The 115,343-nt window shown below is 75.1% G+C and carries 90 protein-coding genes and 3 pseudogenes (2 of these 93 only partly in view); 49 read left to right on the top strand and 44 right to left on the bottom strand.

The window, feature by feature from the left end; translation table 11 throughout:
* Both ACFVUH_RS02245 and ACFVUH_RS02240 read left to right on the top strand, forming a co-directional pair.
* A pseudogene (locus tag ACFVUH_RS02245) lies at positions 1-1,532 on the top strand (2-isopropylmalate synthase) (its annotated part extends 133 nt beyond the left edge of the window); the annotation flags it as partial.
* 33 nt (positions 1,533-1,565) lie between these two features.
* Positions 1,566-2,063 carry a YbaK/EbsC family protein gene (locus ACFVUH_RS02240; RefSeq protein WP_355362981.1) on the top strand — a complete coding sequence of 166 codons (498 nt, stop codon included), beginning with the start codon at positions 1,566-1,568 and terminating at the stop codon, positions 2,061-2,063.
* 151 nt (positions 2,064-2,214) lie between these two features.
* Here ACFVUH_RS02240 and ACFVUH_RS02235 read toward each other — a convergent pair whose 3' ends face one another.
* Positions 2,215-3,627 (bottom strand): MFS transporter, encoded by a 1,413-nt coding sequence (locus ACFVUH_RS02235; RefSeq protein ID WP_387910590.1) that lies wholly within the window; start codon positions 3,625-3,627, stop codon positions 2,215-2,217.
* A gap of 124 nt (positions 3,628-3,751) precedes the next feature.
* Between ACFVUH_RS02235 and ACFVUH_RS02230 the strand changes: the two genes are divergently transcribed.
* Positions 3,752-4,471: a helix-turn-helix domain-containing protein gene (locus ACFVUH_RS02230; protein WP_387910589.1), complete on the top strand. Its 720-nt coding sequence runs from the start codon at positions 3,752-3,754 to the stop codon at positions 4,469-4,471.
* A 65-nt stretch (positions 4,472-4,536) separates the two neighbouring features.
* Here the strand turns inward: ACFVUH_RS02230 and ACFVUH_RS02225 are convergent.
* Positions 4,537-5,723 (bottom strand): annotated as a pseudogene (locus ACFVUH_RS02225) (NAD(P)-binding protein).
* Between the two features lie 440 nt (positions 5,724-6,163).
* On the opposite strand from ACFVUH_RS02225, the gene ACFVUH_RS02220 reads away from it, so the two are divergent.
* The 3 genes from ACFVUH_RS02220 to ACFVUH_RS02210 all read left to right on the top strand — a co-directional run bounded on the left by ACFVUH_RS02220 (position 6,164) and on the right by ACFVUH_RS02210 (position 7,765).
* Positions 6,164-6,430, top strand: a complete 267-nt coding sequence (locus ACFVUH_RS02220; protein WP_387910588.1) for a hypothetical protein — start codon at positions 6,164-6,166, stop codon at positions 6,428-6,430.
* Complete coding sequence (locus ACFVUH_RS02215; RefSeq protein ID WP_387910587.1) at positions 6,430-7,053, top strand: restriction endonuclease; 624 nt, start codon at positions 6,430-6,432, stop codon at positions 7,051-7,053. Before ACFVUH_RS02220 ends, ACFVUH_RS02215 begins: the two co-directional genes overlap by 1 nt.
* A 106-nt stretch (positions 7,054-7,159) precedes the next feature.
* Positions 7,160-7,765, top strand: a complete 606-nt coding sequence (locus ACFVUH_RS02210) for an XRE family transcriptional regulator (protein WP_355362694.1) — start codon at positions 7,160-7,162, stop codon at positions 7,763-7,765.
* A gap of 131 nt (positions 7,766-7,896) precedes the next feature.
* Here ACFVUH_RS02210 and ACFVUH_RS02205 read toward each other — a convergent pair whose 3' ends face one another.
* Entirely contained in the window at positions 7,897-9,297 is a 1,401-nt protein-coding gene (locus ACFVUH_RS02205) for a LuxR C-terminal-related transcriptional regulator (RefSeq protein WP_387910586.1), read from the bottom strand.
* A gap of 159 nt (positions 9,298-9,456) precedes the next feature.
* On the opposite strand from ACFVUH_RS02205, the gene ACFVUH_RS02200 reads away from it, so the two are divergent.
* The 3 genes from ACFVUH_RS02200 to ACFVUH_RS02190 all read left to right on the top strand — a co-directional run bounded on the left by ACFVUH_RS02200 (position 9,457) and on the right by ACFVUH_RS02190 (position 12,259).
* Positions 9,457-10,425, top strand: coding sequence for an NADP-dependent oxidoreductase (locus tag ACFVUH_RS02200; protein ID WP_387910585.1), 969 nt, complete (start codon positions 9,457-9,459; stop codon positions 10,423-10,425).
* A gap of 172 nt (positions 10,426-10,597) precedes the next feature.
* On the top strand, positions 10,598-11,326 hold the full coding sequence (locus ACFVUH_RS02195) for an MIP family channel protein (RefSeq protein ID WP_355362700.1): 729 nt from the start codon (positions 10,598-10,600) through the stop codon (positions 11,324-11,326).
* Positions 11,327-11,413: 87 nt separating this feature from the next.
* Positions 11,414-12,259: an SDR family NAD(P)-dependent oxidoreductase gene (locus ACFVUH_RS02190; protein ID WP_387910583.1), complete on the top strand. Its 846-nt coding sequence runs from the start codon at positions 11,414-11,416 to the stop codon at positions 12,257-12,259.
* A 432-nt stretch (positions 12,260-12,691) separates the two neighbouring features.
* Here the strand turns inward: ACFVUH_RS02190 and ACFVUH_RS02185 are convergent, their stop codons facing one another.
* The 4 genes from ACFVUH_RS02185 to ACFVUH_RS02170 all read right to left on the bottom strand — a co-directional run bounded on the left by ACFVUH_RS02185 (position 12,692) and on the right by ACFVUH_RS02170 (position 17,028).
* Positions 12,692-13,375 (bottom strand): ABC transporter ATP-binding protein, encoded by a 684-nt coding sequence (locus ACFVUH_RS02185; protein ID WP_387910581.1) that lies wholly within the window; start codon positions 13,373-13,375, stop codon positions 12,692-12,694.
* Positions 13,376-13,516: 141 nt separating this feature from the next.
* Positions 13,517-14,281 carry an ABC transporter ATP-binding protein gene (locus ACFVUH_RS02180; RefSeq protein ID WP_387910579.1) on the bottom strand — a complete coding sequence of 255 codons (765 nt, stop codon included), beginning with the start codon at positions 14,279-14,281 and terminating at the stop codon, positions 13,517-13,519.
* Entirely contained in the window at positions 14,278-16,401 is a 2,124-nt protein-coding gene (locus ACFVUH_RS02175) for an ABC transporter permease (protein ID WP_387910577.1), read from the bottom strand. Before ACFVUH_RS02175 ends, ACFVUH_RS02180 begins: the two co-directional genes overlap by 4 nt.
* Before the next feature lie 12 nt (positions 16,402-16,413).
* Positions 16,414-17,028, bottom strand: a complete 615-nt coding sequence (locus ACFVUH_RS02170) for a hypothetical protein (protein ID WP_387910575.1) — start codon at positions 17,026-17,028, stop codon at positions 16,414-16,416.
* Between the two features lie 139 nt (positions 17,029-17,167).
* On the opposite strand from ACFVUH_RS02170, the gene ACFVUH_RS02165 reads away from it, so the two are divergent.
* Together ACFVUH_RS02165 and ACFVUH_RS02160 are read left to right on the top strand one after the other, a co-directional pair.
* Entirely contained in the window at positions 17,168-17,818 is a 651-nt protein-coding gene (locus ACFVUH_RS02165) for a hypothetical protein (protein WP_387910573.1), read from the top strand.
* On the top strand, positions 17,809-19,218 hold the full coding sequence (locus tag ACFVUH_RS02160; protein ID WP_387910571.1) for an ABC transporter substrate-binding protein: 1,410 nt from the start codon (positions 17,809-17,811) through the stop codon (positions 19,216-19,218). The genes ACFVUH_RS02165 and ACFVUH_RS02160 overlap by 10 nt, the downstream gene beginning before the upstream one ends.
* Positions 19,219-19,242: 24 nt before the next feature.
* On the opposite strand, the gene ACFVUH_RS02155 is transcribed toward ACFVUH_RS02160, so the two are convergent.
* From ACFVUH_RS02155 to ACFVUH_RS02140, 4 genes are all read right to left on the bottom strand, one after another.
* Positions 19,243-20,457 carry a PP2C family protein-serine/threonine phosphatase gene (locus tag ACFVUH_RS02155; protein WP_387910570.1) on the bottom strand — a complete coding sequence of 405 codons (1,215 nt, stop codon included), beginning with the start codon at positions 20,455-20,457 and terminating at the stop codon, positions 19,243-19,245.
* 242 nt (positions 20,458-20,699) lie between these two features.
* The gene (locus ACFVUH_RS02150) at positions 20,700-21,122 is read right to left on the bottom strand and encodes a MarR family transcriptional regulator (protein ID WP_355362720.1); all 423 of its coding nucleotides are present in this window, start codon (positions 21,120-21,122) and stop codon (positions 20,700-20,702) included.
* A gap of 37 nt (positions 21,123-21,159) precedes the next feature.
* Positions 21,160-22,362: a M48 family metalloprotease gene (locus tag ACFVUH_RS02145; protein ID WP_387910568.1), complete on the bottom strand. Its 1,203-nt coding sequence runs from the start codon at positions 22,360-22,362 to the stop codon at positions 21,160-21,162.
* 100 nt (positions 22,363-22,462) lie between these two features.
* A complete protein-coding gene (locus ACFVUH_RS02140; protein WP_387910566.1) occupies positions 22,463-23,269 on the bottom strand; it encodes a universal stress protein in 807 nt (268 codons plus the stop codon).
* Between the two features lie 257 nt (positions 23,270-23,526).
* On the opposite strand from ACFVUH_RS02140, the gene ACFVUH_RS02135 reads away from it, so the two are divergent.
* Positions 23,527-24,798, top strand: coding sequence for a CapA family protein (locus tag ACFVUH_RS02135; protein ID WP_387910565.1), 1,272 nt, complete (start codon positions 23,527-23,529; stop codon positions 24,796-24,798).
* A 75-nt stretch (positions 24,799-24,873) separates the two neighbouring features.
* The gene (locus ACFVUH_RS02130; RefSeq protein ID WP_387910564.1) at positions 24,874-25,452 is read left to right on the top strand and encodes a class IV adenylate cyclase; all 579 of its coding nucleotides are present in this window, start codon (positions 24,874-24,876) and stop codon (positions 25,450-25,452) included.
* A 7-nt stretch (positions 25,453-25,459) separates the two neighbouring features.
* On the opposite strand, the gene ACFVUH_RS02125 is transcribed toward ACFVUH_RS02130, so the two are convergent.
* From ACFVUH_RS02125 to ACFVUH_RS02115, 3 genes are all read right to left on the bottom strand, one after another.
* Positions 25,460-26,161 (bottom strand): siderophore-interacting protein, encoded by a 702-nt coding sequence (locus ACFVUH_RS02125; RefSeq protein WP_387910563.1) that lies wholly within the window; start codon positions 26,159-26,161, stop codon positions 25,460-25,462.
* A gap of 88 nt (positions 26,162-26,249) precedes the next feature.
* Positions 26,250-26,990, bottom strand: coding sequence for a TetR/AcrR family transcriptional regulator (locus tag ACFVUH_RS02120; protein ID WP_387910561.1), 741 nt, complete (start codon positions 26,988-26,990; stop codon positions 26,250-26,252).
* A gap of 10 nt (positions 26,991-27,000) precedes the next feature.
* Positions 27,001-28,239: an MFS transporter gene (locus ACFVUH_RS02115; RefSeq protein WP_387910560.1), complete on the bottom strand. Its 1,239-nt coding sequence runs from the start codon at positions 28,237-28,239 to the stop codon at positions 27,001-27,003.
* 323 nt (positions 28,240-28,562) lie between these two features.
* Here ACFVUH_RS02115 and ACFVUH_RS02110 point away from each other — a divergent pair, with 323 nt between their 5' ends.
* The 6 genes from ACFVUH_RS02110 to ACFVUH_RS02085 all read left to right on the top strand — a co-directional run bounded on the left by ACFVUH_RS02110 (position 28,563) and on the right by ACFVUH_RS02085 (position 34,349).
* Positions 28,563-29,387 carry a 2,3-dihydro-2,3-dihydroxybenzoate dehydrogenase gene (locus ACFVUH_RS02110; protein WP_387910559.1) on the top strand — a complete coding sequence of 275 codons (825 nt, stop codon included), beginning with the start codon at positions 28,563-28,565 and terminating at the stop codon, positions 29,385-29,387.
* A 241-nt stretch (positions 29,388-29,628) separates the two neighbouring features.
* On the top strand, positions 29,629-30,831 hold the full coding sequence (gene dhbC / locus ACFVUH_RS02105; protein WP_387910770.1) for an isochorismate synthase DhbC: 1,203 nt from the start codon (positions 29,629-29,631) through the stop codon (positions 30,829-30,831).
* A gap of 116 nt (positions 30,832-30,947) precedes the next feature.
* On the top strand, positions 30,948-32,636 hold the full coding sequence (locus tag ACFVUH_RS02100; protein ID WP_387910769.1) for a (2,3-dihydroxybenzoyl)adenylate synthase: 1,689 nt from the start codon (positions 30,948-30,950) through the stop codon (positions 32,634-32,636).
* Positions 32,637-32,701: 65 nt separating this feature from the next.
* Entirely contained in the window at positions 32,702-33,334 is a 633-nt protein-coding gene (locus tag ACFVUH_RS02095; RefSeq protein WP_387910558.1) for an isochorismatase family protein, read from the top strand.
* A gap of 5 nt (positions 33,335-33,339) precedes the next feature.
* Positions 33,340-33,564: a phosphopantetheine-binding protein gene (locus ACFVUH_RS02090; RefSeq protein ID WP_328954202.1), complete on the top strand. Its 225-nt coding sequence runs from the start codon at positions 33,340-33,342 to the stop codon at positions 33,562-33,564.
* Positions 33,564-34,349, top strand: coding sequence for an AMP-binding protein (locus ACFVUH_RS02085; RefSeq protein WP_387910556.1), 786 nt, complete (start codon positions 33,564-33,566; stop codon positions 34,347-34,349). The genes ACFVUH_RS02090 and ACFVUH_RS02085 overlap by 1 nt, the downstream gene beginning before the upstream one ends.
* An 86-nt stretch (positions 34,350-34,435) precedes the next feature.
* Here the strand turns inward: ACFVUH_RS02085 and ACFVUH_RS02080 are convergent, their stop codons facing one another.
* Positions 34,436-35,614, bottom strand: a complete 1,179-nt coding sequence (locus ACFVUH_RS02080; RefSeq protein WP_387910555.1) for a M20 family metallopeptidase — start codon at positions 35,612-35,614, stop codon at positions 34,436-34,438.
* Positions 35,615-35,743: 129 nt separating this feature from the next.
* On the opposite strand from ACFVUH_RS02080, the gene ACFVUH_RS02075 reads away from it, so the two are divergent.
* The 3 genes from ACFVUH_RS02075 to ACFVUH_RS02065 all read left to right on the top strand — a co-directional run bounded on the left by ACFVUH_RS02075 (position 35,744) and on the right by ACFVUH_RS02065 (position 44,749).
* On the top strand, positions 35,744-42,985 hold the full coding sequence (locus ACFVUH_RS02075) for an amino acid adenylation domain-containing protein (RefSeq protein WP_387910553.1): 7,242 nt from the start codon (positions 35,744-35,746) through the stop codon (positions 42,983-42,985).
* 112 nt (positions 42,986-43,097) lie between these two features.
* On the top strand, positions 43,098-43,295 hold the full coding sequence (locus ACFVUH_RS02070; RefSeq protein ID WP_355362746.1) for an MbtH family protein: 198 nt from the start codon (positions 43,098-43,100) through the stop codon (positions 43,293-43,295).
* Positions 43,292-44,749, top strand: coding sequence for a DHA2 family efflux MFS transporter permease subunit (locus tag ACFVUH_RS02065; RefSeq protein WP_387910552.1), 1,458 nt, complete (start codon positions 43,292-43,294; stop codon positions 44,747-44,749). The genes ACFVUH_RS02070 and ACFVUH_RS02065 overlap by 4 nt, the downstream gene beginning before the upstream one ends.
* Positions 44,750-44,886: 137 nt before the next feature.
* Here the strand turns inward: ACFVUH_RS02065 and ACFVUH_RS02060 are convergent, their stop codons facing one another.
* A complete protein-coding gene (locus ACFVUH_RS02060; protein ID WP_387910550.1) occupies positions 44,887-45,867 on the bottom strand; it encodes a GNAT family N-acetyltransferase in 981 nt (326 codons plus the stop codon).
* A gap of 437 nt (positions 45,868-46,304) precedes the next feature.
* Here ACFVUH_RS02060 and ACFVUH_RS02055 point away from each other — a divergent pair, with 437 nt between their 5' ends.
* Positions 46,305-46,802 (top strand): carbonic anhydrase, encoded by a 498-nt coding sequence (locus ACFVUH_RS02055; RefSeq protein ID WP_355362752.1) that lies wholly within the window; start codon positions 46,305-46,307, stop codon positions 46,800-46,802.
* A gap of 45 nt (positions 46,803-46,847) precedes the next feature.
* Here the strand turns inward: ACFVUH_RS02055 and fes are convergent, their stop codons facing one another.
* Complete coding sequence (gene fes, locus ACFVUH_RS02050) at positions 46,848-48,011, bottom strand: enterochelin esterase (RefSeq protein WP_387910768.1); 1,164 nt, start codon at positions 48,009-48,011, stop codon at positions 46,848-46,850.
* A 40-nt stretch (positions 48,012-48,051) separates the two neighbouring features.
* Complete coding sequence (gene fhuB, locus ACFVUH_RS02045) at positions 48,052-50,223, bottom strand: Fe(3+)-hydroxamate ABC transporter permease FhuB (RefSeq protein ID WP_387910548.1); 2,172 nt, start codon at positions 50,221-50,223, stop codon at positions 48,052-48,054.
* Positions 50,224-50,377: 154 nt separating this feature from the next.
* On the opposite strand from fhuB, the gene ACFVUH_RS02040 reads away from it, so the two are divergent.
* From ACFVUH_RS02040 to ACFVUH_RS02000, 9 genes are all read left to right on the top strand, one after another.
* Positions 50,378-51,457: an ABC transporter substrate-binding protein gene (locus tag ACFVUH_RS02040; RefSeq protein WP_355362756.1), complete on the top strand. Its 1,080-nt coding sequence runs from the start codon at positions 50,378-50,380 to the stop codon at positions 51,455-51,457.
* A 77-nt stretch (positions 51,458-51,534) separates the two neighbouring features.
* Positions 51,535-52,338: an ABC transporter ATP-binding protein gene (locus tag ACFVUH_RS02035; RefSeq protein WP_387910546.1), complete on the top strand. Its 804-nt coding sequence runs from the start codon at positions 51,535-51,537 to the stop codon at positions 52,336-52,338.
* Positions 52,339-52,498: 160 nt separating this feature from the next.
* Positions 52,499-53,707 (top strand): PQQ-dependent sugar dehydrogenase, encoded by a 1,209-nt coding sequence (locus tag ACFVUH_RS02030; protein WP_387910544.1) that lies wholly within the window; start codon positions 52,499-52,501, stop codon positions 53,705-53,707.
* A 157-nt stretch (positions 53,708-53,864) separates the two neighbouring features.
* Positions 53,865-54,719: a DUF4132 domain-containing protein gene (locus tag ACFVUH_RS02025; protein WP_387910542.1), complete on the top strand. Its 855-nt coding sequence runs from the start codon at positions 53,865-53,867 to the stop codon at positions 54,717-54,719.
* Positions 54,716-59,932: a hypothetical protein gene (locus ACFVUH_RS02020; RefSeq protein WP_387910540.1), complete on the top strand. Its 5,217-nt coding sequence runs from the start codon at positions 54,716-54,718 to the stop codon at positions 59,930-59,932. Before ACFVUH_RS02025 ends, ACFVUH_RS02020 begins: the two co-directional genes overlap by 4 nt.
* Positions 59,929-61,122, top strand: coding sequence for an AAA family ATPase (locus ACFVUH_RS02015; RefSeq protein WP_387910539.1), 1,194 nt, complete (start codon positions 59,929-59,931; stop codon positions 61,120-61,122). The genes ACFVUH_RS02020 and ACFVUH_RS02015 overlap by 4 nt, the downstream gene beginning before the upstream one ends.
* A 118-nt stretch (positions 61,123-61,240) precedes the next feature.
* The gene (locus tag ACFVUH_RS02010; RefSeq protein ID WP_387910538.1) at positions 61,241-65,083 is read left to right on the top strand and encodes a DUF5682 family protein; all 3,843 of its coding nucleotides are present in this window, start codon (positions 61,241-61,243) and stop codon (positions 65,081-65,083) included.
* A 17-nt stretch (positions 65,084-65,100) separates the two neighbouring features.
* Positions 65,101-67,230, top strand: a complete 2,130-nt coding sequence (locus ACFVUH_RS02005; protein ID WP_387910537.1) for a hypothetical protein — start codon at positions 65,101-65,103, stop codon at positions 67,228-67,230.
* A 145-nt stretch (positions 67,231-67,375) separates the two neighbouring features.
* Positions 67,376-67,834 carry a MarR family winged helix-turn-helix transcriptional regulator gene (locus ACFVUH_RS02000; RefSeq protein ID WP_387910536.1) on the top strand — a complete coding sequence of 153 codons (459 nt, stop codon included), beginning with the start codon at positions 67,376-67,378 and terminating at the stop codon, positions 67,832-67,834.
* Between the two features lie 79 nt (positions 67,835-67,913).
* On the opposite strand, the gene ACFVUH_RS01995 is transcribed toward ACFVUH_RS02000, so the two are convergent.
* The 5 genes from ACFVUH_RS01995 to ACFVUH_RS01975 form a co-directional block, all read right to left on the bottom strand.
* A complete protein-coding gene (locus tag ACFVUH_RS01995) occupies positions 67,914-68,486 on the bottom strand; it encodes an ATP/GTP-binding protein (protein ID WP_355362772.1) in 573 nt (190 codons plus the stop codon).
* 49 nt (positions 68,487-68,535) lie between these two features.
* Entirely contained in the window at positions 68,536-68,916 is a 381-nt protein-coding gene (locus tag ACFVUH_RS01990; RefSeq protein WP_355362774.1) for a DUF742 domain-containing protein, read from the bottom strand.
* Positions 68,913-69,344, bottom strand: a complete 432-nt coding sequence (locus tag ACFVUH_RS01985) for a roadblock/LC7 domain-containing protein (protein WP_355362776.1) — start codon at positions 69,342-69,344, stop codon at positions 68,913-68,915. The genes ACFVUH_RS01990 and ACFVUH_RS01985 overlap by 4 nt, the downstream gene beginning before the upstream one ends.
* Complete coding sequence (locus ACFVUH_RS01980) at positions 69,344-71,422, bottom strand: sensor histidine kinase (RefSeq protein WP_387910534.1); 2,079 nt, start codon at positions 71,420-71,422, stop codon at positions 69,344-69,346. Before ACFVUH_RS01980 ends, ACFVUH_RS01985 begins: the two co-directional genes overlap by 1 nt.
* A gap of 395 nt (positions 71,423-71,817) precedes the next feature.
* Entirely contained in the window at positions 71,818-73,095 is a 1,278-nt protein-coding gene (locus ACFVUH_RS01975; RefSeq protein WP_387910533.1) for an acyl-CoA dehydrogenase family protein, read from the bottom strand.
* A gap of 475 nt (positions 73,096-73,570) precedes the next feature.
* On the opposite strand from ACFVUH_RS01975, the gene ACFVUH_RS01970 reads away from it, so the two are divergent.
* The 4 genes from ACFVUH_RS01970 (at position 73,571) to ACFVUH_RS01955 (ending at position 80,518) form a co-directional block, all read left to right on the top strand.
* Entirely contained in the window at positions 73,571-74,638 is a 1,068-nt protein-coding gene (locus ACFVUH_RS01970; protein WP_355362780.1) for a GAF domain-containing protein, read from the top strand.
* Between the two features lie 375 nt (positions 74,639-75,013).
* On the top strand, positions 75,014-76,468 hold the full coding sequence (locus ACFVUH_RS01965) for a lipase maturation factor family protein (protein ID WP_387910767.1): 1,455 nt from the start codon (positions 75,014-75,016) through the stop codon (positions 76,466-76,468).
* A gap of 317 nt (positions 76,469-76,785) precedes the next feature.
* Entirely contained in the window at positions 76,786-79,317 is a 2,532-nt protein-coding gene (locus ACFVUH_RS01960; protein ID WP_387910530.1) for a hypothetical protein, read from the top strand.
* Between the two features lie 175 nt (positions 79,318-79,492).
* On the top strand, positions 79,493-80,518 hold the full coding sequence (locus ACFVUH_RS01955; RefSeq protein ID WP_387910529.1) for an LD-carboxypeptidase: 1,026 nt from the start codon (positions 79,493-79,495) through the stop codon (positions 80,516-80,518).
* Between the two features lie 39 nt (positions 80,519-80,557).
* On the opposite strand, the gene ACFVUH_RS01950 is transcribed toward ACFVUH_RS01955, so the two are convergent.
* Positions 80,558-81,361, bottom strand: a complete 804-nt coding sequence (locus tag ACFVUH_RS01950; RefSeq protein WP_387910766.1) for a helical backbone metal receptor — start codon at positions 81,359-81,361, stop codon at positions 80,558-80,560.
* 228 nt (positions 81,362-81,589) lie between these two features.
* On the opposite strand from ACFVUH_RS01950, the gene ACFVUH_RS01945 reads away from it, so the two are divergent.
* The 3 genes and pseudogenes from ACFVUH_RS01945 to ACFVUH_RS01935 all read left to right on the top strand — a co-directional run.
* The gene (locus tag ACFVUH_RS01945) at positions 81,590-82,681 is read left to right on the top strand and encodes an ABC transporter substrate-binding protein (RefSeq protein WP_387910527.1); all 1,092 of its coding nucleotides are present in this window, start codon (positions 81,590-81,592) and stop codon (positions 82,679-82,681) included.
* 3 nt (positions 82,682-82,684) lie between these two features.
* On the top strand, positions 82,685-83,842 hold the full coding sequence (locus tag ACFVUH_RS01940) for a FecCD family ABC transporter permease (RefSeq protein ID WP_387910526.1): 1,158 nt from the start codon (positions 82,685-82,687) through the stop codon (positions 83,840-83,842).
* Positions 83,839-84,615 (top strand): annotated as a pseudogene (locus ACFVUH_RS01935) (ABC transporter ATP-binding protein); the annotation flags it as partial. The gene ACFVUH_RS01940 and the pseudogene ACFVUH_RS01935, both read left to right, overlap by 4 nt.
* A 212-nt stretch (positions 84,616-84,827) precedes the next feature.
* Here ACFVUH_RS01935 and ACFVUH_RS01930 read toward each other — a convergent pair.
* From ACFVUH_RS01930 to ACFVUH_RS01915, 4 genes are all read right to left on the bottom strand, one after another.
* The gene (locus tag ACFVUH_RS01930) at positions 84,828-85,850 is read right to left on the bottom strand and encodes an isocyanide synthase family protein (RefSeq protein ID WP_355362790.1); all 1,023 of its coding nucleotides are present in this window, start codon (positions 85,848-85,850) and stop codon (positions 84,828-84,830) included.
* Between the two features lie 132 nt (positions 85,851-85,982).
* The gene (locus ACFVUH_RS01925) at positions 85,983-87,344 is read right to left on the bottom strand and encodes a cytochrome P450 (protein ID WP_387910525.1); all 1,362 of its coding nucleotides are present in this window, start codon (positions 87,342-87,344) and stop codon (positions 85,983-85,985) included.
* 55 nt (positions 87,345-87,399) lie between these two features.
* Positions 87,400-88,884, bottom strand: coding sequence for an MFS transporter (locus ACFVUH_RS01920; RefSeq protein ID WP_387910524.1), 1,485 nt, complete (start codon positions 88,882-88,884; stop codon positions 87,400-87,402).
* A 309-nt stretch (positions 88,885-89,193) separates the two neighbouring features.
* The gene (locus ACFVUH_RS01915; RefSeq protein WP_355362796.1) at positions 89,194-89,781 is read right to left on the bottom strand and encodes a sigma-70 family RNA polymerase sigma factor; all 588 of its coding nucleotides are present in this window, start codon (positions 89,779-89,781) and stop codon (positions 89,194-89,196) included.
* A gap of 55 nt (positions 89,782-89,836) precedes the next feature.
* On the opposite strand from ACFVUH_RS01915, the gene ACFVUH_RS01910 reads away from it, so the two are divergent.
* Positions 89,837-90,148, top strand: coding sequence for a zf-HC2 domain-containing protein (locus ACFVUH_RS01910; RefSeq protein ID WP_387910522.1), 312 nt, complete (start codon positions 89,837-89,839; stop codon positions 90,146-90,148).
* 403 nt (positions 90,149-90,551) lie between these two features.
* Here the strand turns inward: ACFVUH_RS01910 and ACFVUH_RS01905 are convergent, their stop codons facing one another.
* Positions 90,552-91,433 (bottom strand): hypothetical protein, encoded by an 882-nt coding sequence (locus tag ACFVUH_RS01905; protein ID WP_387910521.1) that lies wholly within the window; start codon positions 91,431-91,433, stop codon positions 90,552-90,554.
* Positions 91,434-91,791: 358 nt separating this feature from the next.
* On the opposite strand from ACFVUH_RS01905, the gene ACFVUH_RS01900 reads away from it, so the two are divergent.
* A complete protein-coding gene (locus ACFVUH_RS01900; protein ID WP_355362801.1) occupies positions 91,792-93,126 on the top strand; it encodes a cytochrome P450 in 1,335 nt (444 codons plus the stop codon).
* Here ACFVUH_RS01900 and ACFVUH_RS01895 read toward each other — a convergent pair.
* Complete coding sequence (locus ACFVUH_RS01895) at positions 93,116-93,922, bottom strand: MBL fold metallo-hydrolase (RefSeq protein ID WP_387910520.1); 807 nt, start codon at positions 93,920-93,922, stop codon at positions 93,116-93,118. The two genes, ACFVUH_RS01900 and ACFVUH_RS01895, sit on opposite strands and share 11 nt — an antisense overlap.
* 70 nt (positions 93,923-93,992) lie before the next feature.
* On the opposite strand from ACFVUH_RS01895, the gene ACFVUH_RS01890 reads away from it, so the two are divergent.
* Entirely contained in the window at positions 93,993-95,507 is a 1,515-nt protein-coding gene (locus tag ACFVUH_RS01890) for a CoA transferase (RefSeq protein ID WP_387910519.1), read from the top strand.
* A 53-nt stretch (positions 95,508-95,560) separates the two neighbouring features.
* On the opposite strand, the gene ACFVUH_RS01885 is transcribed toward ACFVUH_RS01890, so the two are convergent.
* Positions 95,561-96,160 carry an HdeD family acid-resistance protein gene (locus ACFVUH_RS01885; protein WP_387910518.1) on the bottom strand — a complete coding sequence of 200 codons (600 nt, stop codon included), beginning with the start codon at positions 96,158-96,160 and terminating at the stop codon, positions 95,561-95,563.
* 212 nt (positions 96,161-96,372) lie between these two features.
* Here ACFVUH_RS01885 and ACFVUH_RS01880 point away from each other — a divergent pair, with 212 nt between their 5' ends.
* On the top strand, positions 96,373-98,217 hold the full coding sequence (locus ACFVUH_RS01880) for an NAD-binding protein (protein ID WP_387910517.1): 1,845 nt from the start codon (positions 96,373-96,375) through the stop codon (positions 98,215-98,217).
* Positions 98,218-98,391: 174 nt separating this feature from the next.
* Here the strand turns inward: ACFVUH_RS01880 and ACFVUH_RS01875 are convergent, their stop codons facing one another.
* From ACFVUH_RS01875 to ACFVUH_RS01850, 6 genes are all read right to left on the bottom strand, one after another.
* Positions 98,392-99,495, bottom strand: a complete 1,104-nt coding sequence (locus ACFVUH_RS01875; RefSeq protein WP_387910515.1) for a GDSL-type esterase/lipase family protein — start codon at positions 99,493-99,495, stop codon at positions 98,392-98,394.
* A 116-nt stretch (positions 99,496-99,611) separates the two neighbouring features.
* The gene (locus tag ACFVUH_RS01870) at positions 99,612-99,989 is read right to left on the bottom strand and encodes a hypothetical protein (protein ID WP_387910513.1); all 378 of its coding nucleotides are present in this window, start codon (positions 99,987-99,989) and stop codon (positions 99,612-99,614) included.
* Positions 99,990-100,037: 48 nt separating this feature from the next.
* On the bottom strand, positions 100,038-100,706 hold the full coding sequence (locus ACFVUH_RS01865; protein WP_387910511.1) for a class I SAM-dependent methyltransferase: 669 nt from the start codon (positions 100,704-100,706) through the stop codon (positions 100,038-100,040).
* 181 nt (positions 100,707-100,887) lie between these two features.
* Positions 100,888-101,307: a GNAT family N-acetyltransferase gene (locus ACFVUH_RS01860; RefSeq protein WP_387910764.1), complete on the bottom strand. Its 420-nt coding sequence runs from the start codon at positions 101,305-101,307 to the stop codon at positions 100,888-100,890.
* 148 nt (positions 101,308-101,455) lie between these two features.
* On the bottom strand, positions 101,456-101,719 hold the full coding sequence (locus tag ACFVUH_RS01855; RefSeq protein WP_387910509.1) for a GNAT family N-acetyltransferase: 264 nt from the start codon (positions 101,717-101,719) through the stop codon (positions 101,456-101,458).
* A gap of 154 nt (positions 101,720-101,873) precedes the next feature.
* Complete coding sequence (locus ACFVUH_RS01850) at positions 101,874-102,413, bottom strand: flavoprotein (protein ID WP_387910507.1); 540 nt, start codon at positions 102,411-102,413, stop codon at positions 101,874-101,876.
* 84 nt (positions 102,414-102,497) lie between these two features.
* On the opposite strand from ACFVUH_RS01850, the gene ACFVUH_RS01845 reads away from it, so the two are divergent.
* The 4 genes from ACFVUH_RS01845 (at position 102,498) to ACFVUH_RS01830 (ending at position 105,017) form a co-directional block, all read left to right on the top strand.
* Positions 102,498-103,682 carry a helix-turn-helix domain-containing protein gene (locus tag ACFVUH_RS01845; protein WP_387910505.1) on the top strand — a complete coding sequence of 395 codons (1,185 nt, stop codon included), beginning with the start codon at positions 102,498-102,500 and terminating at the stop codon, positions 103,680-103,682.
* 183 nt (positions 103,683-103,865) lie between these two features.
* A complete protein-coding gene (locus tag ACFVUH_RS01840) occupies positions 103,866-104,336 on the top strand; it encodes an ATP-binding protein (RefSeq protein ID WP_387910762.1) in 471 nt (156 codons plus the stop codon).
* Positions 104,337-104,390: 54 nt separating this feature from the next.
* Positions 104,391-104,762 (top strand): hypothetical protein, encoded by a 372-nt coding sequence (locus ACFVUH_RS01835; RefSeq protein WP_387910503.1) that lies wholly within the window; start codon positions 104,391-104,393, stop codon positions 104,760-104,762.
* Positions 104,763-104,864: 102 nt separating this feature from the next.
* A complete protein-coding gene (locus ACFVUH_RS01830; RefSeq protein ID WP_387789872.1) occupies positions 104,865-105,017 on the top strand; it encodes a hypothetical protein in 153 nt (50 codons plus the stop codon).
* A 75-nt stretch (positions 105,018-105,092) separates the two neighbouring features.
* On the opposite strand, the gene ACFVUH_RS01825 is transcribed toward ACFVUH_RS01830, so the two are convergent.
* The 7 genes from ACFVUH_RS01825 to ACFVUH_RS01795 all read right to left on the bottom strand — a co-directional run bounded on the left by ACFVUH_RS01825 (position 105,093) and on the right by ACFVUH_RS01795 (position 113,572).
* Positions 105,093-105,872 carry an enoyl-CoA hydratase gene (locus tag ACFVUH_RS01825; protein ID WP_355362831.1) on the bottom strand — a complete coding sequence of 260 codons (780 nt, stop codon included), beginning with the start codon at positions 105,870-105,872 and terminating at the stop codon, positions 105,093-105,095.
* 118 nt (positions 105,873-105,990) lie between these two features.
* On the bottom strand, positions 105,991-107,031 hold the full coding sequence (locus ACFVUH_RS01820; protein ID WP_387910501.1) for an enoyl-CoA hydratase/isomerase family protein: 1,041 nt from the start codon (positions 107,029-107,031) through the stop codon (positions 105,991-105,993).
* Between the two features lie 232 nt (positions 107,032-107,263).
* The gene (gene fahA / locus ACFVUH_RS01815) at positions 107,264-108,484 is read right to left on the bottom strand and encodes a fumarylacetoacetase (RefSeq protein WP_387910499.1); all 1,221 of its coding nucleotides are present in this window, start codon (positions 108,482-108,484) and stop codon (positions 107,264-107,266) included.
* Positions 108,481-109,347, bottom strand: a complete 867-nt coding sequence (locus ACFVUH_RS01810) for a hypothetical protein (protein WP_387910497.1) — start codon at positions 109,345-109,347, stop codon at positions 108,481-108,483. The genes fahA and ACFVUH_RS01810 overlap by 4 nt, the downstream gene beginning before the upstream one ends.
* Positions 109,344-110,543 (bottom strand): homogentisate 1,2-dioxygenase, encoded by a 1,200-nt coding sequence (locus tag ACFVUH_RS01805; RefSeq protein WP_387910495.1) that lies wholly within the window; start codon positions 110,541-110,543, stop codon positions 109,344-109,346. Before ACFVUH_RS01805 ends, ACFVUH_RS01810 begins: the two co-directional genes overlap by 4 nt.
* 101 nt (positions 110,544-110,644) lie before the next feature.
* A complete protein-coding gene (gene hppD / locus ACFVUH_RS01800; protein ID WP_387910494.1) occupies positions 110,645-111,859 on the bottom strand; it encodes a 4-hydroxyphenylpyruvate dioxygenase in 1,215 nt (404 codons plus the stop codon).
* A 333-nt stretch (positions 111,860-112,192) separates the two neighbouring features.
* On the bottom strand, positions 112,193-113,572 hold the full coding sequence (locus ACFVUH_RS01795) for a phosphoribosyltransferase family protein (protein ID WP_387910493.1): 1,380 nt from the start codon (positions 113,570-113,572) through the stop codon (positions 112,193-112,195).
* Positions 113,573-113,902: 330 nt separating this feature from the next.
* On the opposite strand from ACFVUH_RS01795, the gene ACFVUH_RS01790 reads away from it, so the two are divergent.
* Positions 113,903-115,198: a sedoheptulose 7-phosphate cyclase gene (locus tag ACFVUH_RS01790; protein ID WP_387910491.1), complete on the top strand. Its 1,296-nt coding sequence runs from the start codon at positions 113,903-113,905 to the stop codon at positions 115,196-115,198.
* On the top strand, positions 115,191-115,343 hold the 5' portion of the coding sequence (locus ACFVUH_RS01785) for a cupin domain-containing protein (protein WP_387910489.1). The gene runs 591 nt beyond the window's last position; the window shows 153 of its 744 coding nt (coding positions 1-153); the start codon lies at positions 115,191-115,193; its stop codon lies off the right edge, out of view. Before ACFVUH_RS01790 ends, ACFVUH_RS01785 begins: the two co-directional genes overlap by 8 nt.

The raw sequence follows: 115,343 nt of genomic DNA, 5'->3' as shown, positions 1-115,343 counted from the left end.
ACGGCAACCAGGCGCTCGCCGAACCGATGGACCCGGGCCGCAAGCGCCGGATGTTCGACCTCTTCCTCGCCATGGGCTTCAAGGAGATCGAGGTCGGCTACCCCTCCGCCAGCCGCACCGACTTCGACTTCGTGCGCCACCTCGCCACCACCCCCGGCGCGGTGCCCGAGGACGTCACCGTGGTCGTCTTCACCGCCGCCCGCGCCGACCTGATCGACCGCACCTTCGAGGCCGTCGAGGGCCTGCCCCGGGTCGTCGTCCACCTCTACACCGCCACCGCCCCCGTCTGGCGCGAGCTCGTCCTCGGCCGCGACCGGGCCCAGGTGCGGGAACTGGTCACCGCCGCCGCCGAGCGGATGGCCCGCCGGGCCGGCGACCACCCCGGGATCCGCTTCCAGTTCTCGCCCGAGGTCTTCAACCTGACTGAGCCGGACTACGTGCTGGAACTGTGCGACGGCCTCACCGAGCTGTGGGACGCGAGCCCCGACCGCCCGGTGATCCACAACCTGCCCGCCACCGTCGAGATCGCCACCCCCAACGTCTACGCCGACCAGATCGAGTACCTGCACCGGCACCTGGCCCGGCGCGAGGCGGTGATCCTCTCCGTCCACCCGCACAACGACCGCGGCACCGGCATCGCCTGCGCCGAGCTCGCCCTGCTGGCCGGCGCCCAGCGGGTCGAGGGCTGCCTGTTCGGCAACGGCGAGCGGACCGGCAACGTCGACCTGGCCACCCTCGCGCTGAACCTGTACACCCAGGGCGTCGACCCGATGGTCGACTTCTCCGACATCGACGAGATCCGCCGCACCGTCGAGCACTGCAACCGGCTGCCCGTCCCCGAGCGCCACCCCTACGTCGGCGACCTCGTCCACACCGCCTTCTCCGGCACCCACCAGGACGCCATCAAGAAGGGCCTGGCCCACCACGCCGCCACCGCCGCCCGCCTCGGCGTCCCCGCACGGCAGGCACCGTGGGACGTCCCCTACCTGCCGATCGACCCGGCCGACCTCGGGCGCGACTACGAGGCGGTGATCCGGGTCAACAGCCAGTCCGGCAAGGGCGGCATCGCCTACCTGCTGCAGACCGGACACGGACTGGAGCTGCCGCGCCGGCTGCAGATCGAGTTCTCCCGGGTGGTCCAGGAGTCGACCGACGACAGCGGGCGGGAGGTCACCGCCGACGGGCTGTACGCGCTGTTCCGCGCCACCTACCTGGACGCCGCTCCGCAGTCGGTGGAATGGTGCACCGGGGAGGACGACGGGCGGCACCGGGCGACGGTCACCCTCGCCGGCGCCGTGCACCACGGCGAGGGCAACGGGCCGCTGGCCGCCGTGGCGGCGGCGCTCGGCGCGGCCGGGGTCGCCGTGGACATCCTGCACTTCACCGAGCACGCCGTGCGCACCGGCCCCGACAGCGACGCCGTCGCCTACGTCGAGGCGCGGGTCGACGGGGAGGTGGTCTGGGGCGCCGGGCGCGACTCCTCGGTCCTGACGGCCGGCGTGCGGGCGGTGCTCGGCGCCGTGGCGCGGGCGGGCGCCCTTCCCGCGACGCGGCAGGACGGGGCGATGACCGACGACACGTCCCTGCCCGCCCGCAGCCGGGCGGTGGCCGACGCCCTCGCCGCGGCCGGTCTGCCCGGGGAGATCCGCGTCCTGCCCGACTCCGCCCGCACCGCCGCCGAGGCGGCCGCCGCCCTCGGCTGCGAGGTCGGCGCCATCGCCAACAGCCTGGTCTTCGTCTGCGACGGCGCGCCCCTGCTCGTCATGACCAGCGGCGCCCACCGCGTCGACACCGCCTACCTGGCCGGCGAACTGGGCACCGGCCCGATCACCCGGGCCGGTGCCGACCAGGTCCGCGAGGCCACCGGCCAGGCCATCGGCGGCGTCGCCCCGGTCGGCCACCCGGCGCCGCTGCGCACCGTCGTCGACACCGCCCTCGCCGGCTACGACCTGCTGTGGGCCGCCGCCGGGCACCCGCACACCGTCGTGCCGATGACGTACGGGGAACTGCTGAAGCTGACCGGCGGCACGCCGTCGGCGGTGGCGGCGCCCCAGCAGGGGTAGCGCCCGCGGGCCGGGCCCGCCGGGGAGCGGCGGCCGGGGCGGCCCGCTGCCGGGCCGCCCCGGTCCCACGGCGTCGCGCTCACCCCCGACGCGCCCTCCGCGGGCCCGGGGCGGCGGCCGTAGCACGCGCCCCCGAGCCGTCGCACCCGATCTACCCGCGGCGGGCGGCGCGGGCGACCACGAGGAGGAACAGGCCGCAGGCCGTGACCAGCAGCCAGCCCGGCCGGGAGGCGGCGGCCAGACCGGCCGGGCTCGATCCCGCCACCAGGCCGCCGGCCACCGCGATGCCGACGGCCGAGCCGAGCTGGCGGGCCGTCGAGGTGATCGCCCCGGCCACGCCCGCGCGGTCCGCCGGCAGGCCGCCCACGGCGGTGCTGGTGATCGGCGCGTTGGCGAAGCCGAAGCCGGTGCCCAGCAGGAGGTTGGCGACCAGCAGCAGCGGCACGTCCGCCCCGCCGCCGTCGGACAGCGACGCCCGTACGAGGAGCAGCACGCCCCCGGCCGCCGTGGACCAGGCCGCGAACAGCAGCGGCCGGCGCGGCCCGGCCCCGCCCACCAGCACGCCGGACAGCGGCGCGCACACCGTCGCGCCCAGCGCCATCGGCAGCACGGCCAGCCCGGCGGCCGCCGGCGTCCACCCGCGCGCGTGCTGCAACTGGAACGTGGTGAGCAGCAGACTCACCGTCAGCGCGACGAACACCGCCACCGCGCCCAGCACGGCCGTGCCGAACACCGGCCGCCGGAACAGCCCGAGGTCCATCAGCGGCTCAGCCCGGTGACGCTCGGCGCGCACGAACCCCGCCGTGGCCGCCACCGCCACCGCGCACCCGGCGAGCGCCCACGGCGAGGTCCGGCCGAGCCGCGGCCCCTCGATCAGCACCGCCACCGTCGCGGACACGGCCGCGATGAGCAGGGCCTGGCCCGGCAGGTCGAGCCGGCGGGCCCGCGGCGCCCGGGACTCGGGCACGAACAGCACGCTCAGCACCACGGCCGCCACCACCACCGGCACGTTCACCCAGAACACCGACCGCCAGCCGAACGCGGCGACCAGCGCCCCGCCGGTCACCGGCCCGGCCGCCATGCTCAGCCCGAACACCGACGCCCACACCCCGATCGCCCGGGCCCGCTCCCGGGGATCGGGCATGGCGTTCACCACGATCGCCAGCGCCACCGGGCTGAGCATCGAGGCGCCCACGCCCTGCAGGGCGCGCGCCGCGACCAGCGCGCCCGCCGATGGCGCGAGCGCGCAGCCGAGGGAGGCGAGGCCGAAGACCAGCAGGCCGCACTGGAACACCCGGCGGCGCCCGAAGCGGTCCGCGAGCGCGCCGGCCGTGATCAGCAGGCTCGCGAGGACGACGGTGTAGGAGTCGACGATCCACTCCAGGTCGCGGGTGCCCACCCGCAGGCCGCGCCCGATCGCGGGCAGGCCGACGTTGACGATCGTGGTGTCCAGGCCGACCAGGAACAGGCTCAGCGCGCAGACGGCGAGCACGGTCCAGCGACGGCGGGCGGTGAGCAGGGGAGGGGGCGGCGGTGGTGGTGCGGTGGCCGTGGTGGTGGTCATGGGGTGGGCGCGCCTTCCGGTCGGACGGTCGTATCGGCGCGCCCATGCTGCGGTCGGGGGAGGGCGGGGGCGCAGTGTTCTTGCGGAAACCGCAAAGAGGCGGCTCCGGGGCACAATCGCCTCCATGGACGCCGACTCCACCACGACCGACGACGTTGCCGAGGCGGGCGACGCCGCCGCGAAGGGCGATGCCGTGACGCCGGGCGATGCCGCCGCGACGGGCGATGCCGTGACGCCGGGCGATGTCGCTGCGAGCGCTGGCGACGGTACGGCTGACGACGTCACGCGGACCATCGCCGCCATCGGACCCCGGCTGCGCGCGCTGCGCCTCGGTCGCGGTCTCACCCTGGACGCCCTCGCCGCCGTCACCGGCATCTCCGTGAGCACCCTGTCCCGCGTGGAGTCCGGCCACCGCCGCCCCACCCTCGACCTGCTCATCCCGCTCGCCCGCGCCCACCGCGTCGCCCTGGACCACCTGATCTCCGCCCCCGCCACCGGCGACCCCCGCCTCCACCTCCGGCCCCGCCGGCGCGACTCCGGCAGCGTCCTCGTCCCGCTCACCCAGTACCCGGGCCGGGTGCAGGCCTTCAAACAGGTCCTCGCCCCGCGCGAACCCGGACTCGTCAGCCACGCCGGCCACGCATGGCTCTACGTGCTCGCCGGCGAGCTGCGGCTGCTCGTCGGCGACCGCGCGTTCACCCTCCACCCGGGCGAGGCCGCCGAGTTCGACACCGCCGAACCCCACTGGTTCGGCCCGGCCGGCTCCGAGGCCGTGGAGATCCTCCACCTCTACGGCCCCCACGGCGACCAGGCCGTGCTGCGCACCGGCACCACCCCCGCCTAGGAAGTCGGCCCGGTCGACTTCCTGTGCGCGGCGGGGGCCGGGTGCCATTGACGGACGCTCGTCGTTCAAGAGGTCGACCGGGCCCGCGAGTTGAGTCGGTGACGGTGCGCCGGGTGGAGGGTGAGCGCGAGCGAGACCGCTTCGAGGGCGCTGGTGAAGGAGACCTCGCTCAGCACGCCCGGGGCGGCGACCTGGTCGCCGACGAGGTGGGCGCCGTCGCCCCGGTCGACCGCCGGGCGGTCGCGCCAGGTGGCGCCGGGGCGGTCGACGGCGCCGGTGCGGCCGGCGGCGACGCCGGTTCGGCGCCACAGCAGGCGCTCGGGCCGGCCGGCGAAGCCCAGGTCCAGCAGGTGCTCGGCCCTGGCCAGTCCGGACGCCCTCGACTCGTCCGGAGCCAGCGGGAGTTGGGCCTGGACCAGCTGCTCGCCGGCCGGGGCCAGGCTGTCGTCCTGGGCGGTGAAGCGCTCCACCCAGCCGGTGCGGTCCAGGTCCGAGACGAAGAAGGCGTCGCCGCGCCGCGAGCGCAGCGCCACGTCCAGCAGCAGCGTCCGGCCGCTCTCCCCGGACAGCCCCGGATCGCCGAGCAGCCGGTGCGCCGAGGCCAGCGAGGTCGCGACATGACCGGGCCGTCGTCGGGCGGCAGCGCCTCCAGCCGTGAGCCGGTCTCGATCCGCACGCCCAACTCCAGAGCCCGGGCCGTCATCCGGTCGACCACCGACTGCCAGCCGCCCACCGGGTACACCGCCTCCGGCGGCAGGCTCGCGGCCCGGCGCAGCCGCTCCTGGGTGAACGCCGCCGACAGCAGCCCCGGGGCGTGGTGGAAGGTCGCGACCGCCGCGAAGTTGGCCGCCGCCCGCGCCGTCCGCTCGCCCGCCACCTCGCTCGCCCAGCCCAGGAAGGTCCGGCCGACGGGCGCGTCCCGGCGGGCCGCCAGCCGGGCCGGCGCCGGCGGCGGCAGCGCGCGCGGCCGGTCGTCGAGGAGGAAACGGGTGCGGGCCGGCGCGCCGAGCGGGACCCGGGCGAGCGGGCCGACCACCCCGCGCCGGCGCAGCCACGCCCAGTGCGGGCCGAGCCGGTAGAAGGCGTGCGGCCCCTCGTTGGGCCCGGTACGGCGCCCGCGCGGTGCGGGCCCGGCCGCCGAGCCGCCGGTGCGCCTCGTGGAGCGTCACCTCGGTGCCGGCCTCGGCCGCCGCGATGGCCGCCGTCAGGCCGCCGAAACCCCACCGATGATGGTCATCCGCCGCCGCGCCATGGGCCCGTCCTCCGTCGGTCGTCCGTGTCCGGCCGCTCCGGATCGGTTCCGGGCGCGCCGCTGTCGGGAGGGGGACGGCGCGGCGTCCCCGGATGTGACAGCCCGTCGCGCAGCGGGCGGTGGGGGCGGGGAGCGGGGGCGGGACCGGTGCCGCCCGGCGTGCGTGGGGCGTGCGGGGCGGCGCGTGTTCGGGAGCGGGCGCCGGGCGGGTTCCCGTCAAGTCGGTGCGGCGACGTTCTCGCAGGTCGGGCGGGGTGCGGGGTGGTGGGGGCGGCATGGACGGCGAGGGTCGGGAGTGGTGAGGGTGGCCGGTTCCCGGCGCTCCGGCGGTGCGCGTAGCGAACAACGGCCCGCCGCTGTCGGCCGCCGCTGCTACACCGAAGGCTGCGACACCGAAGGCCGGTGCGGCGCGGGCCGTTGTGGCGAAGGAGGCAGCAGGTATGGCAGGTGGCGGTGAGTGGGTCAACGTGCGCGCCCATCTCCGGCGCAAACCCGGATCGGGCGGAGGCGGCGGAGGCGGCGGAGGCGGCCGGAACGGTGGCGGCGCGGGGCGGCGGACCAGCGGGTGGGTGCTCGCCGGGGCGGTCGCGGTGTGCTACCTCTACGGGCACTTCGTCGGCTACCGCGACGACGCCGCAGGGCCGGTGCCCGCCACGCCCGCCGCGTCCGCCGAGGCGTCGGCGTCCTCCATCGCGGGGGCGCCCTGATGGCCCTGCCCTTCCGAAAACCGCGCGGCCCGGTGGAGCGGCTGGCGGCGGCGCTCGTCGCCGCGGCGGTCGCGGTCGCGGTGCTCGGCATCACCCAGGCGCTGCTGCGCTCCTGGGTGTTCCTCGCGGCGGTCGCCGCGCTCGCGCTCGCCGGCGCCGTCTGCGGCCCGATGCTGGAGCGCACCCGCACCGAACGGCTGGCCGGCCTGCGCCTCAGCCTCGCCGAGGTGGACGCGATGGGCGACCAGGACTTCGAGTACGCGCTGCGCGACCTGCTGGTCCGGGACGGCTGGACGGCGGACCAGGTCGGCCGGCAGGGCGACCAGGCCGCCGACGTGGTCGGCCACCACCCCCGGCACGGCCGGATCGTCCTCCAGGCCAAGCACACCACCGTCGGCGCCAAGGTCGGCGTGCAGGTGATGTACCAGGTCAAGGGGACCGCCGGCCCCGTGCACGGCGCCGACGTCGCCGTGGTGGTCACCAACGGCGGCCTCACCCGCGACGCGATGGCCTGGGGCGACCAGTACGGGGTGCACTGGGTCGACCGCGCCCGGCTGGAGAGCTGGGCGGCGGTCGGTCGGCCGCTGCACCACCTGCTGCCACTGCCGCGCCGCCCGCTCTGACCTTGCCCTCCCTCCCTCCCTCCCTCTTCCTCCATCCCTTCCTTTCCCCTCCCGTTCCCGGGAAGCCGCGTTGCCGGAACCGGGACGGCCTGCTTCGATCGTCCGTATGGACCAGGACGCCAACCCCGAGATCGCCGCCACCCTGCGCCAGATCGGCCCCCGGCTGCGCCGCCTGCGCGAGCGCAAGAACATGTCCCTGACCGAACTGGGCCAGGCCACCGGCATTTCCAAGAGCACGCTCTCCCGGCTGGAGTCCGAGCAGCGCAAGCCCAGCCTGGAACTCCTCCTGCCCATCGCCGCCGCCCTCGCCGTCCCGCTCGACGAGATCGTCGCCGCCCCGCGCATCGAGGACCCGCGCGTCCACCAGCACCCGGCCCGGGCCGACGGACGGACCTTCGTCCCGCTCTCCCGCCACCGCACCGAACCCCGGGCGTTCAAGATCACCATTCCGGCGGCCCACCAGACCCCCTCACTCGCCACCCACACCGGTCACGAATGGCTCTACGTGCTCTCCGGCCGCCTGCGGCTGCTGCTCGGCGAACACGACGTCGTGCTCGCCCCGGGCGAGGCGGCCGAGTTCGACTGCCAGAACCCGCACTGGTTCGGCTCCACCGGCGACGGCGACGTCGAAGTCCTCAGCCTCTTCGGCAAGCAGGGCGAACGCCTCCACCTGCGCGCCCGCACCCGCCCGAAGGGGACGAAGGAACCCTGAGCGGGGACGGACACCCCGGCACCCGAGCCGACAACGCCCACGCCGCCCCGTCGGCGTCCCGCCGGCCCAGCCCGGGACCGGGGGAGTGGGACGTCGGCGGGTCCGACTTCCTGTGCTGCCGGCGTTCGGGGTCAGGAGGCGGCGTGGAGGGGGGTGGGGGACGGGGTCGGGAGGCCGGCGCGGTGGGCGAGGGCGGCGGCTTCGCCGCGGGAGGCGACGTCGAGCTTGGCCAGGATGTTGGCGACGTGGAACTTCACCGTGGACTCGCTGATGTGCAGGGCGTGGGCGATCTCGCGGTTGCGGCGGCCCCGGGCGAGCTGGTCCAGGACCTCCAACTCCCGCGGGTGCAGGCCCTCCAGCGGGTCGTCGGCGGCGGTGGACGTGCAAGCCTCCGGGGCGTGCAGGGGCAGGTCGGCGGTCACCGTGGTGCCCCAGCCCGGGACGGCGTCGATCGTCAGGCGGCCGGCCAGGGCGGCGATCCGGTCGGCGGTGCGGTGCACGGCCAGCGCGTCGGCGGTCAGCAGGCCCGGGCCGTCGTCCCGGACGACCACGCGCAGGCCGTCCCCGACGAACTGCCAGCGCACGTGCAGGCGGCCGAGCCCTTCCTGCTCCAGCATGGCGAGCACGGTGGAGCGCACGGCGGCGCGGGCGGCGTGCGCGGTGTCGACGGGCACCGACCGGTCGCTCTCGGCCGGGGCCAGCAGGTCCAGCCGCACCGGGCTGTGCCGCAGCAGCGGCCGGACCGCGTCGGCGAGTCGGGCGAACGCGACGGCGGCCGGCTCCTCGCTCAGCTCGCGGTCGCGGTCGGAGGCTCCGCGCAGGTCGAGCAGCGCGGTCACGGCCAGGTCGGTGGCGCTGCGCCGGGCGGTGGCGTCGTCCAGGGCGGCGGAGCGCAACGGCGCGAGGATCGCGGCGAGCGCGGAGGCGTGCGCGCTGCCGAGTTCGGCGATGGTGCGCGCCCGGGCGCTCGCCGAGGCGCGCGAGGCGGAGGCGTGCACGGGGGCGGCGTCGACGGCCCGGTGATGGGAGTGCGTGGTCAGCAGTTCCCACAGTTGCTGCAGCACGCGCAGCGGCTGTTCGGGCAGCGGCGCCGGAGAACGGTCGACCCCCGGTCCGGAGTCGGCGCGGACCAGGACCAGCAGCGCCCCGTTGCTGCCGGTCGGCGCCGCCGCCACGGCCACCGCGGGGCGCGGGCGCCCCGCGAGCACCGCCTCGCCCTGCCAGGGCCGGCCGGGCGTCACCTGCTCACCGAGCCGGGCCAGTTCCGCACCGGTGATCCGCGCGGAGAGCTCCTCGGGTCCCGACGCGCTCGCGGGGGAGTGCGTGCAGATCCCGCTCAGCTGGGCCAGCGCGATGTGCGGGACGAGGCCGGCGAGCACCTCGGAGATCCTCGGCATCAGCCGTGACCGTGGCGTGCGCAGCACCTCGGCGGTGAGGGCCAACGCGCCCTCGGGGTCGGCCCATGACCACCCGTCGGCCCCTGCCGCCCCGTCGTCGCCGTGTCCGTCGTCGCCGTGCACCTTCTCCACCATGCCGACCAGCGTAGTTCGCTCCGGTCCGCCCCGGCCTGGCCGAACGGACGGGTGGAACCGTCCGAACGGCGGGGCGGCCGGGGGCGTCGCCCGTACCAGGCTGGAGTCGTCACCGGGACGAGCCAAGTCCCCAGGAACGAACGAACGGTGGGCATTCCCATGAGCAACCCTTCCGGCACGGCTGCGGGTACGGGCACCCTCTCGACCAAGGCCATCGGCTTCACCGAGTACGGCGGTGTGGACGTCCTGCGGCCGATCTCGGTCGAGCTGCCCCCGCCCGGCCCCGGCCAGGTGCGGATCGCGGTGCGCGCCGTCGGCGTCAACCCGCTCGACCACAAGGTGCGTTCCGGCGCGCTGACCGCGCTGTTCCCGGTCACCTTCCCCGCCGTCCTCGGCTACGAGGTCGCGGGCGTGGTGGAGTCGGTCGGCGCGGGCGTTTCCGAGTGGCGGGCCGGGGACGAGGTGCTCGGCGCGGTGCACGGCGGCGGGTACGCGGAGCACGTGCTGGCGGAGGCGGACCGGCTGGTCCGCAAGCCGGCCGCTCTCGGCTGGGCGCAGGCGGCGGCGGTCCCGGTGGCCGCCGAGACCTCCTGGCGCTCGCTCGACCTGCTGGGCGCCGAGTCCGGCCACACGCTGCTGGTGCACGGCGCGGCCGGCGGCGTCGGCACGGTGCTGCTGCAGTTCGCCAGGGCCCGGGGGATCCGGGTGATCGGCACCGCGAGCGAGGCCAACCACGCGTACCTGCGCGAGCTGGGCGCGGTGCCGGTGGTGTACGGCGAGGGGCTGGCCGAGCGGGTCCGCGCCGCCGCACCCGGGGGTGTGGACCGGGTGCTGGACGCGGTCGGGTCGGGCGTGCTGCCGCTGTCGGTTGAGCTGGCGGGCGGAGCGGAGCGGGTGCTGACCATCGCCGACTGGCAGGGCGCCGAGCAGCACGGGGTGCGCTTCACCGGTGGAGAGGCGACCGCCACCTACGACCGCCCGGCACTGAACGGCGCGATCGAGCTGTTCGAGGCGGGCGACCTGACCCTGCCGCTGCACCGGGTGCGGCCGCTGGCGGAGGCGGCCGAGGCGCAGGCCGAGAGCGCGCGCGGCCACCTGCGAGGGAAGATCGTCCTGATGGTGAGCTAAGTCCGGATTGGTCTGATTTTCACTCCTTTGGAATAATCCGACGCTCGGAATCCCCGCGATCACGGGGATCAGCCGGTCGGCCGACATGCGCTCGCCCATTCGAGTGCAGAGGGTTGACCGGAGCGACGGGCGGCACCAGGCCGTCCGCGCGGACGAGGTCAGGAGGACCCGGATGGACAGGCGAGCGGTGGTCGGCGAATTCCTCGGAACGCTGTTGTTGGTGCTGCTGGCGGTGGGCGCGGCGGTGCTGGCCGGGGAGGCCATCGGCTCGGTGGGCATCGCGCTCGCCTTCGGCCTGGTGCTGCTCGCGCTCGCGTACGCGATCGGGCCGATCTCCGGCTGCCACGTGAACCCGGCGGTGACGCTCGGTTTCCTGCTGGCCCGCCGGATCGACGGCCGCACGGCGGTGTCGTACTGGGTCGCGCAGGTGCTCGGCGGCATCGCGGGTGCGGCGCTGGTGCTGCTGCTCGCCAAGCAGGTCCCCGGTCTGGAGACCCACGGCAAGCTCGGCAGCAACGGCTGGGGTGACCGCTCGCAGGTCCACATCAACGCCGGCGGCGCCTTCCTGACCGAGGTCGTGCTGACCTTCCTGCTGGTCTACGTGGTGCTCGCGGTCACCCACCGCCTTGCCGCCACCGGCTTCGACGGGCTGCCGATCGGCATGGCCCTGGTGGTCGTGCACCTGGTCGGCATCCCGCTCACCGGCACCTCGGTGAACCCGGCCCGCAGCCTCGGCCCGGCCCTGTTCGCGGGCGGCCCGGCACTCTCGCAGCTGTGGCTGTTCCTCCTCGCGCCGCTGGTCGGCGGCGCCCTGGCGGCCGGTGTGCACCTGCTCACCCATCCGCAGCCGAACCTTCCCGTCGCCGAGGCGCTCGCCACGGACGCCCGGGCGGCGGCGTAGTCGACGGAGTTGACAGAGTCGGTGGAGTCGGCGCCAGGGACGGCGCCGACTTCACTGTTCGAGACCGGGCGGCTACAGTCCGGTGTCATGGATGACGTGGGGATCGCGGCGGCCCGGGGGCGCGGCGGGCGACTGGCGGGGAAGTCCTGCGTGGTCACCGGCGCCGCGAACGGGATCGGCCGCGCCGTCGCCGAACTCTTCGCCCGCGAGGGGGCGTCGGTGGTGGGGACCGACCTCGACGGTGACGGCCTGCGGCGGCTGGCGGAACAGCTGCCGCAGGCCGTCACCACGGTGGTCGGGGACGTCTCCCGGGACGAGGACGCCCGCCGGATGATCGCCGCCGCCGTCGAACGGCACGGCCGGCTGGACGTCCTGGTGGCGAACGCGGGGGTGAGTCCGCTGCTGGAGATCACCGAGGCGGGCGCCGACGACTGGGACCGGGTGATGGCCGTCGACGGGCGGGGCATGTTCCTCACCTGCAAATACGCCATCGAGGCGATGGCCTCGGCCGCCGGTCGCGACCGGGGCGGGGAGGGGGTCGGAGGCAGGGGTAGGGGCGGGGTTGGGGGCGGGGGTGCGATCGTCTGCGTCTCGTCCGTCTCCGGCGTCGCGGGGCAGCGGGCCCAGGCCGTGTACGGTCCCGCCAAGTTCGTCGCCTCCGGCCTGACCAAGCACCTCGCGGTGGAGTGGGCCGACCGGGGCATCCGGGTCAACGCCGTCGCTCCCGGCACCATCACCACCGAGAGGGTGGCCCGCCTGCGGGACGAACCCGGCGGGCCCGAGTACCTCGCCGCCATCGAGCGGTTCCACCCGATGGGCCGCCTCGGTTCCCCCGGGGAGGTGGCCGCCGCCGTCCTCTTCCTTGCGTCCGACGAGGCGTCGTTCATCACCGGTGCCGTCCTCCCGGTGGACGGCGGCTACCTCGCGCAGTGACGCTCAGCGGCCCGGCGCCGCGGGCGGTCCTGTGGGCCGCTTCAGTGAGCGCGGTGACACCCTCCGCGCCGCGACTGTCCGCGACCGCCAGCCCGGTGGTGGTCGAGGCGACGGTGAACCGGTCGCCGGGGGGCGGCCCTCGTCGGCCCGGCGCGCCCAGTCGTCCAGCAGTGCCGGCAGCATGCGCGGCAACCCCTGGGCATGCGGGGCGAATTCGGCGGCCGAGAGGCCCTCGGTGCGGATAGCGGTGCGCGGTCGTCCAGAACAGGTCGAGCAGCGCGCCGGCCGGCGCCCGCCCGGTCCGACCTGCCCCGAACTCCTCGACGGCCTGGCCCGCGAGCGCGCCCGCAATCACCGGGGTGATCCGTGAACTCGCCGAGGTACGGTGGCTGTTGGACGAGATCATGGCCGCCGCCGCGCCGAGCGAGGTGATCACCGGGCCGCGTCCGGAGCCGTTCTCGGCTCGCCGGGCTCCCCGGAGAAGGTGACCTCGCCCCGGTGCAGGACGTGCACGGCCGCCGCCCCGGTCAGCGTTGCGGGGAGCATCTGCGCGGTCAGCACCACCGTCCGGCCGGTGGCGGCGGCCGAGGCCAGCAGGTGTGCGTGCAGTCGGGCGGCGGCGGCCGGGGCCAGCCCCCGGTCCGGTTCGTCGAGCAGGAGCAGCGACGGTGCAGCGGTCAACGACCTTGCCACGGCGACGAGTTGCTGCTGACCTCCGGAAAGCGTCCCGGCCCGCCGGGGGAGCAGGGCGGAGAGCTCGGGGAACAGCTCCAGTGCCTCCTCCGCGGGACCGGCCCGGGTGCGGGCGCCGAGGGCGAGGTGCTCGGCGACGGTCAGCGAGGCGAACACGGCCCGCTCCGCCGGCACCAGCGCCAGCCCGAGCCGTACCCGCTGGTGCACGCCGAGCGCGGTGACGTCCCGTCCCCGCCACACCACCCGCCCGGCGGCCGGCCGCACCAGCCCGGCCAGCGTGTGCAGCACGGTCGTGCGGCCGGACCCGTTGCGGCCGAGCAGCACGGTCACCCGTCCGGCGGGCACGGCCAGGTCCACGCCGTGCAGGGCCTCCAGTGGCCCGTACCGCACCCTCACGCCCAGCAGGGCGACTTCGACGGGCATGCGGCGCTCCCGGGGGTCGAGTACGGTTTGAGGGTTGGGAATTGGAAATCTGTCATCTGATATCTGTCATCCGTCAGCTGTCATCTGTTATCTGAAATCTGTCAGCTGTCAGCTGTCAGCTGTCACGTGTCATCCGTCCCGTCACCGGCCCCAGGCGCGGACCACCCGGGGGTCGGCCAGCACCGCCGCCGGCGGGCCGGCCGCCACCATCCGGCCGTCGGCCATCGCGTAGACGGTGTCGGCGAGTTCGGCGACGAGGTCAGGGTCGTGCTCGACCAGCAGCAGGGCCATGCCGTCGTCGGCGAGACCGCGCAGGACGGTGAGCAGCCGGGCGGTCTGCGCGGAGTCCAGGCCCGCCGCCGGCTCGTCCAGCAGCAGGACGCGCGGCTCACCGGCCAGCGCCCGCGCCAGTTCGACCAGCCGCAGCACGCCCGTCGGCTGCCCGCCCGCCGGCTCCGCCGCCACCGGGCCCAGCCCGAACACGGCGAGCGCCCGCGCCGTCCGGCCGTCCGCCGCACCGGAGCGCCGCTCGGCACCGGCGCGCTGCTGCTCCGCGCCGACACGGACGTTGTCCGCCACGGACAGCGTCGGGAACACGGCGATCTGCTGGAACGTGCGGGCCAGCCCGAGCCGCACCCGCCGGTGCACCGGGAGCCGGGTGACGTCCCGGCCACCCAGCAGCACCCGGCCGGCATCCGGGCGGGCGGTCCCGGCCAGACAGTCGAACAGCGTGCTCTTCCCCGCCCCGTTGGGCCCGATGAGCGCCGTCACCCGCCCCGGCTCCGCGACCAGATCGACCCCCGCCACCGCCTCGATCCCCCCGTACCGCCGCACCACCCCGCGGGCCGTCAGCCGGGCGGCGGGCACCCCGGCCGACGGCGCGACGGCGCGACGCGGCCCGGTCACGGCCCGGCCTCTCCGGGAGCCTCCCCGGGCGCCTCGCCCCCGGCCGTCCGGCGGGCCGCGATCAGCGCCCGCACCCGCCGCCCCGCCGGGGACAGCCGGCCGACGGGCCCGGGCGGCGCCGCTGCCGACAACGCCGACGGGGCGCCGGGCCGCACCGCCGCCCGGGCCGCGGCGAGGCCGGCCAGGCCGCCCGGCAGACGGCCGATCGCCGCCGCCAGCACGCCGACCGCGACCGCCGACACCCCCGCGACCGTGCCCGCGTCCAGACCGGTGAGCAGCGCCGCCGCCAGGACCGCCGCCAACGCGCTGTCCGCGCCCGCGACGACCACGGCCGCGAACCAGAGCAGCCCCTGCACGGGGTCGAACGCCGCCGGGTCGAACGCGCGCCCGGCCATGCCCATCAGACCGCCACCGAGCGCCGCCAGCGCCGCACCCACCACGAAGGCGAACAGCTTGAGCCCCGGCACGTTCACCCCCGCCGCCGCCGCCCCCGGTTCGTGGTCGCGCATCGCGCTCAGCGCCCGCCCGGTGCGCCCGCCGTGCAGGGCCCGCACGACGGCCGCGCCGAGCCCGAGCAGCAGCAGTTCGGCGACGTAGAACGCGCGGTCGCCCGCCAGGAACGCGGGCCGGTCCAGGACCAGCCCGGTGGTGGCGTACGGCTGCTGGAAGACGAAGCGGCTGAGCGTCGTGCCGACCGCGAAGGTCACCAGCGCCAGCGCCAGGCCGCGCCGCCGGATCGCCGGCCAGCCGGTGAGCAGGCCGAGCGGCGCGGTGGCGAGCACGGCGAACAGCAGCGCGGGCACCGCCGGCAGGGCGGGCAGCCCGGGGATCCGCCCGGACATCAGCAGCGCCGTCCCGAGCGCCCCCAGCCCCGCGTACCCGGCCTGGCCCAGCGAGATCTGCCCGCCGTAGCCGGTCACCACCACGATCGACAGCAGCACCAGAGCCAGCGCCGGCACCAGCAGTGCGCTGCGCAGGTCGTTGCCGCGGAAGCCGAGCGGCAGCAGGAGCAGTACCAGGCAGACCGCCCGCGCCGCCCAGGCGCCGCCGCCGCCCCGCGCCCGCACCCACGGGGGGACGGGCGACCCGTCCGGCCGCCCCCGCCCGTCGGCGAGCCCGGGGCCGGCCAGCAGTGCGGCGACCAGCAGCGCCACCACGAACAGGTTCGCCTGCACCGCCTGCACCAGCGGCAGCAGCTGCCCCTCCGGCCGGAACCGGGTCAGCTCGGCCTGCAGCACGCCCAGCCCCAGCCCGGTCACCACCGCGACCGGGATGCTCCGCAGCCGGGCCGCCACCGCGACGGCCATCGTCTCCATGACCAGCAGCGGCAGCCCGTACGGGTCGAGCAGCAGGTACGGCGCGAGCGCGATCCCGACCAGCCCCGCGGTGAACGAGCCGAACGCCCACCCGGCCGCCGACACCCGGTCGGCGTCCACCCCGGCCAGTTCGGCGAGCCGCCGGTCGTCCACCACCGCCCGCAGTGCCAGTCCGAACGGCGTGAACCGGGTCGTCGCCCCGACCGCCAGGGCGAGCACCAGGATCGCGGCCAACTGCGCCACCGTGTCCGGGCGCAGCATGTGCCCGCCCGGCAGCGCGATCGGCGCCCCGCCGAGCGGGGACGGCGCGCCGCCCACCGGCGCGGCCCCCCACACCAGCACCACCACCCCGATGAGCAGCACGAACACACCGAGGCCGGCCACCATCGTCTCGGCCGGTCCGGCGCCGCGCCGTTGCAGCGGCCGGTACACCAGGACGTCCAGCAGCACGCCGAGGGCGGGCGCCACCAGCAGCAGACAGCACCCCACGGCCGGCCAGACCGGCCAGCCCCGCACGACGACCAGGTCGCGCAGCAGATAGGCGACGAACATGGCCTGCGCGCCCTGGGCGAGGTTGAGCACACCGGTGGCGCGGTGGCAGACGACCAGGCCGATGCCGCTGAGCGCGGCGGCGCTGCCGACGGTCAGACCGGCGAGCGCGAGGTCGACGGTGAGACCGGTCGAGTCGAGACCGGCCGCGTGGAGCACGGCCGCGTCGCGCGGGATCGCGTGGAGGCCGGTCGTGTGGAGGCCGGTCGCGTGGAGGGCGTCCGCGCCGAGAGTTGCCGAACCGAGCCCGGTCATCGGCCCGCCGCCTCAGCCGGTCGGCGGGCGCGGATCGCCCGGACGGGTGGTGGGGCCGTCGGACGGCTCACCGGCCGGACCCGGGTCGCAGAGCGGGCAGGGCGTGAGCCCGCGCTCCCGGACGGCGGAGGCGTCGACGGGCGCGGCGGCGGCCTTGCCCACCACCAGCGGGCAGTCCGGGCGGTGGTAGAGCGTGCCACCGGGGACGGCCAGCGGGGCGCCGGTGGCGGCGGCCGGCGCTTCGTCGGCAGGCTCCGCCGGATCGACGAGCAGGGCGTACAGGTGCTCGATCCGGCGGTCCGTGGCCGTGGGCGCCCCCGAGGACGGTGGCGGTGGTCCGGGGCGGTCGCGCCCGGGCGGGCGCAGGGCGACCAGGACGGCGCCCGCCACGATCAGCGCCGCCCCGGGGACGGTCGCCGAGGCCAGGTAGGGGACCTGCTCCTCGACAAAACGCTCGCCGGACACCCCGTACCAGCCCAGTACGCAGAGCACCGCGCCCACGGCGACCAGCGCCCATCCGGCCCACCCGCCGTTCTCCCGGGCCGAGCGCACCGCGCTCGCCGCCGCGCCTTTCGCGCGGTTCGTACCGCTCGGTCGCCCCTGAGCCCCGGATTGCGATTCGTCCATGGATCCGCCTTGATGGTGTCACTTGCGACGTTTCCAGGATCGGCCTGGAACAGCATCCGGAACGGCGCGAACCGGCCCGAGCGGCGCCCGCGAGGCGCGCCCGCCGGTTCCGCCCGCCCCGGCCGTCGAGAGGAACACCATGCACGTGAGGCAGAGCGGTACCCGGCGGGCCGCCGGCCCGGTCCTGCGGTCGGCGGGCGCCCTGCTCGCGCTGCTGCTGGTGGGCACGGTGGCCGCCTGCAGCAGCGGCAAGTCGCAGTCCTCGACGGCGAGCCCGTCGCCGCCCGCCGCGACCGCCACTGCGACCGGCACCGCCACCGCCACCGCGACCGGCACCGAGACCGCGACCGGGACCATGACCGCGACGGCCACGGAGACGACCACCGGGACCGCGAGCCCCAGCCCCGGGGCGACCGCGCCCGCCGACCCGGCGGCCGCCACCACCGAGATCACCGCCAGCTGGCAGAAGTTCTTCGACCCGACCACCCCGATCCCCGAGAAGGCCGCGCTGCTCCAGAACGGTGACACGCTGCTGCCCGTCCTGGAGGGCTTCGCCCAGGACCCGCGGGTCGGCCAGGTACAGGCCAAGGTGACGAACGTGGCGTTCACCTCCGCGACCGAGGCCACCGTCACCTACGAGCTGTCCCTCCAGGGCAGCGTGGTCGAACCGGCCGCGACCGGCCAGGCGGTGCTGGACAACGGCACCTGGAAGGTCTCCCGCGCGACCCTCTGCGGACTGCTGACCCAGGCCGCCGGTGCCACCGGCACCCCGATCCCCGGATGCAGCTGACCCCTGCCCCGCGTCGGCGCCCGCGCCCCGCCGCCCTGGCCCTGGCCCTCACCTTCGTCCTCGGCCTCGTGCTGTCGGCCGGGGCGACCGGCTGCGGGACCCGCCTGCCGCCCGATGCCTTCGGCGCCCGCTCCACCACGGCGGGCGCCACCGGGACCGGGCCCGGCGGGAGCGCCGCCGGCAACCCGGCCTCCGACACCGGCGTCACCCCGACCGAGATCCGGGTCGGCATCGTCACCTCGCTGACCAGCCCCGTCGGCAGCGAGGTGTTCAGCGGACCGCGCTACGGCGCCCAGGCCTTCTTCCAGGCCCTCAACGACCACGGCGGCCTGCACGGCCGCACCGTCAAGGTCGTCACCTGTGACGACGGCGGCAGCGGCATCGGCAACCAGGACTGCGTGCACCGGCTGATCGACCAGTCGCACGTCCTCGCCTTCGTCTCCGGCAGCGTCCTCGACTACGCCGGCGCCCCCTACGTGAGCGGCAAGGCGGTTCCGGACGTCGGCGGCCAGCCGATCGGCACCGCGTACGACCGCTGGCCGCACCTGTACGGCATCTACGGCAGCAGCGCGCCGCGCGACGGGCACGCCGTCGGCTGGAACGGCACCCTCTACCAGTCCACCGAGGTGTTCCGTTTCTTCAAGCAGCGGCTTGGCGCGACCAGCGCCGCCGTGGTCGCCTACAACCAGGCCGACTCCGCCCGCTACGCCGCCCAGCTGCGCGCCGGCCTGGAAGCCGAGGGCTACCGGGTGCTCGTGCAGACGGTGGACTTCGCGCTGCCGAACTTCCAGGCGGTGGCCGCGGCCGTGCGGGCGGACGGCTCGCAGCTGCTGTTCGACGCCATGGACACCCGGGGCAACGCCGCGCTCTGCCGCTCCCTGGACGAGTCCGGGGTCCACGTCACCGCCAAGGTGACCAATGTGCAGAACTGGTCGGAGTCGGTGCGCACCGACTACCAGGCCTCGCCCACCTGCCGCAACGCGCTCTGGGCCACCTCCTCCTCGCTCAACTACGAGGACGTCGGCCACCCGGCGGTGGGCGCGTTCCGCGCGGCGATGGCGCGCTACTACCCGGACCGCGAGCCGCTGCTCTCCGCCTGGGAACTGGAGGGCTGGGCGGGCGCCCAGTGGCTCACCGACGCGATGGACTCCTGCGGCGCGGACCTCACCCGGGCCTGCGTCGAACGGTTCATGAACCGCCCCGAGCCCTACGACGCGCACGGACTGATCCTGCCCGCCTCGTTCGTCCCCCAGCCCCCGCCGACCGGGCTCACCCGGGCCTGCCTGAACGCGGCCCGCTGGCAGGACTCCGCCGAGGGCGGGCGCGGCGGCTGGGTCACCCAGGTGGCCTCGATGACCACCACCTGCTTCGACGTGCCGCAGCTGCCGTATCAGCCGTGAGCCGCCCGGCCCCCCGGTGGTGGATCAGCCGAGGCGCTCCACCAGGACCATCGCCGCGTCGTCGTCCAGCCGCCCGCCGACGTACGCGAGCAGGTCGCGGCGCAGGTGGTGCAACAGGGCGGCCGGGCGCTCGGCGGCGTGGGCGGCGGTCCGTTCGGCGGTCCGCTCGGACAGGGGGTAGAAGCGCCGCGCGTCGTCGCGGGCCTCGATCACGCCGTCGGTGTAGATCAGCAGCCGGTCGCCGGGCAGGAACGCGAACTCCTCCACCGAGTAGGGCTCCGGGGCCAGTTCGCCGAGGCCGAGCGGGGGCGCGGTACGGCCGGGCTCCAGGGTGGTGACCACGCCGTCGTGCAGCAGGAGCGGCGGCGGGTGGCCGCAGTCGACCAGCCGGATCACCGCCTCGTCGTCCGGGATGTCCAGGACGAGGGCGGTGATGAAGGACTCGCCGCCGTCGTCCGCGGCGGCGGACTCGGAGTCGGTGGACGTCGTGGTTGCGGGGGCCGCGGGGGTTGTTGCTGCCGGCGTCTCGCCGGGCGGCGGCGGACGGGCGCCGGGCCGGAGCCGGGGCGGGAGCCGCGGCTGCTCCTCGGCGCCCCGGTCCTGGGCGCGCTGCTGCTCCGCGAGCTGGGCGAGGTCCCAGGCGATGCTGCCGTCGAGGTAGCCGACCAGGCCCGGCAGGTCGGCGTGCAGGTGCGCGGCGGCCCGGAACGCCCCGAGCAGCAGCGCGGCGTCGCCGAGCGAGGACAGGCCCTTGCCGCGCACGTCGCCGACCAGCAGCCGGGTGCCGACGGTGGTGCGGGCCGCCGCGTAGAGGTCGCCGCCGACCTGGGCCTCCGCCTCGGCGGCCAGGTAGACCGAGGCCAGGCGCAGCGGGCCGATCCGCTCGGGCAGCGGGCGCAGCAGGACACGCTGCGCCGCCTCGGAGACGGAACGGACCTGGGCGAGTTGGCGCTCGTGGCGGTCGCGCAGCGCGCGCAGGCCCACGATGAGGGCCGAGACGGCGATCAGGGCGCCGAGCTGGGTCTCGTGGTTGGCGGTGGTGAGGCCGTCGCGCAGGGTGCCGATGACGGTGAGCCCGGCGATCGCCAGCACGGCCACGACGGCGGTGGCCCGGGCGCCGGCGACGGAGGCGGTGAGCGCGGGGGCGACGATCAGCAGCGGGCCCAGGTGGATGTTCGGCGGGGTGAGCACGTCGACCACCGTGATCAGCACGATCAGTGCGAGCGGGATCGCCGTCATCGCCCGGCGGCCGGGCCGCAGGGAACGGCGCCGGTCGCGGGAACGCCGGTCGTCGGGGTGCCCCGCGCCGGGGTGTCGCTCGCGGGGAGGCTGCCGAGGTGGCACCTCTCCTCTGTACACCGTCCGGGTGGTCCGCCGCACCCCGGGCCGGCCGGCGGTCCGCTCCGGTCCGGTCCGCGACGGTCCGGTCCGCCGGGGGTTGGGTCGGTCGGCGGCCGGGTCAGCCTTCGCTCGGCCTTCGCTCAGCCTTCCGAGCCGTAGCGGGCCAGGTAGTCGGCGAAGCGGGACACGTCCTCGTCCGACCAGTCGGTGAAGCGGGCGGCGAAGGAGAGCCGCCGCTGCTCGTTGGCCTCGCGCAGCAGGGTCAGCCCGGCGTCGGTGGCGAGCAGGATCTGCCCGCGCTGGTCCTCCGGGTCGGTCTCGCGGCGCAGCAGCCCGAGCTTCTCCAGGGCGGTGACCTGGCGGCTCACCGTGGACTTGTCGAGCATGAAGTGCGCGGCGACGTCGGCGGCCCGGCAGCCGCCGCGCTCGGTGATGAGGTCCAGGATGCTGTAGGTGACCAGCGAGAGGTCCGGGTGAAGCTGGGACGCCTTGTGGCGGGCGCGGCGGGCGAAGGCGGTCAGCTCGCGCTGGATGGTGGCGATCGACGTCTCGCGGTCGGGCACGGTGACCTACCTCCTCGGAGTCTCGGACTTTGTTGCACTATACAACGAGTTCGGGGGCGGAGGGGCGGCGGGACCGCCAGGCGCGCGCGGCCGCGATCCGCCGGGTGGCGCTCGGGTGAGTGGCGAACAGTAGCTCAAGCACCCGCGGCGGGTCGACGTCGGAGACGTTGGTGACCGCCAGCCTGCGCTGCATCGCGATGAACTGCTCGACGTCCCCGGTCAGTTCGAGGGCGTGCCGGTCCGCCCGGGTCTCCACCCGGCGGCTCACCGCGCACTGCACCGGCCCGGACAGCGCGCCCAGCAGTGCGGCGATGGCCGCGAGCAGCGGCAGCGACCGCGGATCGGCCGCGTCCGTCGCGCCCGCCGCCGACAGCAGCGCGTCCCAGCCGGAAGCCAGGCCCAGCAGCACGACCACGACGGCCGCGCCCACCGCACCCAGCACCGTGCCGGTCAGCACGTCCCGGTGCTTGACGTGCCCCAGCTCGTGCGCGACCACCAGCTCCACCTCGCGCGGGTCGGCCGTCGACAGCAGCGTGTCGTACGCGACGATCCGCCGGGTCGCGCCCAGGCCCGACACGTAGGCGTTCAGCGCCGTGGTGCGGCGCGAGGCGTCGGCCACCAGGACGTCCCGCACCCGGACGCCGTCCCGCTCGGCCAGGCCCAGCAGCGCCTCGCGTTGCGGGCCCGGTTCCATCGGGGTGAAGCGGTTGAACACCGGCTCGACGAGCAGGGGGTAGAGGAAGGAGAGGGCGGCGGTCAGCAGCGCGGCCGCGCCCGCTGCCGGGATCCACCAGCGGTCCGGCGAGCGGTCGGTGAGCGCGTAGAGGCCGAAGGCCAGGGGGAGGGCGAGGGCCAGGGTCAGCGCCAGCCCGCGCAGGACGTCCACCGCCCAGCCGGCCCAGCCCTGGGTGACCAGGCCGAATCGGGACCGCACCGACCGGGAGCCCGCCCCGAACGGCAGCTGCGCCAGTTGCCCGAGCAGCACCAGCGCGGCGGCCCCGGCGAGCACCTCCGCCGTCCGCGAGCCGCCGAACCACCCGCCGACCGCCGAGACCAACCCGGCGCCGGCGGGCGTCAGGCCGAGGGCCAGGGTCAGCGCCAGGCCGGTGAGCCGCCCGCCGAGCGCCCACGGGAGCTGGCTCCTGCGCAGCGCGCGGCCGCGGGCGCGCTGGGCAGGGGTGAAGTCGGGCGCGGGGGCGGGGTGGTCGCCGCCCGGAGTTGGGCTGACAGAATCTGTCATCTGTTATCCGTCATCTGAAATCTGTCAGCTGTCAACTGTCAGCTGTCAGGCGTCGGCCGTCGATCGTCGATGGTCATCTTGTCCTTCGGTAGTCAGCATGTCACTCCTCGGCGGACCCCGTGGCGCCGTGGGTGCCCGCGCGGAGCAGCTGGTGGCCGAGGTCGACCAGCGCCCGGCCGACCGCGAAGTCGTCGCCCACCGTCGGCGCCGGGGCGTCCAGCGGATTGCGGTGGGCCAGCGCGTCGCTGTGCAGCACGGCGCCGTCGGCGTCGAGCACCGCGTGCACCCGGGTGGTGTCGCGGTCCTCGACCACATGCAGGCTCAACTGCCAGTCCTTGGTGCGGACGGCCGTCTCGCCACTGCCCGCCGCCTCCGAAGCCGTGGCGGCCGCCGCGAGCGGCGCGGGCGCGGCGGCGGTCCCGTCCGCCCGGACGATCACCACCGGGCACGACCCGTGCACGGCGCAGCGTGTGCTCACCGACCCCAGCAGCGTCCGGGCGAACGTCCCGCGACCCCGGCTGCCGAGCACCAGCAGATCGGCGTCCTCGGCCGCCGCCAGCAGCGCCTCGGCCGCGTGCCCCAGTACCAGGCTCTCCGTGACCGGCACCGGCCGCCGCGCACCGATCACCTCGTCCACCTCGGCGGTCAGCGTCCGGCGCGCCGACTGCTCGAAGCCGTCGTCCACCATCGGCGCGAACCAGCCGTACAGCGACGGGTACTCCCACGCGGCCACCGCGTGCACCGTCGCCCCGGTCAGCACCGCCTGCGCGACCGCCCAGCGCAGCGCCGCCTTCGACGGCGCCGAGCCGTCGATCCCCACGACGATCCGCCGCCCGCTGCCCGTGGCCCCGCCGCCCGTGCTCTCGCTGGTCATGGTCCCGGTGCCCGTGGTTCCGTCGCTGGCCATGATGCACACCGCCCGCCTGTCGTCACGGCCCCGGCACCCTCGCGGGGCCTCCACGCTTCCACGCTGCGCGCCTCCCCGGGTGCCGCGCCAGGGACGGAATGGCCAAGGCGCGGCGGCGGGTTGGGACGCGCGGGCCCGGGGCGGGCGGCCCCGAACGCCGGGCGACGGGCGGGTTTCGATTGTGGAGGCGGGGCGAAGGCGGCGCGGGGGAGTGGCGTAGGCTGACCGCTTCCGGATCGACCTTGGGGGAGCTACTCATGCGCCGTGCCGCGGCCGCCGTCGCCCTGCTGATCGGGCTGATACCCGTGGCCGCCTGCGGACCGGACGACCCCGACCCGGCCGCCGTGAAGGCCTCGAAGTCCGCCAAAGCCGCGGCCGACGCGGCCGCCGCCGCCCAGGCCTCGCCCGGCGCGTCCGACGGTTCCGCCGTCCCCGGCGACCAGGAGTCCGGCGACACCGCGGCGCCCCGTCCCGACGGCAGCATCACGGTGGCGTTCGCCGGGGACGTCCACTTCGAGGGCCGCACCGAGGCCCGGCTCTCCGTGCAGCCGCCCGAGACGGCGCTCGGCCCGATGGCCAAGACCCTCTCCGCCGCCGACCTGGCCGTACTCAACCTGGAGACCGCGATCACCGAGCGCGGCGCCCCTGAGCCCAAGACGTACACCTTCCGTACCTCGCCCAAGGCGCTCACCGCGCTCGAGGACTCCGGCGTCGACGTCGTCTCGCTCGCCAACAACCACGCCGTCGACTACGGCGCCGACGGCCTCACCGACACCCTCGCCGCGAAGGCCTCCTCGCCGGTACCGATCGTCGGCTTCGGCCGCAACTCCGAGGAGGCGTACGCCCCGTACGTCAGCACGGTGCGCGGGGTGAAGGTCGCGGTGGTGGCGGCCAGCCAGGTCGAGGACCTCACCAACCAGAAGTGGCGGGCCGGCGCGAACAAGCCCGGCATCGCCTCGGCGCTGGACACCGCCGCGCTGCTCAAGGCGGTCGGCGAGGCGAAACGCCAGGCGCCGGTGGTGCTCGTCTACCTGCACTGGGGCGACGAGGGCAAGGCCTGCCCGACCGCCGCGCAGACCGCGATCGCCAAGAAGCTCGCCGCCGCGGGCGCGACCGCCGTGGTCGGCACGCACGCGCACACCATGCTCGGTGCCGGGATGATCGGGGACACCTACATCGGGTACGGCTTCGGCAACTTCCTCTGGTACGGCACCTCCAACTACGCCAACTCCAACGAGACCGGTGTCACCACGCTGACCGTCAGCCCGGCCGGCAAGGTGCTCGGCGAGGCGTTCGCCCCGGCGAGCATCGACGACAAGGGCGTGCCGGTGCCGCAGTCCGGTGCCGCCGCCACCGCCGCCCTCAAGCGCCGCGACGGCCTGCGCGGGTGCACCGGCCTGGCCCCCGTTCCCGGCCCCGCCGCCGCGTCCGGCACCAGCACCGCTTCGGGCACCGCGCGGACCCCCACCCCCACCCCCACCCCCACCCCCACGCCGACACCTACGCCCACCCGCACCGCTGCGCGCTGAGCGGTGGACGGCGATAATCCCCGCGGTGTCCTTCCTGGGGCCGGACCGGCCGACGACGGAACGCGGAGGCGCGCGGTGATCGAGGCGGAGCTGAAGGCGGTGGTGCGTGAACCGGCCGCCGTGCTGCGACGGTTGGAGGAGGCGTACGGGCCGGGGCGCGCCGAGCTGTACCGGGACACCTACTACGACACGGCCGACGGTCGGCTCTCCGCAGCCGACCGCGAGTTGCGGATCCGCGAGGTGACCGGCGCGGACGACGGTCGGACGGTGCTGCTCACCTACAAGGACGCCCGGGTCGACGAGGCGTCCGGGTCGAAGCCGGAACACGAGACGCGGGTGGCCGACGCCGAGGCCGCGCACGCGATCGTGCGCGGCCTCGGCCACCGGCCCGCCCTCGCCTTCGAGAAGCGGTTCCGGAACTACGCGTTCGAGTACGGGGGCCGCCGGATGCTCGCCACCCTGGTGCGGGTGCCGGAGCTCGACGGGGTCTTCCTGGAGGTCGAGACGGCCGCGGTGGACGAACGCGAGCTGCCCGCCGCGCTCGTGGCCGTCCGGGCGGTGCTGGCCGGGCTCGGCGTGCCGGAGAGCGACCTGACCGTCGAGTCGTACACCGCCGCCGTGACGGCCGCCCGCCAGCGCCCGCCTCACGCATGACGGACCGTCAATCCTTGTGGTCCGCCTCGCCGTGCTTCCAGTAGCCCTTGCTGTGGACGCGTTCGCGCGGCAGCGCCCCGTCGGTCAGCAGGTGGCGGCGCACGGTGGCCACGGCGTTCGCCTCGCCCGCCAGCCAGGCCGCGGTGCCGGCCGGGAGGTCGGCGGCGAGCAGGGTGTCCGAGAGCGTGCGGCCCTTCGGCAGGCCGGGGTCGCGGGTCAGCCAGTGGGCGGTCAGGCCGACCCGGTCGGGCAGTGGCACGGCGGACCCGGTCGCGTCGGCGACCTCGACGAACAGGGAGACCGGGACAGTTGCCGGGAGGTCGTCGAGGATGGTGAGCGCGGCGGGCAGGGCACTCTCGTCGGCGGCGAGCAGCACATGGCCGGCGTCGTCGAAGGAGGGGCGGCGGCCACGCGGCCCGGCCAGTCGGGCCGGATCGCCGGGGCGGGCGACCTCGGCCCAGCGGGACAGCGGGCCGTTGCCGTGCAGGACGACGTCGATGTCCGTCTCGCGCTCGGCGGGGCGGTGGTGGCGGATGGTGTAGGCCCGGGAGTGGCCCTCAGGAACGTCCAACTTGACCCACTGGGTGGGGTGTTCGATGGCGAGGGTGTCCAGGGTGGGTCCGGTGAAGGTGAGCCGGACGAGGGCGGGCGTGAGCGGGGTGACGGCGACGACCCGTACGTCGTGGGTCGGCCGGTGGCGACGGAACACGGTGACTCCTGGCGGGGATCCGGTGCGCGCAGGCGGTCGACCCGGAGGTGAACACGGGCCGGGCGCGGCGCAGTTGGGAAGGGGTGGGTCAGCTGGAGAGGTGCTGGTCGAGCAGCGCGTCGACAAACGCGGCGTCCAGCGGGCGGCGCAGCACCAGCGCGCGGTGGTAGAGCGGGGCGAGCAGGGCGTCCAGCAGGATGGCGGCCTCGTCGGTACCGCTCTCGTCGGTACCCGGGTCCGTATCCGAGATCGATCCCGCGCCCGCGCCGGGTCCGAGGCAGGCACGGGTGTGCTCGATGTCCCTGGCGCGAAGCTCGTCCAGGAACCTGCTGTGTAGCAACTCGGCCGTCCGGACGTCCAGTTGGGCGTGTCCGAGGAGCGCCTGGAGGACCTGGCCGGCCGGTTCCGTGCCGAGGAAGGCCGCGAACCGGTGGACGTAGGCGCGCAGGTCGGCCGGGCCGGAAGGCGTCTCGGACGGCCAGGCCAGGGCGGTGGCCGCGTCCAGGACGAGGTTGTCGAAGAGGATGTCGACCTTCGACTTCCACCACCGGTAGATCGTCTGCTTGGCGACCCCGGCGGCGGCGGCGATGCCCTCGATGGTGAGGCCCTCGAAGCCCACCTCCACCAGGAGGTCGTCGGCGGCGTTCAGCACCGCCAGACGCGCGGCCTCGCTGCGCCGTCCGCTGCCGGTACCGCTGCCGCTGCCCGCCGGGGTGGCGGCGCTCGCCCGGCCGTCGACGGCGCGGCTTCCGGTGGCGGGGCGGGGCTGGGCGGCGATGGCGGGTCGGTCCTTGTCCGGGGGCCGCTGCGGGCCGGTGGCGGTGGGCACGGCCATCCTCTCACGCCCGCTCGGGACGGGTGGTCGGCGCCTGCCGGGCTCCGCGCGGTCGACGCACCAGCCCGGCCGCGATCGCCGGCGCCAGCAGGGCGACCACGGTGGCGAAGGCGACCCCGCCGGTCCGCAGGTCGGTCACCCGCACCAGCACGCCGACGCCGATCACCGGTAGCGAGAGCATGGTGAACAGCACCGCGAAGAAGGCGGACACCGTCTCACCGCGCTGCTGCGGCGCCACCCCGCCGTTGATGGTGCCCAGTCCGGTGCCGATGGCCGTGCCGGTGGCGAGGCCGTTGACGCAGGCACCGAGCAGTAGCGGCGCCAGCGTGCCGCCGAGCAGCGCTCCGGCGACCAGTCCGGCGGCCAGCACCAGACCGGCACAGGCCAGCGGGAGCGCTCGGGCCGGCGGCAGGACCCGGACGAGGAGCTGTCCGACGGCGGTGGAGAGGAAGGCCAGGGCGACGACGAGCCCGGTCAGCGCGTGGTGGTGCAGGTGGAGCACGGTGGCCAGGAAGAGCCCGCTGACCGCCGTCAGCACACCGGTGACGGCGAATCCGGCGCCACCGGCGAGCGCGGCGCGCAGGAACTGGGTGCGGATCGCGGGTGGGACGCGCAGCGGTTGGAGGCGCAGCCGGAACCGGGAGGCGGCGCGCAGCTCGGCGGGCACCGTCTCGGGGACGGCGAGCAGGCCGAGCAGGGCGGCGCCGGTGAGGACGAGCGTGACCGTCCAGGGCAGGCGCAACGGCGAGCCGGCCCATTCGGCGAGGACGCCGGCAAGGAGGGTGCCGCCGGCCAGGCCGCCCATGTTGGCGGCGAGCGCCAGGGTCTGGGCGCGCAGTCGGCGCTCCGGCGGGGCGAGGTCGAGCAGGGCGGCGGTGGCGGCGCCGGTGACCAGGGCGGCTCCGAAGCCGGACAGCACCCGGGCGGCGAGCAGCCAGGGCAGCGAGTCGGCGGCCTCGAACAGCCCGGCGGCGGAGGCGGCGAGCAGCAGGGCCGTCAGCAGGACGGGTCGGCGGCCGATCTGGTCGGAGAGCCGGCCGAGGGCGAGCAGTCCGGCGACCACGCCGAGCGCGTAGACGGCGAAGACCACCGTGACGGTGAACGTCGAGAAGCCGAAGGCCTGTTGGTAGAGGGGGTAGAGCGGGGTCGGGACGGTGGTGCCGGCCATGGTGACCCAGAAGGCGAGGGCGGCGGCGGCCGGGGCGAGGCGACGGCCGGGGCGTCGGGGCGGGGCGGAGGGCATGGGTGCTCCTCGGGTGGGGAGACGGGGAGGGCTCAGAAGGCGTGAAGGCGTGAAGGCGCAGAGGTGCGCAGGCTCAGACTGCGGTGGCGTGGAGCGCCAAGAGTGGACGCAACGTTGCGTCTCGATGCGACGCCGCGACCGTAACGCTGGACGCAACGTTGCGTCTAGCTTCACCGACTGCCGGGGCTCGGCGCTCCATCCGCGCCACTGCCCGCAGTTGACGCCCCCGCAGGGGTCGCCCGACCTCGCCCGACCTCTCGGCGGGTCCGAACAACTGTGTTAGGTTAGGCTTGCCTAATGTTGCTGGTCGGAGGGGATTTCCTGTGCAGCAGTCCGAACTCGCCGGCGCCGTCGCGATCGTGACCGGCGCCGGGCAGGGCATCGGCGCGGCCGTGACGCGCGCGCTCGTCGCCTCCGGCGCCGTCGTCGCCGCGGCCGACCGCAACCCCGGCCCGCTCGCCGCCCTCGCGGACGAACTGGCGCAACGGCCGGGCGACCCGGCCGCGAGTTGCCCGGCCGCCGGCGGCCCCGTCCACCCCTACCTGCTGGACGTCACCGACGCGGCCGCCGTCGAGTCCACCGTCGCCCTGGTCGAGGATCAACTCGGCCCGGTCGGCGTCCTGGTGAACGTCGCGGGGATCCTGCGCGCTGCACCGGTGACGGAGCTGAGCGACCAGGACTGGGCCGACACCTTCGCCGTCAACACCACCGGGGTCTTCCACGCCTCCCGCGCGGTCGGGCGGCGGATGGCCGAGCGCGGCGGCGGCGTCATCGTCACCGTCGGCTCCAACGCCGCCGGCGTGCCGCGCACCGGGATGGCCGCCTACGCGGCCTCCAAAGCGGCGGCCACCATGTTCACCCGCTGTCTCGGCCTGGAACTCGGCCGCTCCGGGGTGCGCTGCAACATCGTCTCGCCCGGCTCCACCGACACCGAGATGCAGCGCGCGCTCTGGCACGACGACGCCGCGGCCGCCGAACAGCGCGTCATCGACGGCGACCTGTCCGGCTACCGGGTCGGCATCCCGCTCGGCCGGATCGCCCAACCCGCCGACATCGCCGAGGCGGTGGCCTTCCTGGTCTCCGACCGGGCCCGCCACATCACCATGCACGACCTCTACGTGGACGGCGGCGCCACTCTGCGCGCCTGACACCCTGCGGTCCTGACAGCCCGGCAGTTCGGGCATCCGGCGGCCCGGGCATCCGGACCGTCGCGCGGGCCGCGACCGGGGAGGAGCGGCGCCCGGACCCGCCGCCCCGCCCGGACCCGCCGCCCCGCCCGGACCCGCACCCCCGCCGGGGACCGCACCCCCACCGGGGCGCGCCCCGAACCACACCACCCGCCGGTCGCCGCGAACAGCGACGCCCGGCGACCACTCGCAGACTGGGAGAATCCAGGTGACCACGGTGCACCACGCCCCCGCCGGGACGGATCACACCGTCATCGGCGCGGCCAGCGGGCTGCTGGGCCAGTATCGGGCCGCGCCCGACGAGGCGTTCTTCGCCTCCCCGACCCGCACGCTGCTCGCCGAGGGCGTGCACGCCCGGGTGCCCCAGGACGGGCGTCCGCTGGCCGAGCGGGTCGCCGACACCCTCGCCCGGGCCCGCCGGGACGGCATCGAACACCCGCTGGTGGTAGGCGCGGTGGCGTTCGACCACGACGGCCGGGCCGAACTCGCCGTCCCCGCCCGGCTGCGCGGCTGCGGCGCGCTGCGCGACGACCCGCTGATCGCCCTGCCCGCCCCGGCCGCCGACCGGATCGACTGGAACGTCCGCCCGGTGCCCGCCCCCGAGGCGTACGGCGCCGGCGTCGCCGAGGCCGTGAACCGGCTCCGGGACGGCGAGTTGAGCAAGGTGGTGCTCGCCCGCACCCTGGAGCTGCACGCCGACCGCCCGCTCGACCTGCCCGCGATCCTCCAGCGCCTCGCCCGCCGCGACCCCGGCGGCTACACCTTTGGTGTTCCGGCCGGCGGCGGGCGCACCCTCATCGGCGCCAGCCCCGAGCTGCTGCTCTCGCGCCACGGCACCGCCGTCGTCGCCAACCCGCTGGCCGGCTCCGTGCCGCGCAGCGCCGACCTCGGCGAGGACGTCCGGCGCGCCGCTGCGCTGCTGGAATCGCCCAAGGACCTGCACGAGCACGCCTTCGTGGTGGACGCCATCCGCGCCGCGCTCGCCCCGTACTGCCGCACCCTGGACGTGCCGGAGCGGCCCACCCTGGTGCGTACGGCCGCGATGTGGCACCTGGCCACCACCATCACCGCCGAACTGGCCGACCCGGCGGTCTCCGCCCTGGAGCTGGCCGTCGCCCTGCACCCGACCCCGGCGGTCTGCGGCAGTCCGACCCCGCTCGCCCGCGCGGCGATCCGCGAGATCGAGCCGTTCGACCGGGGCCTGTACGCGGGCATGGTCGGCTGGGGCGACGCGGACGGCGACGGCGAGTGGGTGGTCACCCTGCGCTGCGCCGAGGCCGACGAGCGGACGCTGCGGGTGTTCGCCGGCGCGGGCGTCGTCGCCGAGTCCCGGCCCGAGGCCGAACTCGCCGAGACCAGCGCCAAGTTCCGTACCTTCCTGGACGCCGCGGGGGTACCGCGGTGAGCGATCTGCCCACCCCGGGGGACTCCGTGACCGAACCGCTCGACCTCGACCCGGCGGGCCAGACGGACCCGGCGGACCCCAGGGGCCCGGTGGACCGGCTGGACCAGGTGGATCCGATGCGGCAGGTGCTCGCCGGATTCACCCCCTGTCCGGCGGAGTTCGCCGAGCGCTACCGGGCCGCCGGCCACTGGCGCGGCGAGACCTTCGGCTCGATGCTGCGCGAGCGAGCCGCCGCCCACCCCGACCGGATCGCCGTCGTCGACCCGGCCGGCGGCGAGGGCGAGGACCCGACCCGCCGCTGGACGTACGCCGAACTCGACCGGCGGGCCGACCGGACGGCCGCCGGGCTGCGCGCCCTGGGCATCGGCCGCGGCGACCGCGTGGTGGTCCAACTCCCCAACACCGCCGAGTTCTTCGAGGTGGTCTTCGGGCTGTTCCGGATCGGCGCTCTGCCGGTCTTCGCACTGCCCGCGCACCGGTACACCGAGATCTCCTACTTCTGCGCCTTCACCGGCGCCGTCGGTTACGTCGTCCCGGCCGTCGAGGGCGGCTTCGACTACCGTGAACTCGCCACCCGGGTACGGGCGGAGACGCCGTCGCTGCGGCACGTCCTGGTGGCGGGCGGCGACGCGGGCGAGCACACGCCGCTGGCCGCCGTCCCGGCGGATCCGGTCGGCGAGGGGGAGGAGCCGCAGCCCGGACCGCGGCCGGGCGACGTCGCGTTCCTCCAACTGTCCGGCGGCAGCACGGGGGTGCCCAAGCTCATCCCGCGCACCCACGACGACTACATCTACTCGCTGCGCGGCTCGGTCGAGCTCTGCGGCCAGGACGAGAACAGCGTCTACCTGGTGGTGCTGCCCGCCGCGCACAACTTCCCGCTCAGCTCGCCGGGTTCGCTCGGCACCCTGTACGCGGGCGGCCGGGTGGTGCTCTGCCCGCAGCCGAGCCCCGAGACGGCGTTCCCGCTGATCGAGCGCGAGGGCGTGACCATCACCGGCCTGGTGCCGCCGCTGGCGCTGCTCTGGCTGGAGGCCGCCGAGCGGCGCCGGGCGGCCGGGGCGCCGACCGGGTTGGATAGCCTGGAGGTGCTGCTGGTCGGCGGTGCCAAGTTCAGCGAGGAGGCCGCCCGGCGGGTGCGCCCGGTGCTGGGCTGCACCCTCCAGCAGGTGTTCGGGATGGCCGAGGGCCTGGTCAACTACACCCGGCTGGACGATCCGGAGGAGGTCATCGTCACCACCCAGGGGCGCCCGATCTCCCCGGACGACGAGGTGCGGGTGGTCGACGACCAGGACCGTGAGCTGCCCGACGGCACCACCGGCCACCTGCTCACCCGCGGCCCCTACACCATCCGCGGCTACTGGAACGCGCCCGAGCACAACGCCAACTCCTTCACCGAGGAAGGCTTCTACCGCACCGGAGACCTGGTCCGCCGCACCGCCACCGGCCACCTGGTGGTCGAGGGTCGTGCCAAGGACCAGATCAACCGGGGCGGCGAGAAGGTCGCCGCCGAGGAGATCGAGAACCACCTGCTGGCCCACCCGGCCGTGCACGACGCCGCCGTGGTCTCGATGCCCGACCCCTACCTCGGCGAGCGCACCTGCGCCTACGTCGTGCTGCGCGAGGAGCACCGCGCGCGCCCGCCGAAGTCCGTCGAGCTGAAGCGCTTCGTGCGGGAGCGCGGGCTGGCCGACTTCAAGGTCCCGGACCGCGTCGAGTTCGTCGACGCCTTTCCCGCCACCGGCATCGGCAAGGTCAGCAAGAAGGACCTGCGCGCCGCCATCGCCGCCGGCCTCGCGACCGCCTGAACGCCCGACGTCCCCGACGTCCCCGAAGTTCCTGAACTCCCCGACACAGCTAAGGAAGCACCGCCGTGGGCCTGCCCCGCATCCCCTCCTACCTGATGCCCGCCGCCACCGACCTGCCGGTCAACCGGGTCGACTGGACGGTCGACCCGTCCCGGGCCGTGCTGCTGGTGCACGACCTGCAGAACCACTTCCTGAGCGCCTTCGACACGACGGCCGCGCCGGTTACCGAACTGTTCGCCAACATCAACCGGTTGCGCGCCTGGGCCGCCGAGCACGGCGTGCCGGTCGTCTACTCGGCGCAGCCGGGCGGCCAGACCCCCGAACAGCGAGGCCTGCAGCAGGACTTCTGGGGCCCGGGCATCCCGGACGACCCGCGGGCGGCGGCCATCGCCGACGCCGTCGCCCCGGCCGAGGGCGACCGGCTGCTCACCAAGTGGAAGTACAGCGCCTTCGTCCGCACCGACCTGGACGAGCTGTTGCGCGAGCAGGGGCGCGACGAGCTGGTGATCACCGGCGTCTACGCCCACATCGGGGTGCAGGTCACCGCCTGCGACGCGTGGATGCGCGACGTTCGGGCGTTCGTGGTGGCCGACGCGGTCGCCGACTTCGGCGCGGACGAGCACCGCGCCGCGCTCACCTGGGTGGCCGGGCGCTGCGGCGTGGTCACCGCCACCGATGCCGTACTGGAAGGGAAGTGACGGGCATGGCCTTCACCGTGGAGCGGATCCGGGCCGAGGTCGCCGACCTGCTCGGCGAGGACCCGGCGGACATCCCGCTGGACGAGAACCTGGCCGACTGGGGCCTGGACTCGGTGCGGCTGATGGCGCTGGCCGAGCGCTGGCGGGCCGAGGGCGCCGAGGTGGCCTTTCTGCAGCTGGCCGAGCGCCCGGCCGTCGCGGCCTGGGCCGAGCTGCTCGGCGCGTCCTGATGGAGCCCGGCACGGGGGCGTCCCGGCCCGCCGGGGTGCGGCGGTGGCCGGCGACCACGGCGATCGGCCCCTTCGAGGCGCAGGCCGCGCGGACCCCGGACGCCCCGGCGCTGCTGCCGGCCGGTGCGCCGCCGGTGAGCTACGGCGCGTTGAACGCCGCGGCGAACCGGACGGCGCGCTTCCTGGCGGAGCGCGGCGCCCGCCCCGGTACGGTCGTCGGCCTCGCGCTCACCCGCCCGGCCGATCTCGTGCCGGCGCTGCTGGCGGTGGCCAAGTCGGGGGCGGCGTATCTGGCGCTGGACCCGGACGACGCGCCGGGGCGGCTGGCCTGGCTGCTGGCGGACGCGTCGCCGGTCTGCGTGCTGGGGGAGGGGGTGCCGGACGCGGAGCGGCCGGCCGCCGCCGAACTGGCCGGCCGGGCGGTCACCGATCCGCCGCGGGCGCTCGCCCCGCAGCACCCGCTCTGCCGGGCGTACGGCCCGGGCGGCCGGCCGGTGGGGGCGTGGACGACGCACGCCGAGGTGGACCGCCGGGTGCGCGAGCTGCAGGCCGCGTACGGGCTCGGGCCGGACGACCGGGTGCTGCAACTGGGGCTGCCGCTGTGGGAGTTCCTGTGGCCGCTGCGGACCGGGGCGGCGCTGGTGCTGGCCGATCCGGACCGGCCGGGCGAGGTGGGGGAGCTGGTCCGGGATGCCGGGGTGACGGTCCTGCGGGCCGCGCCCTCGGTGTTCGGCGAGCCACTGCCAGAGCCGGGACCGGTGCACCTCGTCCCGGAGCGCGGCTGACGGCTGACAACTGACGGCTGACAGATTTCAGATGACAGATAACACCTGACAGATTCTGAAATCTGTCAGGTGTTATCTGTCAGCCGTCAGTCGTCAGCACACCGCCGTCGCCGCTGCCCCGCCGCGAAGTCCGCCGCCGTCCACGCCATGGCGACGGCGCCCTCCACGATCGCCCGGTCCGCCGCCGGTGAGACGGCGGCCTCGGCGAATGCCGCCTCGTGCGGGCCGCAGGCGCCACCGGTGATGTCCAGCACCGGGTGGATGGCCGGCAGCACGTGCGAGACGTTGCCCATGTCGGTGCAGGCGAACGGTCCGCTCTCGACCGGCTCCGGACGCCCGACCGCCGCCGCGTTGGCCCGCCACAGGCCGAGCAGCCCGGCGTCGCTGCGGAAGTCCAGGTAGTCCGGTTCGGGCCGGGTCAGCTCGACCTCGCACCCGGTGGCCAGCGCGCCCGCCCGGAAGCAGTCCTCAACCCGGGCGCGCAGCTCGGCGAGGTCCTCGGCCGCCAGGGCGCGGATCTCGTACTCGGCCGCGGTGCTGTCGGGGATGAGGTTGGGCGCCGTCCCGGCGGCCGTGGTGACGCCGTGCACCCGCCAGTGCGAGGGCAGTTGCTGGCGCAGCAGCCCGAGGGCGACCTGCGCGACGGTGAGCGCGTCGGCGGCGTTGCGCCCCTCGTGCGGGTTGAGGCTCGGGTGGGCGGCGCGGCCGGTGTAGCGCACGGAGAGGGTGCCGAGCGCGAAGGAGTGGAAGTCGGCGACCTCCACCGGGCAGGGGTGGACCATCATCGCGGCGTCCACGCCGTCGAAGGCGCCCGCGTCCAGCAGCAGTGCCTTGCCCGCCCCGCGCTCCTCGGCCGGGGCGCCGATCACCCGCACGGTGAGCCCGAGCCGATCCGCGTACGGGGCGAGGCCGAGCGCGGCGCCGAGGCCGGCAGCGGCGATGAGGTTGTGGCCGCAGGCGTGGCCGAGCCCGGGCAGCGCGTCGTACTCGCAGACCACGGCGACGGTGGCCGGGCCGGAGCCGAGGCGTGCGTCGAAGGCGGTGGGCAGGCCGTACGCGCCGGGCGTGACGGTGTACCCGTGGGCGCGCAGCAGTTCGGCGCACCACTCGGCGGCCCGGTGCTCCTCGAACGCGGTCTCCGGATGGGCGTGGATGCGGCGGCTGAGCGCGAGCAGTTCGTCCCGGTGGGCGAGGACGCGCTCGCGCACCGCCTCCTTCGCTCCCGGGTCGGCCACGGCGGGCTCGCTCGCGTTCAGGGGGGACATCGGCGCCTCCGGGGGCGTCAGGGCCCGCCTCCCGGCGGGCTGTTGACCAGACGATATGTAGATAGCTTAGGCTAACCTAAGTAGGCAGTAGGCGTTCCGTTGCGCCGGACCCGAGGAGCTCTCAGAACCATGCGTCGCCACCAGGCCGCGTCCGACCCCGTCGCCGTCCCCGCCGCAGCCGACGTGCCGCTGCTCGCCACCCAGGCGGCGATCTGGTACGCCCAGGCGCTCGACCCCGACAGCCCGGTCTACAACACCGGCGACGCCGTAGAGATCACCGGCCCGCTCGACGCCGAACTCTTCGAGACAGCCCTGCGCCGGACCGTCGACGAGGCCGACGCACTCGGCGCCGTCGTCGTCACCGACGGCGCCGCCGGCGAAGCCCCGCACCAGCGCCTGGCCCCCGGCCGCCCCTGGCCCCTGCACCACCTCGACCTGCGCGCCGACGCCGACCCCGAGGCCACCGCCGAGGCCTGGATGCGCGCCGACCTCGCCCGCCCCGTCGACCTCACCGAGGGCCCGCTGTTCACCCAGGCCCTCATCCGCCTCGACGACCGGCGCCACTGGTGGTACCAGCGCGTCCACCACCTCGCCGTCGACGCCTACGCGCTCACCCTCCTCGCCGGGCGGGTCGCCGAGCTCTACACCGCGCTCGCCACCGGCACCCGCCCCAGCGACCGCACCTTCGCCACCCCCGCCGAGGCCGCCGCCGAGGAGGCCGCCTACCGGACGAGCCCGGACCACGCCGCCGACCGCGAGTTCTGGCGCACCCGACTGGCCGGCGCCGAAGCCCCCGCCACCCTCCCCGGCGGCAGCACCCCCACCGGCGCCCCGGCCGGAACCCCCGCCGCCCCGCCCCGCCTCGCCGCCGAACTGCCCGCCGGAACCCTGCCCCGCCTGGAGGCCGCCGCCAGGGCCGCCCGCGCCACCTGGGCCGAACTCGTCATCGCCGCCACCGCCGGCTACCTGCACCGCCTCGCCGGCACCGAGGACGTCGTGCTCGGCCTGCCGCTCGCCAACCGCCGCGGCCCCGCCGCCCTGCGCACCCCGATCGCCACCGCCAACGTGCTGCCGCTGCGCCTCGCCGTCCACCCCGGCGACACCGCCGCCGAACTGCTGCGCCGCGTCGTCCTGGAGGTCCGCGACGTCCGCCGCCACCAGCGCTACCCGCTGGAGGACCTGCGCCGCGACCTCGCCCTCACCGGCACCCGCCGCGCCCTGTTCGGACCGATGGTCAACATCAAGGCCTTCGAGGGCGACCTCGACCTCGCCGGCCTGCCCGGCACCGTCCGCAACCTCGCCGCCGGCCCCGTCGACGACCTCGCCCTCGCCGTCTCGCCCGGCCCCGGCGGCGCCCTGCGGATCGGCCTCGAAGCCCACCCCGACCGCTACGCCGCCGACACCCTGGCCGCCCACCGCGACGGCCTGCTGCGCTACCTCGACGGCCTCGCCACCCTGCTGCTCGACGACCCGCACACGCCCATCGCCCGGATCGACCTGCTCGACGAGGACGCGCTGCGCCGCGCCACCGCCGGGCGCACCGAGCCCTCCGTCACCCGCACCGTGCCCGAACTGCTCGCCGAGCAGGCCGCCCGCACCCCGGACGCGGTCGCCCTGCGTTGCGGCGCCACCACCCTCACCTTCGCCCAACTCGACGCCGCCGCAACCCGCCTGGCGCACCGCCTCGCCGCCCTCGGTACCGGCCCGGGCACCCCCGTCGCCCTCGCCATGCCGCGCGGCGCCGACACCCTGGTCGCCATGTTCGCCGTGCTCAGGGCCGGCGGCGCCTGCCTCTCGCTCGACCTCGCCCACCCCAGGCAGCGGATCGCCGACATCCTCGACGACACCCGCCCGGTCTGCGCCGTCGGCACCGCCGAGGCCCTCGCCGCCCTCCCCGGCGCCGCCGGACGCCCCGCCGTCGCCCTCGACGACCCGGCCGTGCGCGCCGAACTCGCCGCGCCGCCCGCAGCGGCGCTCCCCACCGGGCCGCTGCCCGCCCCCGACCCCGCGCACACCGCCTACCTGCTGCACACCTCCGGCTCCACCGGCCGCCCCAAGGGCGTCGTCGTCACCCACGCCTCGCTCGCCAACCTGCACGCCGGCCACGGCGAGGACCACATCGCCCCCGCCGTCGCCCGCACCGGCCGCGAACGCCTGCGCATCGCCCACAGCGCCTCCTTCGCCTTCGACGCCTCCTGGGACCCGGTGCTGTGGATGCTCCACGGCCACGAACTCCACCTGCTCGACGACGACACCTACCGCGACCCGGCCGCCCTCGCCGCCCACGTCCACCATGAGCGGATCGACTACCTCGACGTCACCCCCTCCTACCTCGAAGTCCTGCTCGCCGAAGGCCTGCTGGCCGAGGAGCGGCACCGCCCCGCCGTGATCGCGGTCGGCGGCGAGGCCACCCCCGACCCGCTCTGGCGCCGCCTCGCCGCGGTCGACGGCCTCACTCCCGTCAACCTCTACGGCCCCACCGAGACCACCGTCGACGCCTACTCCTGGACCCCGGGACCGGACGGCACCCCCGTCGGCCGCGTCGTGCGCGGCTCGCGCGCCTACGTCCTCGACGGCTCGCTGCGCCCCGCCCCCGACGGCGCCACCGGCGAGCTGTACGTGGCGGGGGCCTGTCTGGCCCACGGCTACCTCGGCCGCCCCGACCTCACCGCCGAGCGCTTCCTCGCCGACCCCTACGGCCCGCCCGGCGCCCGGATGTACCGCACCGGCGACCTCGCCCGCCGCCGCCCCGACCGCACCCTCGAATTCCTCGGCCGCGCCGACGACCAGGTGAAGATCCGCGGCTTCCGGATCGAGCCCGGCGAGATCGCCGCCGTCCTCGGCGAACTCCCCGGCGTCGACCGGGCCGTGGTGATCGCCCGCCCCGGCCCCAGCGGCAAGCGCCTGCTCGGCTACGCCGTCCCCGCCGCCGGCGCCGTCCTCGACGCCGCCGCGCTGCGCTCCGCCCTCGCCGCCCGGCTGCCCGAGCACATGGTGCCCGCCGCCGTCCTCGTCCTCGACACCCTGCCACGCACCGGCAACGACAAGCTCGACCACCGCGCCCTGCCCGAGCCCGAGTCCACCACCGCGACCTCTGGCGGTGCCGCACCCGCCACCCCGCAGGAGGAGATCATCTGCGGGCTGTTCGCCGCCCTCCTGGAACGGCCCGAACCGCTCTCCCGTGACGTCGACTTCTTCGACCTCGGCGGTCACTCCCTGCTGGCCGGACGGCTCGCCGCCCGGCTGCGCGAGGCGCTCGGGGCGGCCGTCGGCTTCGCCGACGTGTTCCGCAACCCCACCCCGGCCGCCCTCGCCGCCCTGCTGCGCGAGCGCTCCGCCCCCGAGCCCCGTCCCGCCCTGGTCCCCGTCGAGCGCACCGGGCACCTGCCGCTCTCCCCGGCGCAGCGCGGCCTCTGGTTCCACTACCGGCTCGAAGGCCCCAGCCCCACCTACAACATCCCGCTCGCCCTCACCCTCACCGGCCCGCTCGACCGCGACGCCCTCGCGCTCGCCGTCACCGACCTCGCGGCCCGGCACGAGACCCTGCGCACCGTCTACGGCGAGTCCGCCGATGGCGAGCCGTACCAGCGGATCCTGCCGCCCGCCCCCGTCGAGCTGCACCACGGCGCCGGCCCGCTCATCGACGCCGTCCGGTACGCCTTCGACCTCGGCGCCGAACCACCGGTGCACGCAAGCCTGTTCGACAACCCCGACGGCACCCGCACCCTCCTCCTGCTGCTCCACCACATCGCCGCCGACGGCGCCTCCACCACCCCGCTGGCCCGCGACCTCGCCGCCGCCTACGCCGCCCGCCTCGCCGGCCGCGCCCCCGAACTTCCACCCCTCGCCGTCCAGTTCGCCGACCACGTGGCCTGGCAGGCGCGGCTGCTCGGTACCGCCGACGCGCCCGGCCCACTCGCCGTCCGCCAACTCGACCACTGGCGCAAGACCCTGGCCGGCCTGCCCGACCAGCTCGACCTGCCCACCGACCGCCCCCGGCCCGCCGTCGCCTCCCACCGCGGCGCCACCGTGCCGTTCCACCTCGACGCCGACGCCCACGCCGCCCTGGCCGCACTCGCCCGCACCACCGGCACCAGCGTGTTCACCGCCGTCCAGGCCGGCCTCGCCGCACTGCTCACCCGGCACGGCTGCGGCACCGACATCCCGATCGGCACGCCCGTCGCCGGCCGCGACTCCGACGAAACCGCCTCCCTGGTCGGCTACTTCGTCAACTCCGTGGTCCTGCGCACGGAGACGTCCGGCGAGCCGACCTTCCGCGAGCTGCTCGGCCGCGCCCGCACCGCCGTCCTCGCCGCCCACGACCACGCCGACCTGCCCTTCGACCGCCTGGTCGAGGAGCTCAACCCGCCCCGCTCGCTCGCCCGGCACCCGCTGTTCCAGGTCATGCTCGCCTGGCAGTCCGTCCCCGACCGGGAGTTCGAGCTCGGCGGTGGCCTCACCGCCACCATCGCCGCGATCCCCTCCGGCACCGCCAAGTTCGACCTCACCCTCAATGCGGGCGAACTGCGCGAGGGCGGCATCGCGGGCTTCCTGGAGTACCGCACCGACCTCTTCGACGAGGCCACCGTCCAGGCGCTCGCCGAACGCCTGGCCCGGCTGCTCACCGCCGCCGCCACCGACCCCGACACCCCCGTCGGCCGGCTCCCGCTGATCGGAGAGGAGGAGCACCACCGCGCCCTGGTCGAGTGGAACGGCACCCCCGTCACCTCACAGCCCGGTGCGGCAAGGGCCGGCGCCACCCTGCCCGAGCTCTTCGAGGCCGCGGCCCTCGCCGACCCTGCGGCGATCGCGGCCAGTTGCGGCGGCGACTCGCTCGACTACGCCGAACTCGGCGCCCGCGCCGACCGGTTGGCCCGCCTGCTGGCCGACCGCGGCATCGGACCCGGCACCATCGTCGCGCTCGCCCTGCCGCGCTCCCTGGACCTGGTCGTCGGCCTGCTCGCGGTCGCCAAGGCCGGCGCCGCCTACCTGCCGCTCGACCCCGAGTACCCGGCCGACCGGCTCGCCTACATGCTCGCCGACGCCGCCCCCGCCGCGCTGATCACCGACCGCGCCACCGCGCCCCGGATGCCCGAGCACCGCGTGCCGCAACTCCTGGTCGACGGCGGCGAGTCGGACCGCTACCCGGCCGTCCCGCTCGCCCAGCACGAACGCACCCGGCCGCTGCGCGCCGAGGACACCGCCTACGTGATCTACACCTCCGGCTCCACCGGCCGCCCCAAGGGCGTGCCGGTCACCCACCACAACGTTGTCCGGCTGTTCTCCGCCACCGACCACTGGTTCGGCTTCGGCGCCGAGGACGTCTGGACGCTCTTCCACTCCTACGCCTTCGACTTCTCGGTCTGGGAGCTGTGGGGCGCCCTGCTGCACGGCGGCCGGCTCGTCGTCGTCCCGCACCTGGTCAGCCGCGACCCGGCGGCCTTCCTCGACCTGCTCGCCCGCGAGCGGGTGACCGTCCTCAACCAGACGCCGTCCGCCTTCTACCAGCTCAGTGCCGCCGACCGGGAACGACCCGGCAGCGAACTCGCCCTGCGCTACGTGGTGTTCGGCGGCGAGGCGCTCGAACTCGGCCGCCTCGACGACTGGTACGAGCGGCACGCCGAGGACGCGCCCACCCTGGTCAACATGTACGGCATCACCGAGACCACCGTGCACGTCTCCTACCTGGCCCTCGACCGCGCGAGCGCCGCCGCCGGCACCGGCAGCACCATCGGGGTCAACATCCCCGACCTGCGCGTCTACGTCCTCGACCGGTACCTGCGGCCGGTACCGCCCGGCGTCACCGGCGAGATGTACGTCGCCGGCGCCGGCCTCGCCCGCGGCTACCTCGGCCGCCCGGCGCTCAGCTCCGAGCGCTTCGTCGCCGACCCGTACGCCGAACTGTTCGGCGAGCGCGGCACACGGATGTACCGCTCCGGCGACCTCGCCCGCCGTCGCGCCGACGGCGTCCTGGAGTACTACGGCCGCGCCGACCAGCAGGTCAAGATCCGCGGCTTCCGGATCGAACTCGGTGAGATCGAGGCCGTGTTGGCTTCCCACCCGGCCGTCGCCGACGCCGCCGTGATCGTCCGCGAGGACGTGCCCGGAGACAAGCGCCTGGTCGGCTACGCCGTCCTCGCCCCCGGCGCGGAGCGGACCGGCGCGGAGGAACTGCGCGCCCGGACCGCCGCCGACCTGCCGGTCCACATGGTCCCGTCCGCCGTGGTGCTGCTGGACCGCCTCCCGCTCACCGCCAACGGCAAGCTCGACCGGCGCGCGCTGCCCGCCCCCGACGCCCCCGAGGCCGGCACCGGACGGCCCCCGCGCAACCCGCGCGAGCAGCAGCTCTGCGAGCTGTTCGCCGAGGTCCTGGGCGTCCCGGCGGTCGGCGTCGAGGACGACTTCTTCGCCCTCGGCGGCCACTCGCTGCTGGTCGTGCGGCTCGCCGGACGGATCCGCGCCGTGCTCGGCCTGGAGGTCGGCATCGGCACGCTGTTCCAGGCGCCCACCGTCGCTGCCCTGGACACCGCGCTCGCCGCCGACACCCCCGGCGCCGACGCGCTGGACGTCCTGCTGCCGCTGCGGCCCACCGCCCCCGGCCGGCGCAACCCGCTGTTCGCCGTCCACCCGGCCGGCGGCCTCAGCTGGTGCTACACCGGCCTGATCCGCAACCTCCCGGCCGACGTGCCGATCTACGGCCTCCAGGCACAGGGCGTCGGCGCCGCAACCGCCGGCGAGCCGCTGCCCGCCACGATGGAGGAACTGGCGGCGCACTACGTCGACCGGCTGCGGGAGGTCCAGCCCGAGGGCCCCTACCGGCTGCTCGGCTGGTCCACCGGCGGCATCATCGCCCACGCCATGGCCGTCCGGCTGGAGGAACTGGGTTGCGCCGTCGAGCTGTTGGCCGTGCTCGACGCCTACCCGGCCGAGGGCTTCCGCGACCTGCCCGTCCCGGACCAGGCCGAGGCCCTGGAGGCGCTGCTCACCATGGGCGGCTACGGGCCGGAGGACCTCGACGGGCGGCCGCTCGAACTCGCCCACGTCACTGAGCTGCTGCGCCGCGAGGGCAGTCCGCTGGCCGGTCTGGACGACGCCACCGTCGAGGCGCTCAACCGGATCTACCTCCACATCAACCACCTGGTGCGCGGCTACGACCACCGCCGCCTCCAGGGCGACGTGCTGTTCTTCCGCGCCACCGTCGACACCATCGACGAGACCCTGGTGCCCGAGCTGTGGACGCCGTACGTGGCCGGGCGGATCGCCAACACGGACGTCGCCTGCTCGCACAAGGACATGACGCTGCCCGAGCCGATCGCGCACATCGCGGGCGTCGTCGCGGAGCACCTCGCCGCCCTCGACTCCCGTTCCTGACAGCTGACAGCTGACAGATAACAGATGTCGGATGACAGCTGACAGATTTTGAAATCTGTCAGCTGTCATCTGTCAGCCGCCCACCGACCACCCCGTCTGGAGAACCCACCCCATGAGCGACGCCCCCGCCAACCCCTTCGACGGCGACGGCGAGTTCCTCGCGCTCGTCAACGACCAGGGCCAGCACTCGCTCTGGCCGGCCTTCGCCGCCGTCCCGGCCGGCTGGGCCGTCGCCCACGGGCCGTGCGAGCGCGCCGCCGCCCTCGACTGGATCACCGCCCACTGGACCGACCTCAATCCGGCCCGATGAGCCAGGCGGACACCCAGCCCGGCCCGGCCCCCGCCCAGCCCCCCGGGCCCGACGACGCCCCGGCGGCGCGCCCGCTGTTCGCCGGGCGCCTCGCCGTGGTTCTCGTCTACACGGCCGCGATGTGCATGAACGGCCTGGACTCGACGATCGTCAACCCGGCCCTGTTCACCATCGCCGGTGACTTCGGCCGCCCGGTCTCCGCGGCCAACGCCGTGGAGACCGCCTTCCTGGTCGGTCTCGCCGTCGGCCTCCCGGTGGCCGGCTGGCTCGGAGACCGCTTCGGCGTGCGCCGGGTCTTCCTCGGCTCGCTCGCCGTCTTCACCCTGGCCAGCGCGCTGTGTGCGGCCGCGCCCGGCCTCGGTGCGCTCACCGCCGCCCGCGCCGTGCAGGGCGTGGCGGGCGGCCTGCTCACCCCGGTCGGCATGACCCTGCTGTTCCGGGCGTTCGAGCCGCACGAGCGGGCGGGCCTCGGCAAGGTGCTGATCGTGCCGACCGCGCTGATGCCCGCACTCGGCCCGCCGCTCGGCGGCCTCCTCACCGAACACCTCTCCTGGCACTGGCTGTTCCTGGTCAACGTGCCGATCGGGGTGGCGGCGGTGCTCACCGGTCTGTTCGGCCTGCGCGACCGGGAGGAGCCGCCGGCCGGCGGCTTCGACACCACCGGCTTCCTGCTCGCCACCCCCGGCCTCGGCCTGCTCACCTACGCGCTCGGCTTCGGCCCCGCGCATGGCTGGGGCTCACCGGCGGTGGCGGCGTCCGGAGTCCTCGGTGTGCTGCTGCTCGGCCTCGCCGTCCGTCACCAACTCCGCGCCGAGGAGCCGCTGGTGGACCTCCGGCTGCTCGCCGACCGGTCCTTCGGCGCGGCCGGTTGGCTGGCGCTGCTGACCGCCGCCGGCCTGATGGGCGCGCTGTTCGCGTTCCCGCTGCTCCATCAGGCGGCGCTCGGCGCCTCCGCGCTGGACGCGGGCCTGAGCGTCTTCCCGGAGGCGATCGGCCTGATGGCGGCCTCGCAGGTGGTCGACCGGTTGCTGCCGAGGCTGGGCCCGCGCCTGCTCGCACGGCCCGCCCTGCTGCTGGCGGCGCTGGTGCTGGCCGCGCTGGCGGTGCCCGGCGTCGGCGAGAACGCCTGGGCCGTGCGGGCGCTGATGTTCGGCGTCGGCCTGATCCTGGGCACCGCCGTACTGACCGTGCAGATCGCCGGGTTCGCCGATGTGCCGCCGCCCGCGATGGGCCGCGCGATGGGCCTGTTCACCATCGTCCGCACGCTCGGCGGCGCCTTCGGCATCGCGGGAGCGGCGGCCCTCATCGGCGCCCTGTCCGAGGACGGCACCCACGCCACCGACCCCGGCCCCTACCGGATCGCCCTGCTGGCCACGGCCGCCGCCGTCGCCCTCGGCGCCCTGGTCGCGGCTCGCCTCCCGAAGGAGGCTCCGGGCCCCCCGCCGCTGGACTGACGACCCCGCACGACCGACGGCCCGCCGAGCCCCCGCCCGGCGGGCCGTCGTTTCGCCCCACCGCCCCACCGCCCCACCGCCCCACCGCCCCACCGTCCTGTCCCACCGTTCCGCCCCGCCCGCCCCCGGCCGCGCGCTCAGAACTCCTTGACCAGCCGCCGGTGCCCCGGCCCCCACCGGTAGCCGAGGGCCGTGTTCACCGCGACCATCGGCACGTTCGCGGCCTCGACCTCGGTGCTGACCGTCCGCACACCGTGGTCGGCGAGGTGGCGGGCGGCGTGCAGTTTGAGGGCCCGCGCCAGCCCCCGGCCCCGCCAGGCGCGCAGCACCCCGGTGTAGTGGATGTGGCAGGCGTGCGGGTCCGGGACGGCGTGCACGACGGTGACGCCGACGATGCGGCCCGTGCACTCGACGGTGAACACCCAGTCGGGCCGGCCGCCGGGCGCGCCCAGGGCGTCGGCACGCCACTGCTCGAACTCCGGTAGCGAGTCGACGAATCCCGGGTTGTCCCGCAGGGTCTCCCGGTAGAGGTGGTGGAGCTGCCGTTCGGGCTCGGGCGCGGTGGTGGTGGCGAGCGTGCCGAGCACCATGCCGGGCGGTGCCTGCGGGGCGGGCAGGTGCGGCCCGACGGCGGCCACGGCCGAGCGGATGTGCGCATCCATCCGGTAGCCCCGGCCGAGCAGCAGGGCGGCCAGGTCCGCCGGGCACGTCCCGTGGCTGTGCCCGGATGCCCCGTGCCCGTCCGGGAACTCGCCGAGCAGCCGGGAGGCGCCGGCCCCGCGCGCCCAGCGCTCCAGTCCGTCGTAGAGCGGCAGCAGCCAGGCCGGCGCGCGGCCGGGCGCGCTGACGGCGAGCGAGGCGAGGTCACCGGGCGGTGTCCAGGGCGCGCGCCAGGCGGTGGCGAAGGCGAGCAGGTCCCCGGACGGCCCGGGGTGCACCAGCCGCACCCGCCCGTGCCCGGTGAGCCGTCCCCGGTGGTCGGTGGAGAGCGCGTCCGCGTCCGGCAACGCCGCGTCCCGCTCCCGGAGTTCGGCCGCCGTCACGGGCGCGGGCCCCTCGGCCGACAGCAGCTCGGCCAGCGCGGGGTAGTCGACGGCGGGCAGGAAGGCGCGGATCACCGGAGGTCGCCGAGAAGGGATGAGTCCATCACATGTGACACCGTACTGATCCCCGGTCGGCCCCGCCGGGCTTTTTCCGGAAGCACCCGCCGCCCCGGGACCGTCACTCGACGGGGTGGTGAAAGCCCGAATCCCCGGCGGCCGGGCGCGGTGGGCAGTACGGTGCCCGCATGACCGTGCTCGTCCGCCGTCGTCACATCGACTTCGGCCGCATCCACTCCACCGGCTGTCCGGTCATCGTCTGATCGTTCGATCGCCCGGCCCGTCCGGCCGCGCCGCCACACGGGGCGGCGCCGCCGAGGCCGTCGTCCATCCCGTCGGGGAGCGCCGGCGACGAGTGCGCACGCCCGGAAGGTTCACGCCCTCCGCGCACCCGCATGCCCGCGCGCACCCCGGTCCACCACGATCCGACCGCACCGAAGGGACAGCCGTCCACCATGACCGACACCGCCACCGACCACTACCTGCGCAACAACGCCGACTACGCCACGGCCTTCGACGGGCCGCTCCCGCTCCCGCCGGCCCGTCGCACGGCCGTCCTGGCCTGCATGGACGCCCGGCTCAACGTCTACGGCGCGCTCGGCCTCGCCGAGGGCGACTCGCACGTGATCCGCAACGCCGGCGGCGTGGCGACCGACGACGCGATCCGCTCGCTGGCGATCAGCCAGCGGCTGCTCGGCACGCGGGAGATCATCCTCATCCACCACACCGACTGCGGCATGCTCACCTTCGGCGACGACGCCTTCCGCGAGTCGATCCGCGAGGAGACCGGCGTCAAGCCCCCGTGGGCCGCGGAGGCCTTCGCCGACGTGGAGACGGACGTCCGGCAGTCGGCCGCCCGGATCCGCACCAGCCCCTTCGTCCCGCACCGGACCTCGGTGCGCGGCTTCGTCTTCGACGTCGCGACCGGGCTCCTCAAGGAGGTCGTGCTCTGAGCGGCGGGCCCGGGTGCGGTCGGCGCCGCTCCCGGGCCCCGGTCCTCAGCGGCCCTGCGGCGCGGCCGTGCCCAGCAGGTGCACCAGGCCGTCGGCCAGGCCGCCGCGCCAGCAGGCGTAGTCGTGGCCGCCGTTGAACTCGCGGTAGGCGAGGTCGTAGCCGCGCGCGGTCAGCACGTCGCGCAGATGGCGGTTCTGGGTGAGCAGCATCCACTCCTGGAGCCCGACCTCCACCCAGAACCGGGCGCCGACCTGTTCGGCGGCCGCGAACTGCCTGGTCAGCCACTCGCTGCCGCCGTCGAACCCGGTGCCGTCCGGCCACCAGAACGAGCCGGACTGCGAGAGCGCGTTGCCGAACCGGGCCGGGCGGCGGAAGGCGGCGAAGGCCGCCGTCAGTCCGCCCGCGCTCTGTCCGGCGATCACGGTCCGGGCCGGGTCGGCGGTGGTGCGGTGCTCGGCGGCGGCCCAGGGCAGGATCCGGTCGGCGAGCAGGTCGACGAAGTCCGGGTTGCAGCTGAGGTCGTCCGGCCGGCCGGGGCCCATGGTGTGGACGAGCAGGGCGACGGTCGGCGGGACGAGACCCTCGGCCGTCAGGTTGTCCAGGGTGTCGCCGAACGACAGCACCTCGCCCCACATCTCGCCGTCCAGCAGGACCAGCACCGGGTACGGTCCGGCGTCGACGCGGTGCCCGGCGGGCAGGTGCACGTCGATCCGCCGCCCGGCCACCTCGGCGCGCACGGTGCGGCCGCGGGGCACGTCGGCGCGCCGCGCCGCGTACGGCTGGGCGGGTGCGTCCGGCAGGGCGAGCACCGAGGAGGGGTGGCGTCCGTCGCGGGCGGGCAGCAGCGCCCCGGTGCCCCGCGGGTCGGGGCGGGCGCCGTCCAGGACCCGCAGCCAGTCCGCCCGCCGGGTGCCGGGGAGGGCGCCGCGCACCGGGTACAGCTGGTAGGACGCCCGGTGGTCGGCGCGCAGCCGGTAGGTGCGCGACCAGCCGCCGGCCCGGCGTTCCATCAGGTGCGGGGTGAGGTCGCCGGCGTGCCGGTCCTTGTCGGTGACGGTGTGGACGAGCGCGAGCACGCCGTCGTACGGCGGCCCGTCCGGCTCGTCGCGCAGCACGAAGGTCACCTGCCGGTAGGCCGGGTCGTCGGGGTCGGGATCGACCAGCGGCGCGCCCTCGGCGGCCACCCGGTCCCAGAACTCGTCGCCCATCGTGGTCCGTTCGTTCGGCACGGGAAGAACTCCTCAACGGTCAGGCGGGGTTGCCCTTGCGGCCGAGCAACACCCAGAGCAGGAAGGGGCCGCCGAGCACCGTGGTGACGATGCCCACCGGGATCTCGACGCCGGAGATCAGCACCCGGCCGAGGGTGTCGGCCAGGACGATCAGCACCGCGCCGACGAGCGCCGAGCCGAGCACCGGCACCCGGGCCGGGCCGGCCAGCCGTCCGGCGACCACCGGCGCGGCCAGCGCGACGAAGCCGACCGGTCCGCAGACGCCGACGGCGAGGCCGGCCAGCGCCACCGCGAGCAGCAGGCAGACCAGCCGGACCCGGCCGGGGTCGACGCCCAGCGAGGAGGCGACGTTGTCGTCGAACCGCAGCACGGCCAGCCGGCGGGCCACCACCAGGGCGAGCGGCACCAGCACGGCGAGGCCGATCAGCACCGGCGTGGCCACCGCGTAGTCCCGGCCGTTGAGGCTGCCGGAGGTCCAGACGTACAGCGACGTGGCCGAGCTGAGCGAGCGCCGGGCCATCGCCACCTGGATGACGGCGGAGGCGAGCGCCGACATGGCCAGGCCCACCACCAGCACCCGGTAGCCGCGCGCGCCGAGCCCGCCGGAGACCACGGTGACCACGGCGACGGCGGCCAGCGCGCCGATCGGCCCGGCCCACCAGGCGCCGAACGCGCCGGAGGCGGTGACCGAGATCAGCACGGCGGCGGTGGCGCCGTCGTTGACGCCGAGCAGTTCGGGGGTGGCGAGCCGGTTGCGGGCCAGCGTCTGGGTGAGGCAGCCGGCCAGGCCGAGCGCGGCGCCGGCGGCGAGGCCCGCGACGATCCGCCCGAGCCGGAACTTCTGCACCAGCAGCACGTCCAGGCGCTCCCCGTGGCCGAAGACGGCCTGGAAGGTGCGGCCGAGGCCGAGTTCGCTCTGCCCGGCGTGCGCGGAGACCACCACGGCGGCCAGCAGCGCCGCGGCCAGGCCGAGCGCGGCCAGCGCGGAGCGGCGGGGGAGTAGCACCGACAGCGCGCCGCGCCGGATCACCAGGTCGGGCCGGGGCGCCTTCTCCTCGGTGTGGCCGTGGCGGCCGGAGGATTCGGCGGGTGCGGTGTCGGTCATGCCGAGTGCGGCGGTCCTGCGGGAGCGGACGATGGCGATCAGGGCGGGCGCGCCGATCAGCGCGACGATCACCGACACCGGGGCTTCGAACGGCCGGGCCACCACCCGGGCGAGCACGTCGGCGCCGGTCAGCACGGCGGCGCCGACGAGTCCGGCGAGCAGGGTGAGCCGGCCGACCCGGGGCCCGGCGACGGCGCGGGCCAGGAAGCCGGCGAGCAGGCCGAGGAAGGAGATCGGCCCGGCGAGGGCGACGGCGGAGGCGGTGAGCAGGGTGACGGCGAGGGCGACGGCGGCCCGGGTGGCGCCGGGGCGGTGGCCGAGGCCGCGGGCGAGGTCGTCGCCGAGCGCGAGCGCGGACAGCGGCCGGGTGGTGAGCAGGGCGACCGCGAAGCCGAGGCCGAGCACCGGGGCGAGCTGGCGCAGCGTCGTCCAGCCCTCCACGCCGGCCAGTGAGCCGAGCACCCAGACCCGGTAGCGGTCGTACGCCTCGGGGGAGTTGACGATCAGCACGCCGGTCAGGCCGCCGAAGGTGGCGCCGACGGCGGAGCCGCCGAGCACGAGCCGCATCGGGGAGCCGCCGCCCCGGCTGCCGGCGATGGCCAGGACCAGTCCGCTGGCGAGCACGGCGCCGACGAAGGCGAAGGCGAGGTAGCCGTAGGAGGTCTGCACGCCGAGGACGGCGATGCCGAGCACGACGCCGAGCGAGGCGCCGGCGTTGACGCCGAGCAGGCCGGTCTCGGCGAGCGGGTTGCGGGTGACGGCCTGCAGTTGCGCGCCGGCCACGCCGAGGGCGGCGCCGACCAGCAGGGCGGTCAGGGTGCGGGGCAGGCGCAGGTCGCCGACGACGAGTGCGAGCCGGCTGTCGGCGCGGGCGCCGTCGGTGTCGAGCAGGTAGTCCAGCACCCGGCCGGGGCCGACCTCGCCGGCGCCGACGGACAGGGAGAGCGCGGTGAGCGCGAGCAGGGCGGCGAGGATGCCGCCGACGGCGGCCCAGGAGGTGCGGCGCGACCGCTCGGCCGCCGGCGGGGCGGGGGCGGGGGGATCCGCGTCGGCCGCCTCGGCGGTACCCACTTGCGACAATGTCATAAGGTAAGGCTAACCTAATGGTGATCGCGGTCGGACGGGTGTCCGACCCTGCGTCGGATCCGTCCGGATCGTCCAGGTGCGCGGCGCCGCAGCGCAGTTCCACCGATCCACCGTCCGCACCGCCCGTCTGCAACACCCCTGCCCGGAGGCCCCCATGTCGACCCCGTCGACCCCCCAGAGCCCGTTCGACCTCGCCCGCCGCCGTGCGGTCCAGGTGCTGGCCGCCACCGGGGCGGCCACGCTCCTGCTCGTCGGCTGCGGCTCGTCGGGCTCCTCCGACAAGGGTTCCTCCGGCGCGGGCTCCTCCAGTACCGGCTCCCCCTCGGAGCAGGGCTCGCCGTCCACCGCCGCCACCGCCGCGGGCAGCCCGGCCGCCGACGCGGCCGGCGGCAAGCGGACCGTCAAGGACGCCACCGGCACGGCCGTCGAGATCCCCGCCGAGCCCAAGCGCATCGTCACCCTCACCCAGGAGGACCTCGACGCGGTGCTCGCCCTCGGCCTCAAGCCGGCCGGCATCACCAACGGACAGGGCCTCAACGAGCCGCCGGCGTACCTGAAGGACAAGGTCCAGGGCGTCCCGGTGGTCGGCAATCTGCTGCAGCCCGTCATGGACAAGGTGATCGCCGCCAAGCCTGACCTGATCCTGGCCGGCGACATGCAGGACCAGCAGGTGCTCAAGCAACTGCGCGAGATCACCCCGGCCACCCTGGTCACGATGGCCCCGACCGACGACTGGAAGCTCTCCTTCCGCGGCATCGGAAACGCCGTCAACAAGCTCGACCAGGCCAACAAGGTGATCGCCGACTACGACGCCAAGGCCGCCAGGACCGGCGGCGAGCTCGGCGAGAACAAGGGCAAGGCCGTCTCCATCGTCCGCTGGAACCCGACCGGCCCCAGCTGGATGGAGAAGAAGCAGTTCGCCAGCGGTGTCGCCCTCGACATGGGCCTGACCCGCCCGCAGGCCCAGGACAAGGACGGCAACGCCCATACCCCGGCGCTGAGCCTGGAGAAGATCAACGAGATCGACGGCGACTGGCTGTTCCTCTCCACCCTCACCGACGACGGCAAGGCCGCGCTGAAGGACGTCCAGTCCAAGCCCGCCTACCAGGAGCTGAACGCGGTGAAGAACAACCACACCGTGACCGTCGACGGCTCGGTCTGGTCCACCCGCGGCGGCCCGCTGGCGGCCGACGCGGTGATCGGCGACATCGCCAAGGCGCTCGGCGCCAAGTGACCGCCGGCGGCGGGCGCCCCTCCGTGCGGGGTGTCCGCCGCCCGGTCCGTCTCCCCTCCCAAGCGAAGGAAACCGCCATGGAGTTGACGGTCGAGGGCCTCACGGCCGGGTACGGCCCCGGGCGTCCGGTGCTGGGCGGCGTGGACCTCACCGTGCCCGGCGGGCAGGTGGTGGCGATCGTCGGCCCCAACGGCTGCGGCAAGTCCACCCTGCTGCGCTCGATCGCCCGCCTCCACCGGCCCGACTCCGGGCGGGTGCTGGTCGGCGGCGAGGACGTCTGGAAGCTGCGGCCCCGCCAGGCCGCCCACCGGGTCGCGCTGCTGCCGCAGAGCCCGCAGGCCCCGGAGGCGGTCACCGTCGCCGGGCTGGTCCGCTACGGCCGCCACCCGCACCAGGGGCTGTTCCGGCAGTGGTCGGCCGACGACGAGCGGCTCACCGCCGAGGCGCTGCGGGCCACCGGTGTCGAGGAGTTCGCCGACCGCCGGCTCGACCGGCTCTCCGGCGGCCAGCGGCAGCGCTGCTGGCTGGCCATGGTGCTCGCCCAGGACGCCCCCGTCGTGCTGCTCGACGAGCCGACCAGCGCCCTCGACCTCGGCCACGCGGTGGAGGTGCTGGAGCTGGTCCGCGAGGTCGCGGCGGCCGGGCGCACCGTCGTCATGGTGCTGCACGACCTCGCGGCGGCGGCCCGCTACGCCGATGTGGTGGTGGCGATGCGCGGCGGCGAGGTGATCGCCTGCGGTGCGCCGCGCGAGGTGGTGGACGCGCCGCTGGTGCGGGCGCTGTACGACGTGGACAGCGATGTGCTCGCGGCCCCCGGGGACGGCGCGCCGGTGATCGTCCCGCGCGCCGGGACCCGGTCGGCCGCCTCGCGGATCGGCTGACGCGCGCCTCTCCCGGGGTGCCGGAGTCCCTCGAACGGTCGTGCGGGCGCGGCGGGTTGCGATCGGCGCCGGGCCGGGTGTGGTCTGCTGGACGGGCGTCCGCCGGACGTCCGTTCCGTCGCCGCGTCCGCCCCCCGCCGTCCCCCGGGAGAGGTCACCGATGCCCCGTCGTTCCGCCGCACTGTTCGCCGCCCTCGCCGTCGTGCTCGGCCCGGCCGTCACCGTCGGCTGCTCCTCGGCCGCCGCCCCCGAGTCCGCCGTCGCGCCGTCCGTCCCGGCCTCGGCGCCCACCTCGCCCGCCGAACCCGCGCCCACGACCTCGGCCGCTGCCCCTACCCCGCCCCCGGCGCCGTCCCCGACCCCGGGTGCCGCCGTCTCGGTGGACGTCTCGGGCACCGTCACCGACGGCCTGGCCTCCCCGTGGGGCCTGGCCGTCCTGCCGGACAGCGACCTGCTGGTCTCCGAACGCGACGACGCCCGGATCCTGCGCGTCTCGGCGAAGGACGGCACGAAGACCGTGGCCGGCACCGTCCCCGGCGTCACCGCCGGCGGCGAGGGCGGCCTGCTCGGCCTCGCCCTGTCGCCCGGCTTCGCCTCCGACCACCGGGTCTACGCCTACTACTCCACCGCCTCCGACAACCGCATCGCCCGCCTCGACTACGACCCCGCCCGCCCGGCCGGCTCCCAACTCGGTGAGCCGGTGGTGCTGTTGGCCGGGATCCCGCACGGGAGCCGGCACAACGGCGGACGGATCGCCTTCGGCCCCGACGGTCTGCTGTACGCCGGAACCGGCGACGCGAGCGAACCCCCGCTCGCCCAGGACCGCGACTCCCTCGGCGGCAAGATCCTGCGCCTCGCCCCGGACGGCGCCCCCGCCCCCGGCAACCCGTTCCCGGGCTCGCCGGTCTGGTCGCTCGGCCACCGCAACGTCCAGGGCCTGGCCTGGGACCCGCAAGGACGGCTCTGGGCCTCGGAGTTCGGCCAGGACACCTGGGACGAGCTGAACCTGATCACCCCCGGCGGCAACTACGGCTGGCCGACCGTGGAGGGCGCCGCCGGCCGGCCGGGCCTCGTCGACCCGGTCGCCCAGTGGCACCCCGCCGACGCCTCCCCGAGCGGCATCGCCTACGCCGCCGGGGGCGTCTGGATGGCCGCCCTGCACGGCGCGCGGCTCTGGCGCGTCCCGCTGGACGGCGACCGGCCCGCCGCCCCGCCCATGGACTTCCTCTCCGGCGCGTACGGCCGCCTGCGCGCCGTGGTGGCCGACCGGGACGGCACCCTGCTGCTGCTCACCGACAACACCGACGGCCGCGGCGATCCGCGCCCCGGTGACGACCGGATCCTGCGGCTGACCGTCAAGCGGACGTGATCCCGACCGGCATTGGATCACCCGTTCGAGCGGTTTGAGGCCGGCCCAGAACCGCCGCCCGGCCTTCCTACCGTTCAGTACCCCTCCCCGCGGGCCGCGTTGTCAGTGTGTCCCGTTACGTTCCTTCCATCACTGACCAGCTGGGAGGAGAGCGGCCGTGGCGTGGGTGGAAACGGGAACGGGCGGCTACCAAGTCGCCTTCGACGAGGAGGGCAGGGTGGTCTGCCGCAACGCGGCCGGCCGCCTGCTGAAGGCCGTCCCGCCGAAGCTGAACGACGACCCGGTGGTCGTCGGCCTCAAGCAGCTCACCGAGTGGCTGGAGGCGCACCGGCGCGGCTGCCTGGAGACCGTCGAGCGGTGGATGGTCCGCTCGCTGCCCGTGCCCGCCGCCGTGGTCACCGCCGTCTGGGCGGACGAGGCCTGGCAGGAGGTCCTGCGCGACCTGGTGGTCACCGGACCGGACGGCGCCGTCGCCGGCTTCCTGCGCGGCGCCGACGCCGAGCGCGGCCTCGGCCTGGTCGACCTCGACGGGGACACCGTCCGCCTGACCGACGGCGAACTGCGCATACCCCACCCGGTCCTGCTGGAGGACCTCGACGAGCTGCGCGAGTTCGCCGTCGAACTCGGCGTCTCCCAGCAGGTCCAGCAGCTGTACCGGGAGGTCTGGCACCGGCCCGGCGACACCGCCGGCACCGAGGTCAGCACCTACGCCGGCGGCCACTACGCCGCGCTGCGCGACCTGCTCGGCCGCTGCGCCCGGCTCGGCTACCGGGTCCGCGGCGGACACGCCGTGCTGCCCGTCGTCGAGGACGGCCTCGCCCTGGAGGCCCGGGTCTGGGTCGGCGACTACTACGAGTACGACGAGTGCGAGACGGGCGCGCTCAGCTGGACCGGCCCGGACGGCAAGGTCCTGCCGCTGGCTGAGGTCGGACCGGTCGCCTGGTCCGAGGGGATGCGGATGGCCGCCGCACTGTACGCCGGCCGCACGATCGAAGGGGAGGAAGCCGCATGAGCACCACCACCGGACCCGACCGCACCACCGGTGCGCCCGGCGGCGGCGACGCCGCCCGCCACGAGCGGCTGCTGGAGGCCGGGGCGATCCTCGCCCCCGGCGCCCTGTCCGGCGTCGGCACCCCCGACAGCCCCGCCGACGTCCTCACCGCCCGCGGCTACGCCCACCCCGCCCTGGGCGATCGCCGGATCGTGCGCCTGGTGCCCGGCGCGCTCGGCCCCGCCGAGGACGCCGCCGTCGACTTCCTCGGACTCGCCCCCGCCGCCGAGCCGGTCGAGGTCGGCCAGGTCCGCCAGGAGGCGCTCGGCTTCCCCGCCTGGGCGCTCGTCAATGACCCGGCCAACGGCCACCACGCGCTCGCCCTGGTCAAGGAGATGGAGCGGCTCGCCCGCCAGGCCAAGTCCAAGCCCGGCAACGCCAAGGACGGGTTCGACGCGCTGGCCGTGCGGCTCGGCCGCGCCGTCCCGCACTTCCTGCCCACCTACTGCGAGCAGGTCGGCCGGATCTTCCTCGAACAGGGCAACCAGAGCTACGCCAGCACCTTCTTCGGCAAGGCCCGCGAGGCCGAGCGCACCCACAACCTCGCCGTCGACGAGGAGCGGCTGCGCGCCGTCTTCCTGGAGTTCGCGCTGGCCGGCGCGCTCAGCGTCAAGGCGCTGCGCCAGTACGTCAAGGAACTGAGCGGCCGGCTCGACCCGCTGACCGCCTGGCAGCGGTTCCGCCAGCTGTGCACCGAGCGCTCCGCCGCCGGCATGGCCCCCTACGCCGGGGTCGCCGAGGACGCCCGCGCCCTGCTCAAGGCCGCCGAGCTGGACCGCGACGAGCACGAGCGGGAGCTGATCGCCGAACTGCTGGCCTCACCCGCCGTCAACCGGGCCCCCGGCGCCTTCTGGAAGGTCTGGCACGGCGCGATCGTCGCCCTCGGGCAGCGCGACGACACGGTCCGCGCCCGGCTGCTGGAGCTCATGCCCGACCCGCCCGGCAACAACGACGCCGACGTCCAGGACGCCGCCTGGCTCGCCCTGCTCGCCGAGAGCGGCGCCGAGCGGCTGCTCACCGACCCGCCCGCCGCGGCCGCGGACGGCGCCGCGGCCCCCGAGCCGGCCGCCGCCTGGCTGCAGCGCTGGACCAACCACCTCGGCCGCGGCTGGCGCGACCGGGGCCTGAACGCCGACACCCTCGGCCTGGTCGACCGCATGCTGGAGCGGCTGCGTGCCGAGGCCGTGCCGGTCGACCTCCTCACCGGGGTGCGCCGCAGCGCCACCCAGATCGAACTCCTCGACCTGCTGCTCGCGCAGGGCGTCCCGGTCGCCGACCCGGACGACGGCTACAGCTTCCTCCTCCAGCAGTGGGTCGCCTCCTCCTCGGCGGACGGCCGCACCCTGGCGGCCGTCGCCGCCGACCCCCGCTTCCGGCCCGCGCTGCGCGCCGCCGTCCCCCCGGTCTGGGACACCGTCGACAGCCGCGGCCTGGCCGCCCGGCCGGTGCTGCGCGAGCTGTTCGTCGAGTGGTCCGACGCCCGCGTCGACGAACTGGTGGCCGTCCGCGGTCTGGAGAGCGCGACGGCGGCGGTGCGCGAGCTCAGCGCCCACCGCACCGGCATCCGCGACGAGAACCCGGCCGCCGCCCGGCGTGTCGCCGACCTCGACGTGGCCGGGCTGCTCGCCGGCGCCCTGCGCGGCGGCATCCTCGACGAACTCGCCTGGCCGGCCCTGGAGGAGGCGCTCGACAAGCTCGGCGCCGAGTACGGCGAGGCCCCCGGTTACGGCGCCGGACGCGCCCACCCCAAGGGGCTGGTGCTGCAGGAGGCCTGGCCGAACCTGGTGCTCGCCCGCGGCAACCAGATCGTCGTCGCCGGACCGCAGGGCATCGTGCTCGAACACACCCTGCGCATCCCCGACAAGCTGGAGAGCCACCAGCACCCGCACTTCCGCTTCGCCGACGGCGAACTGCTGGTCGTCTGGTTCCACGACGGCAAGCAGCACGCCTACTGGTCCGGCCGGCCCGCCGAGACCTTCGTCCTCGGCGGCGAGAGCGTCGCCCGCTACTACGGCGGCAACGACGAGATCGCGATGCCGAGCCTGCCGCTGCCCGGCGGCGGCCGCACCGGCGGCCACCGCCCGCTGCACGTCGGCGACACCTTCATGTCCGACCAGGACCACGTCCTCGCCGACGGCACCGGCCACTGGACCGCCCGCTGGACCCGCGGCGGCAACGTGCTGCACGAACTCGACGCCGCCACCGGCACCCTGGGCCGCGCCTCCGAGCCGCCGCGGATCGCCGCGAGCGCCGCCGCGGGCCGCCTCGACCTCGGCCGCACCCGGCTGCTGCCGCTGCTGCCCGGCCTGGAGGCCACCCCGCTGGGCACCGACGGCACCGTGCTCGGCAGCTGGCCGCGGGTCGACACCCTCAAGGTCACCACCGGCACCGCCGACGGCACCACGCTCGTCGCCGACCAGGCCGGGCAGCAGTCGCCGACGTACCCGTCCGGCCTGCTCACCCTGCCCGGCGGCGGCCGGCCGGTCGTCCAGTCCGGCGCCGGCCACCACCTCGGCCTCGCCCTGCCCGCCGCGCACTCCGCGGCGGACGGCACCGTCGCCGCGGACCCGACCGGCTACACCGCCGACTTCGAACCCGGCCGCCCCGGCGGCCTGGACGCCGCGGGCACCCCCGTCGTGGTGCCGCTCGCCTTCTGGCACGCCCTGCGCCCGCGCGACGAGCAGGGCTCGACGGTGCTGCGCGCCGTCACCGACGAGCAGGCCGCCCGCCTCATCGACGCCGCCTGGCCGGCCGACGCCCAGCCCGTGCCCGCCGCGCAGCAGCGCTGGATCACCGTCCAGGGCGTCCGCCGCCCCGTCGTCAGCGGCGGCAAAGCCGTCGAGGAGCTCCCGCTCGACGCCATCGCACAGGTCCTGCCGGGGATCGGCCACCGGCAGCTGGTGGCCGGCGTCGCCGGCCTCGCCCGCACCGCCGCCAAGCTGCTCGACTCGATCGCCCGCTACCTGCCGCAGCCCGAGAACGACGGCCGCACCACCGGCCCCTCGAGCGCCCCCGAGTTCGCCCACCGGCCCGAGTACGGCACCGACTACGAGCTCAGCGAGGCGGTCACCCTGCTGCTGCCCGGGACCGGCGGCTTCGGCCGCTCCTGGGAGCGCAGCGCCAACTACCGCGTCCTCAACAACCTCCGCACGGTCACCGCCGTCCTCGCCGATCCCCCCGCGGCCGACGGCGACGGCTGGAGCACCCCGCACCAGCTCCAGCTGCACGGCGACGACAACCACCACGGCTGGCTGCACGTGCTCGGCAACCTCGGCGCCCTCGCCTACGCGGCCGCCGCCCCGCTCACCTCCGCCGAGCACCGTGCCTCGCTCGGCCTGCTGCTCTCCGAGTTCACCACCGGGCCGCTCGCCGACCGCGGCGCCACCCTGCGCGAGCTGCTCCTCACCGAGCCGCTCACCGATCCCAACGCCGACGAGGGCAAACACGCGCCCCGGGCCGGCCAGGTCTGGCGGCACGGTGGGCGCACCGTCGTCATCCTCGGCTGCCGCCACCACCAGGACGACAAGGTGCACTGGCTCGCCGTCGACCACGACCCGAGCGGCGCCTTCGGCCCGGTCGCCCACTTCGGTACCGCCAGGGAGCGCGGCACCGAGGACACCGTCACCGGCACGTGGCTCAGCGAGTTCACCGCTCAGCTCGCCCTGCACGGCGCCATCACCCACCGCGCCGAGCGTGCCGCCGACTTCGGCGAGCGCACCGGCATCGGCGCCGTCCGCTCCACCCTGCTGCTGAGCCCCACCAGCACCCTCTTCCAGTGGTACGGCGCGCCGCTGCCCGCCACCGCGCTCAAGGAGTACGGCCTCAAGTCCGCCGAGGCCAAGGCCGCCCGCGACTGGCTGCGCGGGCGCGAGCGGTCCGTCCTCGGCGAGGTCTGGGCGGCCCTGCTGCCCGCCGACCCGCAGGACCTCTGGACCACCGGCCCGGACAGCGCCGCCGGCGCCGCCCGCTGGACGCAGCGCCTCGGCCGGATCGTCACCCTGTCCGACGAGGACCAGGCCGCCGTCAGCGGCACCAGCATCCAGAACGTCGAAGAGGTCCTGAACCACGCGGTCACCCCGTGGCTCAGCCGCACCACCCGTCAGCGGCTGCGCGCCGAAGAGGGGGAGGCGGGCACGATCGGCCTGCTGCCCGACGACGCGGACGCCCTGCCGGGCTACAGCAACCCGTCGGAGTTCGTCGACGCCCTCGCCTGGCTCGCCTACCGGCTGCCCTGGAACAGCCCGCTGCGCGCGCTGCTCGCCCCGGCCGTCCAGGCGCTGCGCACCCGCCTGGCCGACCCCGGGCTGATGCTCGCCTTCGACCTGCGCCGCAACAGCAAGGGCGAACCGCTGGCCGCCGTCCTGCGCACCCGCTACGGCCTGCCCGCCGAGGGTGGTGCCGACGCCGACGGACTGGTGCGCTGCGGCGAGGTCGTGGTGCTGTCGCCCTCCCGCGGCGGGGCGGAGCACATCTGGTGGCGCCCGGCGGGCGTGAGCGGGCCGCAGGACCCGACGCTGGACCTGCTCGCCGGCCTGGCCGAGAGCTACTGGCTCGCCCGTCAGCGGACCGTTCTCGCCGCCCTCCTGGACGGAACCCTGGACCGCCTGGTCACCCTGCCGGACCTCCCCGGCACGGCCGACGCGGAAGGCGGTACCAAGGCCGGTACCAAGGCCGGTGCCAAGGCCGGTGTCAAGGCCGAGACCGACGCCGAGGTCGAGGTCTGGCCCCACCACCCGCTGCTCACGGTGCCGGAGCTGGTCACCGAGGTCGCCAAGACCCACGAGCTGGGGGAGGACGCCGCCGTGGTCTACCTCCAGCTGCTCGCCCTGCCCGACCCGACCGACCGCAACGTCGCCCGCTGGACGGGCTGGAAGCCGGCCCGGCTGAAGAAGGCACGCGCCGAACTCCTGGCCTCCGGGCTGGTCGTGGAGGCCAAGCGGGCCCGCGCCGGGCGCAGCCTCTTCCTCCCCTGCGGCTGGCAGGAGGCCAAGGCCCCCGGCCTGCCCGTCGAGACCTGGAAGGCAGGCCTCTACGCCCTGCCCACCCACCACGCGGCACTGCCGCAGCTGTCCGTCCCGGAGCTGTTCACCCGGGCCTGGCAGCGCGTCACCGACGGGGACGCCCCCGGCTTCGAAGAGCTCCAGACCGGCAAGCGCAGGAAGGCCCGCCGATGACCACCACCGCGACCACCACCACCACCGCGACCGCCGGTGCCGCCGGCACCGTCGGCGCTCCGCCCGGGTCCGCCGCCCGGCAGATCGTCCTGCCGGAGGAGAAGTACGCCGCCGAGCTGGACTTCCTCGCCGCGCACGACTCGGGCCCGCGCCCGCCCGGCTGGCGGCTCACCCCGCGCGCTGTGGTCACCTTCGTGATGGGCAGCGGCGGCGAGAAGCTCAAGGCCGGCCGGAAGAGCCTGGCGATCGAGCAGAAGTTCGTCGGCGAGCGGGCCCTGGTCGAACGCTGCGTCGTCACCCTCGCCGGCGAGCGCGGCCTGCTGCTCGTCGGCGAGCCCGGCACCGCGAAGTCGATGCTCTCCGAACTCCTCGCCGCGGCCGTCTGCGGCACCAGCGCGCTCACCGTCCAGGGCACCGCCGGCACCACCGAGGACCAGCTCAAGTACGGCTGGAACTACGCCCTGCTGCTCGCCAAGGGCCCCAGCCGCGACGCCCTGGTGCCCTCCCCGGTGCTCACCGCGATGACCACCGGCGCGGTCGCCCGCGTCGAGGAGGTCACCCGGTGCCTGCCCGAGGTCCAGGACGCCCTGGTCTCGCTGCTCTCCGAGCGGCGGATCGCCGTCCCCGAACTCGCCGGCACCCCCGACGGCCAGCTGCACGCCGTCCCCGGGTTCACCCTGATCGCCACCGCCAACCTGCGCGACAAGGGCGTCAGCGAGATGTCCGCCGCCCTCAAGCGACGGTTCAACTTCGAGACGGTCGGCCCGATCGGCAGCCTCGCCGCCGAGGTGGACCTGGTCCGCCGCCAATCCACCGCCGCCGTGGCCCGCGCCGGAGCCGCCTACGCGGTGGACGACGCGGTGCTGGAGGCCCTGGTCACGGCCTTCCGCGACCTGCGCACCGGCCGCTCCACCGAGGGCTGGGACGTCGAGCGTCCCTCCACCGTGATGAGCACCGCCGAGGCCGTGTCGGTGGCCACCGCCCTCGGCGTCACCGCCGCCTACCTGCCCGACGGCGGCGACCTGCTCGGCCGCCTCCCCGGCCAGCTCATCGGTGTGGTGCGCAAGGACGACCCCGCCGACGCCGCCCGGCTGCTCGGCTACTGGGACGGCCCGGTCCGCCGCCGCGCCGAACAGGGCGCCGCCACCTGGCGCACCCTGTGGGACCTGCGCTCCGCCCTGGAGCACTGAGCCCCCGGCCGGCCCGGCGCCCCCGGTGGGCGCCGGGCCGGCCGGCCCCCGTCTCCGACGCCGAACCTCCGCACCTCCGAACTTCCGAACTTCCGAACTTCCACCGAGAGGTGAACACATGAGCAGCGCGGTGCCGCCCGGCGGGGCGGGCCCCGGCCTCGACGACCCGCGCGGGACGGTCGAGGCCCAGGCCGCCCGACTGGCCGCGTCCGGCCTCGACACGCCCGGCCCCTACCTGATCGGGGTGCGCCACCACGCGCCCTCGCTCAGCGCCGTTGTGCCCGCGCTGCTCGACGCCGCCGCGCCCGAGGTGCTCCTGGTCGAGCTGCCCGCCGAGTTCCAGCCCTGGCTCGACCTGCTCGCCGACGACGCCACCAGGGCCCCGGTCGCCCTCGCCGCCGCGCCCGCCGCCGACCGCTCGGACGAGCGCGCCGACGGCATCGGTGCCGAGGCCGGCCCCGGTCTCGCCTTCTACCCGTTCGCCGACTTCTCGCCCGAACTCGCCGCCCTGCGCTGGGCCCGCCGCCACGGCGTCGAGACCATCGCCTGCGACCTGCCGCTCGCCGTCCGCGACCGCAGCACCGGACGCGAGCGCACCGGCCCCGAGACCCGCCCCGATGCCCGCCCCGGTGTCGCCGACGCGCTGCGCCACCGCCTCACCGGCCGCGACGACGACGAGGACCTCTGGGACCGCCTCGTCGAGACCGCCGCCCCCGGCTCCACGCCGGAGGCCGTCCGGCGCGCCGCGCTGCTGGTCGGCTGGGCGCTGCGCCGCGATGCCGAGGACGGCCCCGGCGTCGACCCGTACGACCTGCGGCGCGAGGCCTGGATGCGCGAGCGCATCCGGGAGGCGGGCGCGGGCGGGCGCCGGGTCGCCGCTGTCATCGGCGCCTTCCACGCCCCCGCGCTCACCCAGCACGCGCCCGCCGCGCCCGCCGCGCCCGCCGCGCCCGCCGCGCCCGCCGCGCCTGCCGCGCCCGCCGAGCCCGCCGAGCCCGCCGACGGGTCGGCCCCGGACGCCCGTCACGTGGTCTCCCTCATCCCGTACACCTACCCCCTCCTCGACGCCCGCTCCGGCTACCCCGCCGGCATCCGCGACCCCGAGTGGCAGCACACGGTGCTCGACGCCGCCGGCGATCCGGACCGGCTCGCCGAGGCGCTCGTCCGCACCGCCGTGCGCATCTGCGAGGCCCTGCGCGCCCAGGACCACCCCTCCGGCCCGGCCGACGCCCGCGAGATCGTCCGGCTCGCCGGCGACCTCGCCCGGCTGCGCGCCCTCGCGGCCCCCGGGCGCGGCGAACTCGTCGAGGCGGTGCAGACCGTCCTCGCCCAGGGCGAGCCCCTCGGACGCGGCCGGGCGGTGGCCCGCGCCCTGGAGAAGGTCCTGGTCGGCACCCGCACCGGCGAGCCCACCCCGGCTGCCCCGCGCAGCGGCCTCGGCCCCGCCGTCGAGCGGCTGCTCGCCGACCTCGGCCTCCCGGGTCCCGGAGACACCGCAGAGCCGGTGCCGCGCGAACTCCGCCTCGATCCGCTCCGCTCACCGCTCGACCGACGCCGCGAACTCCTGCTCAACCGCCTCACCGCCTGCGGCGTCCCCTACGCCGAACCCGTAGAGACCACCGGCGCGGGCGGCACCGAGACCCTCACCACCCGCTGGCGCGTCCGCTGGACCCCGGCCGTCGCCGCCATGCTGACCGTGGCCGGCACCCGGGGCGTCACCCCGGCCCAGGCGGCCGAGGGAGCCCTGCGGGAACGGCTGCGCCGCGAACAGCAGGCGGACGGTCCCACCGCCCGGGAGGTGCTCCGCGGCCTCGCCGACGCCGCCGCCTGCGGCCTCCCCGCCCTCACCGACACCCGTCTCACCCAGCTCACCGCCGTCCTCCCGGCGAGTGGCACCCTCCCCGACCTGCTCGACGGGCTCGCCCTCCTCGACCGCCTCACCGCCACCCACCAGCCCTCGGCGCCCGCCGACCCGGCCTCCTCCACTGCGGCCCCGGGGGCGCCGGCCACGACGTCGCCCGCCGGTGGTCCGGCGGTCGCCGCGCCGCAGGGCGGGGCGTCCGCCGCTGCCGATCCGGTTCTCGGCGCGCTCGCGGCGGCGGCCGAGGTCGTGACGGTGGCGGCGGTGCGGCAGCTGGAGGGGCTCGGCGGATCGGACGACGCGGACGACGCCCGGGCGCTGGTGGAGCTGGCGCGGCGGGCGGACTTCTCCGGAGGCATCCGGCTCCGCCACGTGCTGACCGAACTCGCCGACGGCGGAAGCCCGTTGGTGCGCGGCGCGGCCGGGGCGGTGCGGGTGCTGCTCCGGCAGGAGGAGCCGGCGGTGTTCGGCGACCGGGCCGCCTCCTGGGTGGACGGCGCCACCGGCCCCGACGCCCGGCACGCTCTCGGACGCTCCCTCGTCGGACTGCTGACGGCCGCCGAAGGACTGTTCTCGACCGCCCCCGGCGTGCTCGAACCGGTGCTGGAGAGGGTGGTCACGCTCTCCGACAGCGCCTTCCTGGACCGCCTGCCGGCGCTGCGCGGCGGGTTCGACACGCTGAGCCCGGCCGCCCGCGACCGGCTGCTGCAGCTGGTCGAGGAACGTCTGGGCACCCGCCTGGAGACGCTTCCCGAGGAGGTGCCGCCCGCGCTGCTCGCCGACTGGTCCCGCGCCGACCTGGCCGCCCGCGCCGCGCTCGCCCGCCGTGGGCTGCTCCCGGCCCTCCTCCCGGCGCCCACCGCCGAGGTCCCGGACCCCGCCCCTGCTCCCGCTCCCGCTCCCGCCCCCGCCCGCACCGGGACGGACACCCGGACCCACGCCCTGAGCCCGGCCGAGCGCTGGCGGCTGCTGCTCGGCCGACCGGGCAGCGGCGGCCTCGGCGGCCGGGCCGCCCGCCTGGCGACCGCGCTCGACGAGCTCTACGGCACCGGACAGGGCGAGGGCTCCGGCCCCGGTCTGGAGGGCCGGGGCGGTGCGGGCGGCAACCGGGGCGGGCGCGAGGCGCCGTACCCGGGTGTGCGCGAGTGGTCCGAGGAGCTGACCGCCCTGTTCGGGCCGGGCCTGCGGGAGGAGGTGCTGGCGGCGGCCGTCGCCCAGGGCCGGGGCGACGCCCTGGAGGCGATCGACCCGGGCGCCGTCCGCCCGTCGGTCGACCTGCTGCGCACCGTTCTGGAGCACGCGGGCGGCCTGTCCGAGGCCCGGTTGGCGGGGCTGCGTCCGCTGGTCCGGCGCCTGGTCGACGAGTTGAGCCGGGAGCTGGCGACCAGGCTGCGCCCGGCGCTCACCGGGATCAGCGTGCCGCGCCCGAGCCGCCGCCCGGGCGGCGGCCTGGACCTGCACCGGACCATCCGGGCCAACCTCGCCACCGCCCGCCCGGCCGACCCCGTCGGCAGTCCGTCCGGCGGCCCGTCCGGCGGCGAACCAGGCGGCATGATGATCGTTCCGGAGCGTCCGGTCTTCCGGACCAGGGCCCGTCAGGCGTCCGACTGGCGGCTGATCCTGGTGGTGGACGTCTCCGGCTCGATGGAGGCGTCGACGGTCTGGGCGGCGCTGACGGCGTCGATCCTGGCCGGGGTGCCCTCGCTGAGCACGCACTTCGTCGCCTTCTCCACCGAGGTGGTCGACCTGACCGACCGGGTGGCGGACCCGCTGGGCCTGCTCCTGGAGGTCCGGATCGGCGGCGGCACGGACATCGCGGGGGGCCTGCGGTACGCGCGGAGCCTGGTGACCGTGCCGTCCCGCACGCTGATCGCGGTGGTCAGCGACTTCGAGGAGGGCGGCCCGGTCGGCGGGCTGCTCGCGCAGACCCGGGCGCTGGTCGGTTCCGGCTGCCACCTGCTGGGCTGCGCGGCCCTGGACGACACCGGGACGGCCCGGTACTCGAAGGCGGTCGCGGGCCAGCTGGTCGCGGCCGGGATGCCGGTGGCGGCACTCAGCCCGCTCGAACTGGCCCGCTGGGTGGGGGAGAAGGTCCGATGACGGAGGTGGCAGGGGCAGTGACGGGAACAGGGACCGGGACGGGGCCGGGCGGGCAGTGGCCGGCGGTCCGGCCCGAGGTGGTCGCCGAGGTGGTGGCCGGGCTGTCGGCGCGGCTGCAGAAGCGGCTGGACGGCGCCGCGGCCAAGCTGGCCGAGCGACCGGTGGAGCGCACCGGCGAGGACTGGCGGATCGCCGTCGACGAGGAGGCGGTGCTCGTCCTGCACGCACCGGGCGGGGTCGTCGCCGACCAGGCGGACGTGCGCTGCGGCTGCCTGCTGGCGCCCGCCTGCGTGCACCGGGCCGCGGCGGTCACGGTCTGCCCGCTCGCCGACGACGAACCGCCGGCCGACGCGGACACCGCACCGGACGAGGCCCCGACCGTCCCGTCCCCGGCTGCGGACTCCCCGTCGGACCCGGCGGACCCGTCGGACCCGTCGGCTCCGTCCGGGCCCGCCCGCCCGGCCGAGGACCTGCCCGCCGGAGCCGGGCCCACCGAAGCCCGGTCCAGTGAGGCCGAGCCCACCGAGGCCCTCACCGCCGTCGAACTGGCCGCCGTTGATCACCTCTACCGGGTGGGCTCCGCGGTGGTGGCGGCGGGCGTGGGCGGCGCGGGCGCGGTGCTGCAGGCGGAACTGCTGCGCGCGGCCCACCGTGCCCGGCTGGCCGGCCTGTACCGGCCGGCCGCCGCCGCGGTGGCGGTGGTCACCAGGATCCGCGCGGCCCGCTCGGGCGAGCCGGACCACCGGCTCGCCGATCTGGTGGCCGGTCTGCGTGAACTCCTCGGCCTCAGCACGGCACTGGCCCTGGCCGCCACCCCGCGACCGGGCGGGCCGGGCGGGCCGGGCGGGCCGGGCGTCGCGGAGCTGCGCGGCACGGCCCGCCAGGCCTATGCGCCGGCGGGCGGCCTGCGGCTGTACGGGCTGTTCGCCGAGCCGGTGCTGACGGCCACCCACGCCGGTGTGCTCACCTGGGCCGTGGACGCGGGCGGCGGGCTGCACACGATGGCGGAGGTGATGCCGCACACCGACGCCACGGCGGCGGCGCCGCAGGCGGTCGGGGCCGGGAACCGGACGGTGCGGTTGGGGGACGCGATGCTCAGCCACCGCGAGTTCACCCGGGCCGGGCTGGCCGTCCAGGGGGCGACCAGGTCGGCGGCGGGACGGCTCGGGGCGGGCGCCTCGGTCCGGGCGGTCCGCGCGGCGGGCGCGGCCTGGACGGCGGAGCCTCTCGCGGGGCTCTGGGCCGAGCCCCCGGCCGCCCAGGTGGCGCGGGCGCTTGCGGCGGGGGCGGTGCCGCCGGAGACTCGGCCGGCCGGGAGCGAGTTGCTGTTCCTGGACGTGACGTTGCTCGGTGCGGTGCCGTACGGGCCGGGCGGGGAGCCGCGGCTGCTGGCGGAGAGCGACGGGGTGGTGCTGGCGCTGCGTGCCGCGCACGACCACCCGGGGCTGGCGTACCGGGGCAATCTCGCGCTGCTCGCCACTGCTCCGGGCTTGCGGCTGCGGGTGATCGGCCGGCTGGAGCGCGCGGCCCGTCCCGAACTGCGGCTGCTGGCCATCGGCCTGCCGCCCACGGGCCCCTCCACGACGGGCCCCTCCACGACGGTCGGATCCACGACGGCCGCCGACGGCGACGCCGCTACCGCGCACCCGGGGGAGCCCTCCCTCGCGCTGCCCGCCGACCGCTCGGGTCGGGTCAACCTGGGGCTGGAGCGGCTCCAGACGGCGGACCTCACCCTCCCGCCCGCCGGCCCGACCGGTCCTTCGGCACCTGCGGCGTCCGGCGCACCCGCCGGCGGCGAGGCCCCGACGACCCCGGTGCACCTGCTCACCCGCCGGGTGGGCCAGGCGGTGACCGGCGGCCGTGCCGCGCTGGCGCTCGGGTCCCGGGCGGCCGACGGTGACCGGGCCCGGCTGCGGTCGGCCGGACTGGCCACCGGTGCGGCGCTGCTGGACGGGCTGCTCGCCTCGGCGGTCGACCAGTCGCGCGACGTCTTCGGCCGGGTGGTCGCGGACGACCACGGCGCTTTCGCGGCCGCGTGGCTGGCGGCGGCCTGGTACGAGGAGGAACTGGCCTCGGCGCTCTGCGCGACCGTCTGGTCCGGGCCCCAGGACGGGGTTTCGCCGGAGGCGACCACGCATCGGCCATGAGGAGAACTATTTGCACAAGCAGGTAAGCCGCGCCGACTGGCATAATTGAGTCCGGGGGAGCGCGTTCCACCGGAACCGCACCCCTCCCGACCGGAGCACGACCCGAGCACAACCTGAGCAGAATCCGAGCAGAGAGGGGCGAGCCATGGGAATCCAGGACGACGCCGCCGAGATCCGCGCCGGCGGCTGGCGGACGCTCGCCGCACTGCACGGGCTGATCGACTCGGCGCTGGAGAAGGCGCTGCAGGCGGAGCACCGGCTCTCGGTGGTCGAGTACACGGTGCTGGAGGCGCTGTCGCGACAGGACGGCTGGCACATGCGGATGCAGCAGCTGGCCCGCGCGGCCGCGCTGAGCAGCAGCGCGACCACCCGGCTGGTGAGCCGGCTGGAGGAGCGCGGCCTGCTGAGCCGCTACCTCTGCGCGGACGACCGGCGCGGCATCTACACCGAGCTGACCCCGCAGGGACGCGAACTGCTCGCCGCGGCCCGGCCGTTGCACGACGCGACCCTGGAGGCGACGCTCACCGAGGCCGCCGACCTCCCCGAACTGGCGCCGCTGGTCCGGGCCCTGTACGAACTGGAGCCGGCCCCGGCCAAGGCCTGACCGCCTCACCCGGGCGCTCCCGAGCGTGTCGCCCGACCGCCTCACCCGGGCGCGTCGCCGCGCCGGCGGCGCGCCGTTCTCACCCGTGCGCCGCCAGCGCGTCCCGGTGGACCCGGTCGAGGAGGGCGAGCAGCAGTTCCTTGCTGGAGGCGCGCTCCCGGACGTCGCACAGCACCACGGGCACGCCCGGGTCGAGGTCCAGCGCGCGGCGGACGTCCTCGGGGGCGCAGTCGCGGCGCCCGTAGAAGCAGTTGACGCCGACGGCGAAGGGGATGCCGCGCTGCTCGAAGAAGTCGACGGCGGCGAAGCTGGACTCCAGCCGCCGGGTGTCGGCCAGCACGATGGCGCCGAGCGCGCCGAGCGCCAGGTCGTCCCACATGAACCAGAAGCGGAACTGGCCGGGCGTGCCGAACAGGTAGAGCACCAGGTCCTCGCGGACGGTGATCCGCCCGAAGTCCATCGCCACGGTGGTCGTCGACTTGTCCTGGACGCCGTCGAGGCTGTCGATCCCGATGCTGGCGCGGGTCATCCGCTCCTCGGTCTGCAGCGGCTCGATCTCGCTGACCGAACCGACCATGGTGGTCTTGCCGACGCCGAAGCCGCCGGCGACGAGGATCTTGACCGCGCCCGGCACCAGGCTCTGGGTCGTCACGTCGGGTCTCCTGAAGGGGGGAACGGGGCCGAGGAGGGAGCGCGTCGGCTCAGAGCCGGCGGACACCCTCGATCACGGCCTGGATCAACGCGATGTCCGGCGCCTCGGCGAGCTCGACGGGTGCCCGGGTGAGGATCATCCGGGCCTCGGCGAGGTCGTCCAGCAGCACCTTGACCACGCTCACCGGGAGGTCCAGCACGGCCGCGATCTCGGCCACCGCGAGCGGGCGTTCCCGGCAGAGGTCCAGGATCGCGGCCGGTTCGGGCGTCAGACGGCTGGTGTCGGTGCGGGGGTCGGCGGTGACCACCAGGGTGATCAGCGCGAAGCCGTCACGGACCGGACCGGTGCGCCCGTTGGTGATGGCGTAGGGGCGGACCAGATGGCCGGCCTCCTTGTCGAAGAACCAGGCCTCGGCGGCGTCGGCGGTCACGCACCGCCACCCGCATCCGGATGGCCGGCGTCGCTGCGCGGCGCAGCGGTGAGGTACTGGCCGACCTGCTTGACCAGCATGTTGATCTCGTAGGCCATCAGCCCGGCGTCGACCGCCTCGCTGGTCAGCACGGCGAGCCGGGCGCCCTGGCCGGCGGTCGTGACGAACAGGAACAGCCGGTCCATCTCGATCACGGTCTGCCGCACCCGCCCGCCGTCGAACCGGTGGCCGGCGCCGCGGGCGAGGCTCTGCAGGCCGGACGCGACGGCCGACAGGTGCTCGGCGTCGGCCCGGTCGAGCCCCTGGGAGAGCCCGACCAGCAGGCCGTCCTCGGACAGGACGACGGCGTGCCGGGTCTCCGGGACCCGCGCCACGAGCTGGTCCAGCAGCCAGTTGAGGTCGCGCTCGGCGTCGGTGTGCTGCGTCATCACTGCTGTTCCTTAGCTGCGGAAGGCGCGTCCGGGTCGGGGGTCGTGGCACGGGCGGTGCGGGTGCCGCGCTGGATGGCGGCCATGGTGGCCCGCGAGCGCTGCGGGGAGGGGTCGTCGCCGGGCTGTGCGGGGAAGCCGGGCTGCCCGCCGTCGTGGGGCGAGGGCTGTCCGTACGGGGCCGGGGGGGACGCGTGGGCCTCGCGCAACTGTTCGGCGAGGCTGGCGTTGCGGACCCGCTGGGGCAGGATGCGCGGCGTGCGCAGCTCGCTCTGGCGCCCGTGCTCGTCGCGGGTCTCCCCGGCACGCTGGTGCACGGGTGCCGCGGGCGGGGCAGGCGGGGCGGGCGGCGCGGGTGCCACCGGCGGCGCGGCCGACGGCCCGCGGGCGCCGCTCTCGAACATGCTCGGCCCGGGCTCGTCCACCGGTTCCTGGTAGGGCAGGGGCCGACTGGGCCGCGCCACGACCACCGCGCCCGGCAGACCGGGGATCGCCGAGCCCACGGGCAGGCCGCCGTTGACCGTCGGATCGTCCTGGCCCTGCGGGCCGACACCCTCGGGGTAGCGCGCGACCAGCTCGCCGATCACCAGACCGCCGTCGCCGCCGTTGCCACCGCCGCCCGCGAGCCCGTCGTCCCCGGCGGCAACCTCATCCGAACCAGCACCAGCACCAGTACCAGCACCAGCGGCACCGGGACCGGGTCCCACCGCCGAGGGCCCGTTGCCCATCAGCCCGTCGAGCACCCCGGCGAGCGCGCCCGAGAGCTCCTGGTCGGTCCTGCCGGCGCTCGTACCGACGTCCGTACCGGCGCCCGCCCCGGTGCCCGCACCCGCACCCGGCCCCGCCCCGCTCTCCGGGCTGCCACCGGGCTCGCCGCCCGGCCGCAGGTCCGGCGCCGGGGACCGGGTGACCCGGGCGCCCGCCGGCAGGCCGGTGACGGCGGACGGTGCCTCCGCCTGGTGCAGCAGCGCCGCCGGCACCAGCACCACGGCCCGCGTCCCGCCGTACGGCGAGGGGCGCAGCGTGACCTGGACGTCGTGCCGGGCGGCCAGCCGGGCGACCACGAAGAGCCCGAGCCGCAGGTCGTCGCCGAGCGCGGAGACGTCCAGCTCCGGCGGGTTGGCCAGGTAGTCGTTGAGCCGCTGGTACTCCTCCTCGACCATGCCGAGGCCGCGGTCCTCGACCTCCACCACCAGGCCCTTCGGGACCTCCTGCGCGGAGACCTGCACCTGGGTGTAGGGCGGGGAGAAGGTGGTGCCGTTCTCGATCAGCTCGGCGACGAGGTGGATCACGTCGGCGACGGCCTGGCCGCCGAGCGAGGTGCGCGGCACGCCCTGGACGACGACCCGTGAGTAGTTCTCGGTCTCGGAGACGGCGCTGCGCAGCACGTTGACCATGGGCACGGCGTTGCGCCAGCGCCGTGCGGGCAGCGCGCCGCCCAGGATGACCAGGTTCTCGGCGTTGCGCCGCATCCGGGTGGCGAGGTGGTCGACGGCGAACAGCTCGCGCAGCAGGTCGGGTTCCTCGTGCTCGCGCTCCAGCGCGTCCAGCATGCTGATCTGGCGGTGGATCAGGATCTGGGTGCGGCGCGCGATGTTGAGGAAGACCTTCTTCGTCCCCTCGCGGCCCTGGGCCTGGTGAACGATCGCGGCGACGGCGGCCTGCCGGACGGCGGCGAGGCCGTCGGCGGCCTGCTGGAGTTCGTCGCCGGTCCGCCGGGACGGGGTCCGGGCGGGCGGGGTCGGGACCGACTCGCCGGCCCGCAGACGGCCGACGACCTGCGGGATCTCCTGCTGGGCGATCGCCAGGGCGTCGGTGTGCAGGGAGGCGATCCGGGCCGGAAGGACGCGCGCGGTGCGCAGCCCGCGTGCCAGGCTCAGGAGCAGGACGACGGCGACGGCGGCGCTGCCGGCGTACAGGGCGTTGCGCTCTCCGGTCCCGCGCAGCAGGTAGCAGGCGTAGCCCCAGGCGGCGGCGAGGCCGAGGCAGGGGAGCAGCGTGAGGGTGAGGATCGAGCTGCGTAGGGAGCCGGGCCGGCCGGCGCGGTGGCCCGTCCGGGGGGACGATATGCCTGGCATCTGATTCCTTGTAGCAGGGCCGAACGGCGGGGTGTCCGTCTGCGGTCCGGCGGGGGCCGCTGGGGCGCCACGGCCGACAGTGCCCGGAGGGTTGCCGGAGCTGGTGACCCGGGGGTTCACCGTCCGGACGGATGCAGCACGGCCGCCGACTCCAGGCACGCTACCAGCCCGGGGTGCCCTTCGGGCAACATCAACTGACCATATGTGAACGCCTGATGACAGGTCGTCCGGGCATCCCGTGGCCGCCCGACCGGGTATTCGCACTGGTCGGCGAAGGCGTGGGGGAGTGGCGGGCGGCTTTCCGGCGGCCGGGGCCGTGGTCGCCGGAAAGCCGTCAGGGACAGGTCAGGAAGCGCCGTCCTGGTGGGCCGCGCCGAGCGCGCGGATCCGGCGGGTCAGCCCGCCAGCGGCATCCGCAGCACCGCCGCCGCGCCGCTCTGCAGCTCCGCCTCCGCGCGGGCCTCGCGTTCGGCCGCCTCGCTCCACGCCCAGCCGGCCAGGTCGGCGAGCTCGGCCGACCACTGCTTGCCGTAGGTGCCCGAGGCCACCTGGCCGAGCCGCAGCCGCTGGACGTCCGAGGTCCCGGCCGGCGGGTAGGTGTGGGTCGCGTCGCGCAGGTAGCGCTCGATGTGGAACTCCGCCTGCAGGCCGCGGCCGGCGTGGATCTCCATCGCGTTGCGCGCCGAGTCCAGCGCGTACTCGGTGTTGACCAGTTTGGCGTTCATCAGTTCGGCGTCGCACGGCTTGCCGTGGTCCAGCAGGTGCGAGGCGTGGTACGCGGCGAGCTTGGCGGTCATCAGCCGGGACTGCATCTCGCCCAGCTTCAACGCGATGTTGGGCAGTTGGGAGAGCGGCTTGCCGTAGAGCACGCGCGCCTCGGCGAACCGCACGGTGTCCTCGACGATCGCCACGTGGATGCCGAGGGCGACCGCCGCCAGGTTCAGCCGCCCGTACAGCGTGGAGGAGGAGTAGGCGACGTCCAGGCCCTGGCCCTCCCGGCCGAGCAGGTTGGCGGCCGGGATCCGGCAGCCCTCGAAGACGAGTTCGCCGAAGCTGAAGCCGTGCAGTCCGCTCTGCGAGCCGAGGGAGCCGGTGCGGAACCCGGGCCGGTCGCTCTCCACCAGGAAGGCGGAGAGCCCCCGGCTGCCCTGGCCGGTGCGCAGCACCACGCCGTGCACGTCGCCGATGTGCGAGTTCCCCACGAACCACTTGCGGCCGTCGAGCACGTACTCGTCGCCCTCGCGGCGGGCGGTGCCGCTCATGCCGAGCACATGGCCGCCGGACTCCGGTTCGGTCACGGCGATGGTGGGCAGCGCCGCGCCGGAGGCGAACCTGGGCAGCCAGTAGCGGCGTTGGGCGTCGTTGCCGAAGTGGATGACCTTGGCGACGCCGAGCTGCGAGGCCTGGGCCATCGCCCCCATGGCGCCGCTGACCCGGGACAGCTCCTCGACGATGACGGTCTTGGCGAGGTGTCCCAGACCCAGCCCGCCGAATTCGCGCGGGATGGTGACGCCGATCCAGCCCCGGCGGGCGATCTCCTGCGCGATTGCGAACTCGACCTGGCGCTCGGCCTCCATTCTGGTCACCTGCGGGCGCACTTCCTTCTCCGCGAACTCGCGCACCTCCGCACGGAGGCTCTCGTGTCGTTCGTCGGTGAAGTAGTCCATCGCCATGCCCGGGTCCTCTCGGGTTCGGTTCGTTCGGTGGATGTGCCTCCGTCCGTGCAGCCGATCCGCGTCGGCCGCCGAGGGCGTGGGGGATGTGACGGTGGCGGCCGGGCGCCCCGTTGCAGCGGGCGCGTGCGGAAGTGCCGGCGGTGGCCCTCGCTGCCCTTGGGGACCGCCGATTTTCGGCAGGGCTCATTGTCATATGCGCTTGGGAAGCGCTCTACGGAGGATCTTGGATTGGCGCGATCAGGTCGTTCGGGCGCGGTGGAGGATTGAAACCCCGCGAGGCGGGGATATGTCGTTCCCCCGATTGCCGGATGGCTCGGATCCGATGGTTCCGCTTCCGGTTCCCCTCCCGTTCCCGGCAGGCGGCCTGCCCGCCGCCTCCTTGTCCAACATCAGGCTTTGACGCCTCATCAGCAGTCGAGACGGCACGGGCCGAGAGCGCCGAAGCTGCCGGATGTCTGATTACATGTGCGCCATGACTGATGTGATGAGCACTCAAGGCCAGTTCCCGGGTGCCGCCGGGGAGTCGGAACGGGCCCGCAGGCTTCGCAGCCTGGGGCTCGACGAACCCACCGCGGACGAGGCCTTCGACCGCTTCGCCCACCTGGCCGCCAGCATCACCCGCGCCCCCATCGCGATGGTCAACTTCATCAACGACGAGCGCCAGATGTTCCGGGGGCTCTACATTCCGCCAACCTCCCCCGACATTCCGGCCGGAGAGGGCTCCTCCTGGGCCGACCGCGGCATCGCCTTCGACCTGCCGACCCGGCAGATGCCGCTGAGCCACGGCTTCTGCCCCCACGTCGTCGCCCAGCGCTCCCCCCTCGCGCTGGACGACATCCTCGCCTACCCCCGGTTCGCCGGGAACCCGGTCGTCGACGAACTCGGCGTGCGCGCCTACCTCGGCGCCCCGCTCGTCGACGACACCAACACCGTCATCGGCACCGTCTGCGTCCTCGACCGCGAACCCCGCCAGTGGGGCCGCGAGCGCCTGCGCGACATCCAGCACCTCGCCGAGGCCCTGCTCTCCGAGATCCGGCTGCGCGACAACCTGCTCGCCCAGCAGCAGGAGATGTTCGCGGCCTTCGACGGCTCGCCCTTCCCGATCATGCTCACCGACGGCCCCGGCCAGGAGATCCGCTACGCCAACGCCCAGCACGCCGAGGTCTTCGGCGCCCCGGCGGCGTACGGCGCCATCGGCCAGGCCTACCCCCAGCTCGGCGCCGCCGGCCTCCAGCAGGCGGTCTCCGAGGCCTACCGCACCGGCCGCGCGACCGTCCTCAACGACGTACGCGTGCCGTCCCTGCGCCCCGACGCCCAGCGCGGCCAGCAGATCTTCAGCTTCACCTGCAGCCCGCTGCGCACCGCGCGCACCGGTCAGGTCACCGGGGTGCTCACGGTCGGCATGGACGTCACCGCGCAGTCCCGCACGGAGGAGGAACTCGGCACCCTGGCCGCGCTCCTGGTCGACCGCCTCCAGCAGAACGGCGCCCCCGTCACCCGCCCCGGCACCGGCGAGGCCGGGCTCGTCCTGCCGGCCTGAGCGCCGGCCGTCTCCCCCTACCGCACCAGTTCCCACCGCACCGTCTCCCCACCGCACCGTCTCCCCACCGCACCGGCCCCCTGCCGTGCAGGCCTGGTACCACAGGCCCCGAAGGACCCCGGGCACCCGCCGCACCCCGACCGTGCGCCCGGTTCCGCCGCGTCCGCCACCACGGCGGGGCGCCTCTCACCCCCGAGGAGAGGCCCCCCGCCACGGTGCTGTCCCGACCGGCGCCGTCGTCCGGATCAGCGCCGTCGTCCGGATCAGCACCGTCCCTCCCGGCGCCGTCCGGGTGAACGCCGTCCGGGTGAACCGGCGCCCACCGCCCCGCCGGGCACGCCCGCGCGAGCGCCGCCGATGGTAGGCATGGGCCGCATGCAGTGGTTCGCCGCCCCCGAGTACTGGCTCAGCAGGCTCCTCGTGCAACGGCTGCTGGCCGCCCTCTACCTCACCGGCTTCCTCGCCGCGGCCCTCCAGTTCCGCGCCCTCATCGGCAGCCGCGGCATGCTCCCCGTCCCCCGCTTCACCGCCAGGGTCCCGTTCCGGCAGGCGCCCGGCTTCTTCCACCTCCACTACAGCGACCGCTTCTTCGCCGCCGTCGCCTGGACCGGCGCCACGCTCTCCGCCGCCCTCGTCGGCGGCCTCGGCGACGCCGTGCCGCTGTGGACGTCGATGCTCTGCTGGGCGGCGCTCTGGGCCCTCTACCTCTCGATCGTCAACGTGGGGCAGACGTGGTACTCGTTCGGATGGGAATCGCTGCTGCTGGAAGCGGGCTTCCTGGCCGTCTTCCTCGGCAACGGCGACACCGCCCCACCCGCCCCCGTGCTGTGGCTGCTGCGCTGGCTGGTCTTCCGGGTCGAGTTCGGCGCCGGACTGATCAAGCTGCGCGGCGACAGCTGCTGGCGCGACCTGACCTGCCTGCGCTTCCATCACGAGACCCAACCGATGCCCGGGCCGCTCAGCTGGTTCTTCCACCACCTGCCCGACCCGCTGCACCGCGTCGAGGCCGCGGCCAACCACGTCACCCAACTCGCCCTCCCCGTCTGCCTGCTGCTCCCGCAGCCGGTCGCCGGCTACGCCGCCTGCGTCGTCGTCGCCACCCAGCTCTGGCTGGTCGCCTCCGGCAACTTCGCCTGGCTCAACTGGCTCACCATCGCCCTCGCCCTCGCCGCCGTCGACCCGGCCCGCCTCGGCCTGCCCGTCCACCCCCGCGCCTACGGCGACACACCGCCCTGGTTCGAGGCCCTCGCGCTCGCCGTCACCGCCACCGTCCTCGTCCTCAGCTACTGGCCGGTCCGCAACATGCTCTCCCGCCGCCAGGTCATGAACCGCTCGTTCAACGGCCTGCACCTGGTCAACACCTACGGCGCGTTCGGCAGCGTCAACCGGACCCGTCAGGAGGTCGTGGTCGAGGGCACGGACGAGCCGGTGGTCACCCGGCACACCGTGTGGAAGGAGTACGGCTTCAAGGGCAAACCCGGCGACGTGCGCCGGGCCCCGCGCCAGTACGCCCCCTACCACCTGCGGCTCGACTGGCTGATGTGGTTCGCCGGGATCTCGCCGGGCTACGCCCGGCCGTGGTTCCTGCCGTTCGCCGCCCGGCTGCTGGTCAACGACCCGGACACGCTGCGCCTGCTGCGCCACAACCCCTTCCCGGACGGTCCTCCGACCCACGTCCGGGCGACCCTCCACCTCTACCGGTTCACCGATTGGCGCGAACTGCGGCAAACCGGAGCGTGGTGGCACCGCACGGCGCTCTACGAGTACCTCGCGCCGGTCGACCTCGCCACCCTGGCCCGCGCCGGCCACCGTCCGCCGCCCGCGCGGTGACCCGGCGGTGACCGGGCGGCGGAGCACCGGCGGCCCCCGGGTGACCGGGCCGCGCACGACCGGGGGACGACCGGTGGACGACCACCCGACCGGCCCTCCCGAGTGGCGCCCGGGCGGGCGGTACGGCACGCCACACCGCCCCGAGGGACGGTGGGTGCGTGCATGGCTCGAACGGGCACCCGTATTCTTGGCCTCCGACCGGCAGCCCGACCGCGCGCCCCCCGGCCCCTCGCACCGAGGCCCACCGCGCACCCGGACCGCCGCCCCCTCGCCGCCCGTCCACGCCCCCGCCGCAGCCGCCCAGAACCGGACCTCACATGACAGTGCTTCACTCCCGCAACGCCGACGCGGCCGACGCAGCCGGCTCCGCAGACGTCAAGGACACCACGGACACCAAGGCCGCCACGGACACCGCCGACACCGCCGAGACCGCCAACCCCGCGGACACGACGGACACGGCGGACACCAAGGACGTCGCGGCCACGGCCGACACCGGCACCGACACCGACCTGCGCGAGGACCTCGGCCGCTACGCCGAACTCGGCGCGTTCACGCTCACCGCCGACACCCACCCCTGGTACGCCGCCCTCGACACCGTCGCCACCCCCGAGGACGCCCGCGCCGCGTCCACCGTCCTCGCCGAACTCCGCGGCCACGACCTCCAGCAGGTGTGGGAGGACATCACCACGCTCGCCGCCGACGTCAAGCTCGACGCACCGGACACCGTCGGCAAGACCGCGGTGCTCGTCGAGATGCTCCAGCTGGTCCGCCGCACCGCGACCGTCCTCGTGCCCGCCGCGTACGACACCGACCTCGAATCCCTGATCGCCGCCACCGCCGACCGCAACTGGCGGCGCGAGCGCGGCGTCAAGCTCTCCTGGCTGCGCGCCCGCTCGCTGCGCAAGCAGGCCGCCGCCCTCGCCGTCACCAGCCGCCCCCGCGCGCAGGACCTCCACGAGGCGCTCGCCTCCGCCGAGGTCGAGCGGCGCGCCTGGGCCGCCCTGGCCCCCGTCGGCACCCTGCCCAGCGCGCCGTCCGACGGCGAGCTGGCCCACCGCACGGCGCAGGCCATCGAGGCCGTCAACAGCGGCGTGCGCGAACTCGCCCGCCTGCTGCCCGGCCAGGACCTCGACGCGCTGTCCTTCCCGGACCTCGTCGACCTGGTCGACCGCCTCGCCACCGACGAGGGCACCCTCTACCGACTCCCCACCCTCCGCGGCCTGCGCGCCACCCTGGAGGACGCCGGCCTCGCCGACCTCCTCACCGAACTCGCCGCCGCCCACGCCGACCGTCGCGCCGCCGAGGCCGCCTACACCGCCCGCCAGGCCCTGGCGGGCGGCCAGCGCGACGGCCTGACGCCGGCGACGCAGGAGCGGGCGGCGGACGCCGCCGAGGACGCGGCTGCGGAGGCCGTCGAGGAGACCGCCGAGGCGGTGACCGAGACCGAGGCCGAGACCGCCGAGGCCGGGACCGGGGTTGAGCCCGAGGCGGCGGAGCCGGAGGCCACGACCGACGAGCAGCCGCTCAGCGTCATCCTCCCCGCCCCGTCCCCGGCCGCCGACGACCTGGTCGGCATCACCGCCGCCCCGCCGGCCCAGCCCTCCGCCCCCGACGCCGAGACCATCGCCCCCGCCGAGACGGAGGCCGAGGTCGCGGTCGAGGCCGAGGAGACCTCCGAGCCGGCCGCCGTCGTGATCACCACGTTCGTCGCCGTCGACGACACCGAGGCCGAGACCGTCACCGAGGCCGAGGCCGCTGAGGAGACGGCCGAGCCGGTTGTCGAGCTGCCGGTTGAGGTTGAGCCGGTTGCCGAGGAGGCTGCGTCCGGGGTTGTGGCGGAGGCCGTGGTTGACGAGGTGGTCGAGCCGGCGGCGGAGGTCGCGGTCGAGGCTGCTGGGAAGGCCGTGCCGGAGCCGGTTGCCGAGGTCGCTGCTGAGGTTGTGGCCGAGTCCGCCGTGGAGGCTCCGGCTGACGAGGTGATCGAGGCCGAGGCTGCTGCCGAGATTGCGGCGGAGCCCGTGGCTGAGACTCCGGTCGGGGAGACGGCCGAGCCGGTTGTTGACCTGCCGGTTGAGGTTGAGCCGGTTGCCGAGGAGGCTGCGTCCGGGGTTGTGGCGGAGGCCGTGGTTGACGAGGTGGTCGAGCCAGCGGCGGAGGTCGCGGTCGAGGCTGCTGGGAAGACCGTGCCGCAGCCGGTTGCCGAGGTCGCTGCTGAGGTTGTGGCCGAGTCCGCCGTGGACGCTCCGGCTGACGAGGTGGCCGAGGCCGACGTTGAGGAGGCTGCGCCCGAGGCCGCTGCCGAGGCTGGGGCGGAGCCCGTGGCTGAGACTCCGGCTGAGGAGACGGCCGAGCCGGTTGTCGAGCTGCCGGTTGAGGTTGAGCCGGTTGCCGAGTCCGCGGTGGAGGCTCCGGTCGGCGACGAGGTCGAGCCCGAGGCTGCTGCTGAGGACGCTGCGCCCGAGGTTGTGGCGGAGCCCGCCGTGGAGACTTCGGCTGAGGCTGAGGCTGAGGCCGAGGCGGCGCCGGTTGCCGAGGTTGCCGAGGTTGCCGCTGCGCCTGAGCCCGAGGCCGAGCCGGTCGCCGAGGCTGCCGAGGAGCCGGCCACCGAGGCCGCCACCGCCCCCGAGGCCGGTGGGCGGCCGGAGAAGCCCGAGTTCACGCCGGGGCGGCCGGTGACCGCGTACTCGGCGGAGGAACTGCTCGCGATCGTGCGCTGGGTGGACGGCGACGGGGTCGAGCGGAGCGACGAGGAGCTGCTGCGGGCGGCGATGAAGGAGCTCGGCTTCGCCCGTCTCGGCCCGCGGATCAAGGAGGCGCTGGGCGCCGCCGTCGGCGCCGCGCGGGCCTGACGCCCGAGGGGTACCGGGAAGGCCCCGGGCACGTGGTCACCGACCGCCTGCCCGGGGCCTTCGCCGTGTCCACCCATCGAAATCCGATTGCCCTACGGGCGTGGGCTGTTGAGACTCGGCGACGGTCGGACAAACCGATCAACGCCGATCGGCGCCAACAGAGTGGAGCCCCCGCATGCCCGACCTCCTGCGCCCCCGCGCCCTCGGCCCGGGCGACGTCGTCGCCGTCGCGGCGCCCGCCGGACCCCTGGAGGCCGACGCCGCGCCGCTGCTGGAACGCGGCGTCGCGACGCTCACGGCCATGGGCTTCCGCGTGCGCCGCACGCCGCTGACCGAGCCGGGGCGCCGCCGTTGGTGGGCGGCGGCCGGGCCCGCCGCGCAGGCCGAGGAGTTCAACCGGCTGCTGCGCGACCCCGAGGTCCGGGCGATCGTCGCGCACACCGGAGGGCAGGCTGCCGCGGGGTGGCTGGACCGGCTGGACGTCGATGCCGTCCGCGCCGACCCCAAGCCGGTGCTCGGGTGCAGCGACGTCTCGCTGCTCCTGCTCGCGCTGCACGCCCGTACCGGCCTGGTCGGTGTCCACGGCGACATGGCGACATACGGACTCGGCGGCTCCTGGCACGCCGCCGAACCGACCGCCGCACCGACCGCCACACCGGCCGCCAGGACGCTCGCCGGCCTCTACCGCCGCGTCCTCACCGACCCGGCGGTGCCGCTCGGCCCGCTCCCGGAACTCCGCGCCTCGGGCGGCTGGGAGTGCTGGCGGCCCGGCCGCGCGTCCGGACCGCTGCTCGGCGGCCTGCTCGGGCGGCTGGTCGCGCTCCAGGCGACGCCCTACGCGCTGCCCGCCGAGCGCTTCGACGGAGCGGTGCTGTTCTGGGAGGAGGTGGACCGGCCGCTGTCGGGGGTGTGGCAGGACCTGCACCTGCTCCGGATGTCCGGCGTGTTCGACCGGATCGCCGGGATGGTCGTCGGTGTGCCGCACCGGGTCACCGCGGCCGGCTGCGCGGACGACGCCCCGGCGCCGTCGCTGCGCGAGGTCGTGCTCGACGTGCTGGGCGACCGGCCGCTGCCGGTGCTCGGCGGGGTGGACCTCGGCCACGCCGGTCCCAACCTGCCGCTGCCGCTGGGCGTGCGCGCCACCGTGGACGCCACCGCCCGCACCCTCGGCCTCGACGAACCGGCCGTCACCCCGCGCTGACGCGGCCCGGGAGCACCCGGCCCCGGACGACCGGATCACTCACCCGTGCACCGAAGCCCGGGCGAGCTGCCGGGCCAGGACCGCCGGGGCCTCGACCAGGGACGGGCCGTACCAGGTGAGGTGGCGGCCGCTCACCAGGGCCGTCGGGATGTCCGGGAAGCACTCCGGGCCGTCGTCGGCGGTGAACCGGTAGGGCTCGTCGGGCAGGACCACCAGGTCGGGGCGGGTGGCGAGCAGGTCGGGGAGCGGGACGGCCGGGTAGCGCTCGGGCCGGGCCGGGTCCTCGGCGTGCGGGAGACGCAGGCCGAGGCGGCGCAGCAGGTCCCCGGCGAAGGTGTCGTGGCCGAGCACCATCCAGGGGCGACGCCAGATCGGTACCACCGCCCGGCGGGCCGGTCCCGGCAGCGGGCGGACGTCGGCCCGGGCGGCGGCGTCCGAGGCGTCGAGGTCGAAGGTGTCCAGGGCGGCCCAGGCGGCCTCGGCGGCGTCCAGCCAGGGCGGGCGGGGCAGGCCGCAGCCGACGGTGAGCAGCCGGTCGAGGGAGCGGAACGCCTGGTCCAGGGTGCGGATGTCGGTGACCCAGACGGGCAGGCCGGCCGCACGCAGGGCGTCCAGGTCGGGGCGGCGGTTCTCCTCGTCGTTGGCGATCACGAGGTCGGGAGCGAGCGCCGTGATCCGGGCCACGTCCGGGTTCTTGGTGCCGCCGATCCGGGGCACGTCCAGGCCGGCGGGGTGGCTGCACCAGTCGGTGGCCCCGGCCAACAGCCCCTCCGCGCTCGCGGCGACCGCCTCGGTGAGCGAGGGCACCAGCGACACCACCCGCCGCACCGGCCCCGGCCCCAGCGGCACGGGCAGCCCGAGGTCGTCGGCCGGAAGCCGTTCGGCGGGCGGCCCGTCGGCCGACGGGCCCGGCCCGGGGGTGGCGGAGAGCGAGGTCACCGCGTCACCATAACGGCAACGGCCGGTGGCCGAAGGGGCAAACTCACGGGAACCGGGCGGGCACAGCGGCCGACTACTGGTCCGGGTTCAGCGGACGAACCCGAGCACAACCATTCACCAGGAGAGTTTCTGATGCGCCCTCGCGTCTTCTGCGGTATCGCGGCCGCCGTCGCCCTGTTCGCCACGGCATGTACCAGCGGTGGTGATGGCGGTGGGGACACCGCGGGAGGCGGCGTCAGCGCCTCGGCGGGGGCCGGCGGGGCGTTCCCGGTCAAGGTGGCCGACTGCGCAGGCAAGGAGACCACCGTCAAGCAGGCGCCCCAGCGGATCGTCACCAGCGACGCGGCCGCGCTGGAGATGCTGCTGCAACTGGGTGCCGGCGCGCGGGTCGTGGGCACCGGGTTCCCGCCGGGCAAGGGCAGCCTGTCGGCGGCCGTCGCCGAACAGGGCGCCAAGGTGCCGGCGCTGGGCGACACCCTGATCCCCAAGGAGAAGCTGCTCGGCTCCGGCGCCGACCTCTACGTGGACACCTTCGGGCCGATGCCGGGGATGGGCGCGGCGGGCGCCGGGCCGAGCGAGGAGGAGCTGAAGGCGGTCGGCATCCAGCACGTGCTGCTGCTCTCCACGGCCTGCGCCACCGGGCCCAAGGCGGCCCAGGGCCCGCGCACCGACCTCGCCGCCGTCGAGGAGGACGTCCGCCGCCTCGGCGCGGTCACCGGGACGGCCGCCCGGGCCGAGGAACTGGTCGGGGCGATGGAGAAGCAGATCACGGAGGTCAAGAACGCCACCGCCGGCGTACCGGAGGCGCAGCGTCCCGGGTACTTCCTCTTCGACTTCGACGCCGGTACAAAGCAACCGATGGCCGTCTGCGGCAAGCAGGTCGCCAACGCGGTGATCACCCTGGCCGGCGCGCGCAACGTGTTCGCCGACTGCGACGCCGACTTCCGGCCCGTCTCCTGGGAGGACGTGGTGGCGAAGAACCCGGACTGGATCCAGCTCGCGGTGCGCAACCGCGGTGGCGAGGAGGAGAACCGCAAGGCCTTCGACGAGGCCGAGGCGTTCCTCAAGGGCTTCCCGGCCACCCAGGGACTGAAGGCCGTGCAGGAGGGACACCTCCTGCGGATCGGCTCCGAGGTCACCACCATCGCCGGGACCCGCAACGCCGACACCGTGCGGCAGATCGCGGCGGCGCTCCACCCGACGCTCGTCAAGAACGGGCAGTAGGCGATGGCCAGGGCCACCAGCACCGCCACGGCCGCCACGGCCGCCACGGCCGCCACGGAGCCGTCGGCCGAGGACGCCACCGGGGCGGCCGTCGGCACCGCCTTACGGCGCAAGCGCGTGCGGGCGCTGCGTGCCGGACCGCTCGCCGCCGTGCTCACCGCCGCCCTGGTCGTCGCGCTCACCGCCGCCGTCTCGCTCGGCGCGGTGGACATCCCGCCCGGCGAGGTGTGGAGGGTGGTCGGCCGCCGGATCACCGGGCAGCACCCGGCGCCCGGCACCCGGGACCTCATCATCTGGCAACTGCGCGTGCCACGTGCCCTGCTGGCGGCCGTGGTCGGGGCCGGGCTGGGCGTGGTCGGCACCGCCGTCCAGGCCCTGGTCCGCAATCCGCTCGCCGACCCGTTCCTGCTCGGCATCTCCTCCGGCGCCTCGCTCGGCGCGGTCGGCGTGATCGTGCTCGGCAGCGGCCTCGGCCTGTCGCTGACCATCGGCGGCATCGCCGGGATCACCGTCTCCGTGGCCGCCTTCCTCGGCGCGCTCGCCGCGTTCTCGCTGGTCTGGGTGCTGGCCCGGCGCGGCGGAGGATTCTCCCCCTTACGCCTGGTGCTGGCCGGCATCGGCATCGGCCAGTTCCTCACCGGCCTCACCAGCTACCTCGTGCTGCAGACCGGCGACGAGCAGCAGACCCGGGGCGTGCTGTTCTGGCTGATGGGCAGCCTGAGCGGCGCCACCTGGGGCCAACTCGCCGTCCCCGCCGCCGCCGTGGTCCTCGGCACGGTCCTGCTCCAGGGCCGCGCCCGGGGGCTGAACGCCATGCTGATGGGCGACGAGACGGCCGCCGGCCTCGGCATCGACGTCGCCCGGCTGCGCCGCGAGATCTTCGCCGTCACCAGCGTGCTCACCGGGGTGCTGGTCGCCGTCTCCGGGGCGATCGGCTTCGTCGGGCTGATGGTCCCGCACGTGTGCCGGATGCTGGTCGGCGGCGACCACCGCCGGCTGCTGCCGCTGTCCGCCCTCACCGGCGCGGTCCTGCTGGTGGTCGTCGACCTGCTCGCCCGCACCGCGCTGGACGGCCAGGAGGTGCCGATCGGCGTGGTGACCGCCCTGCTCGGCGCGCCCACCCTGCTCTACCTGCTGGACCGACGACTGGAGCGGAATTGAGAATCGCCGTCGAAGACGTGAGCGTCGCCCTCGCCGGGCGGACGGTGGTGGCCGGGGTCCACCTGGTCGCCAAGGAGGGCGAGATCGCCGGCCTGGTCGGTCCCAACGGCAGCGGCAAGTCCAGCCTGCTGCGCACCGTGTACCGGCATCTGCGGCCGAGCGCGGGGCGGGTGCTGCTGGCCGGGCGGGAGCTGTCCGAGCTGAGCCCGGCGCAGTCCGCCCGGCACATCGGGGCGCTGCCCCAGGAGCGCGGCGGGGACTTCGAGTTGACCGTCCGCGAGGTCGTCGCGATGGGCCGCACCCCGTACAAGCGGGCCTTCGCCAAGGACGACGCCGAGGACCACCGGCTGGTCGGCGAGGCGCTGGAGCGGGTCGGCATGGCACACGCGCCGGACCGCCGGTTCGCCCAGCTCTCCGGCGGCGAGCGTCAACGCGTGCTGCTGGCCAGGGCGTTGGCCCAGCAGCCGGACGTCCTGGTGCTGGACGAGCCGACCAACCACCTGGACGTCCGGCACCAGGTGGAGCTGCTCGCGCTGCTGCGCGAACAGCGCCGCACCACGCTGGTCGCGCTGCACGACCTCAACGCGGCCGCCTCGGTGTGCGACCGGCTGCACGTGCTGCACCGCGGCACCCTGGTCGCCTCGGGCGAGCCGCGCGAGGTGCTGACCCCGGAACTGCTCGCCGAGGTGTTCGGCGTCCGAGCGGCGGTGGTCGAACACCCGCTCACGGGTGACCCGTTGATCGCGTTCGACCACCGCACGCCGGCCGGCGCACCGGTCCCGGGGCTGCCGGGACCGGGCGCTCGGGGTTCAGCGGCGGCCCCGGGACGTGACGTGCCGGCCGTGGACGTACCCGGCGTGGAGCTGCCGGGCGTGGACGGATCGGCCGTGGACGCCCCGGGGGAGGGTGCGCCGCTGTCCGGGGCGGGCGCCGTCCGGGGGTCCTCCGGACTCCCGGTCACCGCCGCCCCGGCCTCCGTGGAACGTCAGGAGGTCTCGTAGTGGCTGGGGCGGCCGTTGCGCTCGACCAGGCGGCCGACCCCGGCGGCCTGCTCGCTGCGCAGCAGCTCCCATCCGCCGTCCTGGCGGTGCAGCACCGAGGAGTGCCACGGCGTCATCCACATGTCCGCGTGCTCCAGCAGCCGGATGCCGAACTTCAGCACGCCGACCTTCTGCGGGTGGATGGAGAGCCGGAACGAGCGGGGGTGCTGCTCGGCGATGAGGTCGCCCCAGGCGCGGCTGCGCTGGATGACGCCGTAGGCGCGCTGACGGCAGTCCTTCTGCAGGGCGGACTTGGTGCCGGTCCAGCCGAAGGTGTCCTCGGTGAGGAAGCGGGTGATGCCACGATAGAGCTTGGCGGTCTCCTCGTCGGTCAGCACCTGCTCGCGCAGCTCCTCCTTGGTGGGCGCGTACTGGGCGTGCACCCGGGCGCGCTTCTCGTCGAAGGGCAGGTCGCCGAGGACGGCCCGCAGGTCGAAGGTGTCGAGGTGGGACAGGCCCTCGCGCTCGATCAGCGCCGACAACTCGTCGGAGTACTGGTCGATGTGGTCGTCGGGCACGTGGATGAGGTCGCCGAAGATGTGGCCGTCGGAGCAGATCAGGATCTTGGCGCCGGGCTCGTAGAGCTTGCCGATCTCCTGGGCGAGGCCGTTGAGGAAGGTGAGCGAGAGTCGCTCGCCCTCGTCGGGCAGGTGGCCGAGCACCTTGGCGAGGTTGGGGGATTTGCAGGGGAACCCGGGGAGGGTGAACAGGATCGGGTCCCCGGCCGTGATGAAGTCGGCCAGCTGCTCCATCTGGAGCGGGAATTCGGCGGGCGTGGCAGCGACCTCGGGATCGGAGGCGCGGCGGTGCGGGAGCAGCAGGTCGAGGATCTCGGCGGACAGCCGGGCCACGGTCTGCTGGTCGGGGACGGTGTACCCGGTGGTGGTCTGCACGGTGGTCACGTTGCTCTCGTTGCTGTCGGCCTGGGAGTTGCTGGAGTCAGTGGCGACGGTGCCGGCGCGCGGCATGGTGGTCCTCCATGGAACGGTGAACGGGCTTCGGGCAGGCGGAGCCACGCCCCGGCGGCGTACGCCGGGACGCTGTGGTGGATGCAGGGAGATGCGTGGGTGCCCCTTCGCGGGTGCTCGGATCCGCGGTGCTCAGATCCGCCGGTCGTAGGCGACCGGGAGCCGGTTGACGCCACGGGCCAGCACCGCGGGCACCCAGGCGAGCGCGTCGATGCGCTCGTCGTCGGCCACGGACGGGCGCAGCCCGGGCAGCCGGGTGAGCAGGGTGGCGATGGCGATCTGCAGCTCGGCCCGGGCCAGGGCGGCGCCGGGGCAGAAATGGATGCCGTGGCCGAAGGCGAGGTGGGCGTTGGGGGAGCGGTCGAAGTTCAGGACGTCGGTGTCCGTGAACTGTGCTTCGTCGCGGTTGGCGGCGCCGAGCGAGACGATCACCGAGTCGCCGGCCGGGACGGTGGTGCCGTGCAGGTCGCTGTCCTCGGCGAAGAAGCGCCAGGTGGTGAGCTCGAACGCGCCGTCGTAGCGCAGCAGTTCCTCGATCGCCCGGGGGAGCAGGCCCGCTTCCTCGCCGGCCGTGGCGGGGTCGAGGCTGCTGCGCAGTCGGTCGAGCTGCTCCGGGTGGCGCAGCAGGGTGATCAGCATGGTGGTGATCTGGTTGGTGACCGGCTCCTGGCCGGCGACCAGCAGCTGGAACACCATCGAGTCGAGCTCCTCGGGGCTCAACTCGCCGGTGTCGCACGCGGTGACGAGCCGGCCGAGCAGGTCCACGTCGGGCCCGGCGGGGTCGTAGGTGGCGCGCTTGTGCGCGACCACGTCGGCGATGTAGGTCTGCAGGCCGCGCAGCCGGCCCTCGTACGCCGGTCGGCCCGGGTCCTGCGGGCCGACCGGTTGCACCACCTTGCCCCAGTCGCGGTCGAACTTGACCGCCAACTCCTGCGGAAGGCCGATCACTTCGGCCAGCACCCGGAAGGGGTAGTGGGCCGCGAAGCCGTCCACCAGGTCGGTTCCGCCGGCCGGCGCGGTCGGTGGAAGCCGGTCGATCAGAGTGTCGGCGAGCTCCTGGATGCGCGGGCGCAGCGCCTCCACCCGGCGCGGTGAGAAGGCGTCCAGGACGAGCTTGCGCATCGTGGTGTGCTTCGGCGGGTCCTGGTGCAGCAGGTGCACCTGGAGCTGCGAGTGCTGCGGTTCGGGCATGATCGAGGCCAGCCGGCGCCAGTCCTCGTTGCCGAGCTCGTGGTTCTTGCCGAGCCGGGGGTCGTTGAGCGCCTCGTGCGCGGCCTTGTAGCCGGTGACCAGCCAGGCGCCGACGCCGCTGGGGAAGGTCACCCGGTGGACCGGGCCGGCGGCCCGCATCTGCCGGTAGAGGGGATAGGGGTCGCTCTTGTACTCCGGGCCGAACAGCGATACGGGGTCGGGGAGTTCGTCGTATCCGAACGGGCAGCGGGGCCCGTCGGGCGCCTCGCCCGCCGCGGTCGGGTCGTGGACGGTGTCGGTCATTGCGAATGTTCCTCCGGTGTGGATCTGTGGTGTGCAGGCCGGCCTTGACGGCGCGTCAGGTCCGGCTGCCGATCGTCCGGTCGTTCTCGGTGGTGCTCGTGGTGCTCGTGCTGCTCGTGGTGCCGTCGGTGGTCTCGGTGTGGTCGGTGGTCTTGGTGCGCTTGTCGGCGGTGCGGTGGTGCAGGGTCAGCAGGGCCACGGCGATGGTGGCGGCGAGTCCGGCGAGGGTGAGGCCGGCCCGCACACCGGCGATCTCGGTGGCGCCGTACAGGGTGGCGGCGGTGCCCAGCGCGGGGCCGAGCGCGAAGCCGAGGCTGCGGGAGAGCTGGACGGCCGAGCCGGCGGTGGCGAGCTGGTCCGGCGGGGCCGAGGTCATCACCAGGGCCTGGACCGGGCCGCCGTTGAGGCCCATGCCGACGCCGGCCACGGCGAGGCGCCAGGCGATGTCGGGGGAGGACCAGTCCGTGTCCACCGGGACGAGCAGCAGTAGGCCGAGGGCGGTCACGGCGGCGCCGGTCAGCGCCGTCGGGCGGGCGCCCCAGCGGTCCGCGAGCCGCCCGCCGAAGCGGCCGGCCACCACCATGCCGAGCGGGAACGCCAGCATGGTGAGCGCGGTGGCGGTGGCGCTCTCGCCGTCCTCCCGGCGCAGGTACTGGGCGAGCAGGAAGTGGTTGGCGGCGAAGCCGGCGGCGAGCGCCAGCACCGAGCCGTTCACGGCGGCGGTGCCGGAGGCGCGCATCACGGTGGCGACCGGGCGCCCGCCGGGGCGGCGCAGCCAGAACAGCACCAGTGGGACGGCGGGCAGGGCGAGCAGCAGCCAGAGCGGGGCGTCGGGGGCGAGGGTGAGGCCGAGCAGCACGGCGGCGATCGCCGAGCCGATCAGCGCGGCGTCGCCGAGCGAGCCGCGGTCGGGCAGCCGCAGCCGTCCGCCGCCGCGCGGGGCGTCGCGGCGGGCGATCAGCCAGGCGGCCAGGCAGATCGGCAGCTTGACCAGGAAGATCGCCCGCCAGCCGACGTGGTCCAGCAGCAGGCCGCCGATCACCGGGCCGAGCACGGCGCCGAGCGGGCCCAGGGTGGCGGGCACGCTCATCGCCCGTCCGCGCAGCTCCGGGCGGACGGCGGTGGCGGCGAGGACCGGCATGAGGACGAACAGCACGGCGCCGAAGGCGCCTTGGGCGAGGCGGGCGGCGATCAGCCAGCTCGCCCAGGGGGCGGCGGCGGCCAGCGCGCTGCAGAGCGCGAAGCAGCCCACGGACAGCAGGAGGGCGGCGCGCAGGCCGACCTGGTCCAGCCACCGCCCGGCGGGCAGCAGCAGGGCGACCAGGGGGAGCTGGTAGCCGAGCACGGCCCACTGGGCGGTGGTGGGGGAGACGTCGAGGGCGTTCGCGATGTCCGTCAGCGCGAGGTTGACGACGTTCATGTCGAGCATCGCGACGAAGGAGATCAGGCCTGCGGCGAAGACCAGGCTCCACCGGTCCACCGCCGCCCCGGCCGGGCCGTCACCCGGTGCGCTGGTGGCGGGCGACTGCTGCGTTGCCATGGGTCATCCTCCGTTCCCCCGTGCTGTCCGGACACCACCTCGGCGGCGGCGTCCGGTACATCAGTCGGAGGTATCCGGGCCCGAGTTCCGAACAGGTGGGGGATTTTTGCGGCTTGGCCGGATCATGACGACCGTGGCCGATGTTGCCCGCCCGTCCGGAGGGGACTCCGGGGAGCCCGGCGGGCGGGCCGGCGGCCGGCGGACGACTGACAGCTGACGGATTTCAGATGACAGATAACAGCTGACAGACATTGAAATCTGTCAGCTGTTATCTGTCAGTCGTCAGTTGTCAGCCGGACCGGCGCCGCCTCAGCCGACGGCCGCCAGTTCGGCCGGCGGGGCCGGGGTCGGCTCCCCGGCCTCGGCCGCCCGCAGCCGGGCTATCAGCTCCTCCCGCGCCCGGGCCACCCGGGAGCGGACGGTGCCGACCGGGCAGCCGGCCACCTCGGCGGCCTCGGCGTAACTCAGACCGACGACCTGGGTGAGCACGAAGGCCTCGCGCCGCTGGGCGGGCACCCGGTCCAGCAGGTCGCCGAGCGCCACGCCGTCCTCGAAGCCCGCGGTGGGCGCGATGCCCTGCCGCTCGGCGGCCTCCTGCCAGTCCGGCAGCGCGGCGCAGCGCGGCCGGGCGGCGGCGGTGCGGTAGCGGTCGATGACGGTGCGCCGGGCGATGGACAGCAGCCAGGTGCGGGCGGAGGAGCGTCCGGCGAACCCGGGCAGGCTGCGCAGGGCCCGCAGGAACGTCTCCTGGGCGAGGTCGTCGGCGGACTGCACATCGGTGAGGTGGGCGACGAAGCGCCACACGTCCCGCTGGGTGGCCCGGACGAAGGCCTCGACGTCGGCGGACCGACCCTCGCGGGCGGCCAGCGCGAGCGCGGTCAGCTGCTCGTCATCCACGACGGCCCCCCACCCGGTCGGTCCCACCTGGGAGGAGGTACGGGACGATGGTCATATGAGATGCGCGCAACTCCGTACCGCTCTGTCCGCCCGCCTCGACGGCGAACCGGCCGGTGTGCCGGACCGCCGGCTGGACAAGCACGTCGCGCGGTGCGCGGCCTGCCGGGAGTGGCTGGAGCGGGCGGAGCGACTGCGCGGGCCGCGGCTCGCGGACACGGCCGACGGGCCGTCCGCGGACTGGACGGCGAAGCTCCTCGCGCGCCTCGGCGCGCAGGGTCCGGGCGTGGCCGGCGGCCCCGGAGGGGTCGATGACGGTGGAGCCGGAGAGGGCCGCCCCGGGCAGGGGGACGGCGGACGGACGCGGTAGGACGGTGGCGCCGGGCAGGGCCGGTGCGCCGTCGAAGTCAGGCATGAAGGGATCCTGAGGAGAAGACGGGGTGCGGTGCCGTTGCGGACGGCACCGTCGGCGTCGGTGGGCGGCCGCGCGGCCTCGACCCCGGCCGGCGGAGCGGCGGGGAGGGTCGGCGCACGCGGGCCCGGGCCCCGGCGGCAGCGGCCTCCGTCGGTACCGGCGGCTTCCCGGACCCCGGCGCACCGGCCGTCCACGCCGGACCACGGCCGCCCCGGGGGAGGGACGGCGGCAGTGGCGCGCGGTCGGTCGGCGGTCGTCCGGGGACGGGCGGCGGTACCCGGCGGCGCGGCTGCGGCGCGGGGCGACCTGCCCACCGCGCGGCGGACACCGGCGGTGTCCGGGAACGGCGGCGGGCGCGTCAGCGGGCGAACGCGGTTGAGGGAGGTCCGCGGCGGACCAGGGCGTGCGAGAGCAGCACCGACCGCGCCCGCCGGGCCCGGTGGCCGTCGGGTCTGGGCGAGTCCGGCGGCCGGTAGCCGGCCGGGCGGGTGAACAGGACGAGCAGCGGCGCCAGCAGCGCCCCCGCCAGCACCGAGCCCAGCGCGCCGAGCAGGTCGAACAGCCGCACCAGCGCGGTCTCGCCGCGCCAGAGCAACAGCGCGCAGGCCAGCGCGGCGAGCACGTGGGCGGTGACCATGCCGGGCGACATGCCGTGCGCGGCCATGTCGTGGCCGCCCATGCCGCCCATCCCGCCCATCCCGCTCATACCGTGGCCGGTCATCCCGGACACGGCCGCAGACCCGGAACCGGACCCCGGCAGCGGCACACCGGCGGTGGAGGACGCGAGGTCCGTGGCCGCCGCCGCGCCGTGCGTGTGGGCGACGGCCACGGCGCCGGACGGCGGGACGTCCGGATCCAGCCCGGCCATCAGCGCCAGGTCGTCCGAGGACAGCCCGGTCGGCGTCGTGTCCGGATTGCACAGCAGCAGCGAGGCCCAGTCCGTCGGCTGCGCGCCGGCGAACCCGCCTCCCCCGAACAGCGAGCCCGCCTGTTCGAACGTCAGGTGCAGCGCCGTCTGCGCGGCCACCATCCAGCAGCTGATCACCGCGAGCCCACGCCGTCGGCCGGCCAGCAGCCAGGTGAGGCCGAGGGTCAGACCGAACGCGCCTGTCAGGACCGGGAGCGAGACCCCGGAACCGGCCATGGCGACGTGCGCCGTGGCGGCCAGCGCCACGCAGAGCGCGGCGAAGACCACGGCGCGCAGCGAGCGGATCCGGTCGGTCATCACGATGACACTCATCGTCGCACCCGCCTCCGTCGACCTGTACCGCGCCCTCCGGTATTGGCCGGTTCCGCCCCCGTCCGGGCATGTCCGGCCGCCTCGGGCCCGGCCCGTCGGGGCAAGCCGTTCGGGCACCCGCACTGTCGGGGGCCGGTGGGGGCGCTGGTGGGGGCGGTGACGCTGCGGTGGCCGGATCCCGGCGGTGCGCGAGCGGCCGGCGTGACGGCGTGTGCCGGACTGGTCCCGGAAGATGCTCTTCATGCCGTCATATCGGTTTGACACGTCCGTGCTGATACGTACTGAATGTGACGCCACGAATGTGACGTCGCACACACGGGCACCGAGGGCGACCACCGACGGCGACAGGAGACCCGGCATGGACACCACCGCACCCGAGACCGACACCGGTCCCGCCGCACCGGCGGTCCCGGCCGCCCCCGTCACCCTGCCCGGCCCCGCCGCTCCGCCCACCCCCGTCGACCTCCCCGACCTTCCAGACCTCCCTGACCTCGCCGACCCGGCGTTCTGGCGGCTGCCCGACCGCGCCCGCGCCGCCGCCTTCGCCGAGCTGCGCCGCCTGCCCGCCCCGGCCCGCTTCGGCGCCGCCCCGGGCTTCCACGCCCTCGTCCGGCACGCCGACGTCGTCGAGGCCAGCCGCAACCCCGCCGTCTTCCTCAGCGGACCCGGCGTCACCACCCCCGAACCGGCCCGCTGGGTCCGCCTCCTCTTCGGCGACTCGATGGTGAACCTGGACGACCCCCGGCACGCCCAGCTGCGCCGCATCGTCTCCCGGGCCTTCACCCCGCGCCTGATCTCGCGCGTCGAGGACGACATCAGGCTGGTCGCCGCCGAGCTGGTCGACCGGGTCGAACGCGAGCGCCCCGCGGACTTCGTCAACGCCGTGGCCGCCGAACTCCCCTTCCGGGTGATCTGCAACATGATGGGCATCCCGGAGGAGCCCCGCCGCGCCATCCTCGACCAGGTCGACCACGCCTCCGAGCACACCGGCGTCGACCGCCCGCTGCGCCAGCGGATCCGGATGCCGGGACGCGGGCTGCGGGCCCTGGCCCGGATGCAGGGCATGGTCGCCGACCTCGGCCGCGAACGCCGCCGCCGACCCACCGACGACCTGATCTCCGCCCTGGTCACCGCCGACGTCGACGGCCGCCGCCTCACCGGCCGCGAACTCGGCGCCTTCTTCTCCCTGCTGCTCGTCGCCGGTGTCGAGACCACCCGCAACGCCCTCGCGCACGGCCTGCACCTGCTCACCGTCCACCCCGAGCAGCGCGCCCTGCTCCTCGGCGACCTCGACGGGCACCTCGGCGGCGCGGTGGACGAGATCGTCCGCCACGCCACGCCGATCATCCAATTCCGCCGCACCCTGGCCGTCGACCACCGGCTCGGCGGCCCCGACGGTCCGCTGCTGCGGGCGGGCGAGAAGGTGGTGCTCTACTACGGCTCCGCCAACCGCGACGAGACCGTCTTCAGCGACCCCGAGGCCTTCGACATCACCCGCGCTCCCAACCCCCACCTCGGCTTCGGCGGCGGCGGGCCGCACTACTGCCTCGGCGCGCACCTCGCCCGGCAGGAGATGAAGGTGCTCTACCGGGAGTTGTTCACCCGGCTCCCCGAGGTGCGCTCGGTCGGCGAGCCGGAGTTCGTCCCGTCCAGCTTCGACCACCGGATCCGCGCGCTCTGCTTCACCTTCTGAACGTCCCGAGCGAGCCCCGGTCCACCCCGCTCCACCCCGCTCCACCCCGCTCCGCCCCGGTCCACTCCGGCTCGGTCGGTTCCCCCGGCTCCCAGACCGCGTGGTCGTGCGCGAACAGCACCCGGCGCGGGCCGGACGCCGTCAGCCGGTCCAGCCAGGCCGGATACCCGGGCAGCGGCGCGCCGACCACCCCCTCCCGGGCCGCCCGCCGCGCCAGCACCGCCGAGCCGTAGCCGGACGCCGTGTCGAACGCCTGCCCGGCCAGCACGGTGCAGCCGTCCGGCCCGGTGACCACCAGTGACTGGTGACCGGGGGTGTGACCGGGCGTCGGCACCACCCGCACGCCCGGCCACACCTCCGCCTCGCCGTCCAGCTCCCGGTGGCGGACGCCCGGGAAGTCCACCAGCGCGTCGATCGTGTACCCGCCCGCCCGGGCCGCCGCCAGCTCCGCCGCCTGCGTCCACACCGGCACGCCGGCCAGCAGCGGATTGCCGCCGCAGTGGTCGAAGTGCAGATGGCAGTTGACGACCACGTCCACCTCGCCCGCTGCCACACCCGCCGCCGCCAGTGCCGCCGTCAGCGGCCGCCGCACCGGGCGGTAGCGCGCGTCCGCCTCCGGATCGCCCTCGCCGAGGCCGGTGTCGAACAGCAGCAGCCCCTCCGGCCGGCGCACCAGGTACGCCAGCACCGGCTCCACCCGGGGCTCCGGACCGCCCGCCTCCTCGGCCGGGCGGACGAAGTAGCCGAGGTCGAGCCGCCGGATCGACGGCGTTCGATCGGAGGGGAGCCTGGCCACGCGGGTCCTCCTGAGGGGTGCGGTGGCGGACATCACTGCGCCTACCCACCATGCGGAGCACAATGCGCACATGACCGACCGTCCGCTCCCCGCACCGACCGGCCCCGACGACGTGCTGTCCTCCGCCACCGATTCGCCCACCGCCGGCGGCCCCGGCGTCGACATTCCCGGCGTCGACATTCCCGGCGTCGGCAACCCTGCCGTCGACGGCCCCACCGCCGACGCCTGGCGCGCCCTCGACGGGCCGAGCGCGCTGCTGGAGCGGGTCTCCTTCCACGGCCCCGACGCGGTGCTGCCCTCCCGGCTGCCCGTGCGGCGGCTGGCCCGGGCCACCGTGGCCGCCTGCTCGCTGGCCGCCGCCGAACTCGCCGCACTGCGCTCCGCCGGCCCCGGCCCCGGCCCTGGCCCCGGACTCGTGCCGCAGGTGCGGATCGACCAGGGCGCGGTCGCCACCGCCTTCGTCAGCGAACGCCACCTGCGGATCGACGGCCGCGCCCCGGTCTCCTTCGCGCCGCTGTCCGGCTTCTGGCCGACGGCCGACGGCTGGCTGCGCACCCACGCCAACTACCCCCACCACCGCGAGCGGCTGCTCACCGCCCTCGGCCTGCCCGAGGGCACCGGCCCCGACCGGCTCGCCGCTGTGCTGCGCGAACTCCCGGCCGCGGCCGTCCAGGAGCGCGCGTACGCGGCGGGGGCGCTCGCCGTCGCGGTCGCGCCGGTCAGGGACACCACGCTCCCGCTGGTCGAGGTCCACGCCGTCGACGACACCGCGCCCCGGCCGTTGGGCCCCGCCCCCGTCGACCGGCCCGCCGCCGGGATCCGCGTCCTCGACCTCACCCGGGTGATCGCCGGACCGGTCGCCACCCGCACCCTCGCCCTGCTCGGCGCCGACGTGCTGCGCATCGACGCGCCGCAGCTGCCCGAGGCCGAGGACGCCCACGCCGACACCGGGTTCGGCAAGCGCTCCGCCCGCCTCGACCTCGCCGAGCGCGCCGACCGGGAGGCCTTCGAGGACCTGCTCGCCACCGCCGACGTCGTCGTCACCGCCTACCGCCCCGGCGCGCTGGACGCGTACGGCCTGGCGCCCGACTCCCTGTCCGCCCGCCGCCCCGGCCTGGTCGTCGCCCAGCTGAACGCCTGGGGCTGGACCGGCCCGTGGGCCGGACGACGCGGCTTCGACAGCCTGGTCCAGGCCGGCTGCGGCATCGCCGCCACCGAGGCCGGCGCCGACGGCCGCCCCGGCGCCCTGCCCGCCCAGGCCCTCGACCACGGCACCGGCTACCTCGTCGCGGCCGGCGTGCTGCGCGCTCTCACCGACCAGCGCACCGTCTGGCCGGGCGGACGCCACCTGCGCTACTCGCTCGCCGGCACGGCCTCCTGGCTGCTGCACGGCATCGCGCCCACCGCCGACCCGCACCGGCCGCCCAACGCCGAGCCCTACGACCCCGCCCGGTGGCTCACCGAGACCGACACGTCGTACGGCCGGCTCCGGCACGCGCTGCCGCCCATCGGCTACGCGGGCGCCCCGGCGGACTGGGAGCGCCCGCCGGGGCGCTGGGGCACGGACGAGCCGCTCTGGCGCTGAGAGCCGTAGCCGTAGCCGTGGCCGCAGCCCCGGCCGACGCCGCGCCGACGCGTTCAGACGCCGGAGGGGATCTGCCTCGCGGTTCTGCGCATCTGGAAGGCCGTCGCGATCTCGATCAGCCCCAGGATCACCAGCCAGCAGCCGGCCAGCACGGTCAGCGCGGTGATCGAACCGGCCGGGAAGACCATCAGCAGCACACCGGCCAGCGTGTTCGCCCCGCCCGCGAACGCCTGCCAGCCGCGGGCCGGCATGGTCGGGTCCGAGGCGGCGGCGGCGAGCTGGGTGATGCCGCGGAACAGCCAGCCGATGCCGATCCAGATCGCGAGCAGCAGCACCGACTGCGCCGCGCTGCGGAAGCACAGCAGGCCGAGCAGCACACAGATCGCCCCGCTGATGAACGCCAGCACCCGCATCGCGGTGGTGGCGTGCGTACCGAACGAGGCGACCAGCTGCACGATGCCGATGACCAGCAGGTAGAGGCCGAACAGCACGCCGACCACCAGCAGCGTCTCCTCCGGCCAGACGAACACGACGATCCCGAGGCCGAGCGAGACGAGTCCGGCGACCAGCAGGACCTGCCAGGCGGCCTTGGCCAGCAGTCCGAGCGGGCCCTGCACGGGGTCGCCGTCGGGGGTGATGATCGGGGAGACCACGGTGGCGTCCTCCAGGGGAGCTTGCAGCGGAGCGGGCGCCCGGGCGTGCGAGCGGGCACCCTCGGCGCTCGGGCGGGCGGGTGCTCCTCACGATCGCCGCACACGCCCCGTCCCGCGCGCCGGATACACCCGTTCGGGCGATCCGACAGGTTCTCCCCGGAGTTGCCGGAACGCCATCTGCGCCACATCCGACATCGATAAGATCCGTCGATGTGACTTCTGAAGGGTGGGGGACCCCTCCGGTCGAGCCGATCAGCCAGCACTACATCGTCTGCGGCGGCAACGCGCTCGCCCACCGCCTGGCACTCGAACTCGTCGAGCACTACGAAGTACCGGTCGTCGTCCTCGTTCCGGACCGCGCCCGCGACCACGCGCCCCGGATCGAACAGCTGGAGGGCGTCGCCGCCGTCGTCGAGTACAGCAGCGTCACCGAGGAGGCGCTGCGCGCCGTCCGGGTGGAGACCGCGCGCGGCATCGCCTTCGTCGACGGCGACGACCAGGGGAACATCCACGCCGCCCTCTCCGCACAGGGACACAATCCCGGCATCCGCATCGTCCTGCGCATGTTCAACCAGCGGCTCGGCGCCAACATCCAACGCCTGCTCAGGAACGGCACCGCGCTGTCGGGCTCCGCCACCGCCGCCCCCGCCTTCGCCGACGCCGCCCTGTCGCGCCCCAACTCCGTCCAGGTCGGCGACCGCTTCCTGCACATCGCCTACGACGACGACATCACGTCCGACCGGCTCTGCGTCGTCGCCGACCGGATCGACCCCCAGGACCTCGACCGCATCCGGCTGCTGCCCGACCAGGGCGGCGACTCCGCCTCCTTCGTCCGGCTGGCCAGCGAGTTCGGCGACGACGGGCCGATCCGCTCCGGCACCGAGGCCCGCCGCGCCGCCGGCTCGGGCGGGCAGGGCGGCCCGGGCGGTCTGGGCGGCCCGGGCGGTCTGGACGGCCCGGGCGGCGGCATCGCCGCCCTGCAGACCCTCCCCGTCGAACCCGCCGTACGGATCGCCTGGTGGCGGCGGTTGCGCTGGCGGGTGCTCGACACCCTGCGCTTCTTCACCAGTGCCCGGCTGCGCCTGGTGCTGATCACCGCCCTGGTCGCGGTGCTGCTCGCCTTCGCCCTGCTCTGGCACCTCAACGGCAACTTCGCCTGGACGCTCTACGCCTCGCTGCTCGACCTCGCCGGCGCCGCCCAGCCGGACCAGCCCGGCTCCCCCGACGGGACCGGCGGCGCCTGGCAGCGGGTCGCCCAGGTGATGATCACCTTCTGCGGCATCACCTTCGCGCCGGTCGCCACCGCCATCGCGGTCGAGGTGCTCGCCTCCGGCCGCCGCGGCCAGCCCCGCAACCCGGGCGCCGGCACCCGCGACCACGTCGTCGTGGTCGGCCTCGGCAACGTCGGCACCCGGGTGGTCAGCCAACTGCACGGCCTCGGCGTGCCGGTGGTCGGCCTGGAGAGCGACCCGCAGGCACGCGGCATCTCCGCCGTCCGCGCGCTCGGCGTCCCGGTGGTGGTCGACGACGGCCCGCTCGCCGAACAGCTGCGCCGGGCCCGGCTCAAGCACAGCCGCGCGGTGGTCGCGGTCAGCGGCGACGACGCCACCAACCTGGAGGCGGCCCTGGAGGCGCGCGCCGAACGGCCCGACGTCCGGGTGGTGCTGCGGCTCTTCGACGACAGCTTCGCGAGCCATGTGTACGCGACCCTGGACAACGTCGCCTCGCGCTCCACCTCCTACCTCGCCGCCCCGGCCTTCGCCGCCGCGCTGATGGGCCGCGAGGTGCTCGGCACGCTCTCGGTGTTCCGGCACGTGCTGCTGATCGCCGAGCTGTCCGCCGAACTCGGCAGCGGCCTGATCGGCCTCAACCGCCACGACCTGGAGGACCCGGGCGGCGTCCGCGTCCTCGCCGTCCGACTGGCCCGCAACCCGCAGCTCTACCAGTGGCGCTACGCCGACCGCACCCGCGCCCTGGAGCCCGGCGACCGGGTGGTGGTCGCCGCCACCCGCAGCGGCCTGGCCCGCCTGAACACCGCGCTGACGGCCGACGGCTGAGCCAGGGGCCTCCCCGGCGCGGCGCGTGAACGTACCACGGAGAGTCTCATTCCGCTTGCGAATGGACGGAAGCGGATCGTCGGGGGCCCCGCCGTCGCCCTCGGCCGCCGCGACCTCGGCCGACCGCACGAACCCGGCCGACCTGGCCGACCTGACCACCCCGCCCGCGCGTGATCAGGCGAACGGACCCGCCTGCGTGAACGCGATCCCGGCGAACCGTTCGGCGATGCGGCGGTGGCCGGCGCTGTTGGGGTGAAGGCCGTCCGGGAGGTCGGGGATGTCGCCCTCGCCGAACAGGTCACGGCCGTCGAGGTGGTGCAGGTTCGGATCGTGCACCCGGCGAGCGCTCACGATGCGGGCCAGCTCCTCGCGTACGACGTCGAGCGTCAGCGCCCCGGCCGGGACGTCGGCGGGCGCGCCGAGCGCGGTGAAGCGTCCGTCGGCGGCGATGGTGACCGGGCCGGGGGTGCCCTCGACCGGAGGGCAGATCACCGGGGAGACCACCAGCAGGGGGGTATCGGGGTGCCCCTCGCGGATCGTGTCGAGGAAGCCGTGCACCGCCGGCCCGAAGGAACGCCGTCGGAACGAGGCGCCGGTCACGACGTTGAGACCCAGCTTGAGGCTGATGAGGTCGACCGGCGCGTCCCGGATCGCACACGCCACGAACGGGTCGAGCCGGGCGTTACCGGCCAGCGAGAGGTTGACGAGTTCCACCCCGCCGAGACCCGCGGCGATCACCGGCCAGGTGTCGAAAGGCGAGTCGGCCTCCGGGAAGTGGCTGACGGAGCTGCCGTGGTGCAGCCAGCTGCGCCGACCGGTCGCCGACGGCGGCCCGACCGCGGCATCGGCCCACAGACCGACCACCTCGGTACGGGACTGCTGCGGCAACCACAGCTCGATCGCCTTCTCGCCCGGTGGCAGCTGATCGAACGTCACGCGGCAGCTCGGGCCCGGGATCGTCCTGCTGCGCCCGACCGACACCTGCGACACCTTGCCCGCGAGCAGCGGTGCCCTGCGCAACCGGACCCCGTCGACCACCAGCTCCAGGGCCCCGGGCGCGGAGTGTCCGGCACTGCCGTCGTACTGGGTGACGGTCGTGAGCGCCTCGACCTCCAGCACCGTCGCGCTCGTCACGAACGCCAGCCGGACCCCCGAGGACAGCGTGGCGATCCGCTGGACGGAGTCGTCCGGGAACTGCGCCCGCGTCCACAGGGGCAGCCGCCACGGCAGCACACCGGCCTCGGTCCGCTCCAGATCCAGCGCTCCGCGGAACCTCACCGGACCGTCGATCAGTGGGATCTCACGCAGTTCGCCAGTCACGTCACGCCCGCCCGTTCCGCTGCTTCGTCAACGACCGAAGCAGCGTATCCCGCCGCGCAAGTGCTTTTCCGCGCTCACCGGATGACGACACCGCCTCCCGTCGCAGCCGCCCGCCCGGCGACCTCCTCGATGATCGCCAACCGCTCCGAGACCGCGGTCCCGGGCTCCTGGTTCGACATCACGGGGCCGGTGCCCGCGACGACCCTCTCCAGGTTGTCGCGCAGCATCAGGCACTCGCGCAGGAACGCGGGGACCTGCTCGGGCTCGACCCACAGGTCCCGCTCGGCCAGGACCGGAAGGAACCCGGCCCCCAGCGAGCGGACGACCTCCGCGCCCCACACTCGAGTACGCCAACTCTCGGGGCCCGCACCGTTGAAGTATCCGTCCGGAACGTCCTGCACCTGCCTCTCACCATCCGCACCGACGACGAAGACATGTACCGACAAGCTCATGAGCGCAGTGGATCACGCGCCCGACGGCACGGTCCAAGGAATTCGGCGTCAGCCCCTCGGAGTCCTTCCCGTCACGATCAGCGTCCCGATGTGCCCCTCGGTCGGGGCGTCGAGCACCGAAGCCTCCACCGACTCGAACCCGCTCCGCCGGAGCAGGCCGAGCCACCCGCGGGGCGTGTAGGAGTAGCGGTACGTGTACAGCGCCCTCCCGGCGAAGCCACCCTTGTACATGCCCTGCGGACCGTAGGCGCCGGGAATCGCGGGGGGTTGCGAGAACGCGAGGACGCCGCCGGGGCTCAGACGGGAGGCGACGAGGGGGAGCAGCTTCAGCGGGTCCGTGAACCAGACCGCCCCGAACACCGAGTAGACCGCGTCCCAGGTCTCGTCGGTGCCGCGCAGGTAGTCCAGCACCTCCGCACAGTGGACCCGGACGCCGGAAGACCCCCAGCGCTCGGAGGCCCTCCCGACCATGACGGGCGAGAGATCAACACCCGTGACCTCCACACCCCGCCCGGCCAGCGCGGCCATCGCCCGCCCGGTGCCGCACCCGATCTCCAAGGCACTGTCCGGCGACCCGAGCAACTCCGCCCCGGGCCCGTGGCCGGCGTACTGCGTCCAGCGGAACACCGGCCCGGCCTCGAACACCTCGTCCTTGATCCCGGCCGCGTACGTGTCCCAGAGTTCGCGCTCCGATTCGATGTCGTGCTGTGCGGGCAACGGATCTCCTCTGTGTTGTCACTGGTGAGGGGCCGGCGGCAGCGGCCTGGTTCGGGACCGGGGCCACGAGGTCCACCGGGTGCTCCAGCGGCTCGACACCGCACTGTCCGTAGCCGATCCGCCGATGTCGGCCTGGTCGATCAGCAGGAGGACGGGTGATCCGCCGGCGGTCCGCAGGCTCTCATCGGAGCGTGCGGACCATGACGGCGAAGCGGGGCGAGTCCGGGAAGGGCTGCCGGAAGCCGACCTGGCTGTAGCCCCAGGACTCGTACAGGCTCTGCACCTTGGGGTGGTCGGGGTCGACGAGGAGTACGGCCAGGCCCTCGGGCCGATTGTCGATCAACGCGGTCTGGAGTTGGGCGGACAGTCCCTTCCCGCGCCAGGCCGGGCGGATCATCAGCTCGGAGAAGCCGAAGGTGGTGCACCGCTCCGGAGGGTTGACGATGTGCTCGCGCCACCACTCCCGGCCGGCGGTCAGCGGTGCCCCGTAGGCGAAGCCGACCGGTTCGGAGCCGTCGTACGCGACCACGCAGGTGAAGCCGTTCAGGCTCGTCCAGTGGTCGACGAACCACGGAAAGCGCTGTACGAACTCATCCTCCACCAACTCCGCCGCTTAGGCGTCCGCGTGGACGTTCAGGAGCAGTTGGCGGAAGCCCTCGGGCAGCGAGTCCTTCTGGTAGTGACGCAGTTCGACCACATTGACCTCGTCATGGTGTCGCTCTCCGGAACATTCGTCAGAGCCAGGATCATCACCTCGTGTGGAGCCGCGCCCTCCCAAGGAATCGCGGCTCCGAATCGCCGATAGCCCATGAACGGTAGGCCGCCTGCGCTGCGGTCGCCTCCGGTCGGCCGTTCAACATCACCCGTGCATTGTCGAGCCCTTCGACGAGCGCCCGGTGCACGCGAGTTGCGATGCCCTGGCGGCGCCATTGCGGCTGCACTGCCAGTTCGAAGAGGCCGAACGTCCGCCGCCCGTCCTCCAGCGTCAGCTCCTCCGGTCCGGGATCGATCAAGGTGCTCCACCAGTCTTCAGCTGACGCTCCAACTCCGCGGTCTGTTGACCGTTGAGGAGCCGAACCGCCACCGCCGGCTTGTTCTCGGTCATGGGGGGTTCCACTTTTCTTGCGGTGTTTCCGCTGCGGCAGGCCTACCCGATTCGTGTGGGCCTCACCTCGAACGTAGGACCGGGCGGAGCAGGTCGAGGACGTGGGTCCAGCTGTACCGGTCGCGCGCTCCTCCGGACTTGGGTGGGTGGGGAACGGCGTTGCCGATCAGGACGTTCATGGAACGGAGTCGGGCCAGGCTCTCCGCGTACGCCGGGTGGGCGGCGAGGGCGGAGTTGACGTAGGGCTGTACGGCTACCGGGACGCCCTGGCCGTAGGCCTCGCAAAGGATCGCCAGTGCGAGTGTGTCGGCGATGCCCTGGGCCCACTTGTTGATGGTGTTGAACGTGGCGGAGACGACGGCGATGGCGTCGGCCGGCGGCAGTGGCCGGGGAGCTCCGGGTGTGCGCCAGGCGGAGCGGATCGGGTAGCCGGTCTGTGTTGCGACGGCCGTCCGATCGAGCAGTCCGAGTGCGTTGGGCGTGGCGATCACCCCGACCTCCCAGCCATCGGCCTGAGCTGCCGCGATCAGCTCGCCGACCCCGTCGGCGACCCCCGAGGCGCAGACGACGACGTAGAGGAACGGCTTACGGTGTGCGGCCAAGCCACGACTCCCTTGCAGAGGACACGTCCCGCCCACTTCGGCGAGGTATCGTCCGCACTGGTTGCTACGAACGGAGTTACCAGTATGCCCAGGCACGTCTCCGAGCACATCGGCGAACGCATCGCCCACTACCGCAAGCTTCGCCGGCTGACCCAGCGCGAGCTCGCTTCCCGTGCCCACATCTCCTACAGCATGCTGACCAAGGTCGAGCAGGGCGCCAAGCCGGCAACGCCCGCGGTGATCACCGCGGTTGCCCGGGCGTTGTTCGTGCAGACCGCAGACCTCACCGGCCAGCCGTACCTGACCGAGCTTCGTCAGGACGAGCTCGACATTCTGATCCAACCGATTCGCGAAGCCCTCGACCTCTACGACCTCGGTGCCGATCCCGATGTCGCACCCCGCACGGTCGACGAACTGCTGACTAATGCCGATCAGTTGTGCGCCTTGATTCGCGAGACTCGCATCAAGGAAGCCGCCCGGGAACTGCCCGGCCTGATCGCCGAGGTCACCACGGCTGCGCACGTGGCACCGTCGGAGAAGGCCTGGCAGGTGCTGGCGAGTACCTATCGCACGGCCTACGACATCACGACGAAGCTGGGCTACAGCGACCTCTGCGTCGTAGCCCTGGACCGGATGGCCTGGGCCGCCGAGCGCGCGTCCGACCCGGTTCTCGCCGGAATCCGTCAGTACCTGCGTTCGATCGTCTATCTCCGCTCCGGCCAGTTCGACTTGGGGAAGCGGCTTGTCGGAGTCGGCATGGCCACCCTCGATCAGGCAGACGCGGGCCGGGTCCGGGATGTGGCGGTGGGGCAACTCCACCTTGGCGCAGCCATGCTGGCGGCCCGCTCCGGGGACGGCGATACGGCGGCCGGGCACATTTCGGAGGCCGTTCGGATCTCGGAGCGGACGGGCGAGGCCGTCCGGGTGAACTGGCTCTCGTTCGGTCCGACAAACGTGATCGTGCACCAGGTCGCGACACTCTCCGAGCAGTACAAGTACGCGGAGGCCGTTCGAGTCGCCGATCGGCTTCGGATCCCGGAGGACTGGCCGGCTTCGCGGGCGGCTGCGCACATCGCGGAGGTTGCGCGCGCACAGCTGTGGATCGGCCGGTCGGAAGCGTCATTGAGGTCGCTCCAGCGCGCCCGCGAACTCGCCCCCCAGCAGATGCGCTACCACCCGATGGTGCGCGAAACGATCACCGGCCTCGTCTCGGCGCACCGGTCCACGCCGGGCACGCTCAGCAGCATGGCTCACTGGGTCGGAATCTGATAACCACTCAATGGAGTTGGACTATCACTGAGGAGTGACAGTCTGTGCCTTCTCCAGTGGCGATGCTCTCTGCAAGGAGCCTTCCGAGCCATGGAGAAAGCGTCGATGAACCTCGCTTCGAAGATCGTCAGAGTCGATGCCGGTCTCCGACGGCACACCACAGAGGTGGCCGCGGTGACCGAGATGCAGCCCTGCCCGCAAGCCCCGTCCGCGGCGCCGAGGGCGACCTGGACGGTCGACCGCGCGCCCGCTGCCGTCCCCGGTCTGCGGGCCGACGCCGACGGCGTCCTCCGCGCGTGGGGATACGACCCGGACGGCGACCAGTCGTTCGCGGCGCTCCTCGTGCTGACGGAGCTGGTGACGAACGCTGCCCGCCACGGTCGCCCCCGCCTTGGGCTGATCGACGTCGACATGTGGCTCGACGGCGACCGGGTCGTCCTCACGGTCACGGACAGCAGCAGCGCCGACCCGGTGATGCGTGCCGTCGGCGCCTGTGACGAGTCCGGACGTGGCCTTCGGCTGATCGCCGTCTACGCCGAGGCGAGCGGCTACGAGTCCCACCGCACCGGCAAACGGGTGTGGGCCGTGATCGGCCCGCACCTCGCCTACGACGCCCCGACCGGCTTCCTGGACGCCGCACAGATTGTGGTCTGATCCCGCGCCTTCTCCCCTGCTACCACTGACACCTCACCGAGGACGCGACAACCCTTGATCAGCAACGCAGTCACCGACTCGCACGCTCAGATCATCGTGCAGGCCGGGACGATCGCCGGAGGCATCACCCTGCCCGCACCGCCGCCCCCGCCGGTGCCGCGGCTGCTTCCCCGTCGGAGGCCGCTGGCGGATCGGGTCGAGGCGCGGGCTCGCCTTTCCGCGCTCCTCTCCGCCGAGGAACCTCTGCCCGTCCTCATCACCGGGCCCGAGGGGATGGGCAAGACCGCCTTGGCCGTCGACCTCCTCCACGGCCAGAACACCCCCGGCCCGCACCTCTACGCCGACCTCGGTGGCAGCAGCGCGTCCGGCCCTACGAGGCCGGACGCGATCATCGCTCGCTGGCCGCGAGCGCGGGCGCACCGGTGACGCGATCACGCTGCTCCGCCACGCCGCTGCCCTCTACGAGCACCACAGCCCCGCCGACCACGCCAAGGTTGCCGCCGTCCTCCGCGACCTCCGGAGCCGAGCGTGACCACCCCGCCGGACGACGGCTCCGACGACGGCGACCGTTCCCCGCCCGACACTGACCGCGAGCGGGTCTGGGCGGCCTACGGGGTGTCGGCGGCAGCGCTCCTGCACCTCGTCACCACCGCCGTGCTGCTCCTCAGCCGCTCGCGTTGACAGAAGGGGCATAGCCGGGAAGGCCCCTTCGTCCTCCAGCGGTCCGGGACGAAGGGGCCTTCCGGGCAAGCCGGGTCAGCGGTGGTTGAAGACCGCCGGGCGCTTCTCGGCGAAGGCCGCCATGCCCTCCTTCTGGTCGGCGGTGGCGAAGGCGGCGTGGAAGAGACGGCGCTCGAAGCGGACGCCCTCGGCGAGGGTGGTCTCGAAGGCGCGGTTGACGCTCTCCTTCATCATGATCGCCGCCGAGGTGGACATCTCGGCGACCTTCTCCGCGGTGGCGAGGGCCTCGGCGAGCAGGTCGTCGGCGGGGACGATGCGGGAGACCAGGCCGGCGCGCTCGGCCTCCTCGGCGCCCATCATCCGGCCGGTCAGGCACAGTTCCATCGCCTTCGCCTTGCCGACCGCCCGGGTGAGGCGCTGCGAGCCGCCGATGCCCGGGATGACGCCGAGCTTGATCTCCGGCTGGCCGAACCTCGCGGTGTCCGCGGCGATCAGGATGTCGCAGAGCATCGCCAGCTCGCAGCCGCCGCCCAGCGCGAAGCCGGCCACCGCCGCGACGATCGGCTTGCGCAGCTCGCCGAGGCGGTCCCACGGGCGCAGCCAGTCGTCCAGGTAGACGTCCGGGAACCGGTTGTCCTGCATCTCCTTGATGTCGGCGCCCGCCGCGAAGGCCTTCGCCGAGCCGGTGATCACCAGACAGCCGATCTCCGGGTCCCGGTCGAACGCGGTGGCCGCGGCCACGACCTCGTTCATCAGCCGGGTGTTGAGCGCGTTGAGCGCCTCCGGCCGGTTGAGGGTGATCAGGCCGACCCGGCCCTTGCGGTCCACCAGGATCGTCTCGTAGGTCTCGGTCATCGCCGTTGACTCCCATTCGATTGCGCGCTCTGACGAGCCAACGATCTCCGAAGCGGCCCGCCTCGCGCCAGTCTCGGTCCGCGAGACGGTCGTCACCCGCTCACCGGGCGGCCCCAGGTCAGCCGAGGCGCAGGTCACCGTCGGTCGGGGGCTCGAAGAAGGCGGCCACACTCCGCTCGTCGACCCCGGTGAGCGCGGCCGGGGACCAGTGCGGGTCGCGGTCCTTGTCGACCACCTGCGCGCGGATGCCCTCCACCAGGTCGTGGTGGGCGAGCGCGGCGCAGGACACCCGGTACTCCTGGACCAGGCTCTCCTCCAGCGAGCCGTGGGCCCGGGCCCGGCGCAGGGCGGCGAGCGTGACCTTGAGCATCGTCGGCGACCGCTCGGCCAGCTCCTCGGCGGCCGGCTTGGCCTCCGGGGCGCCGCCGGCCGTCAGCCGGGCCACGATCTCCTCCACGGAGTCGGCCGCGTAGCAGGCGTCGATCCACCCGCGCTGCTCGGCGAGCGGCGCGGCCGGGGCCTGTTCGGCGTACCGGGCCACCACCTCGGCCGGCGAACCGGTGAGGTCGGCGAGGTCGGTCAGCAGGGCGGGCAGGCTCGCCGACGGCACGAAGTGGTCGGCGAACCCGCACAGCAGCGCGTCCCCGGCGGTCATCGAGGCGGCGGTCAACCCCAGGTGGGTGCCCAACTCGCCGGGCGCGCGGGCCAGCAGACGGCTGCCGCCGACGTCCGGCACCAGGCCGATCCGGGTCTCCGGCATGGCCACCACCGAACGCTCGGTGACGATCCGCACCGACCCGTGGGCGGAGAGCCCGACGCCGCCGCCCATGGTGATGCCGTCCATCACCGCGACGTACGGCTTCGGGTAGCGCGCGATCAGCGCGTTCAGCCGGTACTCGTCGCGGAAGAACGCGCGCGTGCCGGCCCCGCCCGCCTTGGCGTCGTCGTGTATCGCCCGGATGTCCGCGCCCGCGCAGAGCCCGCGCTCCCCGGCTCCGGTGAGCACCACCACCCGCACCGCGTCGTCCGCGGCCCACTCCTCCAGCGCGGCCCGCACGTCCACGACCATGCCGTGCGTCAACGAGTTGAGCGCCCGCGGCCGGTCGAGCACGATCCGCCCGACCGCGCCGTCCCGCCACACCCGCACGTCGTCACCCATCGTCCCCACTCCCGTTCGTCGTCGACCGGCCCGAGAAAGTCGTCAAGATCCTCGCCGTCACCGTACCTTCGGCCCCGGGCCCGGCCGCAAGCACCGGGCGGCGGTGTTCGGAGAGCACGAAGGGCGGCTCCGGTGGTGAGACCGGGGCCGCCCTTCGTCCGGCGGGGGAAAGTGGTTCAGGGGTGCCGCGAGGGCATCAGGTGGTGCGAGGGCCGCGAGGGCCCACGGGGCCTCAGGGGACGATGCGGCCGGTGACCTCGCCGAAGCCGATGACGGTGCCGTCGGGGCCGGGGGCGGTGGCGGTGATGGTCACCTCGTCGTCGTTCTCCAGGAAGGCGCGGGTCGAGCCGTCCGGGAGCTTGAGCGGGTTCTCGCCGTTCCAGGTGAGCTCGATGAGCGCGCCGCGGGTCTCGGGCTCGGGGCCGCTGACCGTGCCGGAGGCGAACAGGTCGCCGGTGCGCAGCGAGGCGCCGTTGACGGTCATGTGGGTGAGCTGCTGGGCGGCCGTCCAGTACATCGAGGCGAACGGCGGGCGGGAGACCGGGTGGCCGTTGAGGCGGATCTCCATCGCGAGGTCCAGGCCCCACGGCTCGCCGCCGCGGTCGTCGAGGTAGGGGAGCAGTTCGACGTCGCGGGCCGGCGGGGTGATCCGGGCGTGCTCCAGGGCGTCCAGCGGCACGATCCACGGGGAGACGGAGGTGGCGAAGGACTTGCCGAGGAACGGGCCGAGCGGTACGTACTCCCAGCCCTGGATGTCGCGCGCGGACCAGTCGTTGACCAGGCAGACGCCGAACACGTGCTCGCGGAAGCGGTCCAGGGTGACGGGCTCGCCCATGGTGCTGGGCGCGCCGACGACGAAGCCGACCTCGGCCTCGATGTCCAGCCGGCGGGTCGGGCCGAAGGACGGCACGGCGTCCGCCGGGGCCTTGCGCTGCCCGTGCGGGCGGACCACCGGGGTGCCGGAGACCACCACGGTGCCGGAGCGGCCGTGGTAGCCGATCGGCAGGTGCTTCCAGTTGGGGGTGAGCGGCTCGGAGCCGGGGCGGAGGATCCGGCCCAGGTTGGTGGCGTGGTGCTCGGAGGCGTAGAAGTCGACGTAGTCGGCGACCTCGAACGGCAGGTGCAGTTCGACCTCGGCGAGCGGCAGCAGCAGCGGGGTGAGGGCGTCCCGGTGGGACTCCTCGGTCAGCCGGCGGGTGAGCGCGGCGCGCACCTCGGTCCACACCGGGCGGCCCGCGGCCAGCAGCGGGTTGAGGGAAGCGGCGTCGAGGAGCACGGACGGTTCCCCGGCGGCGCGGGCGGCGGCGCCGGCGTCCAGGACGAAGTCGCCGACGCGCACGCCGATCCGTCGCCGCCCCGGCCGGTCGCCGGCCGTGAAGACGCCGTACGGCAGGTTGTGCACGCCGAACGGCGAGTCGTTCGCGGGGGCGAGCCAGCTGCGGGGGGTGGTCAACGGTCCTCCTGGGGCGTCGGGTCGGACGACAGCAGGCCGAGGGCGGCCAGGTCGTCCAGGGGCTCGGCGATGCTACAGGTGCCGAACGCGGTGAACGAGTTGCGGACCACCGTGACCTGACGGTCGCTCAGGGTGCGCACGGCCTTGGCGAGCACCTCGCCGGAGCGCTCGGCGAGCACCTCGGCGGCCGCGGCCGGATCGGTCTCCTGCGCGGCCAGCAGCACGTTCAGGAAGCCGTGGTGCTCGAAGCCGGTCACCGGGTCGGTGTGCCGGACGGCGTTGTGCAGCCCGGCGGTGCACTTGTAGGGCAGGCCCCGCTGCGCGCACCCGGTGAGGAAGCCGGCCAGCTCCCGCTCGTCCGGGAAGGCGCCGGCGACCACCCCGCCGGTGCGGAACTTGGCCCGGTACGGGCTGTCGACCAGCACGTCCAGGACCTCGTCCAGGCCGTCGCCGCGCAGCAGTTCGCGCGGCAGTTCGACGGCGGCCGGCACGTCCGGCGGCAGCAGCAGGTCGAGTGCGGCGACGGCCTCGCGGGCGTCCCGGGTGGCGAGTTCGACGCCGGCGACCTCGAAGGGCGCGGCGGCGGCGAGGGCCGGGCCGAGCTCGGCGCTGCCCCCCGGCAGCACCAGCCCGACCCGGAGGACGGGGCCCTGCGCCGCGGCCGCCAACTCGTCCAGCCGGCCCGCTCCGCAGAGCAGCGGGCCGACCGCGTCGGCGTACCAGGCGGTGCGGTGCGCGCGGTGCGCGGGCACCGCGTCGGCGACCGGCAGGTTCCCGGGCGGGAAGACCGCCGCGTCGTCGAACAGCCCCTGGAACAGCGGGGGGACGGGGGAAGCGGCGGCGGGGACGGGGGCGGTGCTCACTGCTGCGGCCCCCGACCGGACCAGGTCCAGGCGTAGCCGGCGTCCTCGGAGGCACGGCCGCCCTCGCCCAGCTCCAGGGGGCGGAAGGTGTCCACCATGACGGCGAGCTCGTCGAAGAACTCCACGCCGATGGACCGCTCGTACGCGCCCGGTTGCGGGCCGTGGGTGTGGCCGCCCGGGTGCAGCGAGATCGAGCCCTGGCCGATGCCCGAGCCCTTGCGCGCCGCGTAGTCGCCGCCGCAGTAGAACATGACCTCGTCGCTGTCCACGTTGGCGTGGTAGTACGGCACCGGGATCGACAGCGGGTGGTAGTCCACCTTGCGGGGAACGAAGTTGCAGATCACGAACCCGTTGCCCTCGAACACCTGGTGGGCCGGCGGCGGCTGGTGGATCCGCCCGGTGATCGGCTCGAAGTCCCGGATGTTGAACGCGTACGGGTACAGGCAGCCGTCCCAGCCGACCACGTCGAACGGGTGGTGCGGCACGGTGTACCGGGTGCCCGAAATGCCGTTCGGGCCGCGGTGCTTGACCAGCACGTCGACGTCGGTGCCGTCCACCAGCAGCGGGCCGGACGGGCCGCGCAGGTCCCGCTCGCAGTACGGGGCGTGCTCCAGCAGCTGGCCGTACTTGGAGAGGTAGCGCTTGACCGGGGTGATGTGGCTGTTCGCCTCGATGCAGTAGGCGCGCAGCGGCTCGTCGCCGGTGGGCACCCAGCGGTGGGTGGTCGCCCGGGGGATGAGCACGTAGTCGCCCTGGCCGACCTCCAGCGTGCCGAAGACCGTCTCCACGGCGGCGGAGCCGGACTCCACGTACACGCACTCGTCGCCGAGCCCGTTGCGGTACAGCTCGCTCGGCGCCCCGGCGGCGACGTAGGAGATCCGCACGTCGCCGTTGCCGAGGACGAGCCGGCGCCCGGCGACGACGTCGGCGGACTTCCACTCCTGGCCGGCGAACAGCTCGTGCAGCTTGAGGTGGCGGGGGAGCAGGGGGTGGTTGGGCACCGTCGACTGGTCGGGCAGCTCCCACGGCACGGCGTTCACGACGGCCGAGGGGATGCCCCGGTGGTAGAGCAGCGAGGAGTCCGAGGAGAAGCCCTCCTCGCCCATCAACTCCTCGTAGTACAGGCCGCCTTCGGGTGTGCGGTGCTGCGTGTGCCGCTTGGGCGGGATGCTGCCCAGCTGCCGGTAGTACGCCATCGTCCCTGCTCCTCCCGGACCTTCCTGTGGCCCAGCGCTTCCTACGGCTTCAGCGGTGGCCGCGCGCCCCGGAGACCGGCGGCCTCCGGGGCGGGGCGGCCTCAGAGGTTGCCGCGGCGCTCCTGCTCGCGCTCGATGGCCTCGAACAGCGCCTTGAAGTTGCCCTTCCCGAAACCGAGCGAGCCATGCCGCTCGATGAACTCGTAGAAGACGGTCGGACGGTCGCCGATCGGCTTGGTGAAGATCTGCAGCAGGTAGCCGTCCTCGTCGCGGTCGACCAGGATGCCGCGGCTCTTCAGCTCCTCGATCGGCACCCGGACCTTGCCGATCCGCTCGCGCAGCTCGGGGTCGTCGTAGTACGAGTCCGGGGTGTTCAGGAACTCGACGCCGCGCGAGCGCAGCACGTCGACCGTGGTGAGGATGTCGTTGGTGGCCAGCGCCATGTGCTGGCAGCCCGCGCCGGTGTAGAACTCCAGGTACTCGTCGATCTGCGACTTCTTCTTGGCGACGGCCGGCTCGTTGAGCGGGAACTTCACCCGGTGGTTGCCGCTGGCGACGACCTTGGACATCAGCGCGGAGTAGTCGGTGGCGATGTCGTCGCCCACGAACTCGGCCATGTTCACGAAGCCCATGACCTTGTTGTAGAAGGTGACCCACTCGTCCATCCTGCCGAGCTCGACGTTGCCGACCGCGTGGTCCAGGGCCTGGAACAGGCGGCGCGGCGAGCCCTCCGGGTGCTGCACCCTGCTCTTCGCGGCGATGTAGCCGGGCAGGTACGGGCCGGTGTAGCGGGAGCGGTCGATCAGGGTGTGGCGAGTCTCGCCGTAGGTGGCGATGGCGGCGCGGCGCACGGTGCCGTTCTCGTCGGAGACGTCGTTCGGCTCCTCCAGGACGGTGGCGCCCTGGGCGCGGGCGTGCGCGATGCACTTGTCGACGTCCGGGACCTCCAGAGCCAGGTCGACGACGCCGTCGCCGTGGCGGCGGTGGTGGTCCAGCAGCGGGCTGTCGGGGGAGACGCCGCCCTTGATCACGAAGCGGCAGGAGCCGGAGCGCAGCACGAAGGCCTTGCGGTCGCGGCGGCCGGTCTCCGGGCCGGAGTAGGCGACCAGCTCCATGCCGAAGACGGCCTGGTAGAACTGGGCCGTCTGGGTGGCGTTGCCGACCACGAACACGACGGCGTCCTGCGCGGTGACCGGGAACGGGTCGGTGGCGGGGTCGTGCTCGACGAGGCCGACGAGGCGGCGCAGCTGCTCGGCGTCGAGACCGGCCTCGCGCTCCTCGGGGGTCAGCTCAAGGGCGTGGGACTGCGGGGTCATCGGTCGTTCCTCCACATTGAGGCCTCGGCATTGAGGCATCCGCTTGAGGCGGCCGCTCCGCGGGGTTGGGCTGAGGGCGGATGCGGGCGGCTGAGCGCTGAGCTTGCTCCAGTCGGGCGGGTTGGGCAACAGATCGGGTTTTCACTGTTCAATGTGTACAAGGTGATCAGGAAATCGCTGGTCACGCTGTGCAGAATGCATGGTGGATTCGGGATGTTTCACGAGTTCTGCGTATCGGACACGAACGGGCGTGTGCGCTGGTCAGGGCGGGTTCGGTGGTCCGAGGGGTGGGTTCGGCGGTCGTGAGAGGGGAGGGGGCGGAGCCGGGCGCGGTCAGGCGGGGCGCGCGCACGGGGCGAGGTGGGCGTTGAACCAGTCGCGGGCCAGCTCGGTGACGCGGTCCAGCGTGCCGGGCTCCTCGAACAGGTGGCCGGCGTGCGGGACGACCGCCAGCTCACTCTCGCAGCGCAGCCGCTCGCGCGCCCGCCGGTTCAGGTCGATCACCGCCCCGTCCCGGCCGCCGACGATCAGCAGCGTCGGCGCGAGCACGGCGTCCAGCGCGTCCGCCCCGGCGAGGTCCGGCCGTCCGCCCCGGGAGACCACCGCGCCCACGCCGTCGCCGAGCCGGGCGGCCGTCCACAGCGCGGCGGCGGCCCCGGTGCTCGCGCCGAACAGGCCGAGCGGCAGGAACGGCCCCCCGGCCGGGCGGGCCTGTTCGGCGGGCAGCGCGCGGGCCACGTCGGTCAGCCGGGCGCCCAACAGGTCGACGTCGAAGACGTTCCGGCGGTCCTCCTCCTCGTCCTCGGTGAGCAGGTCGAACAGGAAGGTGGCCAGCCCGGAGCGATTGAGGCCCTCGGCCACGTGGCGGTTGCGCGGACTGCGGCGACTGCTGCCGCTGCCGTGCGCGAACACCACGATGCCGCGGGCGCCGGCCGGGACGGTCAGCCGGCCGGTCAGTCCCACACCGGTGGCGGGCAGCGTCAGCTCGCGGTCGGACGCCGGGACCTCGTCGGACGCCGGGACGTCGGCGGGTCCGGCCGTCCCGTCCTCGCCCGGCGGCCCCCCGGAACGGGCCGCGGCCAGATGGCGCAGCACCTCGGCGTCCTCGGTCTGCGAGAAGTCCGCGTAGAACTCGCCGATCGCGAAGAACGGCGACGGCGTGCCGATGCTGACCAGCTCGTCGGCCACGCCGCTCAGCCGCCGCGTCCAGTCCGGCGGTGCCACCGGCACGGCGAGTACCACCCGCGCCGCGCCGCGCGCCCGCACGATCAGGCAGGCCGCCCGGGCGGTCGAGCCGGTGGCGATGCCGTCGTCGACCACGACCACCGTCCGCCCGTGCAGGTCGACCGGAGGGCGGCCGCCCCGGTAGCGGTGCGCCCGGCGCTCCAGCTCGGTCCGCTCGCGCGCCTCCACGGCGGCCAGCTGCTCCGGCGTCACCCCGGCGGGCCGCAGCACGTGCTCGTTGATCACCCGCACCCCGTCCTCGCCGATCGCCCCCATGCCCAGCTCCGGCTGGTACGGGACACCCAGCTTGCGGATCACGCAGATGTCCAGCGGCGCGCCGAGCGCGGCGGCCACCTCGGCGGCCACCGGGACCCCGCCGCGCGGCAGGGCCACCACCACGGTGCCGGGGCCGCGCAGGTGGCCCAGCAGGGCGGCCAGTCGGCGGCCCGCTTCGGTGCGGTCGGTGAAGTGGGTGGCGGTGGCGTGCATGGTGTCGGCCTCCGTGTTCCACCGTACGTCGCCGGGGCGGCCCGGTGGAGCGTGCGCGCGAGGCTTGTGCGTGGGGGCTCGTATGGGGGTCTCGTGCGTGGGGGCTCGTGTGCGAGGGGCACGCGCGCGGGGCGCGTACGTGGGGCGTGCGCGCGGGCAGCCGACGCGAGCCGGTGCCGGGTCGGTCCCGGGTGCGCCCGGGACGCGGATGGGGCCGGACGCCCGTGCGTCCGGGACGGCGGGCGCGCCAGCGTGGTGCACACCGGCCCGGCGGACCCTCCCTCACCCGCCGGGCCGCCCCAGCCGCCGTCCCGCCGAAGGAGCCGACCCGTGTCCGTCCCCCACCCGCAGCACCGCCCCGCCGCCGACGCCACCCCCGCCGCCGACGCCACCCCCGCCGCCGACGCCACCCCCGGCGCCGACGTCCACCTCCCCGGCCTGCACGCCACCGGCGACCCGGTGAACGGCGCTCCCGCCACCGGCTGGACGGTCGCCACCGCCCTGCCCGTCAGCTACCGGGTCCGCTTCACCCCCGGCGTGCTGGACCCGGGCAACCCGGCGCTCGCCCGGGCCGGTGGCCCGCCGGGGCGCCGACTGGTCGTCGTCGACGCCCGCGTCCACGCACTGCACGGCCACCGCCTGCGCCGCTACCTCGAAGCCCAGGGCGTCGAGCACGAGACGCACGTCCTGCTCGCCCACGAACAGGTGAAGACCATGGACGCGGTCTTCCAGGTCGCCGACCGGATGGACTCCTTCGGGATCTCCCGGCGCGGCGAACCCGTGATCGCGGTCGGCGGCGGCGTCCTCACCGACGTGGTCGGCCTCGCCTGCAGCCTCTACCGCCGCTCCACGCCGTTCGTACGGGTCCCGACCACGCTGATCGGCCTCGTCGACGCGGGCGTCGGAGCCAAGACCGGCGTCAACCACGGCCGCCACAAGAACCGCCTCGGCAGCTACCACCCCGCCGTCGACACCCTGCTCGACCCCGCCTTCCTCGCCACCCTGGAACGCCGCCACATCGGCAACGGGCTCGCCGAGATCCTCAAGGTCGCGCTGATCAAGGACGAGGGCCTCTTCCGCCTGCTGGAACGGCACGGCCGCACCCTGCTCGACACCGGCTTCCAGTCCCCGGGCGCCGGTCCCGCCGTCCTCGGCAGCGCCGTCCACGGCATGCTCCAGGAACTCCAGCCCAACCTCTGGGAGCACCGCCTGGAACGCCTCATGGACTACGGCCACTCCTTCAGCCCGACCGTCGAGATGCGCGCGCTGCCCGAACTCCTGCACGGCGAGGCGGTCTGCGTCGACATGGCGCTCACCACCGTCGTCGCCCGCCGCCGCGGCCTGCTCGACTCCGGGCAGGCCGAACGCGTCCTGCGCCTGATGCGGCGACTCGAACTGCCGGTCTGGCACCCGCTGATGGAGCCCGTCACGCTCGGCGAGGCGCTCGCCGACACCCTCCGCCACCGCGACGGGCGGCAACGGCTGCCGCTGCCCCGCGGCATCGGCGCGGGCGTGTTCGTCGACGATCTCGACGCACCCGAACTCGCCGATGCCGCAGCCCGGCTGCGCGCCTGGACGACGGCCGGAGCCGCGGCCGCGCTGCGGGGGAGTGGAACGCGTGCGTAGCGCCGTCGTGATCGCCGACACCACCGCGCCGGCGGACGTGCACGGCGTGCACGGGGCGGCCGGCGTCACCCAGTGGACCTGCCTCGCCCGCCGCGCCGGACTCGCCGGGGACTGGGAAGCCGTCGAATGGGCGCGCGTGCCGCCC

Source organism: Kitasatospora sp. NPDC058032, assembly GCF_042885845.1.
GTDB lineage: Bacteria > Actinomycetota > Actinomycetes > Streptomycetales > Streptomycetaceae > Kitasatospora.
This window is presented reverse-complemented; position numbering and strand designations above follow the sequence as displayed.

Bases quoted from the DNA above. Each gene is read 5' to 3' on its own strand.
- hppD (WP_387910494.1), bottom strand. From the start codon at position 111,859: ATGACCCCGCAGTCCCACGCCCTTGAGCTGACCCCCGAGGAGCGCGAG.
- fes (WP_387910768.1), bottom strand. From the start codon at position 48,011: ATGGGCGACGAGTTCTGGGACCGGGTGGCCGCCGAGGGCGCGCCGCTG.
- ACFVUH_RS01845 (WP_387910505.1), top strand. From the start codon at position 102,498: ATGCCCAGGCACGTCTCCGAGCACATCGGCGAACGCATCGCCCACTAC.
- ACFVUH_RS02085 (WP_387910556.1), top strand. From the start codon at position 33,564: ATGGAGCCCGGCACGGGGGCGTCCCGGCCCGCCGGGGTGCGGCGGTGG.
- ACFVUH_RS02170 (WP_387910575.1), bottom strand. From the start codon at position 17,028: ATGGACGAATCGCAATCCGGGGCTCAGGGGCGACCGAGCGGTACGAAC.
- ACFVUH_RS02010 (WP_387910538.1), top strand. From the start codon at position 61,241: ATGAGCAGCGCGGTGCCGCCCGGCGGGGCGGGCCCCGGCCTCGACGAC.
- ACFVUH_RS01980 (WP_387910534.1), bottom strand. From the start codon at position 71,422: ATGCCAGGCATATCGTCCCCCCGGACGGGCCACCGCGCCGGCCGGCCC.
- ACFVUH_RS01940 (WP_387910526.1), top strand. From the start codon at position 82,685: ATGGCCAGGGCCACCAGCACCGCCACGGCCGCCACGGCCGCCACGGCC.
- ACFVUH_RS01930 (WP_355362790.1), bottom strand. From the start codon at position 85,850: ATGCCGCGCGCCGGCACCGTCGCCACTGACTCCAGCAACTCCCAGGCC.
- ACFVUH_RS02215 (WP_387910587.1), top strand. From the start codon at position 6,430: ATGGCCCTGCCCTTCCGAAAACCGCGCGGCCCGGTGGAGCGGCTGGCG.
- ACFVUH_RS02035 (WP_387910546.1), top strand. From the start codon at position 51,535: ATGGAGTTGACGGTCGAGGGCCTCACGGCCGGGTACGGCCCCGGGCGT.
- ACFVUH_RS02080 (WP_387910555.1), bottom strand. From the start codon at position 35,614: ATGTCCCCCCTGAACGCGAGCGAGCCCGCCGTGGCCGACCCGGGAGCG.
- ACFVUH_RS01925 (WP_387910525.1), bottom strand. From the start codon at position 87,344: ATGACCGACACCGTCCACGACCCGACCGCGGCGGGCGAGGCGCCCGAC.
- ACFVUH_RS02020 (WP_387910540.1), top strand. From the start codon at position 54,716: ATGAGCACCACCACCGGACCCGACCGCACCACCGGTGCGCCCGGCGGC.
- ACFVUH_RS02205 (WP_387910586.1), bottom strand. From the start codon at position 9,297: ATGGTGGAGAAGGTGCACGGCGACGACGGACACGGCGACGACGGGGCG.
- ACFVUH_RS02090 (WP_328954202.1), top strand. From the start codon at position 33,340: ATGGCCTTCACCGTGGAGCGGATCCGGGCCGAGGTCGCCGACCTGCTC.
- ACFVUH_RS02100 (WP_387910769.1), top strand. From the start codon at position 30,948: ATGCGGCAGGTGCTCGCCGGATTCACCCCCTGTCCGGCGGAGTTCGCC.
- ACFVUH_RS01905 (WP_387910521.1), bottom strand. From the start codon at position 91,433: ATGAGTGTCATCGTGATGACCGACCGGATCCGCTCGCTGCGCGCCGTG.
- ACFVUH_RS01840 (WP_387910762.1), top strand. From the start codon at position 103,866: ATGCAGCCCTGCCCGCAAGCCCCGTCCGCGGCGCCGAGGGCGACCTGG.
- ACFVUH_RS02230 (WP_387910589.1), top strand. From the start codon at position 3,752: ATGGACGCCGACTCCACCACGACCGACGACGTTGCCGAGGCGGGCGAC.
- ACFVUH_RS01970 (WP_355362780.1), top strand. From the start codon at position 73,571: ATGACTGATGTGATGAGCACTCAAGGCCAGTTCCCGGGTGCCGCCGGG.
- ACFVUH_RS02220 (WP_387910588.1), top strand. From the start codon at position 6,164: ATGGCAGGTGGCGGTGAGTGGGTCAACGTGCGCGCCCATCTCCGGCGC.
- ACFVUH_RS02030 (WP_387910544.1), top strand. From the start codon at position 52,499: ATGCCCCGTCGTTCCGCCGCACTGTTCGCCGCCCTCGCCGTCGTGCTC.
- ACFVUH_RS01820 (WP_387910501.1), bottom strand. From the start codon at position 107,031: ATGGGTGACGACGTGCGGGTGTGGCGGGACGGCGCGGTCGGGCGGATC.
- ACFVUH_RS01955 (WP_387910529.1), top strand. From the start codon at position 79,493: ATGCCCGACCTCCTGCGCCCCCGCGCCCTCGGCCCGGGCGACGTCGTC.
- ACFVUH_RS01825 (WP_355362831.1), bottom strand. From the start codon at position 105,872: ATGACCGAGACCTACGAGACGATCCTGGTGGACCGCAAGGGCCGGGTC.
- ACFVUH_RS02070 (WP_355362746.1), top strand. From the start codon at position 43,098: ATGAGCGACGCCCCCGCCAACCCCTTCGACGGCGACGGCGAGTTCCTC.
- ACFVUH_RS02195 (WP_355362700.1), top strand. From the start codon at position 10,598: ATGGACAGGCGAGCGGTGGTCGGCGAATTCCTCGGAACGCTGTTGTTG.
- ACFVUH_RS02155 (WP_387910570.1), bottom strand. From the start codon at position 20,457: ATGACGGCGATCCCGCTCGCACTGATCGTGCTGATCACGGTGGTCGAC.
- ACFVUH_RS02200 (WP_387910585.1), top strand. From the start codon at position 9,457: ATGAGCAACCCTTCCGGCACGGCTGCGGGTACGGGCACCCTCTCGACC.
- ACFVUH_RS01900 (WP_355362801.1), top strand. From the start codon at position 91,792: ATGGACACCACCGCACCCGAGACCGACACCGGTCCCGCCGCACCGGCG.
- ACFVUH_RS02015 (WP_387910539.1), top strand. From the start codon at position 59,929: ATGACCACCACCGCGACCACCACCACCACCGCGACCGCCGGTGCCGCC.
- ACFVUH_RS01870 (WP_387910513.1), bottom strand. From the start codon at position 99,989: ATGAGCTTGTCGGTACATGTCTTCGTCGTCGGTGCGGATGGTGAGAGG.
- ACFVUH_RS02190 (WP_387910583.1), top strand. From the start codon at position 11,414: ATGGATGACGTGGGGATCGCGGCGGCCCGGGGGCGCGGCGGGCGACTG.
- ACFVUH_RS01960 (WP_387910530.1), top strand. From the start codon at position 76,786: ATGACAGTGCTTCACTCCCGCAACGCCGACGCGGCCGACGCAGCCGGC.
- ACFVUH_RS02240 (WP_355362981.1), top strand. From the start codon at position 1,566: ATGACCGACGACACGTCCCTGCCCGCCCGCAGCCGGGCGGTGGCCGAC.
- ACFVUH_RS02075 (WP_387910553.1), top strand. From the start codon at position 35,744: ATGCGTCGCCACCAGGCCGCGTCCGACCCCGTCGCCGTCCCCGCCGCA.
- ACFVUH_RS02135 (WP_387910565.1), top strand. From the start codon at position 23,527: ATGCGCCGTGCCGCGGCCGCCGTCGCCCTGCTGATCGGGCTGATACCC.
- fhuB (WP_387910548.1), bottom strand. From the start codon at position 50,223: ATGACATTGTCGCAAGTGGGTACCGCCGAGGCGGCCGACGCGGATCCC.
- ACFVUH_RS01985 (WP_355362776.1), bottom strand. From the start codon at position 69,344: ATGACGCAGCACACCGACGCCGAGCGCGACCTCAACTGGCTGCTGGAC.
- ACFVUH_RS01805 (WP_387910495.1), bottom strand. From the start codon at position 110,543: ATGGCGTACTACCGGCAGCTGGGCAGCATCCCGCCCAAGCGGCACACG.
- ACFVUH_RS02160 (WP_387910571.1), top strand. From the start codon at position 17,809: ATGCAGCTGACCCCTGCCCCGCGTCGGCGCCCGCGCCCCGCCGCCCTG.
- ACFVUH_RS02165 (WP_387910573.1), top strand. From the start codon at position 17,168: ATGCACGTGAGGCAGAGCGGTACCCGGCGGGCCGCCGGCCCGGTCCTG.
- ACFVUH_RS02000 (WP_387910536.1), top strand. From the start codon at position 67,376: ATGGGAATCCAGGACGACGCCGCCGAGATCCGCGCCGGCGGCTGGCGG.
- ACFVUH_RS02040 (WP_355362756.1), top strand. From the start codon at position 50,378: ATGTCGACCCCGTCGACCCCCCAGAGCCCGTTCGACCTCGCCCGCCGC.
- ACFVUH_RS02210 (WP_355362694.1), top strand. From the start codon at position 7,160: ATGGACCAGGACGCCAACCCCGAGATCGCCGCCACCCTGCGCCAGATC.
- ACFVUH_RS02055 (WP_355362752.1), top strand. From the start codon at position 46,305: ATGACCGACACCGCCACCGACCACTACCTGCGCAACAACGCCGACTAC.
- ACFVUH_RS02185 (WP_387910581.1), bottom strand. From the start codon at position 13,375: ATGCCCGTCGAAGTCGCCCTGCTGGGCGTGAGGGTGCGGTACGGGCCA.
- ACFVUH_RS02145 (WP_387910568.1), bottom strand. From the start codon at position 22,362: ATGACAGATTCTGTCAGCCCAACTCCGGGCGGCGACCACCCCGCCCCC.
- ACFVUH_RS01965 (WP_387910767.1), top strand. From the start codon at position 75,014: ATGCAGTGGTTCGCCGCCCCCGAGTACTGGCTCAGCAGGCTCCTCGTG.
- ACFVUH_RS02115 (WP_387910560.1), bottom strand. From the start codon at position 28,239: ATGCCCTCCGCCCCGCCCCGACGCCCCGGCCGTCGCCTCGCCCCGGCC.
- ACFVUH_RS01910 (WP_387910522.1), top strand. From the start codon at position 89,837: ATGAGATGCGCGCAACTCCGTACCGCTCTGTCCGCCCGCCTCGACGGC.
- ACFVUH_RS01975 (WP_387910533.1), bottom strand. From the start codon at position 73,095: ATGGCGATGGACTACTTCACCGACGAACGACACGAGAGCCTCCGTGCG.
- ACFVUH_RS01945 (WP_387910527.1), top strand. From the start codon at position 81,590: ATGCGCCCTCGCGTCTTCTGCGGTATCGCGGCCGCCGTCGCCCTGTTC.
- ACFVUH_RS02140 (WP_387910566.1), bottom strand. From the start codon at position 23,269: ATGGCCAGCGACGGAACCACGGGCACCGGGACCATGACCAGCGAGAGC.
- ACFVUH_RS01890 (WP_387910519.1), top strand. From the start codon at position 93,993: ATGACCGACCGTCCGCTCCCCGCACCGACCGGCCCCGACGACGTGCTG.
- ACFVUH_RS01920 (WP_387910524.1), bottom strand. From the start codon at position 88,884: ATGGCAACGCAGCAGTCGCCCGCCACCAGCGCACCGGGTGACGGCCCG.
- ACFVUH_RS02175 (WP_387910577.1), bottom strand. From the start codon at position 16,401: ATGACCGGGCTCGGTTCGGCAACTCTCGGCGCGGACGCCCTCCACGCG.
- ACFVUH_RS01795 (WP_387910493.1), bottom strand. From the start codon at position 113,572: ATGCACGCCACCGCCACCCACTTCACCGACCGCACCGAAGCGGGCCGC.
- ACFVUH_RS02065 (WP_387910552.1), top strand. From the start codon at position 43,292: ATGAGCCAGGCGGACACCCAGCCCGGCCCGGCCCCCGCCCAGCCCCCC.
- ACFVUH_RS02235 (WP_387910590.1), bottom strand. From the start codon at position 3,627: ATGACCACCACCACGGCCACCGCACCACCACCGCCGCCCCCTCCCCTG.